Here is a 112,522-nt window from a genome sequence, read left to right on the forward strand (position 1 = left end):
GAAGTCGCGGCTGGAGATCGGCGCGGACAACACTATCCGCGAATATGTCACGATGAATCCGGGGACGGAGGGCGGCGGCCTGGTGACCCGGATCGGCAATCACGGGCTGTTCCTCGCCGGTTGCCATATCGCCCATGACTGCATCGTCGGCGATCATGTGATCCTGGTGAACTACGCCACCCTGGCGGGACATGTCGTCGTCGGCGACTACGCCATCGTCGGCGGCCTCTCGGGCGTCCACCAGTTCGTCCGCATCGGCGCCCACGCCATGATCGGCGGCGCGACCGGAGTGGATCAGGACGTCATCCCCTACGGCCTCGTGGTCGGGGAGAGGGGGCATCTGGCCGGCCTGAACCTGGTCGGGCTGAAGCGACGCGGGTTCGAGCGGGAGCAGATCCACGCCCTCCGGGACGCCGTCCGCGGCCTGTTCGCGGCCGAAGGCCAGATGGCGACCCGGATCGAGGAACTGTCAAAAACCGCGCCGGAGAAGTCCTTAGTGGCGGACCTCATAGAATTCCTGACCGGCGCAAGTGACCGAAAGATCCTCAAACCCAAACAGCCGGATGGGCTCTAACCTCGGCATCCTCGCCGGCGACGGTCCGCTGCCCCGACAGGTTGCCGAAGCCGCGCGTCGTGACGGGCGTGAGGTCTTCGTCATCGCCTTCGAGGGCCAGACGGCGCCGGGCTGGGTGGAGGGTTTTCCCCATGAATGGATTCGGCTGGGCGCGATCGGCCGGACGCTCGACGCGCTGAAGGCGGCGGCGGTGGCGGATGTCTGCATGATCGGGCCGATCCGCCGCCCGTCTCTGGGCGAGCTTCGGCCCGACTGGCGCGGCGCGAAGCTGATCGCCCGAAACGGCTTCGTCGGGCTCGGCGACGACGCGCTCCTGAAGGCTGTCGCCGGCATCCTGGGCGAGGCCGGAATGAGGATCGTCGGGGCTCATGAGATCCTTGGCGACCTGCTGATGCCGTCCGGCGTGCTGACGCGGACCCGGCCGGATGAGGACGCCCGGAACGATATCGGCAAGGGCCTGGCCGCCGTCGATGTGCTGGGCGGGCTGGATATCGGGCAGGCTGTGGTCGTCCAGGAAGGGATCGTGCTGGCCGTGGAGGCGGCGGAGGGAACCGACGCCATGCTGTCCCGATGCCGCGATCTGCATCGGGAAGGAAAGGGCGGCGTGCTGGTCAAGACGGCGAAGCCCCAGCAGGACCGCCGCCTCGACCTTCCGACGATCGGCGTGGCGACGGTGGAAAACGCCGCGCGCGCCGGATTGCGCGGGATCGCGGCGAGGGCGGGGAACGCGCTTATTTCCGACATGGCCGGAACCGTCGCCGCGGCGGACCGGCATGGCCTGTTCCTGGTCGGCGTGGAGGAGGACCGTCCATGACGTCGAAGCTGGTCTTCCTGATCGCGGGGGAGCCCTCCGGCGACGTGCTGGGCGCGCGGCTGATGGCCTCCCTGAAGCGCGCGGCGGAGGGCGAGGTCCGCTTCGCGGGCGTCGGCGGGGAAAGGATGCAGGCGGAGGGGCTGGATAGCCTCTTCCCCATGGAGGAACTCAGCGTCATGGGGATCGCGGAGGTCCTGCCTCGGCTCCGGAGCTTGACGGCCAGGATCGGTCAGACGGCGCGAACCGCCCTCGATCTCTCCCCAGATATCGTCATCACCATCGACGCGCCAGGCTTCAACTTCCGAGTCGGCCGGAAGCTGCGCGGACGGACCTTCCCGCTCGTCCACTATGTCGCGCCAACCGTCTGGGCCTGGCGGCCGGGCCGCGCGAAGAAGATCGCCCGGTTCCTGGATCACCTCCTGGTGCTGCTGCCGTTCGAGCCGCCCTATTTCGAGCGGGAAGGGCTATCCACCAGCTTCGTCGGCCATCCCGTCACCGAAAGCGGGGCCGACAGCGGCGACGGCGACCGTTTCCGGGCAATCCACGGGATACCGGAGGATGCGCCGCTGCTCTGCGTCCTGCCGGGCAGCCGGCGAAGCGAGACCTCGCGGCTGCTGGAAATCTTCGGCGCCACGGTCGATCTCCTGGCGTCGCGCTTTCCGGACCTGCGGATCGTCGTTCCCACGGTGTCATGGGTGGCCGGGGAGGTCTCCCGTGCCGTGGCCAATTGGGCGGTGCCGACGGTGGTGGTGCGGGGCGACGAGGAAAAGTACGACGCCTTCGCCGCCGCCGACGCCGGCCTCGCGGCATCGGGGACCGTGGCGCTGGAGCTCGCGATGGCGGGGCTGCCGAGCGTCATCGGCTATAAGATGCAGCCCGCCACGGCCTGGATCGCGAAGCGGCTGATCCGGGTGAAATACGCCAACCTGGTCAATATCCTGCTGGATCGTCCGGCGGTGCCCGAATTCCTTCAGGACAATTGCCGTCCGGAGCTTCTGGCCGAAGCGATAGGCAGTCTGCTGTCCGACCCCGACGCGGCGGCCCGTCAGCGCCAGGACGCCCGCACGGCCGTCGCCATGCTCCGCCCCGAAGGCCAACCGACCCCCAGCGACGCCGCAGCGGCGAAGATCCTGGAATTGATGAAATAACGGCCCCTCACCCAACCCTCTCCCCGGCGGGGAGAGGGCTACCTTTTTACCCTCGCCCCTCCGGGGAGAGGGAGGGACCCGCGAAGCGGGAGGGTGAGGGGCCGTTGGTTATTCAGAAACTCAAATAAGCGATCCCCACCGCCAGCCCGACGATCAGGCCGATGCCGGCGACGTATTTCAGCCGCACCCGAAGAGATGGGGTGTTGTCGTTCGCTGCGGTGGGAACCGACCGGGGGCGGGCAAAGCCGATCGGCGGCCGGGCCTTCCATTCGGCCCGGCGCACCCCCTCATTCAGGTTCAGGCGGTTACCCACGCTGGTCCAGCGGCGTATAGGACCGCTGGTTCTGGCCGGTGTAGAGCTGTCTCGGACGGCCAATCCTCTGGGACGGATCTTCGATCATTTCCTTCCACTGGGCGATCCAGCCCACCGTCCTGGCCACGGCGAACAGGACCGTGAACATGCTGGTCGGGAAGCCCATCGCGCGCAGGATGATGCCTGAATAGAAGTCGACGTTAGGATACAGCTTTCTCTCGACGAAGTAATCATCCTCGAGAGCGATCCGTTCCAATTCCATCGCCAGGTCCAGCAGCGGCTCGTTCTCGACGCCCAACTCCTCCAGAACCTCGTAGCAGGTCTGGCGCATCACCGTCGCGCGCGGGTCGTAGTTCTTGTAGACCCGGTGGCCGAAGCCCATCAGGCGGAACGGGTCGTCCTTGTCCTTGGCGCGGGCCACGAACTCCGCCACCCGGTCCTTGGTGCCGATCTCCCCCAGCATGTTGAGGACGGCCTCGTTGGCGCCGCCATGGGCGGGCCCCCACAGCGAGGCGATGCCGGCCGCGATGCAGGCGAATGGATTGGCGCCCGACGAGCCGGCCAGCCGGACGGTCGAGGTCGAGGCGTTCTGCTCGTGATCGGCGTGCAGGATGAAGATGCGGTCCATCGCCTTGGCCAGGACCGGGTTGATCTTGTATTCCTCCGCCGGCACGGCGAACATCATGTGCAGGAAATTCTCCGCGTAGGAGAGTTCGTTCCTAGGATACACGAAGGGCTGGCCGATCGAATATTTATAGGCCATCGCGGCGATCGTCGGCATCTTGGCGATCAGCCGGTGGGAGGCGATCATCCGCTGCCGCTCGTCCCGGATATCGGTGCTGTCGTGATAGAAGGCCGACAGGGCGCCGACGGCGCCGCACATCACCGCCATCGGATGGGCGTCGCGGCGGAAGCCGCGGAAGAAGTTGATAAGCTGCTCATGCAGCATCGTGTGATAGGTGATGGCCTTCTCGAACTTCGCCTTGGTGGCGGCATTCGGCAGGTCGCCGTAGAGCAGGAGGTAGCAGACCTCCATGAAGTCGCTCTTGTCGGCCAGTTCCTTGATCGGATAGCCGCGATGCAGCAGGACGCCCTTGTCCCCGTCGATATAGGTGATCTGGCTTTCGCATGACCCGGTCGAGGTGTAGCCGGGATCGAACGTGAACATGCCCGTCTGCGCGTACAGCTTGCCGATATCGATGACGCGCGGACCCTCGGTTCCGTCCAGAACCGGAAATTCATAGGACTTCCCGGTCTTGTTATCGACCAAGGTGACAGTGTCGGCCGCGCCCTGGGTCGCGGTCTTCTGGTCACTCATAACGTCATTCCTTGTTACGGGTGGGTCGGGACCCCGCCGATCCCGCTATTTTTGCGTTTTTCGCAGATGCACAGACAATAAAGCGCGGAGAGGTGGAGATCAACGAGCGGGGGCTGCGGAAACCCCTTTCGCGACCACGTCGTTCAACCTCTCCAGGCTCTCTTCCCGGCCCAGCACGCGGGCTACCTCGAAGATGCCGGGGCTGACGCCCGATCCGGTGAGCGCGGCGCGTAGCGGCTGGGCGATCTTGCCCAGCTTCAGCCCTTCGGCCTCCGCCAGATCGCGCACCACGCCCTCCAGCGCCTCCTCCGTCCAGTCGGGCAATGCCTCGAAGCCGGCGGCGACTTTCGCCAGGATCTCGATCCCGTCCGGCGTCAGCAGCTTCCCGGCCTTCTCGTCCATCGCCAGTGGACGGCGGCGGGCATAGAAGGCGGCGTTCTCCGCCAGCTCCTTCAGCGTCTTCGCGCGAGGCTTCAGGCCGATCATGCCGGCTTCGATCCGCGCCCGCTCCTCATCGTTCAGCGGATGTCCGACGATCTCCGCGACCCTCGGCTGGATCTCCGCCGCCAGCTCCGTGTCCGGCGCTTCCCGGATATAGATTCCGTTCAGATTCTCCAGCTTGGCGAAGTCCAGCCGAGAGGGCGACCGGCCGATCCCGTCCAGGTCGAACCATTCGATCGCCTGGGCGGTGGAGATCACTTCCTCATCACCATGCCCCCAGCCCAGGCGCAGCAGATAGTTCCGCATCGCCGCCGGCAGGAAGCCCATCTCCCGATAGGCCTCGACGCCCAGCGCGCCATGCCGCTTCGACAGCTTCGCCCCGTCCGGCCCGTGGATCAGCGGGATGTGGGCGAAGACCGGCGGCGTCGCGTCCAGCGCGCGGTAGAGCTGCGTCTGCCGGAAGGCGTTCGTCAGATGGTCGTCGCCCCGGATGACATGGGTGATGCCCATGTCGATATCGTCGACCACGACCGACAGCATGTAGGTCGGCGTGCCGTCGGCGCGCAGCAGCACCATGTCGTCCAGTTGGGCGTTGGCCACCGTGACCGGTCCCTGGACCTGGTCTTCGACAACCGTCTCGCCCTCCAGCGGGGCCTTCAACCGAATGACCGGCGCGACGCCGTTCGGCGCATCCTTCGGGTCGCGGTCGCGCCAGCGCCCGTCATAGCGGATCGGGCGTCCCTCGGCCTTCGCCTTCTCCCGCATCTCCGCCAGCTCTTCCGGCGAGGCGTAGCAATGATAGGCCTTGCCCTCGCTCAACAGCCGCCGGGCGAGGTCGGCATGACGGTCGCGGCGCTCGAACTGCGAGACGGCGTCGCCGTCCCAAACCAGGCCCAGCCAGTCCAGCCCCTCGATGATCTTGGTGATCGCATCATCGGTCGACCGCGCGCGGTCGGTGTCCTCGATCCGCAACAGGAACTTTCCGCCATGATGGCGGGAGAACAGCCAGTTGAACAAAGCCGTGCGCGCACCACCGATATGGAGATAACCTGTGGGCGAGGGAGCAAAGCGGGTTACAACCGTCATGACGGGTCATTCGCGAGATGTGGGAGGGGCAGGGGAATGAAGATGGCGTTGCATAGCACAACGTTCCGGCCGTTGCACCTGCGCCCCGCCCTTCGGTGACCGTCGACGCCGCCGGCATAGGGCGGTCCCAGGCCTCTTCCGGCGTCACCGCCGCGACCGGCTGGATCGCGCGACGTCTGGCTGAAGAACGGGACCGCTGGCCGCTATGGATGCCGGTCGCGATGGGCGTCGGCGTTGCCCTCTATTTCGCGCTGCCTTCCGAACCGCCAGGCTGGGCTGGAAGCCTGGCCTTGCTGACGCTGCTGCCGACGCCGTTCCTGGGGATTTTCCGGGATCGCATGGCGGCGCGCGGCGTCCTCATCATGATGATCCTCGCCGCGCTCGGCTTCTCCGCCGCGCAATGGCGCACCGCCCGGATCGCCGCGCCGATGCTGATGGAGGAGACGGGTTTCGCGGACGTTGCCGGGCGCGTCGTCTCCATGGACCGCATGCCCGACGGCGTGCGGGTCGTGCTCGGCGACCTTGCGATCGAGGACCTGCCGCCGGAGGAAACGCCGCGCCTCGTGCGCATCCGTCTCCGGTCGGCTGAAACCGTGCCCTCGATCGGCGACAGGATCGGCGTGCTGGCCGTCCTGTCCGGTCCCAGCGGCCCGGCTTCGCCGGGCGCATACGATTTCCGCCGCCATGCCTTCTTCGAAGGGATCGGCGGCATCGGCTATGGCGTCAGCCATGTGGAGATACTGGACGGGGGCAACGATCCGCCCGCGCTTCCCGTCGAGGCATTCCGCCAGCGGATCGGCGATCGTGTGGCCGCGATCCTGGAGGGGGAGACAGCCGCCATCGCCATCGCGCTGATGAACGGTGAGCGCGGGGCCATCAGCGATGAGACGAACCAGGCGATGCGGGACAGCGGGCTCGCCCATTTGCTCAGCATCTCCGGCCTGCACGTCAGCCTGATAACGGCGCTGGTGTTCGGGGCGGTGCGGGGCGGCCTCGCGGCGGTCGAACCGCTGGCGCTGCGCCGGCCGATCAAGAAATGGGCGGCCTTCGCCGCGCTTCTGGGGGCGCTCGCCTACACCATCCTTGTCGGCGCGCCGGTGCCGACCCAGCGCGCCTTCCTGATGACGGCGATCGTGATGCTGGCGATCATGGTCGACCGCAACCCCTTCTCCATGAGGCTGATCGCCTGGGCCGCCATGGCGGTCCTGCTCTGGGCGCCCGACAGCATGATGGGCGCCAGTTTCCAGATGTCGTTCGGGGCCGTGGTCGCGCTGATCGCCTGCTATGAATCGTCGTCGGAGCGCATCGCTGCCTTCCGCCGCAATGGCGGCCGGCACCGGGTAGTGCTGCTCTATCTGGGCAGCGTGGCGCTGACGACGCTGGTGGCGACGCTCGCGACCTCGCCCTTCGGGATATTCCATTTCCAGCGGTTCTCGACCTACGGGCTGGTCGCCAACCTGATCGTCGTGCCGCTGACCTCCATCTGGATCATGCCGCTGATCCTCATCGCCTATCTGCTGATGCCGTTCGGGCTGGAGGCGCTGGCCCTGATTCCCATGGGATGGGGCATCGACGCGATGCTGCACGTCGCGAAGCTGATCGCCTCATGGCCCGGATCGGCCTTCACCGCGCCGGTCATGCCGCTCGCCGGCCTGTTGCTGATCGTCTTCGGCGGGCTGTGGCTATGCCTCTGGCGCGGCCGCTGGCGGCTCTGGGGCGCGGCGCTTTTCCTCGCGGGATTGATGACGATCCTGTTGCCGGCCGACCAGCCGGACATCCTGATCAACGACGATGCGCGCCTGATCGCGGTGCGGGACCATGGCGGCGCGCTGACCCTCTCCTCCGGTCGCGCCGATTCCTTCACCAGAAGCATGTGGTTGCGCCGGAACGGTCAGGAGGCAGCCGCGACATGGCCGGAAACCGGCGCGAACGCCGACGCCTCGCTGTCCTGCGATCCGCGCGGCTGCCACTATCGCCCGGCCGAAGGTCCGCCCGTGGCGATAGCCTTCGGCCCGGAAGCCCTGATGGAGGATTGCGGCAGGGTCGATATCATCGTCGCCGCGACGCCGATCCCCCGCTTCTGCCCGGCCGCCCATACGGTCGGCCGGTTCGATGTCTGGCGGACCGGCCCCCATGCCGTCACCATCCGCCCCGATGGCCGGGTAGAGATCGAATCGGCGGCTGATTGGGTAGGGGACAGGCCCTGGGCGCTTCGCCGCGGCAGGTGACAGCGGTAAGTGACCCGGGGTCAGTGATAGCGGCGGATCAACCCGACGAGGCGGCCCTGCACCTGCACCCGGTCCGACCCGAAGATGCGCGTCTCATAGGCGGCGTTGGCGGGTTCCAGCGCGATGGTGTTGCCCTTCCGGCGCAGGCGTTTGAGCGTTGCTTCCATATTGTCGACCAGCGCCACGACGATCGTGCCGTTGTCGGCGGTGTCGCAGCGGCGGATCAGGATGGTGTCGCCGTCCAGGATGCCGGCCTCGACCATCGAATCGCCCTCGACCTCCAGCGCGTAATGATCGCCCTTGCCCAGAAGGGCGGCCGGAACCTCCGCCATGTTGGAATGGTCGCGCAAGGCCTCGATCGGCGTGCCAGCCGCGATCTTGCCGTAGAGCGGAAGCTGGATCGTCTCCCCCGACGGCTGGGCTTCGATCGTGCGGCCGGGCAGGGCGTGGGAGAAATTCCCCTGGATGACCTGCGGCCGGAAGGGCGGCTGGATTTCCGGCTCAGGGGCGGGGGTCGGGGCGGGTGCGGACGCGCCCATCCCCTCCGGCAGCCTCAGCACCTCCAGCGCGCGGGCTCGGTGGGGCAGGCGGCGGATGAACCCACGTTCCTCCAGCCCGGTGATCAGCCGGTGGATTCCCGATTTCGACTTGAGCTCCAGCGCGTCCTTCATCTCGTCGAAAGACGGAGAAATGCCGCTTTCGCTCAATCGGCTGTGAACGAACAAAAGAAGTTCACGCTGTTTTCTGGTCAGCACTGTCGCCTCGCCTTCATCGGGAGCAATCGATCCGAACGACTCCTTCAACGTGATGAGGCTACATCGGAACAAAACCTAAACGCAAGGATTTGTTCTTATTTAGTTCTCGTTTACCAAGTCTGGTTTAGAGGCCGGCCTCGCCCGTCCCGAAGCTGATGATCTCCACCTCGTCGCCGGCGCGGGCCGGCGGCGCGTGGACGGGGCGGACGATCAGGCAATCCGCCTCGGCCAGCCGGGCCATCATGGAACTGTCCTGCCGGGAGAAGGGCGTCGCCACGCCGCCGGCCAGCGACGCCCTGAGATGGTCCCGCCGCTCGTCGTTCGCGGGCAGGTCCGCGCCCAGCCGCGCGGCCTCCGTCGCTGGCCCCGGCGGTAGGCCCGTGAGCGCCCGGAGGAACGGCCCGACGAACAGCAGTCCGCAGATCAGCGTGGAGACCGGGTTGCCGGGCAGGCCGATCAGCGGAATCTCGCCCAGCCGCCCGAACATCAGCGGCTTGCCCGGCCGCATGGCGATCTTCCAGAAGGCCAGGTCCAGGCCCTTTGCGCCCAGGGTGGAGCGGACAAGGTCATGGTCGCCCACCGAAGCCCCGCCGGTCGTCAGCAGCAGGTCGCAGCCCCTGGCCCCGTCCGCCATGGCGCCCAGCGTATCGCGGTCGTCCGGCGCGATGCCCAGATCGACCGCTTCCCCGCCGCAGGATTCGACCAGCGCCCGGAGCGCGAGGGAATTCGACCCCACGATCCGCGCGCCGGACAGATCCTCGCCGGGCATGGCGATCTCGTTCCCCGTCGCCAGCACCGCGACCCGGGGGCGACGCCGGACCCGCATCCAGGGGATGTTCATCGCGGCGACCAGGCCGATGTCGCGGGCCGTCAGCCGCCGTCCGGCCTGCAACAGCACGTCGCCTGCCGCGAAATCCAGCCCGGCCGGCCGGACATAGCGGCCCTTAGCCGCCTTGTGCAGCACCGTGACCGACTCGCCTTTGGCTTCCGCGTTCTCCTGGATCACGATCGTATCGGCGCCCGGGGGCAGGGGAGCGCCGGTGAAGATGCGCGCGCATTCCCCGGCCCCGACCGGCCGGCCCGGCGCGTCGCCGGCCGCCACCGCGCTCGTCTGGCGCAGGGTGACGGGCACGGCAGCGATGTCGGCCGCTCTCACGGCGTAACCGTCCATGGCGGAAACCGCGACGGGCGGATGGGACACCCGCGCCGCCAGATCTTCCGCCAGCACCCGGCCGAACGCTTCGGCCACGCCGACCGTCTCCGCCGGCAGCGGGGCCGCCTCCGCCAGTATCCGTTTCAGCGCCTCCTCGAACGCGATCATGCCGGCGCGTCGTAGGTTCCGGACTTGCCGCCGGATTTGTGGAGCAGGCGGATGCCGGTCATGCTCATCCCCCGGTCGACCGATTTGCACATGTCGTAGACGGTCAGTCCGGCGACGCTGGCGGCGGTCAGCGCCTCCATCTCGACTCCGGTGCGGCCGGCGATCTTCACCGTCGCCGTCACCCGCACGGCGCTCGCCTCATCCTCGCAGGCCAGGTTGACAGCCACGGAATCGATCGGCAGCGGATGACAGAGCGGGATCAGGTCGGAGGTCCGTTTGGCGGCCATGATTCCGGCCAGCCGCGCCACGCCCAGCACGTCGCCCTTCTTCGCCGCGCCGGCGCGGATCATCGCCAGCGTCTCCGGCAGCATGACGACAAGGCATTCCGCCACCGCTATCCGCTGGCTCCGCGCCTTCTCCGACACGTCGACCATACGCGCCGCGCCCTCGGCGTCGAAATGGGTGAAGCCGCTCATGCCCGCAGCGCCGCTTCCGGCCGCGCCAGAAGGGCGCGCGTCGCCTGTGCGACATCCGCCTGGCGCATCAGGCTCTCGCCGATCAGGAAGGTGGTGACGCCCGCCGCCTCCATCCGCGACAGGTCGGCGGGGCTGTAGAGCCCGCTTTCCCCCACCGTCAGCCGGTCCTGCGGGACCTCCCGCGCCAGGATCTCGGTCGTCGCGATATCGACCTCCAGCGTCTTCAGATTGCGGTTGTTGATGCCGATCAGCGGCGATTTCAGCGCCAGCGCCCGGCCCAGCTCCGCCCGGTCGTGGACCTCCACCAGCACGTCCATGCCCAGGCCCAGCGCCGCATCCTCCAGTTCCGCCGCCTGCCCGTCCTCCAGCGCCGCCATGATCAGCAGGATGCAATCCGCCCCCAGGGTGCGGGCCTCCGTCACCTGATAGGAATCCAGCATGAAATCCTTGCGCAGGACCGGCAGGTCGACCGCCTCCCGCGCCGCCGTCAGGTAGGAATCCTCGCCCTGGAAATAGGGCCTGTCGGTCAGCACCGACAGGCAGGTCGCGCCGCCCTCGCGATAGGCGCGGGCCAGGGCAGGGGGGTCGAAATCCGCCCGGATCAGCCCCTTGGAGGGGGAGGCCTTCTTGATCTCCGCGATCAGCCCGTAGCGCCCCTCCGCCCGCGCCGCCCGCAGCGCGCGGACGAATCCGCGCGGCGGGGAGGCGTCGCGCGCCCTGGCCGCCATCTCCCCGGCGGGCGTTCTCGCCTTGCTGGCGGCGATATGGCTCCGCTTGTCGGCGCAGATGCGTTCCAGCACGTCGCTCATGCTTCGTCTTCTTCCTTCGGCGGCGGGGCGTTGGTGATCGCCACCAGCTTCTCCAGCACGGCCTTGGCCGCGCCGCTGTCGAGTTGTTGGGCGGCGAGGCCTGCGCCTTCCTTGAGATCAGCCACCCTGTCGGCGACGATCAGCGCGGCGGCGGCGTTCAGCAGCACGATGTCGCGATAGGGGCCGGTCGCGCCGTCCAGCAGAGCCTTCAGCGCCTCGGCGTTGTGCTCCGCGTCGCCGCCCCTGATGCCCTCCGGCGCGCTGCGCTCCAGCCCCGCATCTTCCGGCGTCACGTCGAACGCCCGGACCGCGCCCTTCTCCAGCGCCGCCACGCGGCTCGGCCCCGTCACCGTCAGCTCGTCCAGCCCGTCCAGCCCATGGACGATCCACGCCTTCTCCGACCCAAGCCGGTTCAGCACATGGGCCAGCGGCTCCACCCAGTCGGCGGAATAGACGCCGATGAGCTGTCGTCTGGCCGATGCCGGGTTCGACAGCGGCCCCAGCAGGTTGAAGATGGTCCGTGTCCCCAGCTCCACCCGCGTCGGCCCGACATGGCGCATCGCGCTGTGATGGCGCGTCGCCATCAGGAAGCAGACATTGCCTTCCCACAGCGCCTGGCGCACCAGCCGCATGTCGGCGTCGATATTGACGCCAAGCGCCGTCAGCACGTCTGCCGCGCCGGACTTGCTGGACAGCGCCCGGTTGCCATGCTTGGCGACCGGCACGCCGGCGGCGGCCAGCACGAAAGAGACGGCGGTGGAGACGTTGAGCGTGCCCGACGCGTCGCCGCCGGTGCCGCAGCAATCGATCGCCATCGCCGGCGCGTCGATCGCCAGCGCCTTCGACCGCATGATGCGGGCGGCCCCCGTGATCTCGTCCACGGTCTCCCCGCGCACCCGCAGGGCCATCAGGAAGCCGCCGATCTGCGACGGCGTCGCCTCGCCGGACATGATGATCTCGAAGGCCTGGGTCGCTTCCTCCTCGCCCAGGGGCCGGCCGGCCGCGGCCTGCGCGATGAAGGGCTTCAGCCTCGTCTGCGATTCGCTCATGCGGCGTTCCTGCGCTGGGCGATCGCGATGAAGTTGCCCAGCAGCCGGTGCCCCTGTTCCGATGCGATGCTTTCGGGATGGAACTGCACGCCATGGATCGGCAGCCGGCGATGGCGCAGTCCCATGATCATGCCGCCCTCCGTCTCCGCCGTGACCTCCAGGCAGTCGGGCAGGCTGTCGCGCTCGACGGTCAGCGAATGGTAGCGCGTCATGCGGATGGGGGAGGGCAGGTCCGCCATTACCCCCAGCCCGGAATGCCTGATATCGCTCGTCTTGCCGTGCATCAGTTCCGGCGCGCGGACGACCTTGCCGCCGAACGCCTGGCCGATCGCCTGATGCCCCAGGCAGACCCCCAGGATCGGAACCTTGCCGGCGGCGGCGTCTATCAGGTCCAGGCAGATGCCGGCCTTGTCGGGGTCGCACGGTCCCGGCGACAGCACGATGCCATCGGGCTTCAGCGCCAGCGCCTCCTCGACGCTGATGGCGTCGTTGCGATGCACGACGGTCTCACCGCCCAGCTCGCCCAGGAAATGGACGAGGTTGTAGGTGAAGCTGTCATAATTATCGATCAGCAGCAGCATGGCGACATGTCCGGCCCGGCCGGCCCTTCTCCCGAGGTTCGACGCAACAGTACCGACCGGCGACGCCGAATTCCAGACGCCACGGTCCTCGCACCGCCATGCGGTTGCGTGATAAGAGCGGTGCGCGAAACCCTCAACTCCCCCGAGTCACCGCATCCGATGGCAAAGACGAAGCGACCCCGTTCGGCATCCACCCGGCAGCGCCGACCCTCCGGCAAGCCCTCCGGCCGGACGGGCGGCTTCTGGGTCGCCGCCGGCGCCTGCGGCCTCGCCGCGACCCTGCTGGCCGGCGTGGCGGTCGGCCGGTGGGCGACGGAAGACGCCGTCCCGGCAGCGGAGGTCGCGGCGGTCCAGCCCGCGCCCGCGCCTGCCGTTGCGCCCGCGCCGATCCCGAAACCTGATCCGGATTTAAGAACGACGCTGTCGGCCGTACCCGCTCCCGTGCCCGAACCGCCCGCCGCGACGGTGGAGGAAGAAGCCCCGCGGAAGCCGGCCTGGGTGCGTTATGCCGTGCCGGCTCCGCCCTCTGCGAACCAGCCGATGATCGCCATCGTGATCGACGATCTGGGCGTCAACCTCTCCGGAACCCGCGGAATCACCGCTCTTCCCGGCCCGCTGACCCTGTCCTTCATGACCTATGCGGAGAATCTGGAGCAACAGACGGACGCCGCCCGCGCGCAGGGGCACGAACTGTTCCTCCATTTCCCGATGGAGCCGATGTCCGAATCGGCCGATCCCGGCCCCAACGCGCTCCTGACCAGCCTGTCCGATCAGGAGATCGAGGATCGTCTCGCCTGGGGGCTCGACCGGTTCGACGGCTATGTCGGGGTCAACAACCATATGGGTAGCCGCTTCACCAGCGATGCCGAGGGGATGGAGCTGGTGCTGCGCGAGCTCGACCGTCGCGGCCTCATCTTCCTCGACAGCATGACCGCCGCCTCCTCGGTCGGCGCGGAGGTGGCGGCGGAATTCGATATCCCCTTCGTCTCCCGGGACGTCTTCCTGGACAATGAGCGGGATGCGGCGGCCATAGCCCGCACCCTGCAGGCCCTTGAGGAGAAGGCCCGCGCCGACGGGACCGCCATCGGCATCGGCCATCCCTATGAGGAGACGATAGAAGCCCTCCGCCAATGGCTGCCGACGCTGGAGGAAAAGGGCATCACCCTGGCCCCCGTCAGCGCCATCGCCGCGGCCTCCACGGAAACTGTCAGCGGTGATGAGATGGTGCGCCTGGATTCCGGATCACGTCCGGAATGATCCTGTTCTTTGTTGGTCGTCCCGGACTTGATCCGGGATCCAGGGGCGCGGCCGCTTCAGGCCTCGACACCGTATGGATGCTGGATCAAGTCCAGCATGACATTGTTTTTGTTGGTCATTCCGGACTTGATCCGGAATCCATAGGACCTCGGCGCATCGCCGCCGCCAGCGTCAGGGCGGCCGTATAGGCGACGAATTCCATGAAGCTCATCTTCAGCCCGCCCTCGCCAGCGCCAGCTTCGCGCCCAGCCCGATGAAGAAGGCCCCGAAGATGCGGTCGGTCCATTTCGAGGCGCGGGCGTAGGCCTGCCGCACCCGCCCGATGCCCATCACCGCGGCGACCAGCGAGAACCAGACAAAGGCCGTGGCCACGCAGCCCGCGCCGAAGGCGATCTGGATTGCGATCGGCGTCGCCGGGTCGATCATCTGGCTGAACAAGGCGAGGAAGAACATCGTGGCCTTGGGATTGAACAGGTTCACGACGAAGCCGTTGGCGAAGGCTTGGCCCGCCGTCTTCCCGTCCTTCGGCGCATCCGTGGTGGTGGCGAGCGCGACGCCCGGAGAGCGCAGGGCGCGGACGCCCATATAGATCAGGTAGGCCGCGCCCAGCCATTTGATCAGGTTGAACAGCAGGATCGACTGGGAGATCAGGAGCCCGATGCCCGCGACGCAATAGCCGATATGGATGACAAGACCGGCGGCGATGCCCGCCGCCGTGTAGATCCCGGTCCGCGCGGAAAATCCCAGGCTGTTGCGCAGGACGACAAGGAAATCCGGCCCCGGCGACATCATCCCGCCCAGAAAGACGGCATAGACGAGAGCCACTCCCGCCAGGCTTTCCATGTGATCCTCCCTCGCTCCGCACGTGCGGCCGGACGGCTAGAGATCGTTTCGCGACCGCCGCGCGGCGTAGCGGACGGCTTCCTCCGCCGCACGCACCACGGCGCGGGCCTTCGACCGCGTCTCCTGGAACTCCGCCTCCGGGTCGCTGTCCGCGACCACGCCGCCGCCGGCCTGAACGTGAAGCTGCCCATCCTTCACCACGCCGGTGCGCAGCGCGATGCAGGTGTCCATGTCGCCATTGGCGCTGAAATAGCCGACCGCCCCGGCATAGATGCCCCGGCGCGAAACCTCCAGCTCGTCGATGATCTCCATCGCCCGGACCTTCGGCGCGCCGGAGACGGTGCCGGCCGGGAAGCCGGCAACCAGCGCGTCGACCGCATCCAGCCCTGGCTTCAGCCGCCCGACGACGTTGGAGACGATGTGCATGACGTGGGAGTAGTTCTCGATCTGGAACTTCTCCGTCACCCGGACGCTGCCGATCTCCGCCACCCGGCCGACATCGTTGCGCCCCAGGTCCAGCAGCATCAGATGCTCGGCCAGTTCCTTGGGGTCGGACAGCAGGTCGTCGGCCAGCGCCCGGTCCTCCTCCGGCGTCGCGCCGCGCCGGCGGGTGCCGGCGATCGGCCGGATCGTGACCTCGTCGCCCCGGCGGCGGACCAGGATCTCCGGGCTGGATCCGACGATCGAGAACCCGTCCATGTCCAGGTAATAGAGGAAGGGGGAGGGGTTCAGCCGGCGCAGGCTGCGATAGAGCGCGAAGGGCGACAGCGCGAAGGGCAGGGTGAAGCGCTGGGACGGCACGACCTGGAAGATATCGCCGGCGCGAACGTACTCCTTCGCCCGCTCCACCACCGAATGATAAGCCTCCCGCGTCATGTTGGAGGTCGGCTCCGGCAGGTTCTCCAGGTCGCCGCTATCCTCCCGGTGCGGCGGCAGGCTGCGGTCCAGGTCGGCGACCGCTTCGGCCAGCCGCTCATGGGCCTGGTCCCAGGCGGCGTCCGCGCCCAGATCGGGATGCGGCCGGACCGGCGTCACCAGCGTGATCTGGTCTTCGATATTGTCGAAGACGGCGATCAGCGTCGGGCGCATCATCACGCTGTCGGGAACGTCCAGCACGTCTGGGTTGGAATCGGGAATCCGCTCCATCTCCCGGATCATGTCGTAGCCCAGATAGCCGAACAGGCCGGCCGCCAGCGGCGCCAGATGGCCGGGCAGGTCGATCCGGCTTTCCGCGATCAGCGACCGCAGCGAATCGAGCGGCCGGGCGTCCACCGGCTCGAAGGCGTGCCGGTCCTGCCGGGCTCGCCGGTTGATCTCGACCTTGCCGCGCCGGCACCGCCAGACCAGGTCGGGCTTCAGGCCGATGCCGGAATAGCGCTCCCTGACCGCGCCGCCCTTCACCGATTCCAGCAGGAAGCTGTAGGGGTGGCCGGCGGCCAGCTTCAGCATCGCGGAAACCGGCGTCTCCAGGTCCGCGACCAGCGTCGTGGAGACGACCTGCGGACGTCCGGCTTCGTAGATCTCTCTGAACGTCGCCAAATCCGGTGAAAGCGGCATCGCCTCAGCCTTGCCGGTAATACTGTTCCAGGGTGTCGCGGTGGATCTCCACCCCCACCTCCCGGCGAAGCGCCTCGGTGAACTGCGCCGCCAGGTCGTTGCCGATCGCCGTTTCCGCCTCCGCCGCCAGCGCCTCGGCCGCTTCGTCGTCCGTGGCTTCCGGCACCGTGATGTCGGTCAGGAGCGCCGCCACATGCCCGTCCTCCGGCATGGGGACCGTCGCGGTGTCGCCCGACTCCGCCGCGAACAGGGCGTCGACCAGCGTCGTGGGCCAATCGCCCGCATCGCTGCCGTCGCGATGGAAGGTCGCCGTCGCCGGTTCCGGCAGACCCAGATCGGCGGCGATCGTCGCCGGGTCGTCGCCGGCCGTCAGCCGCGCGGCAACGTCGGCCGCGATCTCCTGCGCCATCCGGTCCCGCTCCGCCGCCCGCCAGGCCTCCAGCAACTCCGTCCGCACCTCTTCGATCGGGCGGACCTGGGGTTCGATGATCTCGTCCGCCCGCACAAGGAAATAGACGCCGTCGGCGGTGTCGGTCAGGCGGCTCGTCTCGCCCTCGGCAAGCTGGAAGGCTTCCGCCAGCACGTCCTCCTGCGCCTGAAGGTCCGGCATCTCGGCATCGTCCCGCACCGATCCGTCCCGCGCGACCGGCGGCGTGGTGACCGTCTCCAACCCGAACTGCGTGGCGATCTCGTCCAGCCCGGAGCCGCCGGCCAGCCCGTCCTCGATCTGGTTGGCGATCTCGAACAGCGAATCCAGCGCGCTCTCCAGCTTCAAATCCTGCTCGATTTCGGCGCGCGCCTCCTCGAACGGAACCGTGCCGCCGGAAGCGATCTCCGTCACCGCCAGCACGTGCCAGCCGAACGGGCTTTCCACAGGCTCGCTGACGCCGCTTTCCTCCAGCGCGAAGCCGGCCTCCGCCAGTTGCGGCAGCATCACTTCGCGAGGCGCCGACTCCAGCGCGATGACCGATGCTTCGGTGTTCTCCAGCGTCTCCAGCCCCGCCTGGAGGGAGCCCGCCTCGCGCGCCGCCTCGGCGATCCGCGCCGCTGTCTCCTGGTCCTCGACCACCACCTGGTCGAAGGCCCGCATCTCCGGCGTCTCGAACTCCTCGATCCGGGCGTCATATTCGGCGCGTACCAGATCCTCCCCGACCGACTCGCCTTCGGCCAAATCGGCGGCGGACAGGCTGGCCACCGTCAGGACGCGATATTCCGGCGCCTCGAAAAGCGCCGGGTTGGCTTCATAGAAGCTCTGGAGCTCTTCCTCGCTCGGCTCCGGGACCTCCTCCACCGCGCTCAGCGGAACCGGGACCAGCGTCGCCGTCCGCGTCTCGTCGCGATAGCGGTGCAGGGCGGAAACCAGGACTGTCGGCGGCTCCGCCCCGGCCGACACCGCGCCGACGATCTGCTGACGCGCCAGATCGTTGCGCAGCAGCGCGACATAGGCGCCTTCGGTAAGGCCGCTCGCTCCCAGAACCTGCCGGAACCGCGCCGCGTCGAACGATCCCGTAGCGCCCTGGAACATCGGCTGCCGCGAGATCGCCTGGGCGACCGCTTCCTGGGAAGGAGCGATCCCAGCCTCGGCGATAAGGTTGTCCAGCAGCGCGCCGTTCACCAGCCGCTCGACGGTCTGGTCCAGCATGCCCATGGAGATCGCCTGCTCCGCCCCGAATTCCGGTCCGAAGATCTGGCGCATCTGGTTCACGTCGTTCTGGAAGGCGCTGTTGACCGCCTGGAGCGAGATTTCGATATCGCCCACCTCCGCCACCGTCTGATCGGGGCCGCGATCCCGGAACAGGTCGCCGATGCCCCAGACCGCGAAGCTTACGATCAGGACGGCGAAGAGTATCTTGACGACCCAGGAGCCGACCTTGCTGCGGATGATCTGGAGCATAATTGTGGGCTACTCGCGATGAAATTCCAGGAAACTGAAAGACCCCGGCCGGCGGCGGGGCGCGGCATCATAGAAGCGGCCTCCGCCACCGGCAACAGGCGGCTGGACCCATTCCCCCGACCCCGATTTCTCTGCCCTGTTCATCGGCCGGCCGGCTTGGTAAAGCATCCCTGCTTGGAATCTGTGATCGGGGGGCCTGGACGCGCATGCTGAGGAAGCTGATAGCCGGAAACTGGAAGATGAACGGGCTCAAGGCCGAGGGCGTGGCCCTGGCGCGGGATCTCGGCATCCGATACGCGGAGGATGAGGACGCCGCCTTCGACATGCTGATCTGCCCGCCGGCGACGCTGATCGACTCCGTGGGAGAGGTGATTGCCGGGTCGGGGATCCTGCTGGGGGGGCAGGACTGCCACAGCGAGACAGCGGGCGCCCATACCGGCGACGTCTCGGCTGAGATGCTGGCCGATCTTGGCTGCTCCTGGGTCATCGTTGGCCATTCCGAACGCCGGCAGGACCATGGCGAGATCGATCTGGCGGTGGCCGAGAAGGCGAAGGCCGTCCACCGCGCCGGCCTCTGCGCCATCATCTGCATCGGCGAGACTGAGGCGGAGAGGGCGGCCGGCCACGCGCTTTCCATCTGCTCCCGCCAGCTTGCCGGGTCGATCCCGACCAACGCCACGGCGGAGAACACGGTGATCGCCTATGAGCCGGTCTGGGCGATCGGCACCGGCAAGACCGCGACGGCGGGCGACGTGGCCGATGTCCACAGCCATATCAGGGCCGAGCTGTCGCGGAAGATCGCCGACGCCGACAAGGTGCGCATACTCTATGGCGGGTCGGTCAAGCCGGCCAACGCGGCGGAACTCATGTCCGTCCCGAACGTCGATGGCGCGCTGGTCGGCGGCGCCAGCCTGAAGGCCGACGACTTTTGGGCGATCGGGCAAAGTTGCGCCTAGCCATCGCCGCCAAGGTCCGCTAAAAGGTCGCCGCGACGACGTGGCGGCGTCCTTTCGGCGCGCCCATTGGCATTCCCAAACAGGTGATCCGTTGCAACAGATCGTTCTGGTCATTCATCTGCTGATCGCGCTCGCGCTGGTGGGCACGGTCCTGATTCAGCGTAGCGAGGGCGGCGGGCTCGGCATGGGCGGCGGCGCCGGTCCCATGACGTCCACGCGCAGCTCCGGCAATCTGCTGACCCGGACGACGGCGGTCCTGGCCGCCTGCTTCATGGCGACCAGCATCGTCCTGGCGATCCTGGCCGGCGGCCGGACGGCGACGCCGCCCTCGATCGTCGATCAGATCCCGCAGGCGACCGAAACCCCGGCGCCCAGCCAGGAGCCGGCGGTCCCGCTCGGCGACTGAGGCCGGGCGTTGCGGATATACGGTTATGCGAGAGGCGGCCCCGGCCGCCTCTTCTCTTTATATGTGGCATGAACTTGGATTAAGGTGATCGTCCATGACGCGGTACATCTTCATTACCGGCGGCGTGGTGTCCTCATTGGGCAAGGGGCTGGCGGCGGCGGCGCTCGGCGCGCTTCTCCAGGCCAGGGGGTACAAGGTCCGGCTGCGCAAGCTCGACCCCTACCTCAATGTCGACCCCGGAACCATGAGCCCGACCCAGCATGGCGAGGTGTTCGTCACCGATGACGGGGCGGAAACCGACCTCGACCTCGGCCATTACGAACGCTTCACCGGCGTCTCCGCGCGCAAGAGCGACAACGTCACCTCCGGCCGCATCTATTCCAGCGTGCTGGCCCGTGAGCGGCATGGCGACTATCTGGGCGCGACCGTCCAGGTCATTCCCCACGTCACCGACGCCATCAAGGAGTTCATCCGCGGCGACGTGACGGACGAGGATTTCGTCCTGTGCGAGATCGGCGGCACGGTCGGCGACATCGAAAGCCTGCCCTTCCTGGAGGCCATCCGGCAGTTCGGGAACGAGATCGGGACCGAGCGCGCGCTGTTCATTCATGTCACGCTGCTGCCCTACATCCCGGCGGCGGGAGAGCTGAAGACCAAGCCCACCCAGCATTCGGTGAAGGAGCTGCTGTCGGTCGGCATCCAGCCGGCGATGCTGCTTTGCCGGTCCGACCGCCCGATCCCGGAGAACGAACGCCGCAAGATCGCGCTGTTCTGCAACATGAAGCAGGAACGGGTGATCGCGGCGCTGGACGTCGACACGATCTATCAGGTGCCGGTCAGCTATCACGAACAGGGTTTCGACGATCAGGTCCTGGCCTATTTCGGCCTTGAGGCGAAGGACGAACCCGACCTTTCGATGTGGAAAGAGATCGTCCAGCGGGTTCGCGCGCCGGAGGGCGAGGTCACGATCGGCGTCGTCGGCAAGTACACCTCGCTGATCGACAGCTACAAGAGCCTCGGCGAATCGCTGGTCCATGGCGGCATAGCGAACAATGTCCGCGTGAACCTGAAATGGATGGATTCGTCGATCTTCGATTCGGAGGATGCGGTCGTCCATCTGGAAGGCGTCGACGGCATCTTGGTCCCCGGCGGCTTCGGGGAGCGCGGGACCGAAGGCAAGATTCGCGCGGCCCAGTTCGCGCGTGAGCACAAGGTGCCCTATTTCGGCATCTGCTTCGGGATGCAGATGGCGGTGATCGAAGCCGCCCGGAACCTCGCCGGCCTGCGCGGCGCCAGCTCGACCGAATTCGGGTCGACCGATATACCCGTCGTCGGGCTGATGACCGAATGGACGCGCGGCAACGAGCGGGAGGTCCGCAACGTCGAAAGCGACCTCGGCGGCACCATGCGGCTCGGCGCCTATGACGCCGTGCTGACGGAGGACAGCAAGGTCCGGGACATCTACCGGTCGCCGGTGATCAGCGAGCGGCATCGCCATCGCTATGAGGTCAACATCAACTACCGCAATCAGCTCGAACAGGCGGGCATGCTGTTCTCCGGCCTGTCGCCGGACGGCATCCTGCCTGAGATCGTGGAACTGCCCGACCATCCCTGGTTCATCGGCGTGCAGTTCCATCCGGAGTTGAAATCCAAGCCGTTCGACCCGCACCCGCTCTTCACCTCCTTCATCCGGGCGGCGATCGAGCAGAGCCGGCTGGTTTAGATTCGAGCCACAGGGAAGAATGATGATTTCTCAGAAGACCGTTGCCGTCGGTTCCCTGGCGATCGCCAACGACCGTCCCTTCACGCTGATCGCCGGCCCCTGCCAACTCGAAAGCCGCGATCACGCGCTGGAGATGAGCCAGGCGCTGGTAGAGATGACGAAGCGGCTGGGCGTCGGCCTCATCTACAAGACCTCCTACGACAAGGCCAACCGCACCTCGGCGACGGCGGCGCGGGGCCTCGGCATGGCGAAAAGCCTGCCGATCCTGGCCGAGGTCAGGGAGAAATTCGGCTGCCCCGTCCTGACTGACGTCCATGCGGCAGACCAGTGCGCGCCTGTCGCCGAAGCCGTCGACGTGCTACAGATCCCGGCCTTCCTCTGCCGCCAGACCGACCTTCTGGAAGCCGCCGCGCGGACGGGCAGGGCGGTCAACGTCAAGAAGGGCCAGTTCCTCGCCCCGTGGGACATGAAGAACGTCGCGGCCAAGATCACCGGCGCGGGCAACGACAAGGTGCTGCTGACGGAGCGGGGGGCCAGCTTCGGCTATAACGCGCTCGTCTCCGACATGCGCTCCCTGCCGATCATGGCGGCGACGGGCCATCCCGTGGTCTTCGACGCCACCCATTCCGTCCAGCAGCCGGGCGGGCAGGGGACCTCGACCGGCGGCCAACGGGAATTCGTGCCCGTCCTCGCCCGCGCCGCGATCTCGGTCGGCGTGGCGGCGGTCTTCATGGAGACCCACCAGGACCCCGACAACGCCCCCAGCGACGGCCCCAACATGGTGCCGCTCAGCGAGATGGAGGGGATCTTGGAAACGCTGATCGCCTTCGACCGCATCGCCAAGGCCCGCCCCGTCGCCATCGGCTGAGAAGCGTCCTTACTTCAAGGTTCCCTCATTCGTCATTCCGGACTTGATCCGGAATCCATAGGCCAACGCCGCTTCACCGGCGGCGAAGGACAAGACGCCGCCCCGGCGACCATCGACACCTTATGGATGCTGGATCAAGTCCAGCATGACGATTCTCTAAAACGCCTCCACGCCCTACCCCACGCTCACCGGCCGGGCCTCCATCGCCGGTGCCGGCCTCTCGTGCCGGCGGGCGAGGTAGGTGTAGACCGTCGGCACCACGAACAGCGTCAGCAGCGTGCCCAGCGTCATGCCGCCCACGATGACCCAGCCGATCTGCTGCCGGCTCTCCGCGCCCGCGCCGGCCGCCAGCGCCAACGGCACCGCGCCGAACACCATCGCGCCTGTGGTCATCAGGATCGGCCGCAGCCTCAGCTTCGCCGCCTCGATCGCCGCCTCGGCCTTGCCCTTGCCGGCTTCCTGGAGCTGGTTGGCGAACTCCACGATCAGGATGCCGTGCTTGGTGATCAGGCCGATCAGCGTCACCAGGCCGATCTGGCTGAAGACGTTCAGCGTCCCGCCGGTGAGATAGAGCGCCAGCAGCGCGCCGGTCATCGACAGCGGCACCGTCACCATGATGATGATCGGGTCGATGAAGCTCTCGAACTGGGCGGCCAGCACCAGATAGATGAAGCCCAGCGCCAGCACGAAGACGAAGTAGAGGCTGCTGCCGCTCTCGAAGAATTCCCGCGACTGGCCGTCATAGTCGAACTGGACGCCTTCGTCCGGTAGCAGGTCTTCGGCCGTCTGCCGCATGAACTGCAGCGCCTCGCCCAGCGGATAACCGGGCGCGAGGTTGGCCGTGATGGTGGATGAGCGGAGCTGGTTGAAGCGCGGCAGTTCCTTCGGCGCGACCGTCTCCTCGATATCGACCAGATTGGAGAGCTGGATCATCGTGTCGTCGCTGCCGCTGACATAGATGTCGCGCAGATCGTTCGGCGTGTTCCGTTCCGACGGCTCCACCTGCACGATCACGTCGTACTGCTCGCCATTCTGCTCGAACCGGGTCACCTGCCGGCCGCCCAGCAGCGTCTCCAGCGTCCGGCCGACGGTGGCGACGCTGGCGCCGACATCGGCGACGCGCTCCCGGTCCAAATCGATCTCGATCTGCGGCTTGTTCAGCTTCAGGTCGGTCTCCAGATTCATCAGCCCCGGATTCTCCCGGGCCGCCGCCATCAGCGTCTGGACGTAGCCGTTCAGCTCCTCATAGCTGCCGGAGGTCTGGATGACGAATTCGACCGGCTTGCTGCTCGCCCCGCCGCCCAGCGAGGGCGGGTTGATGGCGAAAGCCAGCAGCCCGGGGATGGAGTAAAGCTGCGGCGTCACCTCGGCGACGACCTCCTGCTGAGACCGCTCGCGCTCATCCCAGGGAACCAGCGAGGAGAAGGAGATGGCCTGCGTCACGTCGGGGAAGCCCGCGATGACGAAGATGTCGTCCACCTCCGGCACGCCGGACAGAATGCCCTCGAACTGCTGGGCATAGCGGCTGGTGTAGCCGATGGTCGATCCCACGGGCGCGACGCCGATGGACAGCACCACGCCGCGATCCTCGACCGGGGCCAGTTCCGAATCCAGGTTGGTGAACAGGAAATAGCTTGCCCCGCCGACGCCGAGCGCGACCAGCACCACCAGCGGCCGCACCTTCAGCGCGCCGGACAGCAGCCGCCCATAGCCCTGCGTCATGCCGTTGAAGAACCGCTCCAGCATCATGTAGAGCCGGCCGTGCTTCTCCTTGTTGCTCAAAAGCCGGCTGCACATCATCGGCGACAGGGTCAGCGCGATGAAGCCGGAGATCAGCACCGTACCGGCCAGCGTCAGGGCGAATTCGGTGAACAGCCGACCTGTCCGGCCGGGGGCGAAGGCGACGGGCGCATAGACTGCCGCCAGGGTCAGCGTCATGGCGACCACCGCGCCGGAGATCTCGCGGATGCCCTCGACCGCCGCCCGGCGCGGCGGGATGCCTTCCTCGACCTTCCGGTAGATGTTCTCCAGCACCACGATGGCGTCGTCGACGACGAGGCCGATCGCCAGCACCATGGACAGCAGCGTCAGCGTGTTGATGGTGAAGCCCAGCGCGTACATCACCGCGAAGGCGCCGATCAGCGACACCGGGATGGTCACCAGCGGCACGATGGTGGCGCGGAAGGTGCGCAGGAAGACGAAGATCACCAGCACGACCAGCACCACGGCTTCCGCGATGGTCGTGTAGACGGCCTCGATCGAGGCGTCGATGAAGATCGCGGTGTCGTAGGCGATTTCCAGATTCATGCCTTCCGGCAGCGTCTCCAGGATGTTCGGCAACGCCTCCCGCACCGCGTCCGACACGTCCAGCGGGTTCGCCGTCGCCTGCTTGACCACGCCGATGGCGATGGCGTTCTGTCCGTTGAAGCGGGCGGTGTTGCGCGCCTCTTCGGAGCCCAGTTCGACCCGCGCCACATCGTCCAGGCGGACGGGGAAGCCGTCGGCGTCCTTGACGATGATGTCGCGGAACTGCTCCGCCGTCGTCAGGCCGGTCCGCGACAGGACGGTGAACTCCCGGTCCACACTCTCGATCCGGCCGGAGGGAACCTCCAGGTTCTGCGCCCGCAGCGCATCCTCGACGTCCTGGACCGTGAGGTCGTAGGCAGCCAGCCGCGCCCGGTCGATCCAGATGCGCATGGCGTAGCGCCGCTCGCCGTAGATCTGGATCTCCGCGACGCCGTTCAGGTTCTGAAGCTGGTCCGTCACCGTCCGGTCGGCATAGTCCGTCAGATCGAGCGGCGACAGCCGGTCGCTGGTCAGCACCATGAAGATCACTGGCTGGGCGTCGGCCTCGACCTTGGCGATGATCGGTTCCTCGATCTCGTCGGGCAGTTGCCCGCGCACCCGGCCCACCCGGTCGCGCACGTCGCTGGCCGCCACGTCCGGATCGGTGTCCAGCGAGAAGTTGATCGTGATCCGGCTGGATTCCGACCGGCTGGTCGAGGTGATGGTCTCGATGCCCGCGATGCCGGCGACCGAGCCTTCGATGATCTGCGTCACCTGGCTTTCGACGATTTCCGGGCTCGCGCCGGTATAGGTCGTGGTGACGGAGACGACGGGTTCGTCGATGTTCGGATATTCGCGCACGGTCAGCCGGTCGAACGCCACCACGCCGATCAGGACCATCAGCAGGCTCATCACCGTCGAGAAGACGGGCCGCTCGATGCAGAATTCGGAGAGCTTCATGGATCAGGCCCCAGCCTCGGTCCCGGTTTCAGCCCGGGCCTGGGCCTCGGTGTCCAGGATGGTCACGGGCGCGCCGTCCTGCAGCTTCATCTGGCCCGCATTCACCACGACCGCGTCGGGCTCGAGCCCCGCCACGATCTCGACCATGCCGCCCTCGACGCGCTGGCCGATCTCCACTTCGGTGAACACGGCCTTGCCATCGACGACCCGATAGACATATTTCTGCTCGCCCTGCGGCACGATCGCGGATTCCTGGACCAGGATCGACTCCTCGCGGGTGTCGACCAGGATCGAGACCCTGGCGAACAGGCCGGGGCGCAGCAGGTCGGTATCGTTGGGGATACGGGCGCGGAGTTGGAGGGCGCGACCGTTCACGTCGATCAGGGGGTCGATCGCATAGATGCTTCCCTCGAAGGTCCGGTCGGGGATGGCGTCGACGGTTATCGTGATCTCCTGCCCGACCTCGACCTCCGTGAGATAGATCGCCGGCACGCGGAAATCGACCTTGATCGGGTCGATCTGCTCCAGGTTGACGATGTTCTCCCCGGCCGCGACATAGTCTCCGACGCTGACGGAGCGGAGGCCGATGCGGCCGTCGAACGGCGCGTTGATCGTGGCCTCGGCAAGCAGCGCCTCGGCCAGCGCCACCCGCGCCTCGTCGGCGCGCAGGGTCGACAGCGCCTCGTCGAGCGCCTGTTGGGTCCCGGTGCCCTGGCTGGCCAGCCTGTTGGCGCGGTCGTAATTTGCGCGGCTGAGGGACAGGCTCGCGCGCGCTTCGGCCAGTTCGGCCTCCAGCACCGTCCGTTCCATTCGGATCAGCGGCTGGCCCTGCTCGACCTCGCCGCCTTCCTCGAACATGATTTCCGCGACCCGGCCCGCCACCTTGGGTGCGATATTCGCCGATTCGTTCGCCCGCAGCGTGCCGACGGCCGAAACCTCCGTCGTCACCGCATCGATGGTGACCGGCCCGGCCTCCACCGGAACGCCCGGCGGGACGCCGCCCGTCTGGGCCTGCGCCTGGGCGCCATTGTCCTGGCTGGGGCGGATGCCGAAATACCATCCGGCCCCTGCGAGAACGCAGAAGGCGACAGCGCTGATCAACAGGGTTCGCTTCATAAAAGATGCACCTTCAAAAAAGTTGGACTGGCCAGTCCAATGCCCAATATGATGGTTGAAGGGAGACGTTCAAGATTGGCGACGAACGTTTTATCACGCACCGGACGCGCAAGGCATGAGGCGATTCTGACGGCCGCCGCGCGCGCCTTCCTGGAGGAAGGTTACGGCATCAGCATCGATCGCGTGGCCGAACGGGCCGGCGTCTCCAAACAGACCGTCTACAATCATTTTGGCAGCAAGGAGGATCTGTTCGGCGAGGCTGTGGCGCTGCTGATCCAGGATCTGACCGTGCCGCTGGACACCGCGCCGAAGGACAGCGATCCGGAGATTGTCCTCCGCCAGCTCGCCCGGCAGTCCCTGTCCATGGCGCTGGAGCCGGAATATCTGAACGGCCATCGCCTGATGGTCGCCGAAGCCCAGCGTTTCCCGGAATTCGCGGCGATGGCCTATGAGGCGGGCGTGGCGCGCGTCACCCGCAGCCTCGCCAATTATCTGGCCGACCAGACTGCGAGGGGGCGGCTCGCGGTGAAGGAAGCCACGCTGGCGGCGGAGCATTTCTTCGGCATGGTCACCGGCCATATCCATCTGCGCGCCCTGATGGGCGCCGGCGCGATCCCCACCGCCGAACAGATCGACCGCCATGTCGACCTCGCGGTGGCGACCTTCCTCAGGGCCTACCGGCCGTCCTGAAATCCATGTCCCCAGAGTTCCTTGAGAGTTCCTTGCGCGGGCGGGGCGGGATGGGTAACAGTGCGTGCGCTATCAAGGCCCCCCATCGTTTCCCAGAATAGCAAGGACCGCTTAGCGATGACCGCCATCGTCGATATCCATGCCCGTGAAATCCTGGACAGCCGCGGCAATCCGACCGTGGAGGTCGACGTGACGCTGGAGAGTGGAGCCTTCGGCCGCGCCGCCGTGCCGTCCGGCGCCTCCACCGGCGCGCATGAGGCCGTGGAGAAGCGGGACGGCGACAAGGGCCGCTATCTGGGCAAGGGCGTGCGCGACGCCGTGGATGCGGTGAACGGAGAGATTTTCGACACGCTGAGCGGGCTCGACGCCGAGGAACAGTTCGCCATCGACCGCATGATGATCGAACTGGACGGCACGCCCAACAAGGGTCGGCTGGGCGCCAACGCCATCCTGGGCGTCAGCCTGGCGGTCGCCAAGGCCGCCGCGACCGACGCCGGACTGCCGCTCTACCGCTATGTCGGCGGGGCGGGCGCGCGCACGCTGCCGGTGCCGATGATGAACATCATCAATGGCGGCGCCCACGCCGACAATCCCATCGACATCCAGGAATTCATGATCATGCCGGTGTCCGCGGAGACTGCGGGCGAGGCGGTGCGCATGGGATCGGAGGTTTTCCACGCCCTGAAGAAGGGGCTGAAGGATGCCGGCCACAACACCAATGTCGGGGACGAGGGCGGCTTCGCCCCCAACCTCGCCTCGACCGACGAGGCGCTGGGCTATGTGATGAAGGCGATCGAGGCTGCGGGCTACAGGCCGGGGGAAGATGTCTTCCTGGCCCTCGACCCGGCTTCGACCGAGTTCTTCGAGAATGGACGCTATAACCTGGCCGGGGAGAACAGGGTCCTCGACAGCGACGGCATGGTGAAATTCTACGAGGAGATGGTTTCCCGCTACCCGATCCTGTCGATCGAGGACGGCCTGGCGGAGGACGACTGGGAGGGGTGGAAGGCGCTCACCGCAGCCATTGGCGACAAGGTACAGCTTGTCGGCGACGATCTCTTCGTCACCAATCCGGAGCGGCTGGCCGACGGCATCGCGAAGGGCGTGGGCAATTCGATCCTGGTCAAGGTCAATCAGATCGGCACGCTCAGCGAAGCGCTGGAAGCCGTCGGGATGGCCCACAAGGCCGGCTACACTGCTGTGATGTCTCACCGCTCGGGCGAGACGGAGGACGCGACGATCGCCGACCTGGCGGTCGCAACGAACTGCGGCCAGATAAAGACCGGTTCGCTCAGCCGCACCGACCGCATCGCGAAGTACAACCAGCTCCTCAGGATCGAGGAGGGGCTGGGCGCGGCCGCGCACTATGCCGGGCGGGACGTCCTTCGCCGCTGACGGGCCGCTGTTTCCATAATTGACTTGGCTTTTCTTATATCCGGAAAGCCTTCTTTTGAATTGACGCGGTGGAATCGACGTGATTCCATCGCGTCATGATCTGGAGCGGAACCCTCAGAAGAACTTTGCAGCCGGCTATAGTGCCGGCGCTTGGCGTTTGTCTGCTCGGTTATTTCGCCTATCATACGGTCCAGGGCGACCACGGGTTGATCGCCCGCAGCCATCTCAAGCTGGAAGTCGCTGAAGCCAAAGAGGTTCTGGAGGATCTCCGGGAGCGGCGGCAATATCTTGAGCATCGGGCCGATCTCTTGAATCCCGAACATCTCGACCTCGACATGCTGGACGAACGTCTTCGCGCGGTGCTGAACTACACGCACCCGGACGAGGTGGTGGTCTATACCGGAAAATAATCTGCGCGCTTACTGAATTGTGCAGCTTTGCTGCATTGCACAATCGCCCTTTCGCCTAAACCCCTGACGCAATTGGTCTTTCGCGCATCCCCGATATTCGCGAAATGAGGGTCCGAAAGCGCGTTTTGGCGCTCCGTCGGCTTGCAAAAGGGACGACGCCGGTCTAGCTGTAACCAGCCATTTCACTCCCGCCGCCCTTGGCCGTATCCGCCGGGCGATCGGGCAACGATTGACTTTCGGGAGGACTCCCTTGGCCACACCCAAGCGTCGAACCACCAAAGCCAAACCCCCGGCGGCCAAACCTGCGGCCAGATCCTCCGCCGCGACCAGATCCCCGGGCAGACCCCGAACCGGGACAAGATCGACGACGCCGGCCGCGTCGAAGGAAGACCTTCTCACCTACTACCGCGAAATGCTGATGATCCGGCGTTTCGAGGAGAAGGCCGGCCAGCTCTACGGCATGGGGCTGATCGGCGGCTTCTGCCACCTCTATATCGGCCAGGAGGCCGTGGTGGTGGGGATGCAGGCGGCGGCCGAACCGCAGGACACCGTCATCACCGGCTATCGCGACCATGGCCATATGCTGGCCTGCGGCATGGAAGCTCGCGGCGTGATGGCGGAGCTGACGGGCCGTCGCGGCGGCTATTCCAAGGGCAAGGGCGGCTCGATGCACATGTTCAGCCGGGAGAAGAACTTCTTCGGCGGGCACGGCATCGTCGCCGCCCAGGTGCCGCTGGGCACCGGGCTGGCCTTCGCGCACAAGTACAAGGAAGACAACGGCGTCACCATGACCTACCTGGGCGACGGCGCGGTCAACCAGGGCCAGGTCTATGAGAGCTTCAACATGGCGGCTCTCTGGAAGCTGCCGGTCGTCTATGTGATCGAGAACAACCAGTACGGCATGGGCACCTCGGTCAAGCGCGCTTCGGCCAGCACGGACCTCTATGAGCGCGGCCACGCCTACGGCATTCCGGGCAAACAGGTAGACGGCATGGATGTCGTCGCGGTCAAGGCGGCGGCGGACGAGGCGCTGGCCGACGCCCGGTCCGGCAAGGGCCCGCAGATCCTTGAGATGATGACCTATCGCTATCGCGGCCACTCAATGTCCGATCCGGCCAAGTACCGGACGAAGGAGGAAGTCTCGCAATACAAGGACACCCGTGACCCGATCGAGCATGTCAAGAAGCTGCTGATCGACGGCGATCACGCCGGCGAGGATGAACTGAAGGCGATCGACAAGGAAATTCGCGGCGTCGTCAACGACTCCGCCGAATTCGCGCAAGCGAGTCCGGAGCCCGATCCGGAAGAGCTGTGGACCGACGTCCTGATCGAAGCCTGACCCAATTGCGGATGGCTCGGGCGTTCGGGGGCCATTACGGCCCGTCGCCCAAGAGCCGCCTCCCGGAGGATATGTGATGCCGATTGAGATTCTGATGCCGGCTTTGTCGCCGACGATGACCGAGGGGACGCTGGCTTCCTGGCACAAGAAGGAAGGCGAGGCGGTGTCGATCGGCGACGTGATCGCGGAGATCGAGACCGACAAGGCGACGATGGAGGTCGAGGCCGTCGACGAGGGGACGCTGGGCAAGATCCTGGTGGCCGAGGGGACGGAGGGCGTGGCGGTGAACACGCCGATCGCGGTGCTGCTGGAGGAGGGGGAGGACGCCTCCGCCGTCGACGTCGCAGCAGCGGAGAAACCCGCCGAAGAAGCCGCCGAGGAAGCCGAAAGCCCACAAAAGCCGACAAAAGCCGACGCCGAGGAAAAATCCGAGGCCGCGAGGACCGAACCGCCGAAGGCCAAAATCCCGCCCTCCGACGAGGACAAGTTCTTCGACAAGACCAGGCGCCAGACCGTCCGGGAGGCCCTGCGCGACGCGATGGCGGAGGAAATGCGCCGCGACGACACGGTCTTCCTGATGGGCGAGGAAGTCGCCGAATATCAGGGCGCGTACAAGGTCAGCCAGGGGCTGCTGGACGAATTCGGGGCCAAGCGGGTGATCGACACGCCGATCACCGAGCACGGCTTTGCCGGGCTGGGCGTCGGCGCGGCGTTCGGCAAGCTGAAGCCGATCGTCGAGTTCATGACCTTCAACTTCGCCATGCAGGCGATCGATCAGATCATCAACTCCGCCGCCAAGACGCTCTATATGTCCGGCGGCCAGATGGGCTGCTCCATGGTTTTCCGCGGGCCGAACGGCGCGGCCTCCCGCGTCGCCGCCCAGCACAGCCAGGATTACGCGAGCTGGTACGGCCACGTCCCCGGTCTCAAGGTCGTAGCACCCTGGTCGGCGGCCGACGCCAAGGGCTTGCTGAAATCCGCCATCCGCGACCCGAACCCGATCGTCTTCCTGGAGCATGAACTCCTCTACGGCCAGAGCTTCGACGTGCCGGAGAGCGAGGATTTCATCGTACCCATCGGCCGCGCCAAGGTGGTGCGTCAGGGCAAGGATGTGACCATCGTCGCCTATTCGATGATGGTCGGGAAGTCGCTGGAGGCCGCTGAGAAGCTGGCGGAGGAAGGGATCGACGCGGAGGTGATCGATTTGCGGACCATCCGCCCGCTCGATATCGACACCGTCGTGGAAAGCGTGCGCAAGACCAACCGGATCGTCACGGTCGAGGAAGGCTGGGCCTATGCCGGCATCGGGTCGGAGGTCGCCTCGCTGGTGATGGAGCACGCGTTCGACTATCTGGACGCGCCGCCGGCCCGCGTCGCCCATGCGAACGTGCCGCTGCCTTACGCCGCCAACCTGGAGCTTCTGGCGCTGCCGCAGCCCGCCCAGATCGCGGAGGCGGCCAAGGCCGTCTGCTATCGTAGCTGAAGCTGAACGCAAACAGGACATGAGGCCGCCTGAGCGCGGCCGTCGAGAGGAGACATCGATGCCGATCAAGATCCTGATGCCGGCTTTGTCGCCGACGATGACCGAGGGGACGCTGGCTTCCTGGCACAAGAAGGAAGGCGAGGCGGTGTCGATCGGCGACGTGATCGCGGAGATCGAGACCGACAAGGCGACAATGGAGGTCGAGGCGGTTGACGAGGGGACGCTGGGCAAGATCCTGGTGGCCGAGGGGACGGAGGGCGTGGCGGTGAACACGCCGATCGCGGTGCTGCTGGAGGAGGGGGAGGACGCCTCCGCCGCCGACGCCGCAGCAGCGGAAAAGCCGGCGGAGAAACCCGCCGAGGAAGCCGAAAGCCCACAAAAGCCGACAAAAGCCGACGCTGAGGAAAAATCCGAAGCCCCGAAGGCCGAACCGTCGAAGAAGGCGGAGCCCGCCGCGCAGCCGGAGGGCGACCGAATCTTCGCCAGCCCGCTGGCGCGCCGCATGGCCAAGAATGCCGGCATCGATCTCGCCACGCTGAAGGGCTCCGGCCCCGGCGGCCGGATCGTCAAGGCGGATGTCGAGGCCGCCGGCGAGGGCGCCCCGGCCAAGGCGGCCGCCGAGCCGAAGGCCGCTGAGGCTCCGGCCAGGGCCGCTCCCGTGGCGGCCGGGCCGGACGCGAAGAAGCTCGCCGACGCCTACGGCATTCCCTATACGGAGGCGAAGAACAACAACATCCGCAAGACCGTCGCCCGCCGCCTCACGGAGGCCAAGCAGACGGTCCCGCATTTCTATCTGACGGTGGATTGCGAGATCGATGCCCTCCTGAAGCTGCGCAAGCAGTTGAACGAGCGCGACGACGTGAAGCTGTCGGTGAACGACCTCGTCATCAAGGCCGCCGCAATCGCGCTGCGGCAGGTCCCGGCGGCCAACGCTTCGTGGACCGACGAGGCGATCCTGATGTACGACCGGATCGACATCTCCGTCGCCGTGGCGACCGACAACGGCCTCATCACGCCGATCATCAAGGCCGCCGACACCAAGGGACTCTCGACCATCTCCGCCGAGATGAAGGACCTCGCCGGCCGGGCGCGGGAAGGCAAGCTGAAGCCGGAGGAGTTCCAGGGCGGCACCTTCTCTATCTCCAATCTCGGCATGTACGGCATCAAGGATTTCGCCGCGATCATCAACCCGCCTCAGGGCTGCATCCTGGCCGTCGGCGCGGGGCAGCAGCAGCCGGTCGTCAAGGACGGCGCGCTCGCCATCGCTACGGTCATGAGCTGCACGCTCTCCGTCGACCATCGCGTGGTCGACGGCGCGGTGGGCGCGGAATACCTCCAGGCCTTCAAGAAGCTGATCCAGGACCCGCTGGGCATGATGCTTTGAACCAAAACATCGTCATGCCGGACTTGATCCGGCATCCATGCGGCGTCGATGGCGGGCGGGATCGTTCCCGGTCCTTCACCGTCCGCGCAGTGTCGCCGGCCCGTGGATGCCGGATCAAGTCCGGCATGACGGTTTCTTGAGGCGCGGACGCAACCGCCTAGGCGGACCAACCAACAGGGGAGAAGACCCTTGGCCGACACAAAATTCGATCTGATCGTGCTGGGCGCGGGGCCGGGCGGCTACGTGGCGGCGATCCGCGCCGCGCAACTCGGCGTGAAGGCGGCCGTCGTGGAGCGCGAGCATCTGGGCGGCATCTGCCTCAACTGGGGCTGCATCCCGACCAAGGCGCTGCTGCGCTCTTCGGAGATCGGCCATCTGCTTCAGAATCTGGACGCTTACGGCTTCTCCGCCAAGGAGGTGTCGTTCGATATCGACAAGGTCGTCCAACGGTCCCGCAAGGTCGCGGCACAGCTTTCCGGCGGTGTGAAGCACCTCCTGAAGAAGAACAAAGTGACCGTCATCGACGGCGCCGGAACGCTTCAGGGCAAGGGCAAGCTGGCGGTGGAGAAGGACGGCAAGCCGGTCGCCACGCTGGAGGCGCCGCACATCATCATCGCCACCGGCGCGCGCGCCCGCACGCTTCCAGGCCTTGAGCCGGATGGAGAGCAGGTCTGGACCTACAAGGAGGCGATGGTCCCCAAGACGATGCCGAAATCGCTGCTGGTCATCGGCTCAGGCGCGATCGGGATAGAATTCGCCAGCTTCTACCGCTTCATGGGCGCCGAGGTGACGGTGGTCGAGGTGATGGACCGCATCCTGCCCGTGGAGGATGAGGAGATCTCCGCCCACGCCCGCAAGCAGTTCGAGAAGCAGGGCATGAAGATCCTCACCTCCGCCAAGGTGGAGAAGCTGGACAAGGCGAAGGACGGGGTGACGGCGACCGTCGATGTCGGCGGCAAGAAGCAGCAGATCAAGACCGAGAAGGTGATCCTCGCCATCGGCATCGCCGGCAATGTCGAGAATATCGGTCTCGACAACACCAAGGTCAAAACCGACCGCGGACACATCCTGGTCGATGAATGGCTGCGGACGGACGAGCCGGGGGTCTACGCCATCGGCGACGTGGTCGGCGCGCCCTGGCTGGCGCACAAGGCCAGCCACGAAGGCGTCATCTGCGTGGAGAAGATCGCCGGCGTGAAGGACGTTCATCCGCTGGACGTCACCAACATCCCCGGCTGCACCTACTGCACCCCGCAGATCGCCAGCGTCGGCCTGACGGAGAAGAAGGCCAAGGAGCAGGGCCACGAGGTCAAGGTGGGCCGCTTCCCCTTCATGGGCAACGGCAAGGCGATCGCGCTGGGGGAGCCCGAAGGCATGGTGAAGACCGTGTTCGACGCGAAGACCGGGGAGCTTCTGGGCGCCCATATGGTCGGCGCGGAGGTGACGGAGCTGATCCAGGGCTTCGGCATCGCCAAGTCGCTGGAGACGACGGAAGCCGACCTGATGCACACGGTGTTCCCGCATCCCACCCTGTCCGAGATGATGCATGAAAGCGTGCTCGACGCGTACGGGCGCGCCATTCATTTCTGACCGTCGACTTGGAAGGACGGGCCGCCGGGCCCACCTTCCAATCATCGTCGGACGATCCTAAAGAACGACCAAGGCCAAGCCTGATGGCGACCACGCCCCAGAAAGTCAGACACCCGGAAAAGGCGCATCGTCCCGACAATCCGATCCAGCGGAAACCGTCCTGGATCAGGGTGAAGGCCCCGGTGTCGAAGGAATACCACCAGACAAGGGCGCTGATGCGCAGCCTGGACCTCGTCACGGTGTGCGAGGAGGCGGCCTGCCCTAACATCGGCGAATGCTGGTCGAAGGGCCATGCGACGGTGATGATCCTGGGCTCCGTCTGCACGCGCGCCTGCGCCTTCTGCAACGTCTCCACCGGCCGGCCGGATCAGGTCGACCCGCACGAGCCCGAGCATATCGCGGAGATGGTCACCCGCGTCGGCCTCAACCACATCGTCATCACCTCGGTCGACCGCGACGACCTGGAGGATGGCGGGGCGCGGCATTTCGCGAACGTCATCAACGCCGTGCGCGAGGCTTCGCCGGACACGACGATCGAGATATTGACGCCTGATTTCAAGGGCAAGAAGGGCGCTCTTGAGATCGTGGTCGAGGCGCGACCCGACGTCTTCAACCATAATCTCGAAACCGCGCCGCGCCTCTACCCGTCGATCCGGCCGGGCGCGCGCTATTTCACCTCGCTCAACCTCCTGAACCGGGTGAAGGAGATCGACCCGTCGATCTTCACCAAGTCCGGCATCATGGTCGGGCTGGGGGAGGGGCGGGACGAGGTCCATCAGGTGATGGACGATCTCCGCTCCGCCGATGTCGACTTCATGACCATCGGCCAGTATCTCCAGCCGACGCCCAAGCACGCGAAGGTCGACCGCTTCGTGACGCCGGAGGAATTCGGCGGCTATGAGAAGGTCGGGCGCGGCAAGGGTTTCCTCATGATCTCCGCGACGCCGCTGACCCGGTCCTCCTACCATGCCGACAGCGATTTCGCGAAGCTGAGGGCGGCCCGTGACGCCCGGCTGTCGGGTCTCCCCTCGATGGATATCGTCGAACTGGCGGCTGTCTGACGCCATGCCTACCCATGCCGAAGAACGCATCCTCCCCTATACGCCGGAGCAGATGTTCGACCTGGTCGCGGATGTGGAGAGATATCCGCAGTTCCTGCCCTGGTGCCTCGCCTCGCGCATCCGCAAGCGGACGCCGGACCTGATCGTCGCCGATCTGGTGATCGGCTTCCGAATGGTCAGGGAAAGGTTCACCAGCCAGGTCAATCTCGACCGGCCGGGAACCATCGACGTGAAGTACATCGAGGGGCCGCTCCGGCACCTCAACAATCACTGGAAGTTCTATCCGCATCCCGATGGCTGCAAGATCGATTTCTTCGTGGATTTCGAGTTTCGCTCTAAGGTTCTTCAGACGCTGATCGGGGCGCTGTTCAACGAGGCGTTCCGGCGCATGGTCACGGCGTTCGAGGCGCGGGCGAAGGCGCTTTACGGCTCAGGCGATACGCCCGCCGTCCCGGCGTCACGGTCGGCTTCCTGAACTTTCCACAGCCTCGGCCGCCAGTTCCAGCGCCGCCCTGACGCTCGAGAGCCGCACGGCCTCCCGATCCCCCGGAAAGATGAAGCAGTGGGCGACAGGCTTGCCGCCCCGTTTCATGATGCCGATATAGACAAGGCCGACGGGCTTCGCCTCCGTTCCGCCGCCCGGCCCGGCGACACCCGTCACCGATATCGCCAAATCGGCGCGCGACCGCGCCAGCGCGCCCCGCGCCATCGCCTCGGCGACCTCCGCGCTGACCGCGCCGACCTCCGCGATCAGGACGGCCGGAACGTCCAGAAGCTCCGTCTTGGCCTCGTTGGAATAGGTGACGAAGCCGCGCTCATAGACATCCGACGATCCCGCGATGGTGGTGATCGCCGCGCCGATCAGCCCGCCGGTGCAGCTTTCCGCCGTCGCCACGCGCCAGCCGCGCGCCCTGCAGGCGTCGATCAGGCGGATGGCGTCAGCGCTCATGGCAGGATCACCGTCGCGGTCGCCTGCGCGGCGATCCCTTCGCCCCGGCCGGTGAAGCCTAGCCTTTCCGTCGTCGTCGCCTTGACGCTGACGCGGCCGGACTCCAGCCCCGTCAGTTCGGCGATCCGTGCGACCATCGCGGCCCGGTGCGGGCCGATCTTCGGCGTCTCGCAGATCAGGGTGACATCGACATGGCCGATCCGGCCGCCGCGCTCCGCGACCATCGCCGCGACATGGCGCAGGAAGAGGGCGCTGTCGGCGTCCTTCCAGCGCGGGTCGCTGGGCGGGAAATGCAGCCCGATATCGCCTTCGCCCAAGGCGCCCAGCAGCGCATCCGTCAGGGCGTGGAGGCCGACATCGGCGTCGGAATGGCCGGCCAGCCCCAGCGCGTGGGGGATGGTCACGCCGCAGAGGATCAGCGGCCGGTCCGGGACCAGTCGATGAACGTCGAAGCCGTTGCCGACCCGGATGTCCGGTGTTCCGCCCAATATCCTCTCGGCGCGCGCCATGTCGCCGGCGCTGGTGATCTTCATATTGTCCTCGTTCCCCTCCACGATCCCGATCGGCAGGCCAGCAGCCTCGGCGACGGCGGAATCGTCGGTCAGCGATTGTCCTTCCACCAGCCGATGCGCCGCCAGCAGCGGCCCGAACCGGAAGCCCTGCGGCGTCTGCGCCCGCCAGAGGCCGGTGCGGTCGACGGTCGCGCCCACCGTTCCGTCCGCGCCGGCGCGCTTCAGCGTGTCGACCACGGGTACGCCGGGAATGACCGCCGGATGGACGGCCAGCGCCTCGATGACCCGGTCTATGGTTCCCGCATCGACCAGCGGCCGGGCGGCGTCATGGACCAGCACCAGGTCCGGCGCGGCCGCCTCCAGCGCCTCCAGCCCGCGCCGCACCGATTCCTGCCGCGTCGCGCCGCCGGGAACGGGCGAGGGCAGGGGAAGGTCGCCCAGGCTGGCGCGATAATGCTCCTCATGATCCGCGTCGATCACTGCCAGCACCCGGTCGACCGACGGATGCCGCAGGAAGGCCTGCGCCGTCCGCCGGATCATGGGCGCGCCGGAAAGGTCGCGGTACTGCTTCGGGATCGCGCCGCCGAACCGCTCGCCCCGTCCGGCGGCGACGATCAGCGCGGCGACGGACGGGCTGCCACTGGGGGTGTCCATGGATGAGGACTCGTCTCTCTGCATTGCGCGGGCGACCCTATCGGGGAAGCGGCGGCCGGCCAAGCAAGATGAACGCTTGATTCCATCGGCGGCGCTGGTAGTTTGCATAAATCTTTTGCATGAACTGGTGATGCCTAAATTATGGGCGTTTCAATCGGTCCGGTCCTCCTGGACACTCCCGTCATCCTGGCGCCCATGTCGGGCGTCACGGACCAGCCGTTCCGGCGGCTGGTGAAGAAGCTCGGCGCCGGGCTCGTGGTCTCGGAGATGATCGCGAGTTCCGAAATGGTGCGCGCCGCCCGCCAGTCGCTTCGCACCTCCACGGATTGCGCGGAGGAATATCCGATGGCGGTCCAGCTTGCCGGCCACGATCCGGAGGTGATGGCCGAAGCGGCGCGGCTGAACGTGGACCGGGGGGCGGCCATCATCGACATCAATTTCGGCTGCCCGGTCAAGAAGGTCGTGAACAAGCTGGCCGGCTCCGCGCTGATGCGGGAGGAGGGGCTGGCGGCCCGCATCATGGAGGCGGTCGTGAAGGCCGTTCCCATCCCGGTGACGCTGAAGACGCGACTGGGCTGGGACGATTCCAACCGTAATGCCCCCCGTCTCGCCCGCATCGCGGAGGAGTCGGGGATCAGGATGATCACCATCCACGGCCGCACCCGCTGCCAGCTCTATAACGGCACGGCCGACTGGCAGGCCATCCAGGAAGTGAAACAAGCGATTACGGTGCCGCTCATCGTCAATGGCGACATTGGCGATTTCGACGATATCGACCGCGCTCTGGATCATAGCGGCGCCGATGGCGTGATGATCGGCCGCGGCGCGCAGGGCCGCCCCTGGTTCATCGCCCAGGCAATGGAATATCTGCGCACCGGCCGCCGCATCCCCGATCCGGCTCTCGCCGATCAGCAAGGCATCGTTTTGGAGCATTACGAGGCGCTGCTGGAGCATTACGGGGTGGAGAAGGGAGGCAGGGTCGCCCGCAAGCATCTGGCCTGGTACGCGAAGGGCCTGCCAGGCGCGGCCGCCTTCCGCGAAGGCGTCAACCGCACCTACGATCCGGAGGTCGTGCGCGACCTTGTCCGCCGCTGCTACGAACCGGCGATCGAGGCCTGCTGATGGATTTGGCGACGCTCCCCGCCGTCGACGGCGTCCAGATCCTCCATGGCCTGCCGGAACCCGTGATCGTGGTCGATCGCAACTGCCTGATCCGCTTCGTCAATTTCGAGGCGCAGCGGTTCCTCGACGCCGGCGAAAGCGCGCTGGTCGGCCAGCGGCTGGATGAGCTGCTGCCGGCCGACAGCCCGATCTTCCTGCTGATCGCCCAGGTGCTGTCCCAGGGTCGCACCGTTTCGGAATATGGCGTGATCCTGGAGACGCCGCGCATCGGCCGGCATACCGTCACCATCACCGCTGGCCCGATGGGCGACCGGACCGACCATGCGGTGGTCACGCTGCATGAGGTGTCGATCGCCCGGCTGATCGACAAGCAGCTCAACCACCGCAACGCTGCGCGATCGGTGACAGCGATGGCGGCGATGCTGGCTCATGAGGTGAAGAACCCGCTTTCCGGCATCAGGGGGGCGGCGCAGCTTCTGGAGGAGAACGCCTCCGACCCGGACCGGGAACTGACGCGGCTGATTTGCGACGAGGCCGATCGCATCGTTGCGCTGGTCAATCGGATGGAGGTCTTCTCCGACCAGCGCCCGATCGAGCGGGAGGCCGTCAACATCCATGCGGTGCTGGAGCGGGTGCGGAAGGTCTCCCAGACCGGCTTCGCCCGGCGCGTCCGGTTCGTTGAGCGCTACGACCCGTCGCTGCCGCCCGTCCATGGCAATCACGACCAGCTCGTCCAGGTGTTCCTCAACCTGGTGAAGAATGCGGCGGAGGCCGCGCCGGCGGACAATCCGGAGATCGTGCTCACGACCGCCTATCAGCGCGGCGTCTCCATCGCCATTCCCGGCACCAACGGCCGCATGAACCTGCCGCTGGCGGTGACGATCCAGGACAATGGCGAGGGCATTCCGGAGGACCTCCACCAGCATCTTTTCGACCCCTTCGTCTCGACCAAGGCCAACGGGTCGGGGCTGGGGCTGGCGCTGGTGGCGAAGATCGTCGGTGACCATGGCGGCGTGGTCGATTTCGACAGCCGCCCCCGGCGGACGGTCTTCAGGGTCTCCCTGCCCATAGCCGTCGACGCCGGAAACCTTGTCCAGCGAACTCCCCCCGTAGAGGAACTGGCCTCATGACGACAGCGACCATCCTCGTGGCCGACGACGACCGGGCGATCCGCACGGTCCTGACCCAGGCGCTGGTGCGCCTCGGCCATGATGTCCGGACCACGGGCAACGCCGCCACGCTCTGGCGATGGGTGGAGGACGGGGAGGGCGATCTCGTCATCACCGATGTTGTGATGCCCGACGAGAACGGGCTCGACCTCATCCCGCGCATCAAGCGGATCAGGCCCGATCTCCGCGTCGTCGTGATGAGCGCGCAGAACACCCTGCTGACCGCCGTCAAGGCGACGGAGCGGGGGGCGTTCGAATACCTCCCCAAGCCCTTCGACCTGAAGGAGCTGGTGCATGTCGTCGAACGGGCGATCACGACGCGCAACGCCGCGCCGGCCCCGGCCGCCGTCGATGGCGGGGAGGCCGAAGGCGACCTGCCGCTGATCGGTCGATCGGCGGCGATGCAGGACATCTACCGGATCATGGCCCGGCTGATGGCGACGGACCTGACGGTCATGATCGCCGGCGAAAGCGGAACCGGGAAAGAGCTGGTCGCCCGCGCGCTGCATGATTACGGCAAGCGGCGCAGCGGCCCCTTCGTCGCCATCAACATGGCCGCCATCCCGCGCGAACTGATCGAAAGCGAGCTGTTCGGCCATGAGAAGGGGGCCTTCACCGGGGCCACGGCCCGTTCCTCCGGCCGGTTCGAGCAGGCGCAGGGCGGCACGCTTTTCCTGGATGAGATCGGTGACATGCCGATGGAGGCCCAGACCAGGCTCCTCCGCGTGCTCCAGGAGGGGGAATACACCACAGTCGGCGGCCGGGCCTCGATCAAGGCCGATGTCCGCATCGTCGCCGCGACCCACCGGGACCTCCGCCAGGCCATCCGCCAGGGCCTGTTCCGGGAGGATCTGTTCTACCGGCTGAACGTCGTCCCGATCCGCCTGCCGCCGCTTCGCGAGCGGACGGAGGACATTCCCGCCTTGACCCGCCATTTCCTCGCCATGGCGGCGCAGGAAGGGCTGCCGCTCAAGACCGTGGACGCGGCCGGGATGGACCATCTGAAGTCCTACCGCTGGCCCGGCAATGTCCGTGAACTGGAGAACCTCGTCCGCCGACTGGCCGCGCTCTACAGCCAGGAGGTGATCGGGTCGGAGGTCATCGCGCAGGAATTGGCCGACGCCAGCCCGGCCGCCCGCCCTGCCGCGGAGGAGCAAGGGGAGGGGTTGAGCGGGGCCGTGGAGCGGCATCTGCGGGACTATTTCCTCGCCCACAAGGACGGGCTGCCGGCCGCCGGCCTGCACGACCGCGTGCTGCAGGAGGTCGAACGCCCGCTGATAACCCTCAGCCTCGCCGCCACGCGCGGCAACCAGATCAAGGCGGCCCACCTGCTGGGGCTCAACCGGAACACCCTGCGGAAGAAAATCCGCGAGTTAGACATACAGGTGATCCGGGGGCTAAAATAGCCACCCGAGGGGCCGCTGGCCCGCGTTGGCTTGGCCGGGGAAGGCCTGGACACTGAAGGCATGACCGCTCACACCGCTGAATCGTCGCCGTCGCTGATGCGTCAGGTGGCCCGTTGGGCTGCGCGCGTCGGGTTGGCGAACAAGCTGTCGGTCGTCCTCACCATCGCGGCGGTCGCCGCGGGCGTCGCGACCTATGCGGCGCTGACCGAAACCCCGCCCTTCGGCCATGAGACCGACACGGTCTATCTGCTGCTCAATCTGGATCTCGTCATCCTGCTGCTGCTGGGCGCGCTGATCGCGCGGCGGGTCGTGGGAATCTGGGTGGAGCGCCGTCGCGGCCGGGCGGGCGCGCGCCTCCATATCCGTCTGGTCGCCCTGTTCAGCATCGTGGCCGTCGCGCCCTCGATCCTGGTCGCCGTCTTCTCCGCGCTCTTCTTCTATTTCGGCGTCCAGTCCTGGTTTTCCGAACGCGTGTCGACGGCGGTCAATGAGAGCCTGTCGGTCGCCGAAGCCTATCTGGAGGAACATCAGAAGACGCTGCGCGCCGACGCGCTGTCGATGGCCAACGACCTCAACCGGGAAGCGCCGCGCCTGCTCAGCGACCCGGAATATTTCGACCAGTTCGTCTCCACCCAGGCGCTGCTGCGGGGGCTGACGGAGGCGCTGGTCTTCGATTCCAGCGGCCGCACCCTGGCGCAGTCGAACCTGACCTTCTCCCTCCAGTTCGAACCGATCTCCGACGAGCTGCTGGACCGCGCGCGGCAGGGGGAGGTGGTGCTGCTGACCACCGACAATGACGACCGGGTCCGCGCCCTGCTCAGGCTCGACCGCTATGTCGACACCTTCCTTCTGGTCGGACGGCTGGTCGAGGCGCAGGTCATTGGCCATATGGAGCGCGCCCAGGGGGCCGTGTCGGAATATCAGGAGTTGGAATCGCGCCGCGGCACGCTCCAGATCACTTTCACGCTGATCTATGTCGTGGTGGCGCTGCTGCTGCTGATGGTTGCGGTCTGGTTCGGCATGGTTTTCGCCGATACGCTGGTCACGCCGATCAGTGCCCTGATCTCCGCGGCCGAACGGGTGAGGGCGGGCGACCTGACGGCGCGCGTCGCCAACTCCTCCGCCGGGGATGAACTTGGCACGCTCAGCCGCGCCTTCAACCGGATGACCAGCCAGCTCGAAGGTCAGCGCCGCGACCTGATCGAAGCCAACCGCCAACTCGACCTCCGCCGGCGGTTCACGGAAACCGTCCTTTCCGGCGTTTCGGCAGGCGTGCTGGGGCTAGACGAGGCCGGGCGGATCAACCTGCCGAACAAATCCGCGACCGAACTGCTGGGCAAGGATCTCGACCAGCTGGTCGGCCAGCGACTTGTCGACGCGGTGCCGGAGATGGAGGATCTGATGATTGCGATCCGCCGCCGTCCCGGCCGGCTGGTCGAATCCCAGGTGGAAATCCAGACGGGCGGGGAACGGCGGACGCTGCTGGTGCGGATCGCGGCGGAGCGGCTTGACGGGAAAGTGCGCGGCTATGTCGTGACGTTCGACGACATCTCCGAACTTCTGTCGGCGCAGCGGAAGGCCGCCTGGGCCGATGTGGCGCGCCGCATCGCCCATGAGATCAAGAATCCGCTGACCCCGATCCAGCTTTCCGCGGAACGGTTGAAGCGCAAATATTTCAAGGAGATCCAGACCGACCCCGACATCTTCGCCTCCTGCACCGATACGATCGTCCGGCAGGTCGGGGATATCGGCCGGATGGTCGACGAATTCTCCGCCTTCGCGCGCATGCCGACGCCCAAGATGAACATGGCGGACCTGGTCGATCTTTGCCGGCAGGCGATGTATCTGCAGAAGAATGCGCGCTCCGACGTGGAATTCTCCCTTTCCGCGCCCGACGGCAAGGTGCCGGTGATCTGTGACGCAAGGCAGGTATCCCAGGCGCTGACCAACCTGCTCCAGAACGCGCTGGATGCGATAGAGGGCAGGGAAGGGCAGGGGCTGGAGCCGGGTCGCGTCGCGATCACCGTCGCAGACGAGCGGGACAGCGCGGTCGTCATGGTGGAGGATAACGGCAAGGGCCTGCCGCGCGAGGATCGCCACCGGCTGACCGAACCTTATGTCACGACGCGGACCAAGGGCACCGGCCTGGGGCTTGCCATCGTCAAGAAGATCATGGAAGACCATGGCAGCCGGCTGGTGCTGGAAGACCGGGCCGGCGGCGGCGCCAGGGTGCGCCTGATATTCCCCAGAAAGGACATCGGGGGAAACGCGCAGGTTGCGGACGAGGCTGTTTTGAACCCATCATCGGCGGCCCAATGACCCGCCCCGCATCGCCGTCCGCGCATCTGTTACTTCGACGACGCCTTCAACGACGCCCTAACGACGACTGATCCCATGCCGCACGATATTCTGATCGTCGACGACGAAGCCGATATCCGGCTGTTGATCGGCGGCATCCTGGACGATGAAGGCTACCGGACCCGCGAGGCGGCGAACGCCGACGATGCGCTCCAGGAGCTGCGCGTCCGCCAGCCCAGCCTGCTGATCCTCGACGTCTGGCTCCAGGGCAGCCGGTTGGACGGGCTGGAACTGCTGAACGAGGTGAAGCGGGATTTCCCCGACCTGCCTGTCGTGCTGATCAGCGGCCACGGCAACATCGAGATGGCGGTCACCGCCATCAAATACGGCGCCTACGATTTCATCGAGAAGCCGTTCAAGTCCGATCGCCTGCTGCTGATGGTCGATCGCGCGATTGAAGCCGCGCGCCTGCGCCGGGAGAATGCGGAACTCAAGCTCCGCGCCGGCCGTGACGAAGAGATGATCGGCCAGTCGGCGGCGATGGGCCAGCTTCGCCAGCAGGTGGAGCGGGTGGCTCCGACCGGCAGCCGCGTGCTGATCTCCGGCCCGCCCGGCAGCGGCAAGGAGGTCGTCGCCCGGCTGCTCCACCGGCTGTCCCGGCGCTCCGGCGGGCCGTTCGTCGCGCTCAACTGCGCGGCGATGAATCCCGACCGGCTGGAGGAGGAGCTGTTCGGGATCGAGAGGGCGGAGGAAGCCGCGCTCGGCCCCCGGAAGGTCGGGACGTTGGAACTGGCCCATGGCGGCACCCTGCTGCTGGACGAGGTCTCCGACATGCCGCTGGCGACCCAGGGCAAGATCGTCCGCGTCCTCCAGGACCAGACCTTCATGCGGGTCGGCGGCGCGGCCCATGTCGAGGTCGATGTGCGCATCATCGCCTCGTCCAACCGCGATTTGCCGGAGGCGCTGAAGGCGGGCCTCTTCCGGGAGGACCTCTACTACCGGCTGAACGTGGTGCCGATCCGCATGCCCTCGCTGGCCGAACGGCGGGAGGATATCCCGCTGCTCGCCCGCTACTTCCTTCAGCGGTCGGCGGAGGTCCAGGGCCTGCCGTCCCGCATCCTGGGGGAGGACGCGATGGCCGCCCTCCAGGCCTATGGCTGGCCGGGCAATGTCAGGCAATTGCGCAACGTGATCGACTGGCTGCTCATCATGGCGGCGGGAGAGACGGCGTCGCCCATCCGCGCCGATATGCTGCCGCCCGAGATCGGCGCGATCGCTCCCGCCGTCCTGAAATGGGACAAGGGCAGCGAGATCATGGGGTTGCCTCTCCGCGACGCGCGCGAGGTTTTTGAACGGGAGTACCTCCTGGCCCAGGTGACCCGGTTCGGCGGCAATATCAGCCGCACCGCCGAATTCGTCGGCATGGAGCGATCGGCGCTACACCGGAAGCTGAAGACCCTCGGCGTGCAGGGCCAGGAACGCGCCCAGCGGGTGGCGGGCGACTAGGAAGACACCATGAAGGTCATCGTCTGCGGGGCCGGCCAGGTCGGCTCCAACATCGCCCGCTACCTCGCCACCGACAACAATCATGTCACGGTGATCGACCAGGCTCCCGACCTGATCCAGAAGCTGTCGGATACGCTGGACGTCCAGGGGCTGGTCGGCCACGCCTCCAGCCCGGCGATCCTGGAACAGGCGGGCGCTCCCGACGCCGACCTGATCATCGCCGTGACCCAGTCCGACGAAGTCAACATGGTCGCCTGCCAGGTGGCGCACTCGCTGTTCAGCGTGCCCACCAAGATCGCGCGCATCCGCAACCAGACCTACCTGGACCCCATCTGGTCCGACCTGTTCAGCCGCGAGAACATGCCGATCGACGTCATCATCTCGCCGGAGATCGAGGTTGCGAAGGCGATCGGCCGTCGCCTCCAGGTGCCCGGCGCGTTCGACATGATCCCGCTGGCCGACGGGCTGGTTCGGGTCATCGGCGTCATCTGCGACGACGAATGCCCGATCGTGAACACGCCGCTCAGGCAGCTCACCGGCCTGTTCCCCGACCTGAACATCGAGATCCTGGCCATCGTCCGGGACGACCGGCCGATCATCCCCGACGCCAACGACCAGATGCTTCCGGGCGACGAGGTCTATTTCGTGGCTGAGACGTCCCATGTCGGCAGGGCCATGGCGGCCTTCGGCCATGAGGAGACGGCGGCGCGCCGCATCATCATCGTCGGCGGCGGCAATATCGGCTTCACGCTGGCCCAGGAGATCGAGCAGAAGCATCCCGGCGTCACCGCCCGGCTGATCGAAAGCGGCAAGGTCCGGGCCGAGGAGATCGCCCAGCAGCTCGACCGGACGGTGGTCCTGCTGGGCGACGGGCTGGACCCGGAGCTTCTGGAGGAGGCCAACGTCCGCGCCACGGAGACGGTGGTCGCCGTGACCAATGAAGACGAGGTGAACATTCTGGCCTCCCTGCTGGCCAAGCGCTATGGCTGCCAGCGGGCGATCACGCTGATCAACAAGACCTCCTACAACCCGTTGATTACCACGCTCGGTATCGACGCCGTCGTCAGCCCGCGGTCGATCACCGCCTCGACCATCCTCCAGCATATCAGGCGCGGGCGGATCAAGTCGGTCCACAGCCTGCGCGAGGGCTTCGCGGAGGTGATCGAGGCGGAGGCGCTGGAGACCTCCACCCTCATCAACACGCCGATCCGCAACATCAAGCTGCCATCCGACGTCATCATCGGCGCGCTGGTGCGCGACGGGAAGGTCATCATCGCCCGGCCGACCACGATCATCAAACCGCAGGACCGGGTCATCCTTCTCGCCGCCGCCGCGTCGGTGAAGAAGATCGAGAAGATGTTCGCCGTCCGCCTGGAATTCTTCTAACCATTCCCCCCGAAGCTCATCATCAGGATCAAGGAAAAATGGCGCGCTACGCTTACGTGAACGGCCGGTATGTCCCTCATGGCGAGGCCGCTGTCCATGTCGAGGATCGGGGCTTCCAGTTCGCCGACGGCGTCTATGAGGTCGTGACCGTGCAGGAAGGCCGCATGGTCGACGAGAAGGGGCACCTCGACCGCCTCCAGCGTTCGCTCGACGAGTTGAAGATGGACGCGCCCATGAGCCGGCGGGCGCTCGGCCTGGTGATGCGTGAGCTGGTCCGCCGCAACGGCGTCAGGAACGGCATCATCTATCTTCAGATCACGCGCGGAGTCTCTCCGCGCGACTTCAAGTTCCCGACTGATGTCGCGCCGACGCTGGTGATGACCACGCGTCACGTGGACCTTGATCCGAAGGCGATCGTGGAGAAGGGAGTCAGCGTCATCACGGTGCCGGAGATCCGCTGGAAGCGCCGCGACATCAAGTCGGTGTCGCTGCTGCCCCAGGTGCTGGGCAAGCAGATGGCGGCAGAGGCCGGCGCCTCCGAGGCATGGCAGGTAGAGGAGGACGGCAAGGTCACCGAAGGATGCTCCTCCAACGCCTGGATCGTCACCGCGGACAACGTGATCGTCACCCGGAAGGCCAGCAACTCGATCCTGAACGGCATCACGCGCCAGTCGATCCTGAAGCTGACCGGCGGGTCCGACGTGACGCTTGAGGAACGGACCTTCACCGTCGAGGAGGCCTATGCCGCCCGCGAGGCCTTCCTGTCGAGCGCGACCACCTACGTCATGCCGATCACCCGTATCGACGGCCGCGCGATCGGCGACGGCAAGCCGGGCCCGATCGCCCTGAAGCTCCGCAAGGCCTATCAGGATTATGCCGCCGGCGGCTCCACCTGACGACATCCGCGGCGGTCGATATCGCAGCGGGACGTTCTGAAGGTCACACCTTGGCGGTCGCCGGTTGCGTTACCATATCGGTGGCAAGCCGGCAGCGCAGCCGGCCAGGGCCCAAACGGGGCTCCAATAACACCGAACGAGCGGGGCAAAAAGCAATGTCCGAAAAAAGCCAGAACGTTCAAGACGTTTTCCTCAACTACTGCCGGAAGAACAAGACTCCCGTCACCGTCTTCCTGGTGAATGGTGTCAAGCTGCAGGGCATCATCACCTGGTTTGATAATTTTTCCGTTCTCCTCCGCCGCGACGCCCATAGCCAGTTGGTCTACAAGCACGCGATCTCCACCGTCATGCCGGCCCATCCGGTTCAGCTCTTCGAACCCCCGAAGGAAGAAGCCTGAGTGTCGACCCTGAATGCATAGCGACGATCTGAATCAATCCGCCTCGGCCGGGCGGGCGATCGTCGTCCACCCATCGCTCTGGGGCGACGACAAGCTGGAGAGGACGCCGGAATCGGCGCTGGATGAGGCGGTCGGCCTTGCAGCCGCCATCTCTCTGGACGTCGCGGAAGCCAGGGTCGTCAAGGTGAACAGGCCGCAGCCTGCGACCTTGTTCGGCGGCGGCGCGGTCGATGAACTGGCGGCGATGGTGGCGGCGCTCGACATCGATGTCGCCATCGTCGACGCTGCCCTGACGCCGGTTCAGCAGCGCAACCTTGAACGCGCCTGGAAGACCAAGGTGATCGACCGGACCGGCCTGATCCTTGAGATCTTCGGCGAGCGGGCGCGGACCCGGGAAGGCCAGCTTCAGGTCGAACTCGCCCATCTCAGCTACCAGCGATCCCGGCTCGTCCGCTCATGGACCCACCTGGAGCGGCAGCGCGGCGGCGCGGGTTTCCTGGGCGGTCCCGGCGAGAGCCAGATCGAGCTGGATCGCCGGCTGATCGATGACCGGATCGTCCGGCTGAAGAAGGATATCGAGGAAGTCCGGCGGACCCGGTCGCTTCATCGCGACGCCAGGGCGCGGGTGCCTTATCCCGTCATCGTGCTGGTCGGCTATACCAACGCCGGCAAGTCGACCCTGTTCAACCGGCTGACGCAATCCGACGTGTTCGCGAAGGACCTCCTGTTCGCGACGCTGGACCCGACGATGCGGCAGATCGATCTGGGGAAGGGCAGGCGGGCCATCCTGTCGGATACCGTCGGATTCATCTCCGACCTTCCAACCCATCTCGTCGCCGCCTTCCGGGCGACGCTGGAGGAGGTGGAATCCGCCGACATCATCCTTCATGTCCGCGATATCTCCCATCCCGACAGCGCCGCCCAGAGGTCCGACGTGCTGGCGACGCTCCAGGCGCTGGGCATCGATGCGGAGAAGGACGAGCGGGTGATTGAGGTCCTGAACAAAATCGACCTCATGCCGCCGACGGACCGGGAGATCGTCTTCTCCCAGGCAGCGCGCTGGGACCGGTCGGTGGCGATATCGGCCGTCGAAGGCATCGGAATCGATAGGCTCCTCGACGAGGTATCCGCCTTCCTCAACCGTGACCGCCGGACCCTGGACGTGGCCGTCGACCTTGCCGACGGCCGGACCATCGCCTGGCTTCACCAGCGGGGGGAAGTGGTCGACCGGCGGGACGACGAGCGATCGGCGCATATGAAAGTGCGTCTCGATCCGGCGGATGCCGAACGTTTCATGAGAGATCACAGTCCCGGCGCTTGACCCGCGCGCCGTCTCTTACTATGTGCTTGGCACTCTTCAAGGCAGAGTGCTGACACCTCTGTTTCCATCACACTGAGCTACCGGAGATATCCATGAAGTTCCGACCCTTGCACGACCGCGTCGTGGTCAAGCCGCTCGATCAGGAGGAGAAGACCGCGGGTGGCATCATCATCCCCGACACGGCGAAGGAGAAGCCGGTCCAGGGTGAGGTGATCGCGGCCGGCCCGGGCGGACGCGACGACAGCGGCAAGGTCACGCCGCTCGACGTCAAGGCCGGCGACAAGGTCCTCTACGGCAAGTGGTCCGGCACCGAGGTGAAGATCGACAACGTCGACTACCTCATCATGCGCGAGAGCGACCTGCTGGGCGTGATGGCCTAAGTCCCGAGGATCGCCCATTCGCGGCGGATCCTGAACGATTTCAATCAGTTCAAGTTAGGAAGTGAACATGGCAGCCAAGGAAGTTAAGTTTTCGTCTGAAGCGCGGTCGCGGATGCTGCGCGGCGTGGACATTCTGGCGGATGCGGTGAAGGTGACGCTGGGTCCGAAGGGCCGGACGGTGGTGCTGGACAAGTCGTTCGGCGCGCCGCGGATCACCAAGGACGGCGTCTCGGTGGCCAAGGAGATCGAGCTTTCCGACAAGTTCGAGAACATGGGCGCGCAGATGGTCCGCGAGGTCGCCTCGAAGACCAACGACCTGGCCGGCGACGGCACGACCACGGCGACGGTGCTGGCCCAGGCGATCGTCCGCGAGGGCGTGAAGTCGGTGGCCGCGGGCATGAACCCGATGGACCTGAAGCGCGGCATCGACCTGGCGGTCGAGGCGGTGGTGGCCGACCTCAAGAGCCGCAGCCGGAAGGTCGAGACCAACAACGAGATCGCCCAGGTCGGCACGATCTCGGCCAATGGCGACAAGACCATCGGCGACATGATCGCCCAGGCGATGGAGAAGGTCGGCAATGAGGGCGTGATCACGGTCGAGGAGGCCAAGAGCCTGGAGACCGAGCTCGAGGTCGTCGAGGGCATGCAGTTCGACCGCGGCTACCTCTCGCCCTATTTCGTGACCAATGCGGAGAAGATGGTCGCGGAGCTGGAGAACCCGTACATCCTCTACCATGAGAAGAAGCTGTCGAACCTGCAGGCGATGCTGCCGGTGCTCGAAGCGGTGGTGCAGTCGTCGCGGCCGCTCCTGATCGTGGCCGAGGATGTCGAGGGCGAGGCGCTGGCGACCCTGGTGGTCAACAAGCTGCGCGGCGGTCTGAAGGTGGCGGCGGTCAAGGCGCCGGGCTTCGGCGACCGGCGCAAGGCGATGCTCGAGGACATGGCGATCCTGACCGGCGGCCAGGTGATCTCCGAGGATCTCGGGATCAAGCTGGAGACGGTGACGCTCGACATGCTGGGCACGGCCAAGAAGGTGCAGATCACCAAGGAAGAGACGACGATCGTCGACGGCGCCGGGGCCAAGGCCGACATCGAGGGGCGGATCGGCCAGATCAAGGCGCAGATCGAGGAGACTTCCTCGGACTATGACCGGGAGAAGCTGCAGGAGCGTCTGGCCAAGCTGGCCGGCGGCGTGGCGGTGATCCGGGTCGGCGGCGCGACCGAGGTCGAGGTCAAGGAAAAGAAGGACATGGTCGACGACGCCATGCACGCCACCCGGGCGGCGGTCGAGGAAGGCATCGTCGCCGGCGGCGGCTCGGCCCTGCTCTACGCCATCAAGGCGCTGACCAAGGTCGATCCGGCCAATCCCGACCAGAAGGTCGGGGTGGAGATCATCCGCCGGGCGCTGCAGACCCCGGCCCGGCAGATCGCCAGCAACGCCGGCGTCGACGCCTCGATCGTGGTCGGCAAGCTGCTCGAGCAGGCCGACACCAACTTCGGCTACAACGCCCAGACCGGCGAGTATGGCGATCTGGTCAAGGAAGGCGTCATCGACCCGACCAAGGTCGTCCGCGCCTGCCTGCAGAACGCCGCCTCCGTCGCCGGGCTGCTCATCACCACCGAAGCCATGATCGCCGAAAAGCCGGAGAAGAAGGAGGCCGCGCCTCCGATGCCGGACATGGGCGGCATGGGTGGAATGGGCGGCATGGGCTTCTAACGAAGTCCGGATCGCTCGATCCAACGGAAAGGGGCGTCTTCGGGCGCCCCTTTTTCGTTGGCCTTATGCCGCGCCGGTTCCGATACTTCGGTGGATCGGCAATCACATGGCGGAAACTGATGGAACTCCCCGATATCGACAAGGTCACCGCGATCATGGAGCAGGTGGCGACCGAGGAGATGCTCCCCCGATTCCGCCGGCTGGGTCCCGACGATATCAGCCAGAAAACCGGACCGACCGACCTTGTGACGGTCGTCGACCATGCCTGCGAGCGGCGGCTGACGGCGGCGCTGAGCGATCTGCTTCCTGGCTCGGCCGTGGTCGGCGAGGAAGCGGCATCGGCGGATTCCGGGGTCATGAACAATCTGTCGGGCGACAGGCCGGTATGGGTCGTCGACCCGCTGGACGGCACTCGGAACTATGCCCGCGGCATCGACCGGTTCGCCTGCATCGTCGCGCTGGTCCGCGGCGGCGAAACCGTCGCCGGCTGGATCCACGATCCTGTCCGCGGTGTCACCGGCGTGGCGGAGAAGGGGGAGGGCGCCTTCATCGGCGGCCGCCGTCTCCGGGTGGCGGAATCGGCGCCGCTGGAGGAGATGACGGCGATCGCCACCGTCTGGCAGTTCGCCAAGTCCCTGCGCGGTTCCGTCGACCGGCTGCGGGCGCGGCTCTCGGCCATCTACAATGAAGGCTGCGCCGGCGTCGAATATCTCCAGCTCGCCGACGGCAAGGCGCATATCGGCATCGCCACGAAGCTGAAGCCCTGGGACCATGCGGCGGGCGTGCTGCTCCACCGGGAAGCCGGCGGGTTCAGCGGCATGATCGACGGCGGCGATTATGGCGCGCGGGTGAGGGAAGGGGTCCTGATCACCGCTCCCGACGCCGATAGCTGGGAGAAGATCCGCCTTCTCTGGACGGGGAAGGAGGCGGCCTGAGCCGAAGTCTATTTGCGCTCTTCGGCCTTCGCCTGCCGCCAGAGAGCCTCCATGTGGTCCAGCGATACGTCGGAGGGTTCCTGGCCTTCCTCTGAAAGAAGCGCCTCTATCCTCCTGAAACGCCTTTCGAATTTTGCGTTGGCCCGCCTCAACGCGCCTTCGGGATCGACATCGAGATGCCGCGCCAGGTTCGTCACCGCGAACAGGAGGTCGCCCAACTCATCCTCCCGCCGGTCGGCCTGGCGGGACGCATCCTCTTCCTCCAGCACCGCGCGAAGCTCCGCGATCTCCTCGTCGATCTTGTCCAGAATCGGCGGCGCCTCGGACCAGTCGAAGCCGACGCGCGCCGCCCGCTTCTGGAGCTTCAGCGCGCGCGTCAGGGCGGGCAGGGCGAGGATGATTCCGTCCAGCGCGCTGGCCTGCTGTCCAACGGCCTTCCGCCGCCGTTCCTCCGCCTTCTGATCTTCCCATAAGCGGTTCATCTGGCTGGAGGTTTCGACGTTCATCTCACCGAACACATGAGGGTGTCGCCGGACCATCTTGTCGCTGACGCCTTGCGCGATCGCATCGAAATCGAATGCACCATCCTCTCTGGCCATCTGGGCGTAGAAGACGACCTGGAACAGCAGGTCGCCCAGTTCGTCCTTCAACTCCGCCATATCCCGCCGCCCGATCGCGTCGGCGACCTCGTAGGCTTCCTCGATCGTATGGGGTGCGATCGTCTCGAAGCTCTGCTCAAGATCCCACGGACAGCCGCTCTCGGGATCGCGCAGCTTCGCCATGATCTCCAGAAGCCGGGTTATGCCGTCCGGCGATGCGGCAGGGCGGTCATTCTGCATCGTCTGCCTCTATGTCCGATTGTCGGATAATGTATATTATGGAAAATAAATTAAGCTCTTAGTCCGGAATCTCGATCACCAGCCCGTCATGGGCCGGCGTCACGCCCCGCGGCAGTCGGCGGGAAAGCTGGTCATAGTCCAGCGTGTGGTTCATGTGCGTCAGATAGGCTTCCCTCGGCCGCACGCGCTCGATCCAGGACAGCGTCAGGTCAATATGGGCGTGCGAGGCGTGCGGCTTCTCGCGCACAGCGTCGACGATCCAGACATCGACGCCGTCCAGCACGGCGAAGGCCGTCTCGTCGAGACGCACCACGTCGGTCGAATAGGCAAAACTGCCGCAGCGAAGCCCAAGACTCGGCCCGTAGCCATGATCCTGCGTGAACGGCGTGATTTCCAGATCGCCGACCGTGATCGGCCCCTCGACCGGTCGCGGCTCCAGATATGGCCGGTAGAGCCCGCGATCCATCGTCACCGTGGTGAAGGCGTAGCCGAACCGCGCCTCCAGCGCGCCCAACGTTGCCCTGTCGCCATAGGCCGGGATCGGGCCGCCGCCGCCGAACAGCAACGGCCGGAGGTCGTCCAGCCCGTGGGTATGGTCGGCATGGTCGTGGGTGTAGATGATCGCGTCCAGCTTCCGCACCGACGCGTCCAGAAGCTGGCATCTGAGATCCGGGCCTGTGTCGACCAGGACGCTGGTCGTTTCCGATTCCAGGAGGATCGACGGCCGCCGCCGGCGGTTCCGTGGATTGGCGGGATCACAATCGCCCCAATTACCGCCGACCAGCGGCACGCCGGCCGATCCGCCGCAGCCAAGGACGGTCACCCGGATCATGCGGACGCCGGCACTTTCTTGAACAGATTCAGGAAGTTTTCCGTCGTTGCTGTCCTGATTTCCTCAAAGCTGACGCCCTTCACCTCCGCCAGCCGCTCGGCGGTATGGGCGACATATGCCGGCTCGTTGCGCTTGCCCCGCCTGGGCACCGGCGCCAGATAGGGCGCGTCGGTCTCCACCAGCAGCCGGTCCATCGGCACGTCGCGCACGATCTCCCTGATATCCTCCGACCGGTTGAAGGTCAGGATGCCGGACAGCGAGATATAGAACCCGAATTCCAGCGCCTTTTCAGCCAGTTCACGCCCCGTGCTGAAGCAATGGATGACGCCGGTCAGAGGCTTCTCGCCGCCCTGCCCGGCCCCCTCCTCCGCCAGGATGCGGATCGTGTCCTCATCGGCCGACCGCGTATGGACGATGACCGGCAGCCCGGTCTCCCACGCCGCTCGGATATGCCGGCGGAAGCTCTCCTGCTGCGCCGGGCGCGGGCCGTAATCATAGTGATAGTCCAGCCCGGTCTCCCCGATGCCGACCAGCTTCCGGTGATCGTTCAGCGCCACCAGCGTTTCGACCGGAACGTCGCCCTCCTTCCCCGCCTCATGCGGATGGATGCCGGCGGCGCAGAAGACGCTGTCATAGCGTTCCGCGATCGCCAGCGACTTCTCCAGCCGCGACAGGGCGGTGCAGATCGTGACCATGCGCGTCACGCCCGCCGCCTCCGCCCGGGCGACGATATCGTCCAGATCGGATTCGAAATCCGGGAAATCCAGATGGCAATGGCTGTCGACCAGCATCAGGAAGCGGCCTCGTTCTCCGATTCCACGAAGCGCGGAAAGACGCCCTGGGGCGCCGGCAGAGCCGTTCCGGAAACCAGCGGGTGGTCAAGGTCGGCGAAGCTCCGCCGGTCTTCCGAAACGGAGAGCTGATCCAGCATCTTCGCCATCGCCTCCGGCATCACCGGCTGGGCCAGGATCGCCAACTTGCGCACCGTGTCCGCCAGCACGTAGAGGACGGTCGCCATGCGTTCCGGATCGGTCTTGCGCAGCGCCCAGGGCGCCTGCTCGTCGACATAGCGGTTGGCGTCGCCGATCACGGCCCAGATCGCCTCCAGCGCCCGATGGAAGGCCAGCGCATCCATGTGGCGGCGGACGACGGGCAGCAACCCGTCCGCCGCCGCGCGCAGCTTCTCGTCCTCGGAGGTGAGCGGCCCCTTGGCGGGAACCTCGCCGCCGCAATTCTTGGCGATCATCGACAGGACACGCTGGCACAGGTTGCCGAAATCGTTCGCCAGGTCGCCATTGATCCGGCCGACGATCGCCTCATGGCTGAAATAGCCGTCGCTGCCGAAAGGCACCTCCCGCAGGAAGAAATAGCGGATCGCGTCCAGCCCGTAGAGCGCCTTGAGGTCGTGCGGGGAGATGACGTTGCCCAGCGATTTGGACATCTTCTCGCCCCGGTTCAGCAGATGGCCGTGGGCGAACACCCGCCGGGGCGGCTCAAGGCCCGCCGACATCAGGAAGGCCGGCCAATAGACCGCGTGGAAGCGCAATATGTCCTTGCCGACGACATGGATGTCGGCCGGCCAGAACCGCTTGTAGAGGTCGGCGGAGGTGTCGGGATAGCCCAGCGCGGTGATGTAGTTGGTCAGCGCGTCCAGCCAGACATACATCACATGCTTCTCGTCGCCCGGCACCGGCACGCCCCAATCGAAGGTCGTGCGGCTGATCGACAGATCATGGAGCCCCTGGCGGACGAAGCTCAGCACCTCGTTGCGGCGGGAGTCCGGCTGGATGAAATCCGGATTCTCGTCATAGAATTTCAGCAGCCGGTCGCCCCAGGCCGACAGGCGGAAGAAATAGCTGGATTCCTCCACCCATTCGACCTCAGCGCCCGACGGTGCGATCTTCCGGCCGTCCTCGGTCGCGGTCAGTTCGCTCTGATCGTAGAACGCCTCGTCGCGGACGGAATACCAGCCGCTATAGGATCCCAGATAGATGTCGCCGTTCTTCTCGATCGCCTTCCAGATCGCTTGAGAGGCCTCGATATGGCGGGGTTCCGTGGTGCGGATGAAATCGTCGTTCGACGCGTTGATTGCGTCGGCCAAGGTGCGGAAGGTCTGGCTGACCTCGTCGGTGAAGCTCTGCGGGTCGGTGCCGGCCGCCTGGGCGGATTTCTGCACCTTCTGCCCGTGCTCGTCCGTGCCGGTCAGGAAGCGGACGTCATAGCCGTCCAGCCGTTTGAAGCGGGCGATCACGTCGCATGCCATCGTCGTATAGGCGTGCCCGATATGGGGCGCCGCGTTCACGTAATAGATCGGCGTGGTGACGTAGAATGCCTTCTTCGAGGCGTTGGACGGCGCCGCCATCGCGGTCTCTCCTGGCTTTAACGGATATCTTCGCGGGAGGCCGTCGGCTTCACGCCCGCGCCGCCGCCTCGAACGACAGGAAAATCTGGAGGACGACCTGCTTGCGATCGAGGTTGGCGCTGTCGGCCTTGGCGACAAGGTGACGGGTCTTTTCCCATACCTCCAGCCAGCGATCAAGGCCACGCTCGGCCCGGGCCAGCCGCAGCATCAGGTCGCGGTCGCCATCCGTCGCCCCCGCCGCCGGCTCCCCGGTCGCAAGTTGGCGGACCAGCCGCGACAGCCACCATTGGATAAGGTCCGTCAGCGTCCGATAGCTGCGCTCCGCCGCCGGCGACGCCACCTGGTCGCCCAGCTTCTGGATCTCCCGCGGGTCCAGCTTCGGCAGGTCGGCCAGAAGGCCAGAAAGCCGCCGATAGAGATCGAGCCCGCCTTCCTCCGCCAGGGCCAGCGCGTTGCCCAAACTGCCGCCGGCGAGCGCGGTCAGCGTACGGCGATCCTCCGCTCCCATGTCGGGGAATCGCCCTGCCAGATACCCGTCCACCTCGCCATCGGCCAGCGGCGACAGGGTCAGCCGCCGGCATCGCGACCGGATCGTCGGCAGGAGACCGCCCGGATTGTTGCTGACCAGCAGGATCAGCGCCCGTGCCGGCGGTTCCTCCAGCAGCTTCAGGATGGCGTTGGCGGCGCTGCGGTTCATCCGCTCCGCTTCGTCGATCACCACGACGCGCCAGCCGCCCTCGGCCGAGGTGAGTTGAAGGAAGGGCGCGATCTTCCGCACCTCGTCGACCGGCAAATCGCCCACGCGGCGGCGACGGTCTGCCTCGTCTTTCTCCATCTCGCTCTTGTGCCAGGGCCGCTCCACCGTCAGCAGGTCCAGATGGCCGCCGGCGCGAACGCGCTGGAAGGTCGGGTGGCCGGGATCGAGGTAAAGGTCCGTCGGCTGGTCCCCGAACAGGCCGCCGCCGCCATCGCCATCCTGTCGCGACAGCAGGAAGCGCGCGAATCGGAAGGCCAGCGTCGCCTTGCCGATGCCCGCCGGTCCGCCGATCAGCCAGGCATGGGGCAGCCGGCCGGAGAGCAGCGCCTCCAGCATCGTCCGTTCCGCCTCGGCATGGCCGATAAGGTCGGGATTGGCTCGGGGCGGCGGCGTCGGAATTTCCGTCATGGCGACAGGCGCTCCCGCACGGAATCCCAGATCCTGGCCGCGACCTCCTCCCGCGGGGCGGTGGAATCGATCACGACGCACCGTTCCGGCTCTTCCCGCGCGATGGTCAGGAAGCCCTCCCGCAGCCTTTCATGGAAGGCGCGGTCCATGCGCTCATAGCGGGTCTCGTCCCCTGTGCGTCCGCCGGCCCGGCGCAGCCCCTCCTCCACCGGAAGGTCCAGGATCAGCGTCAGGTCCGGCTTGAAGCCCTCGACCGCCAGCCTGTGCAATTCCTCGATCGTCACGCGGGGGACGCCATGGCCGAAGCCCTGATAGGCGACCGTGCTGTCGGAGAAGCGGTCGCAGACGACCCAGCTTCCCTCCTCCAGCGCCGGCCGGACGATTGCCCGGAGATGGTCCCGCCGCGCCGCCAGATGCAGCAGCGTTTCCGTCATCGAATCCCAGCGGGCGGGCGACCCTTCGACCAGCAGCCGGCGGATTTCCTCCGCCCCCGGCGCGCCGCCCGGCTCCCGCGTCCTGACGATCTTCCGTCCGACGGCGGTCAGCCTGTCGGCCAGGAGGCCGATCTGGGTGCTCTTTCCGGCGCCCTCTCCGCCTTCCAGCGTGATGAAGGCGCCCCTCTCCTCCGGCATATCCGTGGCTACTGCGCGATGGCGGCTTCGGAATCGGCTTCGGCTTCCCCCGAATCCTCGCCGGCGAACTGCCCCAGCACGATCGATTTGGCGCCGGTCCAGACACGGCCGAAGAAGCCCTGCCGCTCGACAGGCTCGCCGGCCAGAAGCGGGATCTCCCGCACGGTCTCCTCGCCGACGGCGATCTCCAGCGTGCCGATCGGCTGTCCTTCCTGGATCGGCGCGGCGATCGGCTCCTCGACCCGCGCCGTGACGCGAAGTTCCTCGCGGCTGGCGTGGCGGAGCGTGACCGCCACGTCATGCGCCGACACCATCGGCACCGTCGCCGGCGTGCCCATCCAGGTTTGCGCGGTTTCGATCGTCTCATCGGCCGCGAACAGCTCGAACGTGTCGAACTCCCGGAAGGCCCAATCCATCAGCCGGGCGGATTCCTCCACCCTGTCCGACATGGTGGGCAGGCCGTTCACCACCAGGATCAGCCGCCGCCCGTCGCGGACGGCCGAGGCGGTGAGGCCATATCCCGCGGCCTCCGTATGGCCGGTCTTCAACCCGTCCGCGCCCAGATCGCGATAGAGCAGCGGATTGCGGTTGCCCTGCCGGATGTCGTTGTAGGTGAACTCCAGCTCCGCGAAATAATGATAGTAGTCCGGGAAATCGGTGATCAGGTGCTGCGCCAGCAGCGCCAGGTCCCGCGCCGTGGAATAATGGTCCGGATGCGGCCAGCCGGTGGCGTTGACGAAGTTGGAGTTTAGGAGTCCCAACTCATGGGCCTTTTCCGTCATCCGGCGGGCGAACTCCTCCTCGCTGCCCGCCAGCCCCTCTGCCACCACGACCGACGCGTCGTTGCCGGACTGGACGACGATGCCGCGGATCAGATCCTCCACCCGGACCTGGGTCCCGACCTCCACGAACATCTTCGACCCGCCCATCCGCCAGGCCTTCTCGCTGACGGGCAGCGTGTCGTCCAGCGAGATGCGCCCATCGTCCAGCGCCTCGAACAGCATGTAGATCGTCATGATCTTGCTCATCGAGGAGGTCGGCATGCGCTGGTCGGCGTTCTTCTCCAGCAGGACCGTGCCGGTGGTCATGTCGACGATGATCGCCTCCTCGGCCAGCGTGTCGATCGCCGGTTGCTGCGCCATGGCCTGCCGGGGCAAGGGCAGGAGCGCCAGCGCGATCAGGAGGACGAGGGCTTTAAGGGTCGAGACGTGCGGTTTCATGACGTGAAGTCATCCCGGAAAACAGAAAAGAAACGGTTACGGGTCGTCGGAACCAAACTGAACGAATTCGATGACGGAAATGGGGCGCGCCGACTTTGAAAACCCTCAATCACCCCATCAATCCACGATGATCCGCGCGCCCGTCTCGCCGGCATTGATGACGCTCGCCAGCACGCGGTCGGCGTCGTCCACGGAAGAGAGCGGCCCCAGCCGGACGCGGTAGAATTCCGTTCCGTCGACCATCGCCGTGGTGATCTGCGTCGTGGTGATGGAGGACAGCCGGTCGCGAAGCTGCGTGGCGTTCTGATAGACGGAGAAGGCGCCGGCCTGGACGAAGATGCTGCTGGGCGTCACCGGCTCCTGGATGACGACCGGCTGGGGCGCGATGTCGCCGTCGGGAAGTTCCACCGTCGGCGCGATCACGGTCGGCGGGCCGGGATCGCTTGGCGCAGAGGCCGGCTCCGCCGCCGGCGCCGGTTCCGTCGGTATGGGTCCCGAGGACGCCAGCGGTTCCGATGTCACCGAACCGGCCGGGGCGGCCACCACGATCGGCCCCGCCGATTGCTCCGGAACGGGAGGCGGCGTCCCGCCCCTGCCCTGCCGCGCCAGCGCCGCCACCTGGCGGCTTTCCTCCGGCAGTATCTGCACCCGCACCCGCGCCGTCCCCTGGCTGCGAAAGCCCAGAAGCTCCGCCCCCCGCCGGGACACGTCGATCAGCCGCCCGTTCACGAACGGCCCGCGATCGTTGACGCGCAGCACGACCGACCGGCCGTTCTCCAGGTTCGTCACCCGCACAAGGGAGGGCATCTGCAGCGTCGGGTGGGCCGCCGTCAGCGTGTCCTGGTCGAATATCTCGCCATTGGCCGTCAGCCGATTATGAAAGCCGGGGCCATACCATGAGGCGATCCCCGTCTCGTCATAGGAATAATCTTCCTCCGGGTAGTACATGACGCCGTTGATCTCATACGGGTTGCCCACCTTGTAGCGGCCCTGGCTCGGATCGGCCGTCGCGCCGCCATCGGCGATGCCGGAACCCGCCTGGTTGCCGCCGCAGGCGGCCAGCACCAGCAGAGACAGCATCGCCAGGATCGGCCACGCCGTATCGCGATAATCGGTCAATAGACGCATGAATACCCCCGAGGCCCGTCCTGGCAGCTTCCGATGAGATCGGAAAGGATGCCGATGCTGGTGGCGAAATAGGTCGACCGGTTCCACCGCATCAGCACGTTGAAATTCTCATAGACAAGAAAGGCCGGGCCGCCCGCCCCGTCGGGACGGATCAGCGAAGCCTCCAGCGCCGCCGCCGGCAGCGCGCCGCCGCCGGCCCGCCTCACCCCCTGGTCCGCCCATCGGGAAAGCGGCAGCGACCGTTCCAGCCCGACCAGCGCGGGATCGATGCCCGCCGGAAGGTCGACCTGCCGCCCCCAGGTCAGGCTGTCGTCCCAGCCAGCCTCGGCCAGATAGTTGGCGGCGGAGGCGAAGACGTCGGCGGTCGTGGTCCAGATGTCCCGGCGGCCGTCGCCGTCATAATCCTCCGCATAGCCGAGGAAGCTCGACGGCATGAACTGGCTCTGCCCCATCGCGCCGGCCCATGATCCCTGCATGGCGCCGGGGGCGATGTGCCCCTGCTCCAGGATCATCAGCGCGTTCAGCAGCTCCTCCCGGAAATAGTCCGCGCGCCGACCGTCATAGGCCAGCGTCGCCAGCGATCGGATGACGGAGAAACCTCCCGTATTGCCGCCGAAATTCGTCTCCAGCCCCCACAGCGCGACGATGAAGCGCGGCTGCACCCCGTATTGCGCCGCGACCTCGCGCAGCAGCGCCTCATGCTGCCGCACCAGCCGCCGCCCCTCCGTCACCCGGACCTCGGAAATGACGCGGTCCATATACTGGGCGAAGGTGATCGACCCTTCCGGCTGAGCGCGGTCCAGCTCGATGACCCTGGGGTTGGGCTCCAGCCCTGAGAAGGCGGTGTCCAGGATTTGGTCGGAGACGCCCTGCGCCGCGGCTTCCGCCCGCACTCCCCGGAGCCATTCGCCGAACGGCACCTGCTGCGCCATTGCCGCCGGCGCGACTGCCAGCCACAGCAAGCCGATCAGCGACGCGAACGCCAGCGATATCCGCCTGCCGACTGGGTGACCCATATACCCGTTCCCGTTTACCAAAACCTCACAACATCTTGTGCCACAGCTTCGCCGTCACATCAATCGCGGGCTCGGGGATTCGGGCGCGGGAAACAGCGCGCCGGTGCGGCCCATCAGCCAGTAGGCGGCAAGGCCCAGCCATTCCCGCGCCGCGCCGTTCAGCGCGATCAGCCCCGCCTCCAGGTCGAAGGTCGGGACCGGCGGGATATCCGGCCCGGTCTGATAGTCCACCGGATAGGCGATCACCGGCCACCCCGCCTGCCGGAACACGCCGACCGATCGCGGCATATGGGCGGCAGAGGTCACCAATATCCACGTTTGCCCGGCTGACACCTCTGCCAGCGCCGCCGACAGCACCGCGTTTTCATAGGTGTTCCGGGACGCCCTCTCCCACAGGATGCTTTCGGGCGCGATTCCGACGCTCGGCATCAGCGCGCGGACGACATCGGCTTCCTTCATCTCCTGCCCGAAGACGGCGCCGCTGCCGCCGGTGAAGATGTGGACGGCATCGGGATAGCGGCGGACCAGTTCGGCGAAGCCGGTCAGCCGCTCCGCCGACGCCTTCAGGGCCGGCGCGTCCCGCTCGGCGGCCAGAATCGGATCGACGAAGCCGCCCAGCACGATCACCCCGTCCACCTCGCCCGCCGGCGGCAGCACCGCCGGCTGGGGGAACCGGTTCTCCAGCGGCGCCAGCAGCCAGGCCCCGACCGGCAGCACGGCGACGATTGTCAGTGCAACGACGGAGCCCCCGATCAGCGCCCCGCCGAACCGCCTGCGCCCTGCCAGTGCCAGAAGGCACCCGGCGATGAGCAACAGCAGCAGCAGGTTCCCCGGCTGCGCAACCGCCCAGAAGAATTTGGAGAAGACGAACATGGGCCGCGTGATACAAGAACCCCCGCCCGCTGGCGAGCGCCTTGAGACGGGGGACCTCCGCCCGCGCGCCCCGACCATCGATGTTGCCGCGCCCCGGCTCAGCGGCTAGAAATCTCCCCCGGCAGCGGAGGGATGGCCGAGCGGTTTAAGGCGGCAGTCTTGAAAACTGTTGTGGGTTGATAGCCCACCGTGGGTTCGAATCCCACTCCCTCCGCCAAATACCGCCGATTCTACGCTACAGCCCGATATTTCTTGGGGATCAACAACGGTCGGTATCGACCCCATTGCCGCCGCTCCTGCGTCGCTCCGGAGGACTGCTTTTGACCCATTGCCGACACTGTGGACGTCCGCTTCAGTGGCGTTGCCTTAGAGCAGGCGCAGCGCGCGGCTAGGCATGTACCACGCACCGTGCGAGTTCCTGTCGCAGATAAAGAAGGCTGTGGTTGAGCCACCGGCTTAGCGCCAGAAGATCGCTCGGCGCGTTCATGTGGCGACCGACATCGCCCGACGGCGTGGGAAGCCACCAAGGTGCTGCGCTCGCCAAATGCATGCGCTCGACCGAGAGCCGCCGAACCAGATCATCGACCGTTGGCTCCTGTAGCGCGGTCTCGAAATCTTCAACTATCTCCACCGGCTCGGGTTGGAAATCGGCCGGATGGTCTTGAGCCAGACTACGCATTAAATCAATCTGCCAATGGGGATGACCCGCGCCTGGGCTTTGAAACGAAACCTCCGGCCCCTCCCACTTTGTGATGCCGGGCCATTCCAGTCGGAGAAACTGAGGCTTGATTGCCTCGTGACGTTTTCCAAGATAGACGGTCAGGCCCATATTCTTGAACCTGTAGGGTCGTTGCCCCGTCGTCAGTTCCCAGGCTTCCTGCCAGCCCAGCCAGGCGAACAGATTGCTCGGCATCTCGCATAGCGGCGCCACCCAGCTTGCGCCGCCTTGATCGCGGGTGACGCGTTCGCACGCCGCACCCCGCAAGCCGGCCCATACGCGATCGGACTGGTAGTCTGCGTCCACCCGCAGTTGTCGCGGGTCAAGCTCGAGAGCTGCGACGATCAGGCCTTTGAGCTCGATCCATCGTTGGTCGAGCGCGCCCTTGGTGGCCCGAAGCTCCGGCTGCGGGCTAAGCGATTGCGAGGCTGGGCGCGCCATACATCTCCGCCACAGTCTGAGCCGTTCGGCTGCGCCAAGACGGATCGGTCACATCGACAGCCTTACCAAGCATCGCCAGTTCGCTCACCCGGCGGCCGGCGCGCGGGTCAATACTGAGCGCTCGCAAATCGGGCAGAGGCATGGGATTGACGTGACGGGCGCTGAGGTCAAACTGACCGCCGGCGACATGTGGGGCGTAGAGACTGAGCAGCTTGGCAAACGGCGATGAATTAAACATCGCCACATAGGCGGCGAGAAGGTCAGCCAAGGGCAGAGCCTCATCATCCGCCTCGATCAGCGCCGCTTTCGGCGTCCAGACGTGTCCCATCACCGCGACATAGTCAGCTTTGTAATCGCCCACGAAGCCGCCTTCGGCGGAGAAGAACTTGCTGATAATCCGGGGGCCCTCGTTATAGGCCCAAGATCGCGATCGCATCAGTCCCCACCAATCAGCGCGTTTGGACTGCAAGATAGTCGCGCGGCTCGCCAAGCGCTCACGAGCCGGCGAGAGCATTGTTTTGAAGTAACTGGGTACGGCTTCGGCGACCGCCGCTTCATCCGCGAACAGCGGTCCCGCGGCCGTATGGGGGAAGAACACATAGTACGGCTTCACAACCCGGCCATTTTGAATGGAGTCGGTCATGGTCGCGATGCGGAAGGCCTTTCTCTCTTTCGCCGGCAGGGCGCGCCACTCCTCGTCGGTCAGCAGCAGGATATCGTTGAGCCCGGTCTGAATGCCCTGAGAAACTTCGAAGAGATCCTGCACGCTGGGCAAGGACAGTTCACTCAGATCGGTCAGGAGCCGCTCGGTGGCCGGCGTCGGCAGCCGCCAGGTCGGCCGTCCGGTCAGCGAGTCCGACAGGATCGGAAACAGGCTCCAATTGCTTTCGATGATCGGAGCCGTCGGCGCAGCGCCGTTGAGCTTGCGGATCTGGCGCAGGGCCTCGCCGGTGGCGGCCGCGTCGTTCTCCGTCAGGATGGCGGTCAAAGTCGAGGGAGCCTGCGGCCGGCCCTTGCGCACTACCGCGCAGGCGACCTGGACCATGGCGTGCGAGAACAGGCCGAAATCGCCGATCGAGGCGAGCATGCGCACATCGCCTTCGGACGCCAGTCTCTCGCGCCAGCTCGCCGCGGCCTTCAAAGACAGGAGGCTGGCCGGAAACAGCGAACCGAGAACCCCGCCGGGGTTGAGCGCTTGGAGGCCACGCGCCACGAATGCCATACTATAGTCACCTCGCGCCGCGCTGGCGTCGGTGGCGTCGCGCAGTTGCTGGCGCTGCTCAGCGCTCTGAGCTCCGAAGGCGATGAATGGCGGGTTCATGACGATGACGTCGCAGGCCGGCATTCCTGCATCGCCCAGCGAGTCGCCGAGGGTCAGCTCAAGTTCGACCCCACCGCTGGGCGACCAGTCTCGCAGAGACAACCGCAAGACAAAACGAGCCATAGCGATGGCGGCGGCGGAAATGTCCAGTCCCACCAGTTTCAGTCTGCCGTTGAATCCCGCGCGGCGCAGCGCGCGCAGCGCTTCGTGCAAGAACGCCCCCGAGCCGCAGGCCGGATCACACAGCGTCAGCGCTTGGCGACTGGCCAGATCAGGAATGGCGGCCAGCACCTGCTCGACAATGCTGCGGGCTAGGGCTGGCGGCGTGAAATGGGTGCCGCCGCGATTGTCCACGCGAGTCTCGGGCGCATCGATCAGGCCAAACAGGTCGAAATTCGGCGAGACGCGCAGCAGTTCGAAATGCGCCTCCTGGAAAAGCTGGCCGCCGGCATGGCGGATAGCCAAGGCCGGGTGCAGCCGCAGGAACGACAGACCGCCCGGCGCCGCAGCGACCTCGGCCCCCGCTGCGTCCAGGCCGTGAGCCGCCAGTCGCGTACAAAGCTCAGGACCGTCCTCGGCCAGACCTAGGGCCGCCGGATCGACTTGATAGTGCTGCGGCGCGATCAGCCGCGCCAGGGCAGCGAGATAAATGTCGGTCGTGCGCGCGTCCGGCAGGCCCGCGTTGTGGCTTAGCGAGCGAATGCGCCGGAAATAGTTGAGCAGATGATCGACCACGCCGCGATTGGAGCGCAGACGATCTTTGTTGAGATAGGCATAGAACCGGTCGAGGCTGCGCTCGACGCCGCCTCGCTCATAAACTCGGGGCTCGTGGGGCGCATCCCACCGTAGCATCGCCACCTTGTCGTCGGTGACGGTGACGTGGTGGGGAATATCGCTCGACCAAGCCCATCCGGCCGGATCGTTGTGCCGCCACAGATCCTCCGTCGAGGTCGAAAGCGCGAAGGTGCCAAACCCGCCGTCCAGCAGGACGTGGTGATCGCCAGGCAAGGGGGCGGCGTCATGGCCTTCAAAGAGCGGCGCGAGCGCTAGGCCGAAGCGCTGGCTCCAGTCGAAGGCGAGGCCAAACCCGGTCATCGGCGCACCGCCACCGCGGGAAACAACGGCAGTTGTGCTTCGACTAGCAGTTGGCTGGGCGTGGCCAGGGCCTCCAAGTGCCGACGCAGGCCGACGGTCAAACAGGCGTCCTTGGCGTAGATTTCCCCGTCCAGTTTCAGCAACGCCTCCTGAGCGTTGGGAAACACCGCGACCGCGCCCCATAGGGAGGGGAACGAGCGCCCCTTCAAGAGCGTCTGCAATTGCGCAATGGCCAGGCGCCAGCCGCTGACCTCGACGCCATAGCGCTGGTGAACCTCGTTGAGGACGCGCAGTGCCAAAATGGTTTGCCAGGAAAAGAGCGCCAAATGTCCGCGCCCTGCCGGCGGCACGTCCGCAGTCACCACGGCGCGTCGCCCACACCACTCGCGAAGTTGGTGGGGCGTCAAGCCTGACAGGCGTGCGGCGTCGGATGCTTGGACCAGCGACATTTAGAATGGGTATCATACCCATCCTGACGGCGCCATCGCCAATTCAGTTTCAACCATCCCACGATTCGAGCCGCGCTATATGCGCCGCCACCTGCCTAGGGCGGTTTTGGAAGCACCCGGCCAAGCAATCATGCCGGTGATCGAATGTCCGAGTGTTGGCGGGGTACCAATGACCAGAACTGGCGCTTAGCTGCCTCTAATGACTGTCTATCGTTACGACCGCTTTCCACCCCATTCCCGCCATCCGCTCATCCATCAATTTTGGAGGGCTATAGCGTAGACGTAGTTCTCTGTTTCATCGGCTTCGGCCCGCCATTTTCGGTATTGTCCGGCCTTCTCAGGATACTTCAGCCAGCAGGGTCTGGCGCGCTCATACCGATAACAAGCTCATCGCAGTCGCCACCGGCAGGTAGAGCGTGCGGGGGCGCTCGGTCAGGGGCACAAAGCCGAACGCTTCATAGAAGGCGGCGGCGGCGTCATCGATGGCGTCGGCAAAGATGGCGTGTGCGCCGATAGGCGATGTCGCCACCGTCCTGATCGCATCGAACAACAAGGCATCCCCAAGACCCTGACCGGCATAGTCGGTGTGCCGGCCGAGCCATCCGATCAGGACGGCCGGGACGGAAGGATAACGAGGCAGCTTCTTCGCCAGGGTTTTGGGCACGTCATTCAATGGCACGGTGCTGGACGAAAGCGTGTAGAAGCCCGCAACGCGATCCGTGGATATCTCTCGCGCGACGAAGCAGGTCGCATATTTGCGCTTCACGTCCTGCGAGACGGTTTCCCTGAAATAGCGGTCGATTCGCTCATTTCCGCAGAAAAAATCCGCCCGCTTGTGTTTCTTTTCCAGCGGCTCGATGACGAAGCGGACGCTCACCGCCGTTCGACAAGGTCGGCGTGCCGCTTCGCGGCCCGCGCCAATCGCGCATTCGGCGCGGGCGGTTCGATCAGCGCCTGAGCGAAGCGGATTTGGTCGGCGCGCGCCAGACGCATGATTTCGGCGTCTTCGACAACGCGCCGGGCGTCCTCACCCGCAGTGGCGACGATATAGCCGGTCAGGGTCATGCCGCGCAGCCGCGCCGCACGCTGCATCTGCTCATAAACCCGAGCCGGAATGCGCGCTTCAAGACGGGCGGTGCTGTTATCCGCAAGGGCTTTGGGCATGGCTGACTCCTTGTCGTCCATATACGGCATATTGCCGTAATATTCAACTCGACTCCGGCACCCGCCGTCCGGTCTTCTCCGCAGCAGCCAGTTTCACCCTGACGAAGATTGCCGCCGCGACGAGGAGTATGAAATTGATCCAGATCCAGCCTGGAATAATGAAGTTCCGCATGGTCAGGCCTCCTGTTCCTGGGTTTTATGCCTGGCGGCGCGACGGCTGAGGAAATAGCCGAGCGCCACGACGAAGACCGCGCCCACCGCGGCGACGGGAAGCTCGATGCGATGGATAAGCTCCTGCCCGAAGGTGCTGACCAGCCACGGGTCGGAAACCACCATCTCGGCGGCGACCCAGCCGAGCAGCGCGGCTCCGCCCCAGACCAGGATCGGCAGGCGGCCAAGCAGCGCCATGATGATCGCCGAGCCGGCGATGATGAGCGGCACCGAGATGACGAGGCCGACGATGAGCAGCGTGGTGGAACCCTGCGCCACGGCGGCGATGGCCAGGACATTGTCGAGGCTCATCACCGCATCGGCGATCGCGACGGTGCGGATCGCGTGCCAGAGCTGCCCTGTCTGCTGCACCACGCCGCCGCCTGCCTCGTCCTCACCGAGCACCAGCTTGACCGCGATCCACAGGAGCAGACAGCCGCCGACGATCTTCAGGAAGGGCGTCGAGAGAAGCGTGACGACGACGATCGTGAAGACGATGCGCAGAACGACCGCGACAAGGGCGCCGAGCACCATGCCGGGGCGCTGTTTGCTGGCCGGCAGTCCGCGGCAGGCCATGGCGATGACGACGGCATTGTCGCCGGAAAGGATGATGTTGATCCAAATGATCTGCGCGAGCTTGAGAAGCTCGGGACCGAGACTTTCCATTGAAACTTACTCCGAAGGCGTACCGCGTGGGCGGCATGCGCGACGTCCCGGCCAGCGCGCGGCTCTTGATGGCCACGGGAGGCGCGGGTTATCGCGGGCAAGGCGACTTGGGCGCGCCCTAAGGCGCGTCCGGCCGCCATCGCTTCAGAGGATCGGAGGACCTGTGCAGGGATGCGCGGAGAGGTGAGGGAAAAAGGAAGGCCAGACATCGGTCGCCTGATATCCGGCATCCTGGGCGCAATGGAGCGTCGCAAGGTCGAGGAAGGTGGCTTCTTCCTGGTCTGCTTCTGCTTCTTCCTCGAGTTCTTCGGCAACGCTGAGCGTGGCGCTGCCGGTGTCCGCGGCGTCACTCCGCGGATCGGCGGGCGCCGAGATGTATTTCTCGAACCCGTTGCCGGAGCGAGGCGCGTCGAAGGTCGGCGCAAGCGTCGCCAACAGCGCGAACAGCGCCAGGAAGACCTGCGCAAGGCCGCTATGGAGGCGGGACTGACGCAGAATGAACCTCTCTCAGCACGTCGATTTCAGCGGTTTTTCACATTCGAGGACGGCCCCCGCCATGTCAAGCGTGAGGCTCGTCGTCTGTCATCCAGTCACCGCCATTCGCGTTACGCCGCCGCCCCGAAGATCAGCGCGTGATGCACCGAGGCGCCGGCCATCACGCCGTCGGCGGAGGCGAAGGTGGCGTTGTGGCGGGCGCTGGCGATGTCGCCGGCCGCATAGAGGCCGGGAACGCTCGTCATCTTCATGGCGTCGGTGCGGATGATCGGGCCGAACGGACCGTCCTCCAGCGCGCAGCCGAGCTGGCCTGCGATCGGGCTGCGGAGGCTGGTGCTGGGCGCGAGATAGAGGGCGGCAAGTTCCACCAGCCGCCCGTCGGCGAGCCGGATTCCGGCGAGGTGCGGCGCCTCCCCTTCCAGCCCCGCGACCGGCGCGGGTTCGATCGTCACCTTGCGGGCGGCGAGGCGGGCGCGAGTTTCCTCGTCCGGCAGTTCGCCGCCATTCAGGAAGAAGGTGGTCGGCCCCCAATCGGGGATCAGCGCCGCCTGATGGGCCGATAGCGGCATGAGGCTCAGCACGCCGAGCGGCCGCCCCAGGAATTCATAGCCGTGGCAATAGGGGCAATGCAGCACCGTCTCTCCCCAGCGTTCCCGGACGCCGGGAATGTCGGGCAGCCCGTCCTCGATGCCGAAGGCCAGCACCATCTTCCGCGCGGAGAGGCGCTCCTCCCCCTCCCCGGCCAGCGTGATCGTGAACCCGGCCTCCTCCGCCTCGGCGGCCGAAGCTTCGGCGTCGACGAACCGCACGTTCGGATAGGCGGCCAGCTTGGCGCGGGCGCCGGCGATCATCTCGCGCGGCGGCATGCCGTCCTGCCCGAAGAAGCCATGGGAGGCGGCGGCGAAACGGTTTCGCGGCGCGCCGGTGTCGATCACGCAGACCGACCGGGTGCCGCGCGCGAGCTGCATGGCGGCCGAAAGGCCGGCATACCCGCCGCCGATGATGATGGCGTCATACCGCATGTGTCTGATCCTCCAGCGTCTGGCCGCCCGCCGCGAGCCGGCGGTTGAAATCACGGGACAGGGCGGCGAGCGTCACCGCCTTCAGATGCGCCTGGAACACCGCCTCCGCCTCACGGAAGGCGTCGTCCAGCGCGTGGTTGACCGATTGTTCGACCAGGCAGCCCGGCATCTCCGTGCGATGGCCCAGCGCGAAAAGCGCCGGCTCTCCGACAGCCTCATAGATGTCCGCCAGCGTGACCGCGTCGGGATCGCAGGCGACGGTCCAGCCGCCACCATGCCCCTTGGCGGAGGTGACGAACCCCTTCTCCCGAAGCCCCGCCATGACGCGGCGGACGACGACGGGGTTCGTGCCCATCATCCTCGCCAGTTGCTCGGAGGTCGCCGGCGCATCCGCGCCCAGCATGTGGAGAAGGACGTGCAGGACGCCCGATAGCTTGCTGTCTCGTTTCATGTAACTTTACATGTTACATGTCGGGATGTGTTGCAACCCCCTACCCTGTCAATTTCTCGGGTCCGGCTTTTCGGCGATCATCATGGCCGGCCGGTCCGGTCCAGATTCGTGACGGATATCGAAACGAGGTTTATTCCTTCGCACCGCGCTTTCATGGGCAGGAGTTCCGTCATGGATTACGAAGCGGGCAAACCCTATGGTCCCGATGGCGACGGCGTGCGGCTCGCCGTCCGGCTGACGCCACGGGCGTCGCGCGACGGGCTGGACGGAATTGTCGCCGGTCCCGACGGCCGTCCGGCCCTGCAATTGCGCCTCGCCGCCCCGCCGGTCGACGGCGCGGCCAACAAGGCGCTGATCGCTTTCCTGTCGAAGGCGCTGGGCCTGCGCAAATCCGATATCGCCATCCGGTCTGGCGGGAAATCCCGGCTCAAGACCCTCCATCTGTCGGGCGACAGCGCCGCGATACTGGCCCGGCTGGATGGCTGGACCGGTAGAGAGTCCGGCTCCTAAGGTCGCTTCGGTATCTCCAGCCCGCGCTGGACGGCCGGACGGGCGAGGCCGCGCTCCAGCCAGGCCGGCACATGCTTCAGCCTGTCATAGTCCACCAGTTCCCCGGCGTCGTAGAAGCCGACCAGGTTCCGCACCCAGCCCAACGTTGAGACATCCGCGATCGTGTACTCGTCGCCCATGATCCATTGCCGCCCGTCCAGGCGCGTCTCCAGCACGCCGAGGAGGCGTTTGGATTCGTCGCGGTAGCGGTTGAGGGGCCGCTTGTCCTCGATCTCCCGGCCGGCGAACTTGTGGAAATAGCCGACCTGGCCGAACATGGGGCCGATTGCGGCCATCTGGAAGAACACCCACTGGATGGTCTCGTACCGTTGCGCGGCGTCGGCCGGCAGCAACTTCCCCGACTTCTCCGCCAGATAGAGCAGGATCGCGCCTGATTCGAACAGGCCGATCGGATTGCCACCCGGCCCGTCCGGATCGATGATCGCCGGAATCTTCCCGTTCGGATTCAGCGACAGGAACTCCGGCGTCCAGGTCTCGTCCTTGCCGATATCGACTGCGTGCGGCTCGTAAGCCAGCCCCATCTCCTCCAGCGCGATGGAAACCTTCACGCCGTTCGGCGTCGGGAAGGAATAGAGCTGAATGCGATCGGGATGCGCCGCCGGCCAGCGGCTGGCGATCGGGAAGGCCGAAAGGTCAGACATCCGGGACTCCTTGGCTCGGAACAGGAAGCCGCGATGATAGCCACGACATCGCCGCCGGCCAAACCCCAACATCACCAGGAAATCAGCGATGCACCACTCCACCCCGAACTTCCACATCGTCACCGGCGGTCCCGGCTCCGGCAAATCGACCCTCATCGACGCGCTGGAACATAAGGGATTCGCCCGGTCGATCGAAGCCGGACGCGGGGTCATCCATGACCAGATGGCGGTGGGCGGGACCGCCCTGCCCTGGCGCGATCCGGCCGCCTATGCTGAGCTGATGCTGTGCTGGGAGATGCGGTCCCACCACATCGCCCGCGCCCATGACGGCCCCGTCATCTTCGATCGCGGCGTGCCGGACATCGTGGGCTATCTGCGCCTGACGGGCCTTCCCGTACCGGCGCATGTCGACAAGGCCGCGCGGATGTTCGGCTACAACCGCCGAATCTTCCTCGCCCCGCCCTGGCCGGAGATCTTCGAGCAGGATACCGAACGGAAGCAGGATTTCGAGGAAGCGGAACGGACCTGCCGCGCGATGGTCGAGACCTATGCTTCCTACGGCTACGACCTCGTGGAACTGCCCCGCGCCTCCGTGGAGGAGCGCGCGCGGTTCGTCATGGACCGGCTGTAGCTCTCAGACCATCATCCACAGGAACGCTCCGGCGGCGGCGGCCCCCAGCGCGCCGCGCACGGCATGCAGGCGGCTCCAGAGGATCATGTCCTCGCGCGGGTTCCGGGCGATGTCTTCCGGACGGATATCCAGCAGCCGGCGGTTGACCGGCATAACGACCAGCAGCGTATAGGGCCAGTTTGCCAGGCTGAAACCCGCGCCGACCAGCCAGCCCCAATCCCCCGTGGTGACCCACGTCGCCGCGCCCAATACCGCCGCCGCCATCGCCAATGTCGCCTGCATCGCGAAACCGCGCTTGTAGCTCAGCTTCCATTGCCGGAGCATCGGGGCGGGCTCCAGCGTCAGGCGCGCCGGCTGCTCCGCGATGTTGATGTAGATGGCCGCGCCGGCGAATGCCGATGCGGCGACCAGCGCCAGCAGCCCCGCAAGCATCGTCTTCCGCCTCCCCGTCAGATCTCTTGAACGTCGATCACGCCCGGGATGGCCTTCAGCGCCGCGCGTCCCCGCGCCGTGACGGCATATCGCTCCGGCAGCGCGATCTCCACCTCCCGGACCGGGTCCACCGGAACGAAGATGCTGATGCGACCCTTGCCCTTCCCTTCCCGGTCGAGCGTCGCCCGCAGCGTCGGCGCCGCCTCATTGTCGTTGACGAACACCTTCAGATGGACGCCGGCATTCGCGATGGCGTTGTCCAGCGCTTCGACCGCCGTCGCGGTCAGCCGCCAGTCATCGTCCTTGGCCTGCGCCTCGATCGACACCAGAAGCGGCACGGCCTCCTCCAGCAGTTCGCGCAGCCGCCCCATCGTCTCGCTGAAGAAGGTGACCTCGAACACGCCGCCCGTGTCGGAAAGCTGGATGAAGGCCATCCGGTTGCCGGTCTTCGTCGTCATCTCGCGCTTCGACAGCACGATGCCCGCAACCTTGAACTTGGTGGACATGCGGGCGCGCAGCCGGCGGAACATCTCGTTGGACGGCGTCGCGCCGACCCGCGCCGTGTTCATCGTGTCCAGCGGATGGGCGGAAAGATAGAAGCCGATCGCGCCGAACTCCTCGTCCAGCCGCTGCATCTGGTCCCAGTCGGCCCGCGCCGGCAGTTTGGGTGCGCTCAGCGCCACGCCGGAACCGCCGAACAGGCTGTCCTGGCCGCTGTTCTTCTCCTCCGCCGTCGCCTGGGCATAGCGCACCAGCACATCCACGCCGCCATGCAGATAGGCCCGGTTGTCGTTCAGGGAATCGAACGCGCCCGCCCTGATGAGATTCTCAAGCTGCCGCTTGTTCACGACCTTCGAATCGAGCCGCCTGGCGAAATCGAACGCATCGGCATAGGGGCCGTTGGCCGTCCTCTCCCGGACAAGGGCCGCCATCGCCTCGCTGCCGACTCCCTTGACCGCGCCCAGCGCGTAGCGGATCGCCTTGCCTTCGGCCTGCTTCTCCACCCCGAACACGGCGTCCGACCGGTTGACGTCGGGGATCAGCAGCGGCACAGACAACCGGTCCAGCTCCTGCCGGAAAACGTTCAGCTTGTCGGTGTTGCCCAGATCGAGCGTCATCGACGCGGCCATGAACTCCACCGGATGGTTGGCCTTCAGATAGGCCGTCTGGTAGGCGACCAGCGCGTATGCGGCGGCGTGGCTCTTGTTGAAGCCATAGCCGGCGAACTTCTCTACCTGGTCGAAGATCGACGCGGCCTGGGCTTCCTTGACTCCCCGCGCTACCGCGCCCTCCACGAAGATCTTCTTCTGGGCGTCCATCTCCGACTTGATCTTCTTGCCCATCGCCCGGCGCAGAAGGTCGGCGCCGCCCAGGGAGAAGCCCGCCAGGACCTGGGCGACCTGCATCACCTGCTCCTGATAGATCATGATCCCGAACGTCTCCTCCAGGATCGGCTGGAGCGTCGGGTGCAGGTAGTCGGGATCCTTCTTCCCGTTCTTGACCTCGATATAGGTCGGGATGTTGTCCATCGGGCCCGGACGGTAGAGCGCGACCAGTGCGATGATGTCCTCGAACCGGTTGGGCTTCATCTGGCGCAGCACGTCCCGCATGCCGGAACTTTCCAGCTGGAACACGCCGACCGTCTCGCCCCGCCCCAGCATCTCGTAGCTGGGCCTGTCATCCAGCGGGATCGTCTCCAGGTCGAAATCCGGATGATCCTGCCGGATCAGATCGACCGCGCGGGCCAGCACCGTCAGGGTCTTCAGCCCCAGGAAGTCGAACTTCACCAGCCCCGCCTGTTCGACATATTTCATGTTGAACTGCGTGACCGGCATCGGCGAGCGCGGATCCCGATAGAGCGCCACAAGCTCAGACAGCGGCCGGTCGCCGATGACGACGCCCGCCGCATGGGTGGAGGCGTGGCGGTAGAGACCTTCCAGCTTCAGCGCGGTGTCGATCAGATGGCGCACCGTCTCGTCGCTGTCGCGCATCTCCCGAAGCTGCGGATCGCCGTCGATCGCCTGCTGCAGCGTGACCGGATTGGCCGGGTTGTTCGGCACCATCTTGCAGAGGCGGTCGACCTGCCCGTAGGGCATCTGGAGGACGCGGCCGACATCGCGCAGCACGGCGCGGGCCTGGAGTTTACCGAAGGTGATGATCTGGGCGACGCGGTCGCCGCCATATTTCTGCTGGACGTAGTCGATCACCCGGTCGCGCCGGTCCTGGCAGAAATCGATGTCGAAATCCGGCATCGACACGCGCTCGGGGTTCAGGAACCGCTCGAACAGCAGGCCGAAGCGCAGCGGGTTGAGATCCGTGATGGTCAGCGCCCAGGCGACCACCGATCCGGCGCCCGATCCGCGGCCGGGGCCGACCGGGATCCCCTGCTCCTTCGCCCATTTGATGAAGTCGGCGACGATCAGGAAGTATCCCGGAAACCCCATCTGCTCGATGACGCCCAACTCGTAATCCAGCCGCTCCCGATAGGGCTTGGCCTCCGCCTCCCGCGTCGCCTGGTCCATCTCCGGTCGGAAGACATGAACCTCCAGCCGCCGCCCCAGCCCGTCATGGGCCTGGGCGCGCAGCTCGTCCGCCTCGGTCCGTCCGGCGACCGTCGGAAAGGCCGGCAGGATCGGGGCCCGCTTCTCCGGCATCACATGGCAACGCCGGGCGATCACCGCCGTGTTCAGCACCGCTTCCGGCAGGTCGGAGAACAGCGCCGCCATCTCCTCCGCCGATTTGAAATGGTGCTCCACCGTGACGCGACGCCGGTCGCTCTCGACGACATAGGTGCCGTCGGCGATGCACAGCAGCGCGTCATGCGCCTCGAACATCTTGCGGTGCGCGAAATAGACGTCGTTGGTCGCGACGAGCGGCAGATCATGCTTATAGGCAAGGTCGACCAGCGCCGGCTCTATCCTGTCCTCGACCGGATCGCCATGGCGCATCAGCTCGACATAGAGACGTCCGGGATAGATGTCGCGGAGCGTCAGCAGGGTCGCCTCGGCCTGGTCCGCGTGCCCCTCCGCCAGCAGCCGGCCGACCGTGCCGCCGGGACCGCCGGAAAGCGCGATCAACCCCGTGGCGTGCCGCTCCAGCGCTTCCCAGCCGACATGCGGCTCCTCGCCCGGCTCTGTCTCCAGATAGGCATGGCTGAGCAGCGCCATCAGGTTGGTGTAGCCCGCCTCGTCCTGGGCCAGCAGGACGATCTGGTCGGGCTTCGGTTTCTGGCCGTTGCGCCCGGCACCGCCGGCGATATCGGGCCGCGCGACGTTGAGCACCGTGCCGGTGATCGGCTGGATTCCGGCATCGGCCGCCGCCAGGGAGAATTCCAGCGCGCCGAACAGGTTGCTGCTGTCGGTGACCGCTACCGCCGGCATGCCCTGTTCGACACAGAGCTTGACCAACTCCTTGACCTTCAGCGCCCCTTCGGACAGCGAATAGGCGGAATGGACGCGAAGATGGATGAAATCGGCGTTCGGCATGGCGGCAACATCGCAGCCGCCGACGGACCCGTCATCATGAACTTATCGGGAACGCGATGTGGAACATGGGGATGAAAATCACCAAAGGTCAGGCGGCCTTCCGGAGCGCCGTCAGATGCCCGTCCCGCATCTCCAGGACTCTGTCCATCTGGTCCGCCAGATCCAGGTTATGGGTGGCGATCAGGGCGCCGGTTCCGGTTTCGTGGACCAGCCCCTTCAGCAGCGCGAAGACATCCTCCGCCGTGTGCTCGTCCAGATTTCCCGTCGGTTCGTCGGCCAGCAGGATCCTGGGCTGGTTGGCCAATGCGCGGGCGATCGCCACCCGCTGCTGCTCGCCGCCGGAAAGCTGGCCCGGACGATGGGTGGCGCGGTCGGCCAGCCCGACCTTGGCCAGCAGATCGCGCGCCCGCTCCTTCGCCTTCGACCGCGATACGCCGTCGATCATCTGCGGCAGGATGATGTTCTCCTGCGCGCTGAACTCCGGCAGCAGATGGTGGAACTGATAGACGAAGCCGATGGCCGTCCGGCGCAGCGCCGTCCGCTCCCGGTCGCCCAGCGTGTCGCAGCGCGTGCCGTCGACCGTGATCTCCCCACCGGTCGCCCGCTCCAGAAGGCCGGCGATGTGCAGCAGCGTCGATTTGCCCGACCCGGAGGGGCCGACCAGCGCGACCAGCTCTCCCGGCTCTATGGACAGCGACGCGCCGCGCAAAACGTCCAGCTTGTGTCCCGCCTCGTCGAACTGGCGGGTGATGTCCTTGAGGGTGAGGATGGGCTCACTCATAGCGCAGGGCCTCCACGGGATCGAGGCGCGCCGCCCGCCATGCCGGATAGATCGACGCGGCGAAGGAGAGGCCCAGCGCCATCGCGACCACTGTCACCACCTCCATCCAGTCGATCTCGGCCGGAAGCTGGCTCAGGAAGTAGATTTCCGCGCTGAACAACTCGGTGCCGGTCAGGGACTGGAGCCCCTGGCGGATAACCTCGATATTATCCGCGAAGGCGACGCCGAGCCCGAGGCCGAGAAGCGTGCCCACCAGACCGATCGACGCGCCGGTCAGGAAGAATATCCGCGTGACCATGCCCCGCGTCGCGCCCATCGTGCGCAGGATCGCGATGTCCCGCCCCTTGTCCTTCACCAGCATGACGAGGCCGGAGATGATGTTGAAGGCGGCGACCAGGATGATCAGCGTCAGGATCAGGAACATGACGTTTCGTTCGACCTCCAGCGCGTTGAAGAAGCTGGAATTCGCCTGCTGCCAGTCCCACAGCCGCGCCCGGCCCGCTACGATCGGCTGAAGCTGTGCGCGCGCAGCGTCCAGTTCGCCCGGATTCTCCACGAAGATGTCGATGTTGGTGGCCGCGCCCTGCATCTGGAGAAAGATCTGGGCGGCCTCCAACGGCATATAGACGAAGCTGTTGTCGTATTCGTACATGCCGACCTCGAAGATCGCCGCTATCTCATAGGCGCGGGATCGGGGCATGGTGCCGAAGGCCGTGGCGCTGCCCTGTGGGGCCGTCAGCGTCAGGCTGTCCCCCAGCGTCAGGCCGAACCGCTCGGCCATGCGCTGGCCGACCGCGATCACGGGGCCGGAGAAGTCGCCGGGATTCTCTATCTCCAGATTGTCCGCGATGGACGGCCGGCGCAGGAAATCCTCGGGCCTGACGCCGCGAATGGCCGCGCCGCTGGCGCTGCCGCCATGGGTCACCAGCGCCTGGCCTTCGATCACCGGCATGGCGTCCAGCACCAGGTCCAGTTCGCGCAGCCGCTCGGTGAACTCGTCATATTCGGTCAGCGGGCCGTTCAACCCATAGGCGCTGAGATGCCCGTTGAGGCCCAGCACCCGTTCCACCAGCTCCTGGCGGAAGCCGTTCATCACCGCCATCACGATGATCAGCGTCGCCACCCCCAGCGCGATCCCCAGCAGGGAAAAGCCCGCGATGACCGAGATGAATCCTTCCTTACGGCGCGCGCGGAGGTATCGGAACGCGACCAACCTCTCAAAGGCGTTGAACATCCGGGACCTTTCCTATCCGTCCGCGCGCAAGGAAGCGGGCTTTTGTGGCGAATCTAAGGGCCGGCCCTACCCTATCTACCCTACCCCGCCAGCTTCGCCAGCGCGGCTTCCAGGGACAGTTCCTGCCGCTCGCCCGTCGCGCGCCGCTTCAGCTCCACCACGCCGTTCTGCAGTCCGCGCGGGCCGACGATGAGTTGCCAGGGCAGGCCGATCAGATCCATCGACGCAAACTTGGCGCCCGCCCGCTCCTCGCGATCGTCGTAAAGCGTCTCGATCCCGGCCGCCTCCAGCCTGCCCATGATGTCCTCACAGGCCTTGTCGCAGGCTTCGTCGCCGCTCTTCAGGTTGATCAGCCCGACGCCGAAGGGCGCGACGCTGTCCGGCCAGATAATGCCGGCATCGTCGTGGCTCGCCTCGATGATCGCACCGGCGAGGCGGGAGACGCCGATGCCGTAGGACCCCATCTCCACCGGCACCTGATTGCCTTCCGGGGTCGTGACCGTCGCGCCCATGGAGGCGGAATATTTGGTGCCGAAATAGAAGATATGGCCGACCTCGATCCCCCGGCGCGTCTCCAGCTTCTCCGCCGGCACAGGGCAGTCCGCGGCGACATGCATTTCGTCGGCGGCGGCATAGAGCCCGGTCACGCGCTCAACGAAGCTCTCCAGGTCGCCGTCCGGCCCCGGCGCGTCCTCCATGTCCAGTTCCAGCAACGCCCTGTCGATGTGCAGTTCGCTCTCGCCGGTATTGGCCAGGATCTGGAATTCGTGGCTGAGATCGCCGCCGATCGGCCCGGTATCCGCCTTCACCGGGATCGCCTTCAGCCCCATCCGGGCGAAGGTGGACAGGTAGCAGACGAAGAACCGGTAGTAGGATTGCCGCGCCGCCTCGGGCGAAATGTCGAAGCTGTAGGCGTCCTTCATCAGGAATTCCCGCCCGCGCATCACGCCGAAGCGGGGCCGCACCTCGTCCCGGAACTTCCACTGGATATGGTAGAGAAGCTGCGGCAGGTCCTTGTAGCTGCGGATCGACGACCGGAAGATGTCGGTGATCATCTCCTCGTTGGTCGGGCCGTAGAGCATGTCCCGCTCATGCCGGTCGCGGATGCGCAGCATTTCCTTGCCGTAATCGTCATAGCGCCCGCTCTCCCGCCACAGGTCGGCCGGCTGGATCGTCGGCATCAGCAGTTCCTGGCAACCGAACCGGTCCTGCTCTTCCCGGACGATTTGCTCGATCTTCTTCAGGACGCGGAAACCCAGCGGCAGCCAGGCATAGATACCGGCGCTGGTCTGGCGGATCATGCCGGCGCGCAGCATCAGCCGGTGCGACACGATCTGCGCCTCGCTGGGATTTTCCTTCAGCGTGGGCAGGAGATAGCGGGAAAGACGCATGGGGTGACGGGTCCCGACAGGGCTGTTTCGAAAGCGGCGCGACTTTAGGGAATGCGCCCGCCCCTGTCCACGGGCGCGCGCAGTCCGATCGGAACCATGACGGATGTCGGCTGTTGCTTCGGCAAAGGATGCGCAACGACTGGTTGTGCTTATCCGACACCGAAGCGAAGGAAGGACAAGACATGGCGATTGGCGAAAGGAGCATATGGTTGGGCTTGGCGGTGGCCGGCTTTCTCACCGCAACAGGACATGCCCCGGCCCAGGCTCAGGAAGCTCTCTCAGCAGACGAGGTCAGGGGCTTCTTCGAAATCATGGGACAGGACGTCACGCAGGCGGTGCGGTCGGGCGACTATGAAACCCTGCTCGACTGGACGGAAAGCAGGATCGCGGACGAGGCGACCTTCGCCATGAGCCAGGAACTCTATGTGGGGGAGGAGCGCAAGGCTTTCTCCGTCACATCGCTGGACAAGCAGGACATGGTCCGGTTCGGCCATATCGTGCTGGGCATGATGTCCCGGATGCCCGACGATGCGATGCAGGATTACGAGCTGACGGTCGAGGTTCTGGATGTCCATCCGATCGGGCCGAACGCCGCGACGGCGACGACCCGGTTCACGGAGAGCGGAAGGTTCGCCATGACCGGCGGAGAAGATGCGGAGCAATCCTCGGCCGAACCCGCGCGGATCGAAGCCACGGCGGAATGCACCCATCTCCTGCGGCGTGACGAAGGCTCCGGCGATCTGATGCTGGGTTTGAGCGCCTGCGAGGCTCGTACAAATCTCTGAAACCCTACCGGACGCCCCGGCAGGCAGCGGCGACGACCTGCTCGTCCTCCGGCGTCAGCGGCTGGCCGTTGAAATAGAGACGGTTGTCCTCGAGCGTCACTATGCCGACCCTCACCTCGCCGTCGAAAAGCGCGGGATCGGCCGGGATGCCGTACCGGTCGGCAAGGTCTACCGTGATCGGGATGTCGAAGCTGTCGGGAAGCGTGATCCGCGATCCGCCGGGCAGGTCGGCGGGCGCGACCGGCCGTCCCATGGCGTCGGTTCCCGGCCGGTAGGCCACATCCGGCGCGGGGACATGGGGGACAAGTGCCTGGCATTGCCGCTCCGTGATCGTGACGCGCAGCGCGTCACCCTCGACCACGACCGATTCGGCCGCCGCCGAAAGTCCGGGCGTCAGGAAAAGCGTCAGGAGATATGCCGATGCGCGGATCATCGTCGCCAACATACTCGATTCCCTTGACGATTCCCTAAGCTCCCGCCACGGATGGAAAATTACGGTTCTATGTCGCGGCAACTGTGGCAATACTCCGGCCGCGCGAAGGGGCGCGCCTTAAATCCAAAGAGGGGCAAAGGGGATGTTTGAAAGGTATTTCAAGCTGGAGGAGCATGGCACGTCGATCAGGACGGAGGTGCTGGCGGGGCTCACCACGTTCCTGACCATGGCCTACATCATCTTCGTCAATCCGAGCATCCTGAGCGAGGCTGGGATGGACCGCGGGGCGGTCTTCGTCGCGACCTGCCTGGCCGCCGCGCTCGGCACCGCGATCATGGGACTGTACGCCAACTATCCGATTGCGCTCGCCCCCGGCATGGGGCTCAACGCCTACTTCACCTACGGCGTCGTGCTGGGCATGGGCTATACGTGGCAGGTCGCGCTGGGCGCGGTCTTCCTCTCCGGCATCATCTTCATCGTCATCAGCATCCTGCCGATCCGCGAAGCCATCATCAACGCGATCCCGCAGTCGCTGAAGATGGCGATCTCCGCCGGTATCGGCCTCTTCCTCGGCATCATCGGCCTGGCCAACGCGGGCATCATCGCCGACCATCCGGTGACGCTTGTCACCATCGGCGACCTGACCCAGCCGGCGCCGATCCTGGCCGTCATCGGCTTCATCGCCATCGCCGCTCTCACCGCATGGCGCGTTCCGGGAGCCATCATCATCTCGATCCTTGGCGTGTCGATCATCGGCATGGTCCTCGGCGTCTCCCAGTTCGGCGGCGTCTTCGACATGCCGCCGAGCATGGCGCCGACCTTCCTTCAACTCGACATATCCGGAGCGCTCAGCATCGGCCTCCTGTCGATCGTGTTCGCATTCCTGTTCGTCGATCTGTTCGATACAGCCGGGACGCTCGTCGGCGTGGCGCACAGGGCCGGGCTATTGACCTCCGAGGGCAAGCTGCCTCGCCTGGGCCGCGCACTGATGGCGGATTCGACTGCCACCGTCGCCGGGTCGATCTTCGGAACCTCGACGACGACCAGCTACATCGAAAGCGCCGCCGGCGCCAATGCCGGCGGGCGGACGGGCCTGACCGCCATTACGGTGGCGATCCTCTTCGTGTTGGCGATCTTCCTTGCTCCGCTGGCGACCAGCATCCCGGGTTACGCCACCGCGCCGGCGCTGATCTTCGTCGCCTGCCTCATGGCGAGGGGCCTGGCGGAGGTCGATTGGGACGATGTGACGGAATACGCGCCGGCGCTGGTGACGGCGATCTCCATGCCGCTCACCTACTCCGTCGCCCACGGCATCGCATTCGGCTTTATCGCCTATGCCGCGATCAAGCTGTTGAGCGGCCGGTTCCGCGAGGCGAGCCCGACCGTTGTGATCCTCGCCATCCTGTTCGTCGTGAAGTTCGCCTATCTGGGCTGAGCGGCTTGAGTAGCCCCGGACGTGCGTTAATGGCGTCCGGGGCTATCCGCCTGTCTTCATCCAGGGCGGCGACAGCCGGGCGATCCGCTCATGGGCCGGACAGTCCTGAACGTGCGCCCCCGGCAGGTAACCCAGGCTCATCAGGAACTCGCCGACGATCTCTCCGCCCGTGAAGCGGAAGGTCTTCCTGAACAGCCGCACCCATTCCGCCTTCTCCAGCGGGTGATGCGCGTCCAGCCATTGGGCGAAGCTCCCATGGCTCTCCCGGATCTCCTGCAGCGTCCGGGCGTTGGCGATCGCGGCGTCGACCTTCAGCCGGTTCCGGATAATCCCGGCGTCCGACAGCAGCCGTTGCCGGTCCTCCTCGCCATAAGCGGCGACGCGGTCGATGTCGAACCCGTCGAAGGCTTCTCGGAACGCCTGTCGTTTCTTCAGGATCGTCAGCCAGGAGAGGCCGGCCTGGTTGATCTCCAGCACCAGCCGCTCGAACAGCACGCTGTCGTCGCGGTGCGGGAATCCGTACTCCTCGTCGTGGTATGGACCATGCTCCGGATGGCCCGGCGCGATGTCGCAATAGGTCGTCCCGCCCATGATCGCTCCAGCCTCACCGTTCGATGGTCGCCGCCCAGTCGCGGAAGGAGAACACGTCTGAGATCACCAGCACATAGATGATCAGCCATATGACGGCCGCCACCGCCGTCGTGATCCCGAATTTCAGCAGCAGCCGGGGCCTGTCCGGCGCGCTGGAGGCGTGCCCCTCCTCCACATGCTCCGGTGGTTTCACGCCCCATGGCAGAACCATGAACAGGACCACCCACCAGGTAATGACGTAGACCACGATCGCGGAGACGATGTTCATATCTCTTCCAGTTCCACCAGCGTGCCCGCCATGTCCTTGGGATGCAGGAACAGGACGGGCTTTCCGTGGGCGCCGATCTTAGGCTCCCCCTCGCCCAGCACCCTCAGCCCCTCGGCCCGAAGCCGGTCCTGCGCCGCCTTGATGTCCGCGACCTCATAGCAGACATGGTGGATGCCGCCGGCCGGGTTCCGCTCCAGGAACTTCGCGACCGGCGACTCCTCCCCCAGCGGATGGAGCAGCTCGATCTTCGTGTTCGGCAGCGTGATGAAGACGGTGACGACGCCATGATCCGGCTGGTCGACCGGCGCCGACACCTCCGCGCCCAGCGCGTCCCGGTAGAGCGCGATGGCAGCCTCCAGGTCCGGGACGGCGATCGCGACATGGTTCAGCCGGCCGATCATCAGTCGATCCTGACAAGCTGGATGTCGATCATCGGCTTCTTCCCCTGCGCCATCCTGATGGTGCGCCGGACCGCCAGCCGCGCCGCCTCTCGCACCGCCTCGTCATCCTTCCGGGCGGCCTTGGAGAGGTTGTCGACCGCATCCTCGATACGGTCCATGAGCGCGATCTTCTTGTCCTCCTCGTCGCCGTCATCCTCCAGCCCGATCAGCGATATCTGCGGATCGGCCAGCAACTCGCCGGAGCGGTCCAGCACCAGCGTCGCGACGGCGACGCCTTCATTGTTCATCCGGTGCCGGCTCTTGACGACGCCATTGTCCAGGCGGATCAGCTTTGAGCCGTCCAGCGCCAGCCGCCGCACCTCGATCTCGTCGACGATTCCCGCCTTCCCGGCTTCCAGCCGGATGATCGCGCCGTCATGGGGAATGACGATCTCCGGCACCTGGCAGGCGTCGGCCAGCCGCGCATGGGCCTGAAGGTGCTTCGGCGTGCCATGGACCGGCACGGAGATCCGGGGCCGCAGCCACTGGTAGAATTCCGTCAGCTCCTCCCGCGCCGGATGGCCCGAGACATGGACCATCGCCTCGTCGGGCGTGATGATCTCCACCTCCAGCCGCGCCAGGTTGCTCTGCACCCGGCCGATGGCCTTCTCGTTGCCCGGTATCTCGCGGGCGGAGAAGATGACCGTGTCGCCCTTCTCCAGCACGATGTGGTTGTGATCGTCGCGCGCGATGCGGGCCAGCGCCGATCTCGGCTCTCCCTGGCTGCCGGTGCAGACCATCACGATCTGGTCGGGCGGCACGTGCGCCGCCTCCGCTTCGGTCAGGAACGGCTCGGGCAGGTCCAGATAGCCGGTCTGCTTCGCCGCCTCATGGACCCGCCACAGCGACCGGCCGATCAGCGCGCATTGCCGGCCGTTGGCGTGCGCGGCCTCCGCGACCGTCTGGATGCGCGCGACGTTGGTGGAGAAGCAGGTAACGGCGATGCGCCCCCTCATGCCGCCGATGGCCTCGGTCAGCTTCCGGCGGACCTCCCCTTCCGATCCCGACCGCCCCGGCTCCAGCGCGTTGGTGGAATCGCATACCAGCGCCAGCACGCCCTCGTCGCCCAGCCGCCGCAGAGTCCGTTCGTCCGTCTGCTCTCCGACCAGCGGCTCGGGGTCCAGCTTCCAGTCGCCGCTATGGACGACCAGCCCGTGGGGCGTCCGCAGCACCAGCGCGTTGGGCTCCGGCACCGAATGGGTGACGGTCACGAACTCCACGTCGAACGGCCCGATCGACTGCCGCCCGGACAGCGGCACCTCGATGATCTTCACCTTCTTCGCGAAATCCGTCTCCGCCAGCTTCAGCCGCAGCAGCGCCGCGGTGAAGGGTGTGGCGTAGATCGGGCATTTCAGCCGGGGCCAGAGATACTGGATGGCGCCGAAATGATCCTCGTGCGCGTGGGTCAGCACCAGCCCGACCAGATCCTTCCGCCGTTCCACGATGAAGGAAGGGTCGGGCATCAGCACGTCGATCCCCGGCGTCGATTCGTCGCCGAAGGTGATGCCCAGATCGACGATCAGCCATTTGCCGTCCAGGCCGTAGAGATAGAGGTTCATCCCGATCTCCTCCGACCCGCCCAGCGGCAGGAGGTGGAGACCGTCCAGAGGGGCAATGCCCCCGTCCATATGCGTCATCGGGCTCTGTTGCGTTCGAATACCAGTTGAAGGCCGCGCAGCGTCAATTCGCTGTCGACATGGTCGATCATGTCTGTCGCGGCGGCGAAGACGCCACCCAGCCCCCCGGTGGTGACGACGGTGACGGCGGGATCGCCGGTCGGCGACAGCTCCGCCTTGATACGGGTCAGCAGCCCCTCGATCATGCTGGTATAACCCCAGAACATGCCCGACTGCATGGCCCCGATCGTCCCCTTCCCTATTACCGTTTCCGGCCGGACGATTTCTACCTTGGGAAGCTGGGCTGCGACCCTATGCAGCGCGTCCAGCGCCAGGTTCGGGCCCGGCGCAATGACGCCGCCGGCATAGTTGCCGTCGGCGTTCACGATGTCGAAGGTCGTGCCGGTGCCGATATCCAGCACGATCAGCGGCGACGGATAGCTGGCGGCGGCCGACAGCGCGTTGACCAGCCGGTCGGCCCCGGCCTCCTTCGGGTTGGTCAGCAGGTTCCGGATACCCAGTTCGACCTCCGGATCGCCGACCCTCATGGGCTCGCAGCCGAAATGGTCGGAACAGAGCCGCACCAGGTTGAACGTCGCCGCCGGCACCACGCTGGACAGGATGGCGTGGCTGACATCGATCGGCCGCAGCCCCTTCATCGCCATCAGATTGATCAGCCAGACGGCGTATTCGTCGGCGGTCCGGCGGCTGTCGGTGGAGATCCGCCACTGCCCCTTCTTCTGCCGGCCCTGGAAGACGGCGAAGACGATGTTGGTGTTGCCGGCATCGATGGCGAGCAGCATCGGGTCAGGCTTCCTGCATCAGATGCGGAAAGAACACATCGCCGGCATTCACCCGGCGGCGGGTCCCGTCGCCAAGGCGCACGATCAGCGCGCCGTTCATGTCGATATCCTCGAACAGCCCGGCGAAGCTGTCCGTCTCCAGCCTGACCCGGACCTCGCCGCCCAGCCCGCGCGCCCGTTCCAGCCACGCCTCGCGGATCAGCTCGAAGCCTTCCAGAGCCCAGCGATCGTACCAGAAGCGCAGACGCGGCAGGTAGGTCTCCAGCAACTCGGCGGCCGTGGCCTCCGATGCTCCGGGCAGCGCGTTCAGGCTGATGGCCGGAGTCTCCGAATTCTCCGGATGCGCCGCGACGTTGACACCCAGCCCGGCAATCACCCAATCCGTCCGGCCATCGGGTCGAAGCGCCGATTCCAGCAGGATGCCCGAAATTTTCCGGCCGCCGACCAGCAGGTCGTTGGGCCATTTCAGCATCGCGTCGGCCGTTGGCGACAGGGCCTTCACCGCCTCATGGGTCGCCAGCGCGATGACGAATCCCAACTGTCCCGCCGTCGCCGCCGGCGCGTCGGGGCGCAGGATGGTGGTGCAGAACAGGTTCCCGGCAAGCGACGACCAGCTCCGGCCCCGCCGTCCGCGCCCTGAATCCTGGGCGTCGGCCCAGACGACCGTGCCATGGGCTGCGCCGTCCGTCGCGCGCGCGCGGGCCTCGTCGTTCGTGCTGCCCAGCCGGTCGAAGTGAAGAACGGTCCAGCCGTCCGGAGGGATGACCTTTCCGTCGTCCCCTGGTCCGGAATCGGCTGGGATCATCCGCCGACCAGCGCCGCCGCCGCCCGCGCCGCCGCCGCTGTGATCGGCATCGGGTAGACGAAGAACAGCAGCGTGAACAGGCCCGTGGCCGTCAGGACGAGGCCCATGTCCCGGTCGACAGGCTGGTCGAACGCCTCGGTCGGCTCATCGAAATACATCAGCTTGACGATGCGCAGGTAATAGAACGCCGACACCACGCTGGTCAGGACGCCGATGACGGCCAGGGCGTAGAGTTGCGCCTCCACCGCCGCCTGGAAGACGAACAGTTTCCCGAAGAAGCCCGCCAGCGGCGGGATGCCGGCCATCGAGAACATGAAGATCGCCAGCGCCAGCGCCATCATCGGATGGGTCTTCGACAGGCCGGCCAGGTCGTTGATGCCCTCGACCATCCGGCCGTTGACGCGCATGCACAGGATCACCGCGAAGGTGCCGACATTCATGGCGAGATAGATCGCCAGATAGATCAGCACGGCGGTGACGCCCTTCTCCGTCCCGGCGGCGAGGCCGACCAGCGCGTAGCCGATATGGCCGATCGAGGAATAGGCCATCAGCCGCTTGATGTTCTTCTGATGGATGGCCGCGAAGCCGCCCAGCCCCATCGACAGGATCGAGGTGACGATGATGATCTGCTGCCACTGCGCGACCATGTCGCCGAACGGCCCCATCAGCACCCGGACGAACAGGGCCAGCGCCGCCACCTTCGGGGCCACCGCGAAGAAGGCGGTAACCGGCGTCGGCGCGCCCTCATAGACATCGGGCGTCCACATGTGGAACGGCACGGCGGAGATCTTGAAGGCGAGGCCGGCGGCGATGAAGACGATGCCGATGATCAGGCCTATCGACGGCGCGCCCGACGCCGTCAGCGACTGCGCCAGCGTGCTGAAATTCGTCGTGCCGGCAAAGCCGTAGACCAGCGAAGACCCGTAGAGCAGCAGGCCCGACGACAGTGCGCCCAGGACGAAATATTTCAGGCCGGCTTCGGAGGACCGCAGGGTGTCGCGCCGGAAGGCCGCGACGATGTAGAGTGACAGGCTCTGCAGTTCCAGCCCGATATAGAGCGAGATCAAATCGTTGGCGCTGACCATCATCAGCATGCCGACGGTCGCGAACTGGAACAGCACCGGATATTCGAACCGGGCCATCTGCTCCCGCTCGATATAGCCCAGCGACATGATGACCGCGAGGGAGGAGCCCAGCAGCACCAGCAGCTTGGCGAAGATCGCGAAGCTGTCGATCACGAACAGGCCGCTGAAGGTGACCGCCCTGCCCTCCGGCAGCATGACGACCAGCGCGCCGGCGATGATGAAGCTGGCGACCGTCAGATGGGCGATCAGCCGCGTCGGGTTCCCACCGCGCAGAACGCCCAGAAGCAGCAGCGCCATGCCGGCGCAGGCGAGGAACAGTTCCGGCATGGCCGGCGTCAGGTCGGGGAACGGTGTCATGTTCTTATCGTCTCCCGCGCGTCAGCGTCCGGCCATGTCGACGGCGTCGGCCGCGTCGGACGGCCCGCTGTCCAGGGCGGTTTGATAATTCTCGATCAGGTTGGCGACGGACGCATCCATCACATCGATGAAGCTGGATGGGTAGATGCCCATCCAGAAGACCAGCAGGACCAGCGGCGCGAAGACCATAACCTCGCGCGGCTTGAGGTCCAGAAGCGTCTTCAGGTCCTCCTTCTCCAGCTTGCCGAAGATCACCCGCCGGTAGAGGTAGAGCATGTAGGCGGCGCCCAGGATCACGCCCAGCGCGGCCAGCGCCGCGACCAGCGTGTTCACCCGATAGGCGCCGACCAGGCTCAGGAATTCGCCGACGAAGCCGCTGGTGCCCGGCAGCCCGACGGAGCCGAGCGTGAAGATCATGAAGACGACGGCGTATTTCGGCATGTTGTGGACCAGCCCGCCATAGCGCGCGATCTCACGCGTGTGCAGCCGGTCGTAGACGACGCCGACGCACAGGAACAGCGCGCCCGACACGATGCCGTGGGACAGCATCTGGAAGACCGATCCCTGCACGCCCTGTGTCGTCATCGTGAACATGCCGATGGTGACGAAACCCATATGCGCGATCGACGAATAGGCGATCAGCTTCTTCATGTCCTCCTGCGCCAGCGCGACGAGCGAGGTGTAGATGATCGCGATCACCGACAGCGCGAAGACCATCGGCGCGAAATCCGCCGTCGCGTCCGGCAGCATGGGAATGGAGAAGCGCAGGAAACCGTAGCCGCCCATCTTCAGCAGCACGCCGGCCAGGATCACCGACCCCGCCGTTGGCGCCTCGACATGGGCGTCCGGCAGCCACGTATGCACCGGCCACATCGGGATCTTGACCGCGAAGGACGCGAACAGCGCGATCCACAGCCAGAACTGCATCTGCGGGCTGAACTCGGTCACAAGCAGCGTCGGGATATCGGTCGTGCCGGCCTGGATGTACATCGCCAGCAGCGCGACCAGCATCAGCAGCGATCCGGTCAGCGTGTAGAGGAAGAACTTGAACGCCGCATAGATGCGCCGCTCGCCCGATCCCCAGACGCCGATGATGATGAACATCGGGATCAGCACGCCCTCGAAGAAGACGTAGAACAGCACGTAGTCCAGCGCGCAGAACATGCCCACCATCATGGTCTCAAGGACCAGGAAGGAGATCATGTATTCCTTCACGCGGTTGCGGATGCCGTCCCAGCTCGCCGCCACGCAGATCAGCGTCAGGAGCGTCGACAGCAGGACGAACATCATCGAGATGCCGTCCACGCCCATGTGATAGCCGATGTTGAATTCCGGGAACCACGCCACCTTCTCGACGAACTGGAAGTCCGCCGTGCCGCGATCGAAGCGGAACCACAGGAACAGCGAGATGACGAAGGTGAACAGTGTCGTCCACAGCGCCATCCAGCGCGAATTGCGCGCCACCACCTCGTCCGTGCCGCGCGCGAACAGGAAGATCAGCGCGGCGCCCAGAAGCGGCAGGAAGGTGACGATCGAAAGAATGGGCCAGTCAGCCATGAAATTCCGCCCTTAGCCCCGAACGCTGTAGAGATACCAGGAAACCAGCGCCACCACCCCGATGAGCATGGCGAAGGCGTAGTGATAGAGGTAGCCGGTCTGAAGCGCGCTGGTCCGCCGCGCGATGTCCCGCGTCACCCGCGCGATGCCGTCCGGTCCGACGCCGTCGATGATCGCCACGTCGCCTGACTTCCACAGCCCCCGACCCAGCCACATGGAAAAGCGGACGACGAAGAAGTCGTAGATCTCGTCGAAATACCATTTCCGGAAGGAGAGGTTGTAGAGCGGCCGGAACACGGTCGCCGTCAGCCCCGGCAGGTAAGGCCGGCCCATATAGAAGAGGTAGGCGAGGCCAATGCCGATCAGGCCCATCACGACCGGCAGGATCTTCACCCAGAAGGGCACGTGATGCGCCGCCTCGATGGTGTCGTTCGCTTCCAGCACCAGGATCGAGTCGCCCCAGAACGCCTCGCGCCCATGATGGACGAACGCGTCATAACCCACGTAACCGGCGAACACCGCCCCGATCGCCAGCACGACCAGCGGTCCCAGCATGACCCAGGGGCTTTCATGGACGTGCGCCATCGTCTTCTCGTCGGCGCGCGGCTGGCCGTGGAAGGTCATCAGCAGCAGCCGCCAGCTATAGAAAGCGGTCAGCAGCGCCGCGATCGTGCCCAGCCAGAAGGCGTAGGAGCCGAACCAGCTATGATCCGCGAACGCCGACTCCAGGATGATGTCCTTGGAATAGAAGCCGGCGAAGCCGAACACGCCGTAGACCCCGACCCCGGCAAGCGCCAGGCTGCCGATCCACATCATCGCGTAGGTGACGGGGATCATCCGCCAGATGCCGCCCATCTTGCGCATGTCCTGCTCGTCCGACATGGCGTGGATCACCGATCCGGAGCCCAGGAACAGCAGGGCCTTGAAGAAGGCGTGCGTCATCAGGTGGAAGATCGCCGCCTCATAGGCGGAGACGCCCAGCGCGAAGAACATGTAGCCGAGCTGGCTCATCGTCGAATAGGCGATGACGCGCTTGATGTCGGTCTGGGTCAGGCCGATCGTCGCCGCCACGAAGGCCGTCGTCGCGCCGACGATCGTCACCACCATCAGCGCCGTCGGCGCATATTCGAAGACCGGCGACAGGCGGGCGATCATGAAGACGCCGGCGGTCACCATCGTCGCGGCGTGGATCAGCGCGGAAACCGGGGTCGGGCCTTCCATCGCGTCCGGCAGCCAGGTGTGCAGGCCAAGCTGGGCGGACTTGCCCATCGCGCCGACGAACAGCAGCAGGCAGGCCGTGTTCAGCGCCGGGACCTCGTAGCCCAGGAAGTTGAAGGTGGCGTCCGCCATGGCCGGCGCGGCCTCGAAGACCGTGTCGAACTCGACCGATCCGAAGATCACGAAGATCGCGAAGATGCCCAGCAGGAACCCGAAATCGCCGACCCGGTTCACCACGAACGCCTTGATGGAGGCGTCGTTGGCGGACTTCTTCTCGTACCAGAAGCCGATCAGCAGATAGGAGGCGAGACCGACGCCCTCCCAGCCGAAGAACATCTGCACCAGATTGTCCGCCGTCACCAGCATCAGCATCATGAAGGTGAACAGGCTGAGATAGGCGAAGAACCGGGCCCGGTGCGGATCGTGGCTCATATAGCCGATGGAATAGATGTGGACCATTGCCGACACGCCGTTGACGACGATCAGCATCACGGCCGTCAGCGTGTCGAACCTCAGCGCCCAATCCACGGCGAAATCGCCGCTTTCGATCCAGGTGAAGAGGGTGATCGTGCGCGTCTCGCCGCCCAGCGCGACGTCGACGAACAGCCAGATCGAAAGGATCGCAGCGGCGCAGACACTGGCCACGGTCACGGCCATCGACGCGCGATGGCCGATGACGCGGCCAAGGCAGCCGGCAATCAGAAAGCCGATGAGCGGCAGGAATATCGCGGCAACTTCCATCGGTGCGACGCCCTCAGCCCTTCATGAGATTGATGTCGGTGACCGCGATGGTGCCGCGGTTCCGGAAATAGACGACCAGAATGGCGAGCCCGATCGCCGCCTCCGCCGCGGCGACCGTCAGCACGAACATCGCGAAGATCTGGCCGACCAGATCGTTCAGCGTGGTGGAGAACGCCACAAGGTTCAGGTTGACCGCCAGCAGCATCAGCTCGATCGACATCAGGATGATGATGACGTTCTTCCGGTTGAGGAAGATGCCGAAGATGCCCAGCGTGAACAGGATCGCCGCGACCGTCAGATAGTGAGCGAGACCGATTTCCATGTCCTTAGACCCCTTCCCCGCTCTCGACCTTGCGGATGGCGACCACCTGATCGCGCGGGCGGCTCACCTGATCGGAGATCTTCTGCCGGCGCACGCCCTCGCGCTGACGGAGCGTCAGGACGATCGCGCCGATCATCGCGACCAGCAGGACCAGCCCCGACGCCTGGAACAGGTAGGCGTAGTCGGTATAGATCAGCCGGCCCAGCGCCTCGGTGTTGCTCACCTGGTCGGTCGCCGGCATGACCGCGCGGCTGGCCCCTTCCGCGCCGGGAGACACCACCCAGGCGCCGAACACGAACACCAGCTCGACCAGCAGGATCAGCCCGATCAGCCCACCGATCGGCAGGTACTGGAGGAAACCCTGGCGCAGTTCGGCGAAATTGATGTCCAGCATCATGACGACGAACAGGAAAAGCACCGCCACGGCGCCGACATAGACGACGACCAGGATCATCGCCAGGAACTCCGCCCCCATCAGCACGAACAGCGCCGCGGCGTTGAAGAACGCCAGGATCAGGAACAGCACCGAATGGACCGGGTTCTTCGCTGAGATCACCATCACGCCGGAGGCGATGGCGATGCCGGCGAAAAGATAAAAGGCCAGGGCCTGGACAATCATGCCGAAGCGCTCCCGCGGGCTTGGGAGGAATGAAGGGTCGTCAAGGCGAGGGTTTCCCCCGGGTTGATCTGGAAAGCCGCCCCCAAGGGCGCGATTCCAGGAAACTGGACGTGGCGCGCCGCCGGCTTTTTACCGGTAAGGCGCGTCGGCTGCAATGTTCGCGGCGAGCTGGGCTTCCCATCGGTCGCCGTTCGCCAGCAGCTTCTCCTTGTTATAGAAAAGCTCTTCCCGCGTCTCGGTCGAGAATTCGAAGTTCGGCCCCTCGACGACCGCATCCACCGGGCAGGCCTCCTGGCACAGGCCGCAATAGATGCACTTCGTCATGTCGATGTCGTAGCGCGTCGTGCGGCGGCTGCCGTCGGCGCGCGGCTCCGACTCGATGGTGATCGCCTGGGCCGGGCACACCGCCTCGCACAGCTTGCAGGCAATGCAGCGCTCCTCGCCGTTGGGGTAGCGGCGCAGCGCGTGCTCCCCTCGGAAGCGCGGGCTGATCGGCCCCTTCTCGAACGGGTAGTTCAGCGTCACCTTCGGCTTGAACATGTAGCTGAAGGTAAGCCCCAGGCCCGTAAGCAGCTCGGTCAGGAAGAGCCCCCGGGCGGTGCGGTCCAGAAATGCCATCTTCTATCCGATCCTAATACTTCACGCCGGCAGCAGGTCGAACGCCAGCAGCCCGCCGGCGATCACGATCACCCACAGCAGCGACAGCGGCAGGAACACCTTCCAGCCCAGCCGCATCAACTGGTCGTAGCGGTACCGCGGCAGCGTCGCTCGCACCCAGATGAAGGTGAACAGGCAGAAGGCGATCTTGAGCGCGAACCAGATCGGCCCCGGGATCCAGTAGAGCGGCGCCCAGTCGAACGGCGGCAGCCAGCCTCCCAGGAACAGGATGGTGGTCATCCCGCTCATCAGGATCATGTTGGCATACTCGCCCAGGAAGAACAGCGCGAACGTCATCGCCGAATATTCGACGTTGTAGCCGCCCACCAGCTCCGATTCGCCTTCCGGCAGGTCGAACGGCGAACGATTCGTCTCCGCCAGGGCGGAGACGAAGAAGACCACCGCCATCGGCAGCAGCGGCGTCAGCAGGAAGCCGTTGACGAAGCCGTAGATGCCCTTCTGCGCCAGCACGATCTCGGTCAGGTTCAGCGATCCGGCGCACAGCAGCACCGTGATAATGACGAAGCCGATCGAGACCTCGTAGGACACCATCTGCGCCGCCGACCGAAGCGCGCCCAGGAAGGCGTATTTCGAGTTCGAGGCCCAGCCGGCCATGATGATGCCGTAGACGCCCAGCGAGGAGATGGCGAACAGGTAGAGGATGCCGACATTGATGTCGGCCAGCACCATCCCGTCGCCGAACGGGATCACCGCCCAGGCGATGAGGCTGAGCAGGAAGGTGATCATCGGCGCGATCACGAACACCACCCGGTTCGAACCGGACGGGATGATCGTCTCCTTCGCGAACAGCTTCAGCCCGTCCGCGAAGGGTTGCAGCAGGCCGAACGGTCCGACGACCATCGGCCCCTGGCGGAGCTGCATCGCCCCCAGCACCTTGCGTTCCGCATAGGTCAGGTAGGCGACCGCGATCAGAAGGGGAACGATGATCGCCATGCATTGGATGACGATGAGAATCGTCGGCCAGGCGTAGCCGGTCCAGAAAGCTTCCATCTTCTCGTCGCCTATTCCGCTGCTTCGGCCGCGCCGCCGCCGTGCAGGATCTCATCCACGCAGCGCGCCATCGTCTCAGACGCCCGGCTGATCGGGTCGGTCATGTAGAAATTCGCGATCGGCGTCGCGAACGGCGCCTGATCCATCTTCCCCTTCTCGCCGAACGCGCCCCACGCGGCCGGCTCCAGCACGTCGATCGCCGCGAAGGTCGGGTGCGCCTCCAGCATCTTGCCGCGCAGCTCGCGCAGGCTGTCATAGGGCAGCGTGCGGCCCAGATGCTGGCTCGCCGCGCGCAGGATCTTCCAGTCCTCCCGCGCCTCGCCGGGCGGGAAGACCGCCATGCGACCAAGCTGCGCCCGCCCTTCGGTGTTGACGTAGGTGCCGTTCTTCTCCGTATAGGCAGCGCCGGGCAGGATCACGTCGGCGCGGTGCGCGCCGCGGTCGCCGTGATGGCCCTGATAGATGACGAAGGCGTCGCCCAGCCGGCTGGTGTCGATCTCGTCCGCGCCCAAAAGCCAGACCACATCGATCTCGCCCTTCCCGGCCCCGTCCAGGATACCTGCCACGTCGCGGCCGCCCTCGCCCGGCAGGAAGCCGACATCCAGCCCGCCGACCCGTCCGGCGGCGGTGTGCAGAACGTTGAAGCCGTTCCAGTCTTCCCGAACCGTCGCCAGCTCCCGGCACGCCGCCAGGATAACCGCGCCGTCGGGCCGGGCCAGCGCGCCCATGCCGACGATGACCATCGGGTTCTTGGCGTCCTTCAGCAGCTTCGCGAAGTCGCCCTTGCCGCCCGCGATCTCCGATAGCGTGTCCGTCCCCGCGCCCAGATATTCGGTGCGGTAGGTCAGGTCCTCGTTCGTCCCGATGACGCCGACCGTCAGGCCGCCGCGCAGCCACCGCTTGCGGATGCGGGCGTTGAGGATCGGCGCCTCGATCCGGGGGTTGGACCCCACGATCAGGATGGCGTCGGCTTCCTCGATCCCGGCGATGCCGGTGTTGAACAGATAACCGGCCCGCGCGCCCACACCGATCTTCGCGCCGTCCTGGCGGCAGTCGATATTGGCCGATCCCAGCGCGGTCATCAGCCCCTTCAGGGCGAACATCGATTCCGCGTCGCAAAGGTCGCCGGCGATCGCCGCGATGCGGGAGCCGTCGACGCCCTGGAGCCGCGCCGTTACCGCCGCGAAGGCTTCTTCCCAGCTCGCCGGCGTCAGCTTGCCGTCGCGCCGCACATAGGGGCGGTCAAGCCGCTGGCGCATCAGCCCGTCGCAGGCGAAGCGGGTCTTGTCGCTGATCCACTCCTCGTTCACGTCCTCGTTGAGGCGCGGCAGGACGCGCATCACCTGCCCGCCCCTTGCGTCGACGCGGATGCTGGAGCCGACGGCGTCCATCACGTCGACCGTCTGGGTCTTCTTCAACTCCCACGGCCGCGCCGCGAAGGCGTAGGGCTTGGAGGTCAGCGCGCCGACGGGGCAGATGTCGATCATGTTGCCGGACAGTTCCGACGACACCGCCTTCCCGACATAGGTGCCGATCTCCATGTGCTCGCTGCGGCCAGTCGCCCCCATCTCCGGCACGCCGGCGATCTCGTCGGCGAAGCGGATGCAGCGGGTGCAATGAATGCAGCGCGTCATGAAGGTCTTGATCAGCGGCCCGAGATATTTCTCCTTCACCGCCCGCTTGTTCTCCGCGAATCGGCCCCGGTCGAAGCCGTAGGCCATCGCCTGGTCCTGCAGATCGCACTCGCCGCCCTGGTCGCAGATCGGGCAGTCCAGCGGGTGGTTGATCAGCAGGAATTCCATCACGCCCTTGCGGGCCTTGTGGACCAGGTCCGTGTCGGTGCGGATGACCATGCCGTCGCCGGCCGGCATCGCGCAGGACGCGATCGGCTTCGGGCTGCGCTCCATCTCCACCAGGCACATGCGGCAGTTGGCCGGCACTGAAAGCCGGTCGTGATAGCAGAAGCGTGGGATCTCCACGCCCAGTTGCTCGCAGGCCTGGAGGACCGATGTCCCCGGCTCGACCTCGATCTCGATTCCGTCGATCGTCAGCTTAGGCATTTTTCGTTCCTACTCCGCCGCGACCCGGTGGGCGGCGTCGCGGTATTCGCGGATGCGGCGCTCCATCTCCGGGCGGAAGTGCCGGATCAGGCCCTGGACCGGCCATGCGGCGGCGTCGCCATGGGCGCAGATCGTGTGGCCCTCGATCTCCTTGGTCACTTCCAGCAGCATGTCGATCTCCTCGACCCGGGCGTCGCCCTTGACCATGCGCTTCATGACCCGCCACAGCCAGCCGGTGCCCTCGCGGCACGGCGTGCACTGGCCGCAGCTCTCATGCATGTAGAAATGCGACAGCCGGGCGATGGCGTAGACGATGTCGGTCGACTTATCCATCACGATCAGCCCGGCGGTGCCCAGGCCGGACTTGACCTCGCGCAGGCTGTCGAAATCCATCAGGACGGTGTCGCAGATGTCCTTGGGCAGCACCGGCGTGGACGAGCCGCCGGGAATCACCGCCAGCAGATTGTCCCAGCCGCCGCGCACGCCGCCGGCATGCTTGTCGATCAGTTCCCGCATGGAGATGCCGAGTTCCTCCTCGACATTGCAGGGCTGGTTGATATGGCCGGAGATGCAGAACAGCTTGGTGCCATGGTTCTTCGGCCGGCCCAGCCCGGCGAACCATTCCCCGCCGCGCCGCAGGATCTCCGGCACCACGGCGATCGTCTCGACATTGTTGACCGTCGTCGGGCAGCCATAGAGGCCGGCCTGCGCCGGGAAGGGCGGCTTGTTGCGCGGCTGGCCCTTCTTGCCCTCAAGGCTCTCCAGCAGCGCGGTCTCCTCGCCGCAGATATAGGCTCCGGCGCCGCGATGGAGGTAGAGGTCGAAATCCCAGCCGGACCCGCAGGCGTTCTCGCCGATCAGCCCGGCCTCGTACGCCTCGTCGATCGCCCGCTGGATTTCCGACGCTTCGGTATAAAACTCGCCGCGGATGTAGATGTAGCAGGCATGGGCGCCCATCGCGAAGGACGAGACCAGCGCGCCCTCGACCAGCCGGTGCGGGTCGTGCCGCATGATGTCCCGGTCCTTGCAGGTCCCGGGCTCCGATTCGTCGGCGTTGATGACCAGGTAGCTGGGGCGGCCGTCCGGGTTCTCCTTGGGCATGAACGACCATTTCATGCCGGTCGGGAAGCCCGCCCCGCCGCGCCCGCGCAGGCCGGAGGCCTTGACCTCCTCGATGATCTTCTCGCGGCCCAGCTCGATCAGCGCCTTGGTGTTGTCCCAGACGCCGCGCTTCCGCGAGGCCTCAAGCCCCCAATCCTGCCAACCGTAGAGGTTGGTGAAGATCCGGTCTTCGTCCCGCAGCATGGCTACTGCCCTTCCTTCGCGCCGGTGGTCTTGCCTTCCGGATGGATCTTGACCTTGGTCCGGGCCTTCTTCTCCGGATCGGCATCCGACCGGGAACGGCCCTCGGCGCCCTTCAGGGATTCGGCGACCTGCCCGTTGTCGACCTCCGCGCCCTCGGCGGTCTTCGCCGCGCGCTTCTGGCCCTTCTTCGTGTCGGGCGCCCATTCCGCCAGCGAGGTCGGTCCCGCCTCCGCCTGGCTGCCGGGCCGGCCGATCACCGACCCCTTCTTCAGCGCCTTGCCGGCCTTCAGATCGTCGATCAGCGCGCAGGTCCGGTCGTAGTCCAGATCCTCGACATAGTCGTCGTTGATCTGGATCATCGGCGCGTTGACGCAAGCGCCCAGGCATTCGACCTCGACGACGGTGAACATGCCGTCCTCACTGTCATGGCCGGGCGTCGCGCCGGTCTTGTCTTTCAGCGCCTTCAGCACCGCGTCGGAATTGCACAGCCAGCAGGGCGTTGTGGTGCAGACCTGGACCAGGAATTTCCCGACCGGGGCCTTGTTGTACATCGTGTAGAAGCTGGCGACCTCATAGGCGCGGATGCGCGGCATTTCCAGAAGGTCGGCCACGTAATCCATCGCCGCGCGCGGCAGCCAGTTCTCGTTCTGACGCTGGGCGAGGTCCAGCAGCGGCATCACCGCGCTCTGCTGCTTGCCCGGCGGATATTTGGCGATGATCTTTTGCGCGCGCTCCAGATTCTCCGGCGTGAAGGCGAAGTCCTGCGGCTGGAGGTGTTGCGGCGCCGGCGCTCCGAAACTCATCGGTCGATTTCCCCGAAAACGATGTCCATGGAGCCGATGATCGCCACCGCGTCGGCGAGCATGTGACCTCGGCTCATGAAGTCCAGCCCCTGAAGATGCGCGAAGCCGGGAGCGCGGATGCGGCATCGGTAGGGGCGGTTCGTGCCGTCGGCGACCAGATATACGGCGAATTCGCCCTTGGGCGCCTCGACCGCCGCGTAAACCTCGCCCTCCGGCACGTGATAACCTTCGGTATAGAGCTTGAAGTGATGGATCAGCGCTTCCATCGACCGCTTCATCTCGGCCCGGGGCGGCGGCGCGACCTTGCGGTCGGCGACCTTGATCGGCCCGTCCTTGGGCATCTGCTCCAGGCATTGCCGGATGATGCGGGCCGACTGGCGCATCTCCTCGATCCGGATCAGGTAACGCGCATAACAGTCGCCGGTCAGGCCGACCGGGACGTCGAAATCCATCCGGTCATAGACTTCGTAGGGCTGCGCCTTGCGCAGGTCCCAGGCGACGTTCGACCCGCGCAGCATCGGGCCGGTGAAGCCCCAGGCCAGCGCCTCCTCCTTGGTGACGATCCCGACATCGACCGTCCGTTGCTTGAAGACGCGGTTCTCGCTCAGCAGATCCTCAAGGTCGGCGATGAAGGCCGGGAACCGCTCGGTATAGGCCCAGATATCGTCCGCCAGTCCCGCCGGCAGGTCCTGATGGACCCCGCCAGGACGGAAATAGTTGGCGTGCAGACGGGCGCCGCAGACCCGCTCATAGAACTCCATGAGGACTTCGCGTTCCTCGAATCCCCACAGCGACGGCGTGATCGCGCCAACATCCAGCGCGAACGTCGTCAGGTTCAGCAGATGGTTGAGGATGCGGCCGATCTCGCTGTAGAGCACGCGGATATACTTCGCCCGCTCCGGCACCTCGATGCCCAGCAGCTTCTCCGTCGCCAGGGCGAAGGCATGCTCCTGGTTCATCGGCGCGACATAATCCAGCCGGTCGAAATAGGGGATCGCCTGGATGTAGGTCTTGTATTCGATCAGCTTTTCGGTGCCGCGATGGAGCAGGCCGATATGCGGGTCCGCCCGCTCGACCACCTCGCCATCCATCTCCAGCACCAGGCGCAGCACGCCGTGCGCGGCCGGATGCTGGGGACCGAAATTGAGCGTGAACGGCTTGATCTGTTGTTCTTCGGCCATGATCCCTTACGCCTTCCCCGATTCCGGGGTCTCGCCCTCCGCCGCCTTCTCGTCGCCCGGCAGCATCGTCCTCGTCATGCCCTCCCACGGGCTCAGGAAATCGAAGGTGCGGAAATCCTGGGTCAGCTTCACGGGCTCGTAGACCACCCGCTTCTGCTCCTCGTCGTAGCGCACCTCGACATAGCCGGTCAGCGGGAAATCCTTGCGTAGCGGATGCCCTTCGAAACCATAATCGGTCAGGATGCGCCGCAGGTCGGGATTGTCGGAGAAGAAAATCCCGAACATGTCCCACACTTCGCGTTCGAACCACCCGGCCACCGGGAAAAGCTCCACCGCGGAGGGGACGGGCGTCTCCTCGTCGGTCATGATCTTCACCCGGATGCGCTGGTTATGGCTGTAGCTCAGCAAATGGTAGACGACGTCGAATCGCTCTTCCCTGTCGGGATAGTCGACGCCGGTCAGATCGACCAGGCTTTCGAACCGGCAGTCGCTGTCGTCCCGCAGGAACTTCAGGACCTTTTCGATCGCGCCGCGCCGCACCTGGACGGTCAGTTGCCCCGATCGCGTCTCGAAGGACGCGACATCGGCGCCCAGCGCCCCCGCCAGATGCTCGCCGAGATCATTCAATGCCTGAACGGACATGCAATCTACTCTTGGGTTGTCCGGAAGTTAGCGGGCGATCTCGCCGCCGCGGCGAATCTTCTTCTGAAGCTGCATGATGCCATAGACCAGCGCCTCGGCGGTCGGCGGGCAGCCGGGGACGTAGACGTCCACGGGCACGATGCGGTCACAGCCGCGCACCACCGAATAGCTGTAATGGTAGTAGCCCCCGCCATTGGCGCAGGACCCCATGGAGATCACCCAGCGGGGCTCCGGCATCTGGTCGTAGACCTTGCGCAGCGCCGGGGCCATCTTGTTGGTCAGCGTGCCGGCCACGATCATCACGTCGGACTGGCGCGGGCTGGGCCGAGGGATCACGCCCAGACGGTCCAGATCGTAGCGCGCCATGTAGGCGTGGATCATCTCCACCGCGCAGCAGGCCAGGCCGAACGTCATCGGCCACAGGGACCCCGTGCGGGCCCAGGCCAGCAGATGATCGAACTTGGCGACCAGGAAGCCCTTGTCCTGAAGCTCGGCCGTGGCGCGCGCGATGATCGCGTCCTGCGCGGGGCCGGTTGGCAGGGCCGTGTCGAACTCCGCCGGCGCGGGCGCCGTGGCGGCGGAACCGCTCACTCCCATTCCAGCGCTCCTTTCTTCCACTCATAGATGAAGCCGATGGTCAGGATGCCGAGGAACGACACCATGGACCAGAAGCCGAAAAGACCGATATCGCCCAGCGTCACCGCCCAGGGGAACAGGAAGGCGACCTCCAGGTCGAAGATGATGAACAGGATCGCGACCAGGTAGAATCGAACGTCGAACTTGGACCGGGCGTCGTCGAACGCCTCGAAGCCGCATTCGTAGGCGGAGATCTTCTCGCTGTCCGGATTCTGGTGCGCCACCAGATAGGAAGCAGCGATCATCACCACCGACAGCCCGCCGGCGATGCCAAGGAAGATCAGAATCGGGAGGTATTCCGCCAGCAGCGTTTGAGACATTGGGGCGCCTCGGTTTCGGGGTTCCATTCCGTCACATACGACCGGGAGAGAACTTCACTCTTCAACCGGTTGAAGACGATCCCTCGGACGGCCGCGACGGGCTTGTATATAGGCCCCTGACACTGGCAAGGAAAGCGATTTCCGGCCATTGGCAGGGCGTTGCGGCCTTATGCTGCGACAGGCGCTTTAACGAAAGATTGACGAGGAGAAGTGGCGCGAGTGACGGGACTTGAACCCGCGGCCTCCGGCGTGACAGGCCGGCGCTCTAACCAACTGAGCTACACCCGCGTATGGCGCGCGGGACGGGCTTTCTGAAAAAGCCGCCGCGAGCGCGTTCGTTCTGTCTGGAAATGGCGCGAGTGACGGGACTTGAACCCGCGGCCTCCGGCGTGACAGGCCGGCGCTCTAACCAACTGAGCTACACCCGCGTGGGCGATTTCCTAGAGCCGCCTTGCGGCGAGGCGCTTGAGATACTCGGTCACCCCTGCCCTGTCAAGCGGATCGGGACCGCTTTATGGGCCGAATCTTCCCGATGAAACTTCCATATGATTCCGGGCCGGTGATGGTGGGCGATGACGGGTTCGAACCGCCGACCCTCGGTGTGTAAAACCGATGCTCTGCCAGCTGAGCTAATCGCCCGTTTCCCGGGTTCCTGGGGGCCTCGCGCCGGCCCAGAACGCACCAAGCCGGCCGTGATGAACGGCCGGCTTGGCGGTGGCTTGAAAAGGGACGACTTAGTTGACGGCGTCCTTCAGGCCCTTGCCGGCCTTGAACTTCGGCTGCTTGGAGGCGGCGATCTTGATCTTCTCGCCGGTCCGCGGGTTGCGGCCCTCCGAAGCGGCGCGCGAGGCGACGGCGAAAGTGCCGAAGCCGATCAGGCGAACTTCGTCACCCTTCTTCAGTGCAGCGCCGATTCCATCGAACACGGCGTCAACGGCTTTCGCTGCGTCGCTTTTGGAAATACCGGCGGCCTCGGCCACATGAGTGACGAGATCTTGCTTGTTCACTTCAAGCCCCCCTCTTCAGGACTAAGAAAATATTAAGAAATACTAGTCGGATTGAAGACCAGTACTATTTCAGGTCTGGCGATTTGACCGGAGCAACTCCGCTAGACTTGTGGGGCGGGAGTGTAAGCGCACCGCGCCGCCCCGGTCAATCGTCCGAATGGCTCTCGACGGCGGATTCTCCGCCGTTTTCTGCCATTTTTCAGTGACGCAATGCGGCCCCGTCCTCGCCCTCGCCTGTCACAGGGGCGATCTGGTCGACCTCGGCCGGCTCGATCCACTCGATCGGCTCCGGCTGGCTGACCAGCGCGGTTTTCAGGACTTCGTCGGCCGTGGCGACCGGAATGATCGTCAGGTGTTTCTTCACGTTATCCGGGACTTCCGCCAGATCCTTCTCGTTTTCCTTCGGGATCAGGACAATCTTCACCCCGCCGCGGAGCGCCGCCAGGAGCTTCTCCTTCAGCCCGCCGATCGGCAGCACTCGGCCGCGCAGCGTGATCTCGCCGGTCATGGCGACATCCTTACGGACGGGGATGCCGGTCAGGACGGAAACGATCGACGTCACCATGGCGACGCCGGCGCTGGGACCGTCCTTCGGGGTCGCCCCCTCGGGCACGTGGACGTGGATGTCCTTCCGGGCGAACATCGGCGGCTTGATGCCGAACGCGGTCGCGCGCGACTTGACGTAGCTCTCGGCCGCCTGGACCGATTCCTTCATCACGTCGCCCAGCTTGCCGGTCGTCGTCACCCTGCCCTTTCCGGGCAGCGTCACCGACTCGATCGTCAGCAGTTCGCCGCCGACTTCCGTCCAGGCGAGGCCCGTGACCACGCCCACCAGATCCTCAAGCTCCGTCTCGCCATAGCGGAACTTCCGCACGCCGGCATACTTGTCGAGGTTCTTGCGGGTGACCGCGATCTTGTCCAGCCCCTTGGACAGGATGTCCTTGACCGCCTTCCGGGCCAGGTTGGCGATCTCCCGCTCCAGGCTGCGGACGCCGGCCTCGCGGGTGTAGTAGCGGATCAGGTCGCGAAGCGCGTCGTCGGAGATCGACCATTCGCCCTTCTTCAGTCCGTGATTCGCCACCTGCTTGTCGATCAGGTGCCGCTTGGCGATCTCGACCTTCTCATCCTCGGTATAGCCGGGGATGCGGATGATCTCCATCCGGTCCAAAAGCGGCTGCGGCATCCGCAGGCTGTTGGCCGTGCAGATGAACATCACGTCCGACAGGTCGTAATCGACCTCCAGGTAATGGTCGTTGAACGCGCCGTTCTGCTCCGGATCCAGGACCTCCAGCAGCGCCGCCGACGGGTCGCCCCGCCAGTCCGCGCCCAGCTTGTCGACCTCGTCCAGCAGGAACAGCGGGTTCGAGGTCTTGGCCTTCTTCATGCCCTGGACGACCTTGCCCGGCATGGAGCCGATATAGGTCCGGCGGTGGCCGCGCACCTCGGCCTCGTCCCGCACGCCGCCCAGCGACATGCGCACGAAGTTGCGCCCGGTCGCCCGTGCGATCGACTTGCCAAGCGAGGTCTTGCCGACGCCCGGCGGGCCGACCAGGCACAGGATCGGGCCCTTGATCTTGTTCATCCGCTGCTGGACGGCGAGGTATTCGAGGATACGCTCCTTGATCTTCTCCAGCCCGTAATGATCGTCGTTGAGCACATCTTCGGCGAGCTTGATGTCCTTCTTGACCTTGCTGCGCTTCTTCCAGGGGATGGAGGTCATCCAGTCCAGATAGTTGCGCACGACGGTCGCCTCGGCGGACATCGGGCTCATGTTCCGCAGCTTCTTCAGCTCGGCGGCGGCCTTGTCGCGGGCTTCCTTCGACAGCTTGGTCTTGGCGATCTTCTCTTCCAGTTCGGCCAACTCGTCGCGGCCGTCCTCGGTCTCGCCCAGCTCCTTCTGGATCGCCTTGAGCTGTTCGTTCAGATAGTACTCGCGCTGGGTCTTCTCCATCTGGCGCTTGACGCGCGAGCGGATGCGCTTCTCCACCTGCAGGACGCCGATCTCGCCCTCCATGAAGGCGTAGACCTTCTCCAGCCGCTCGCCGACAGACGGCGTCTCCAGAAGCTGCTGCTTCTCGGGGATCTTCAGCGTCAGGTGCGAGGCGATCGTGTCCGCCAGCTTGGTCGATTCCTCGATCTGGTTGACCGAAACCAGGACCTCGGGCGGGATTTTCTTGTTCAGCTTGATGTACTGCTCGAACTGGGAGATCGCGGCGCGGCCGAGAGCCTCAAGCTCCTGCCCCTTATCGTCGACATCGTCCATCTCATCGGCCAGCGCCTGGAAGAACTGGTCGTTGTCGGCGAAGCGGTTGATCTTCGCCCGCTTACCGCCCTCGACCAGCACCTTCACGGTGCCGTCGGGCAGCTTCAGGAGTTGCAGGACCGTGCCCACCGTGCCGACATCGAACATGTCGTCCGGTCCGGGATCGTCCTGGGCGGCGTTCTTCTGCGTCACCAGAAGGATCTGCTTGTCGTCCTTCATCACGTCTTCCAGCGCGCGCACGGACTTCTCCCGCCCCACGAACAGGGGGACGATCATGTGCGGGAAGACGACGATGTCACGCAGCGGGAGAACCGGATAAAGAGCGCCGCGATTGAGTTCCAACATGAGCCTATGGCCTCTCGAGCATGGGTCGCGTGACAGGGCACGCCTTGGCGGACGGCCTCATTCTGGCCGACGCCTCGTTAACGTGGCCTTTAATGGGGGCGCTATCAAGATGTGCATGAGCGCCAGCGTGACGCCTGGGTGGTAAGGGGGCTCCCCCAGGAATCGTATGGGGCGCCCGAAGACGCCCCAAATCCTTGATCGGCGATTGTGGCGGAACCTACGCGCCGGGCGCGACGTCGCCCCGCTTTTCGGCATAGATCATCAGCGGCTTGGAGCGGCCTTCGACGACCTCGCCATTGACCACGATCTCCTCCACCCCGTCCATGCCGGGCAGGTCGAACATCGGCTCCAGCAGGATGCCTTCCATGATCGACCGCAGGCCGCGGGCGCCGGTCTTCCGGGCGATGGCCTTCTGGGCGATGGCGCGCAACGCCTCGTCGCTGAAGGACAGATGCACGTCCTCCATCTCGAACAGCCGCTGGTACTGCTTGACCAGCGCGTTCTTCGGGGAGGTCAGGATCTCCACCAGCGCGTCCTCGTCCAGGTCGCCCAGGGTGGCGACGACCGGCAGGCGGCCGACGAATTCGGGGATCAGCCCGAATTTCAGCAGATCCTCGGGCTCGACCTCGCGCAGCAACTCGCCGGTCTGGCGGTCCTCAGGGCGCTGCACGTCGGCGCCGAAGCCGATGGCCGTGCCCTTGCCGCGCTGGGCGATGATCTTCTCCAGCCCCGCGAACGCGCCGCCGCAGATGAACAGGATGTTCGTCGTGTCGACCTGGAGGAATTCCTGCTGGGGATGCTTGCGCCCGCCCTGCGGCGGCACCGACGCCACGGTGCCCTCCATGATCTTCAGCAGCGCCTGCTGGACGCCCTCGCCCGACACGTCCCGCGTGATCGACGGGTTGTCGGACTTGCGGCTGATCTTGTCGACCTCGTCGATATAGACGATGCCGCGCTGCGCCCGCTCGACATTGTAGTCGGCGGCCTGCAGCAGCTTGAGGATGATGTTCTCGACATCCTCGCCGACATAGCCCGCTTCGGTCAGCGTGGTCGCGTCGGCCATGGTGAAGGGCACGTCGATGATACGCGCCAGCGTCTGGGCCAGAAGCGTCTTGCCGCAGCCGGTGGGGCCGACCAGCAGGATGTTCGACTTCGCCAGCTCGACGTCGCTGTTCTTCTGGCCGTGGGCCAGCCGCTTGTAGTGATTGTGAACCGCCACCGACAGCACGCGCTTGGCATGCTCCTGGCCGATCACGTAATCGTCCAGCACCTTGTGGATGTCGCGCGGCGTCGGCACGCCGTCGCGGTTCTTCACAAGCGTCGTCTTGTTCTCTTCGCGGATGATGTCCATGCACAGTTCGACGCATTCATCGCAGATGAACACGGTCGGACCGGCAATGAGCTTGCGGACCTCGTGCTGGCTCTTCCCGCAGAAGGAGCAGTAGAGGGTGTTCTTGGAATCTCCGCCGGAAGATTTACTCATCAAAGCCCCGATTGGATACGAACGGCGCGGCTGTTGCCGTAACGCCCTTTAATCCCATGACATGGGCCTCGGCGGGCCGACGGCAACGTGTACCCGACCACAGCCACGACACCTACTCATTCAACATGAGTGTCACAGAGCGATCAACATTTAGTTAACCGCGTTAGTTGGACAAGCCCTTATCGTCGGCGGCCCGCTTATCCACGACATGGTCGACAAGGCCGAAGGCCTGGGCCTCCTCCGCCGACATGTAGCGGTCGCGCTCCATCGATTCCTCGATCGCCGTCAGCGTCTGGCCGGTATGCTGCACGTAGATCTCGTTCAGCCGCTGCCGGATCTTCAGGATCTCGCGCGCCTGGATGTCGATGTCCGCCGCCTGCCCCTGCGCGCCGCCGGAGGGCTGGTGGACCATCACCCGGCTGTTCGGCAGGGTGTAGCGCTTGCCGGCCGCGCCGCCGGCCAGCAGCAGCGATCCCATGCTGGCGGCCTGGCCGATACACATCGTCGACACGTCGGGCTTGATGTACTGCATCGTGTCATAGACCGCGAGACCCGACGACACCACGCCGCCCGGCGAGTTGATGTAGAAGGAGATGTCCTTGTTCGGGTTCTCCGATTCCAGGAACAGGAGCTGCGCGCAGATCAGGCTGCCCACGGCGTCGTTGACCGGGCCGATCAGGAAGATGATCCGCTCCTTCAGCAGCCGGGAGTAGATGTCGTAGGCGCGCTCGCCCCGATTGGTCTGTTCGACGACCATCGGCACGAGAGCGTTCATGCGGGTTTCGAACTCGTTCATCGTCGTCCTCGGTTGGAACTCGAAAGCCGGCGGCTTCCCTCGCCGCCGCCGGCGTCAGTCGGCCTTCTTCGCGGCCGGCTTCTTGGCCTTGGCGGCCGTCTTCTTCGCGGGCTTCTCCCCCGCATCCTTCTCGGCGTCCTTCTTCTCGGACGCGGCGGCCTCCTTCTTCGCCGCCGGCTTCTTGGCGGCGGCCTTCTTGGCCTTCGGCTTCTCCTCCGAAGCCTCTTCCTCGTCCGGGTCGCGCATCAGCTCTTCCGGCGATACGGTCCGCTCCGACACCTTGGCCTGGTCGACGATGAAGTCCACCACCTTGTCCTCCAGGATCGGCGCGCGCAGGCTGTCGACCGCCTGCGGGTTCTTCTGGAAGAACTCCAGCACCTGCCGCTCCTGGCCCGGATAGCGCCGCGCCTCGGCGATCATCGCCCGGTTCAGCTCTTCCTGGGTGATCTGTACGTCGTTGCGCCGCCCGACCTCCGACAGCAGCAGCCCCAGCCGGACCCGCCGCTCCGCGATCTTGCGATAGTCGGCCCGCAGTTCCTCCTCGGGCTTGTCCAGGTCCGGATCATGCTCGTGATGGTGGTCGGGATCGTCCTTGGTCTCCAGATGGTGCTGCCGCGCCGCCTCGATCTGCTTCCAGATGGCGTCGAACTCCATATCGACCATGCCGGCCGGCACGTCGAAGGATTCGGTCTCGGCAAGCTGGTCGAGAAGCTGGCGCTTCAGCCGCTGGCGGCTGTGCTGCTCGAACTGGCCTTCGGCCTGCCGGCGCAGCGCGTCCTTCAGCCCGTCCAGATTCTCGAAGCCCATGACCTTGCCCAGCTCGTCGTCGAGCGCGCTCTCCGCGGCCTCGCGGACTTCCTTGACCTGGATCTCGAACACCGCGTCCTTGCCGGCGACATCCTTGGCCGGATAGGCCTCCGGGAAGGTCAGGTTCAGCGTCTTGCTCTCGCCCGGCTTGACGCCGACCAGCCCTTCCTCGAAGCCGGGGATCAGGCGGTTGGAGCCCAGCTCCAGCTCGAAATCGCTGCCGGCCATCTCCGGCTTCTTCACGCCGTCGACGGAGCCCTCGAAATCGATCAGCACCTGGTCGCCATTCTTGGCGGCGCGGGCCTTCTTGACCGGCGTGAAGCGCTTCTGCTGCTCGGCCAGCTTCTTCAGCCCCTCATCGACGGCCGAATCGTCGACTTCGGCCTTCAGCCGCTCCAGCTTCAGCATCGAATAGTCCGACGGCTCCACCTCAGGCAGGATCTCCACCGCCATGGTGAATTCCAGGTCCTTGCCCTCGTCGAAGGAGGTGATCTCGATCTTCGGCTGCAGCGCCGGGCGCAGGCCGCGATCGGTCATCGTGGTCTGGGAGGTCTCGTTGACCGTGCCTTCCAGCACCTCGCCCATCACCGACTTGCCATAGCGCTGGCGCAGGATGCCCATCGGCACCTTGCCCGGCCGGAAGCCCGGCAGGCGGACCTGACCGCCAAGCTGGGTCAGCCGGTCGGTCACCCGCTGGTCGATGTCGGCGGCGGGGACCACCACCTTGAATTCGCGACGGAGGCCTTCGGTGCTGGTTTCGGTGACTTGCATCTGAGCGTTGCCTATTTCATCTGCGGCCCGGCGGACCGGGGTGATCCCTGTCGGTCGATGCCGGCTCGCCGCGCGGTCGGGGGAAGAAGCCATGCCAGAGGGGCATGTGAGGCGCTGGTGCGGGCGGAGGGACTTGAACCCCCACGACTTTCGCCACTGGAACCTAAATCCAGCGCGTCTACCAGTTCCGCCACGCCCGCTCGACGCGCTCCTTCTCCCGCCGGCGCGAAGCCAGCGGAAACGGTCGGCGCGAGATGTTGCCCGGCCGCCCGAAGCGGGGTCTATAGCACAGGATTTTTCAGCCGCGATAGGATAAATCCGGCAAATCCGCCGTCGGTTTCAGCGCCCCGTTCGTTCAGGAGACAACCCGGCTTTCAGCCGCAACCCCGGCATGCCCGACCAGGGCCTCCGCCTTCTCCGACAGTCGGCACCCCTTCTCCCGAAGATGGAGGATCGCCTGCCGCGCCACGTCGCGGTTGGCCGTATTCCCGATGAAGCTCGCGATCGAATCCGTGAACTCCAGCACGACGTTCCTCGTGCCGAACGTTTCCCGATAGTCGACCCGTTCCACGGCGGCATATTCTTTCCGCCGGCGCTGGATCACCCGGCATTCCACATGGTCGGGGTGCAGGACCAGAAGCGGCCAGATGCTGTTATGCGACCAGGAGAACCAGGCCACGCCCTTCCAGCCGCTGAACGCCGCCTTCAAGGGTATTCTCAGCCCTCCGCCCTCCTGCCGGATGACGGCTGATTTCGCGGCCGAGGATTTCCGCCAGATGATGAAGGCGGCCAGGCCCGCGATCGGCAGGGCCAGGCTGAACATCACGACCCGGAAGATTTCTTCATTCATCGGCGAGCGTCCGGCGCAACCTGAAGATGACCGATAATGCCCGAACACGCCTCGGAAAGAAAGTTTCTTTCCGATTTCTAGTCGCTCACGCGCTCATCCGCTCGGGGAAAAGCTGCCGGAAGGCCGCCAGCGACAGGGTCCGTTCGTCGGTCTCCGGCAGCGCCCTGCCCTGCCTCACGATCTGCAATCGGAAGCGGACATGGGGGATGCCGGTCCGGTCCGGCCAGACCGACATGATCTCTGCGATCTCAGCGGTCTTGCTGGGCCTTATGCGACGAAACACATCCCCCACATCAACCGTCTCAGGGGGCGTACGCCAACCGAACATCTTCGAACTCACTTCAGGTTTTGCGCCCTCTGCCGGCGCTGGGAAATTCTCTAGAGGCAAGGGATTCTACGACGCCCCGCCGCGTCCTGTCGATCCGCCCAGCGCGCGCAGCGTGTCCGGGATCATCCCCGGGATGTCCTCGGCGATCAGCCCGGGACCGAACCCGGCCGCCGCCGCGCCATGGACCCAGACGGCCCCGGCCGCGGCCTCGAAGGCCGACATCCCCTGGGCGATCAGCCCCGCGATCATGCCGGCCAGCACATCGCCCGCGCCGGCGGTCGCCAGCGTCGGCGGCGCGTTGGCGTTGATGACGGCGCGCCCATCCGGCGCCGCCACCACCGTATCCGCTCCCTTCAGCAGCACGACCGCCCCCGCCCGCTCCGCCGCCGCGCGCGCAATTCCCACCTTGTCGCCGCCTGCAAGGTCGGGGATCAGCCGCGCGAACTCTCCCTCATGGGGCGTCAGCACGCATTCCGCCGTCAGCCGTCCGAACAGCGGTGCGGGGTCGCCGGCGAAGCTGGTCAGAGCGTCGGCATCCAGCACGAGCCTCCGCCGGGCCTCCAGCGCCGCGATCACGAGTCCGCGCGTTTCCGCTCCGACGCCCGCGCCGGGGCCGACAAGGACCGCCGTCACTCGCTCGTCGCCCATGAGAGCCCGCCAGTCGCCGAGCGTCCGGACGATCGCCCCCGGCTCCATCGCCGCCGCGTAGACAGGCCAGACCTGCTCCGGCACGGCCAAGGTCGCCATGCCCGCGCCGATGCGCCGCGCCGCCATGACCGAAAGCCGCGCCGCGCCGGTCATCCGCGCCCCGCCCAGCACGACCGCATGGCCGCGCCGGAACTTGTGGGCGTCCGCCGCCGGGGCCGGCAGCCAGTTCAGCCATAGCGGCGGCGCGTTCTCGAACAGCGCCGGCGGCGCTTCCTCCAGCGCATCGTCCGGTATGCCGATGTCGGCCAGCACGATCTCCCCGCACAGGCCGCGCCCCGGCAGCAGCAGGTGCCCCGGCTTCTTCCGGAAGAAGGTCACCGTCAGCCCGGCCGCAAGCGCGGCGGGATCGGCAGCCCCGCTGTCGCCGTCGACGCCGCTCGGCATGTCGACCGCGACCACGGGCGTTCCCGCCGCCGCAACGCGCCTCCGCATCGCCTCGGCCGGCCCTTCAAGCGGGCGGGAGAGGCCCGCGCCGAACAGCGCGTCGATCGCCAGCCCCGCCTCCTCGGGCCGCGCATCCTCCAGCCGAATCGTCTCGCCCTCCCACCGGGCCGCCGCCAGTGCGGCATCGCCCTTGAGCCGCGACGGGTCGCCCAGCAGCGCCACGGTCACCGGCCAGGCCCGCTCCGCCAGCAGCCGCGCCGCGACGAACCCGTCGCCGCCATTGTTGCCGGGACCGCAGAGCACCAGCACCGGCCGCCGCGTCCAGCGTTTCGCGACGGCGTCCGCGACCGCTTTCCCCGCCGCCTCCATCAGGTCGATGCCGGCAGTTCCCCGGTCGATCGCCCAACGGTCGGCCCGCCGCATCCGGTCCACGGTCAGCAGGTGGAGGCGATGGCCGGCTTCCATGACGTTAGCCCCTGAAGGCGTCCACCTCCGCGGCGGCGCCTCCTCTCAGCAATCCCAGATCGGCGCTGGCCACCACGAAATCGACGCCCGCCGCCGCCATCGCCGCCGGGTCGCGGCCCAGCGACGGCAGGCTGCCCAGCCATTTTCCGGTGGTCTTGATCCGCTTTTCCGCATCCAGGATCGCGCCCCTGATCTCCGGATGGTCGAATTCCCGCAGCCGGCCCAGGCTGCCCGACAGATCGTTGGGGCCGATGAACAGCATGTCGATTCCGTCGACCGCCGCGATCGATTCGATGTTGGCGAAGCCCTCCGCCGTCTCGATCTGGACAATGATCAGAAGCTCTTCCTCCGCCTCCGCCTCATAGCGCGCGACCGCGTTCCCGTAGTCGGCGGCCCGCGCGATCGTATAGGCAACGCCCCGCCGGCCGCGCGGCGGATAGCGGCAGGCCGCCACCGCCTCCTCGGCCTCCCCGGCCGTCGAGATGGAAGGAATCATGACTCCCTCGACGCCGATATCCAGCGCCCTCTTGAGATAGATCGGGTCATTCCAGGGCACCCGCATCAGCCCGGTCGTCGGCGTG

General features: G+C 66.1%; 105 protein-coding genes, 5 tRNA genes and 1 pseudogene (2 of these 111 running past the window's edge). 36 read left to right on the top strand and 75 right to left on the bottom strand.

Going from position 1 to position 112,522, the window contains the following annotated elements; translation table 11 throughout:
- The 3 genes in view from lpxA to lpxB are tightly spaced (each overlapping or abutting the next) and all read left to right on the top strand, a layout consistent with a single transcriptional unit that may run on beyond the window.
- On the top strand, positions 1 to 574 hold the 3' portion of the coding sequence (lpxA, locus tag AAFN89_RS00820) for an acyl-ACP--UDP-N-acetylglucosamine O-acyltransferase (RefSeq protein ID WP_347534914.1). 230 nt of this gene lie to the left of the window's left edge; only the last 574 of its 804 coding nucleotides appear in the window; the start codon falls outside the window, past its left edge; it ends in the stop codon at positions 572 to 574.
- A complete protein-coding gene (lpxI, locus tag AAFN89_RS00825) occupies positions 564 to 1,388 on the top strand; it encodes a UDP-2,3-diacylglucosamine diphosphatase LpxI (RefSeq protein WP_347534916.1) in 825 nt (274 codons plus the stop codon). Before lpxA ends, lpxI begins: the two co-directional genes overlap by 11 nt.
- Complete coding sequence (gene lpxB / locus AAFN89_RS00830; protein ID WP_347534918.1) at positions 1,385 to 2,536, top strand: lipid-A-disaccharide synthase; 1,152 nt, start codon at positions 1,385 to 1,387, stop codon at positions 2,534 to 2,536. The genes lpxI and lpxB overlap by 4 nt, the downstream gene beginning before the upstream one ends.
- A gap of 112 nt (positions 2,537 to 2,648) precedes the next feature.
- On the opposite strand, the gene AAFN89_RS00835 is transcribed toward lpxB, so the two are convergent.
- The 3 genes from AAFN89_RS00835 to gltX form a co-directional block, all read right to left on the bottom strand.
- Positions 2,649 to 2,849 carry a hypothetical protein gene (locus AAFN89_RS00835; RefSeq protein WP_347534920.1) on the bottom strand — a complete coding sequence of 67 codons (201 nt, stop codon included), beginning with the start codon at positions 2,847 to 2,849 and terminating at the stop codon, positions 2,649 to 2,651.
- Complete coding sequence (gene gltA / locus AAFN89_RS00840) at positions 2,842 to 4,167, bottom strand: citrate synthase (protein ID WP_347534922.1); 1,326 nt, start codon at positions 4,165 to 4,167, stop codon at positions 2,842 to 2,844. The genes AAFN89_RS00835 and gltA overlap by 8 nt, the downstream gene beginning before the upstream one ends.
- A gap of 99 nt (positions 4,168 to 4,266) precedes the next feature.
- Entirely contained in the window at positions 4,267 to 5,694 is a 1,428-nt protein-coding gene (gene gltX, locus AAFN89_RS00845) for a glutamate--tRNA ligase (protein WP_347534924.1), read from the bottom strand.
- 95 nt (positions 5,695 to 5,789) lie between these two features.
- On the opposite strand from gltX, the gene AAFN89_RS00850 reads away from it, so the two are divergent.
- Complete coding sequence (locus AAFN89_RS00850) at positions 5,790 to 7,922, top strand: ComEC/Rec2 family competence protein (RefSeq protein WP_347534926.1); 2,133 nt, start codon at positions 5,790 to 5,792, stop codon at positions 7,920 to 7,922.
- A 20-nt stretch (positions 7,923 to 7,942) separates the two neighbouring features.
- Here AAFN89_RS00850 and lexA read toward each other — a convergent pair whose 3' ends face one another.
- The 6 genes from lexA to AAFN89_RS00880 form a co-directional block, all read right to left on the bottom strand.
- Complete coding sequence (gene lexA, locus AAFN89_RS00855) at positions 7,943 to 8,677, bottom strand: transcriptional repressor LexA (protein ID WP_347534929.1); 735 nt, start codon at positions 8,675 to 8,677, stop codon at positions 7,943 to 7,945.
- Between the two features lie 124 nt (positions 8,678 to 8,801).
- On the bottom strand, positions 8,802 to 9,998 hold the full coding sequence (glp, locus tag AAFN89_RS00860; RefSeq protein ID WP_347534931.1) for a gephyrin-like molybdotransferase Glp: 1,197 nt from the start codon (positions 9,996 to 9,998) through the stop codon (positions 8,802 to 8,804).
- Positions 9,995 to 10,474, bottom strand: a complete 480-nt coding sequence (moaC, locus tag AAFN89_RS00865; protein WP_347534933.1) for a cyclic pyranopterin monophosphate synthase MoaC — start codon at positions 10,472 to 10,474, stop codon at positions 9,995 to 9,997. Before moaC ends, glp begins: the two co-directional genes overlap by 4 nt.
- Positions 10,471 to 11,283 carry an indole-3-glycerol phosphate synthase TrpC gene (trpC, locus tag AAFN89_RS00870; RefSeq protein WP_347534935.1) on the bottom strand — a complete coding sequence of 271 codons (813 nt, stop codon included), beginning with the start codon at positions 11,281 to 11,283 and terminating at the stop codon, positions 10,471 to 10,473. The genes moaC and trpC overlap by 4 nt, the downstream gene beginning before the upstream one ends.
- The gene (gene trpD, locus AAFN89_RS00875; RefSeq protein ID WP_347534937.1) at positions 11,280 to 12,332 is read right to left on the bottom strand and encodes an anthranilate phosphoribosyltransferase; all 1,053 of its coding nucleotides are present in this window, start codon (positions 12,330 to 12,332) and stop codon (positions 11,280 to 11,282) included. The genes trpC and trpD overlap by 4 nt, the downstream gene beginning before the upstream one ends.
- Positions 12,329 to 12,913, bottom strand: a complete 585-nt coding sequence (locus AAFN89_RS00880) for an aminodeoxychorismate/anthranilate synthase component II (protein ID WP_347534939.1) — start codon at positions 12,911 to 12,913, stop codon at positions 12,329 to 12,331. The genes trpD and AAFN89_RS00880 overlap by 4 nt, the downstream gene beginning before the upstream one ends.
- A gap of 159 nt (positions 12,914 to 13,072) precedes the next feature.
- Between AAFN89_RS00880 and AAFN89_RS00885 the strand changes: the two genes are divergently transcribed.
- Positions 13,073 to 14,170 carry a divergent polysaccharide deacetylase family protein gene (locus AAFN89_RS00885; RefSeq protein WP_347534941.1) on the top strand — a complete coding sequence of 366 codons (1,098 nt, stop codon included), beginning with the start codon at positions 13,073 to 13,075 and terminating at the stop codon, positions 14,168 to 14,170.
- Between the two features lie 213 nt (positions 14,171 to 14,383).
- On the opposite strand, the gene AAFN89_RS00890 is transcribed toward AAFN89_RS00885, so the two are convergent.
- The 3 genes from AAFN89_RS00890 to AAFN89_RS00900 are packed head-to-tail and all read right to left on the bottom strand — an operon-like array spanning position 14,384 to position 18,464.
- Positions 14,384 to 15,013, bottom strand: coding sequence for a LysE family transporter (locus tag AAFN89_RS00890; protein WP_347534943.1), 630 nt, complete (start codon positions 15,011 to 15,013; stop codon positions 14,384 to 14,386).
- A 36-nt stretch (positions 15,014 to 15,049) separates the two neighbouring features.
- Positions 15,050 to 16,570, bottom strand: coding sequence for an anthranilate synthase component I (trpE, locus tag AAFN89_RS00895; protein ID WP_347534945.1), 1,521 nt, complete (start codon positions 16,568 to 16,570; stop codon positions 15,050 to 15,052).
- Between the two features lie 4 nt (positions 16,571 to 16,574).
- The gene (locus tag AAFN89_RS00900; protein WP_347534947.1) at positions 16,575 to 18,464 is read right to left on the bottom strand and encodes a SurA N-terminal domain-containing protein; all 1,890 of its coding nucleotides are present in this window, start codon (positions 18,462 to 18,464) and stop codon (positions 16,575 to 16,577) included.
- Between the two features lie 206 nt (positions 18,465 to 18,670).
- Between AAFN89_RS00900 and tpiA the strand changes: the two genes are divergently transcribed.
- The 4 genes from tpiA (at position 18,671) to kdsA (ending at position 22,417) form a co-directional block, all read left to right on the top strand.
- Positions 18,671 to 19,420, top strand: coding sequence for a triose-phosphate isomerase (gene tpiA, locus AAFN89_RS00905; protein WP_347534949.1), 750 nt, complete (start codon positions 18,671 to 18,673; stop codon positions 19,418 to 19,420).
- A 91-nt stretch (positions 19,421 to 19,511) separates the two neighbouring features.
- Positions 19,512 to 19,826 (top strand): preprotein translocase subunit SecG, encoded by a 315-nt coding sequence (secG, locus tag AAFN89_RS00910; protein WP_347534951.1) that lies wholly within the window; start codon positions 19,512 to 19,514, stop codon positions 19,824 to 19,826.
- Positions 19,827 to 19,920: 94 nt separating this feature from the next.
- Positions 19,921 to 21,549, top strand: coding sequence for a CTP synthase (locus AAFN89_RS00915; RefSeq protein ID WP_347534952.1), 1,629 nt, complete (start codon positions 19,921 to 19,923; stop codon positions 21,547 to 21,549).
- A 22-nt stretch (positions 21,550 to 21,571) separates the two neighbouring features.
- Positions 21,572 to 22,417 carry a 3-deoxy-8-phosphooctulonate synthase gene (kdsA, locus tag AAFN89_RS00920; protein WP_347534953.1) on the top strand — a complete coding sequence of 282 codons (846 nt, stop codon included), beginning with the start codon at positions 21,572 to 21,574 and terminating at the stop codon, positions 22,415 to 22,417.
- 174 nt (positions 22,418 to 22,591) lie between these two features.
- Here kdsA and AAFN89_RS00925 read toward each other — a convergent pair whose 3' ends face one another.
- On the bottom strand, positions 22,592 to 25,663 hold the full coding sequence (locus AAFN89_RS00925) for an efflux RND transporter permease subunit (RefSeq protein WP_347534954.1): 3,072 nt from the start codon (positions 25,661 to 25,663) through the stop codon (positions 22,592 to 22,594).
- 3 nt (positions 25,664 to 25,666) lie between these two features.
- Entirely contained in the window at positions 25,667 to 26,779 is a 1,113-nt protein-coding gene (locus tag AAFN89_RS00930) for an efflux RND transporter periplasmic adaptor subunit (protein ID WP_347534955.1), read from the bottom strand.
- 75 nt (positions 26,780 to 26,854) lie between these two features.
- Between AAFN89_RS00930 and AAFN89_RS00935 the strand changes: the two genes are divergently transcribed.
- From AAFN89_RS00935 to AAFN89_RS00975, 9 genes are all read left to right on the top strand, one after another.
- Positions 26,855 to 27,469 (top strand): TetR/AcrR family transcriptional regulator, encoded by a 615-nt coding sequence (locus tag AAFN89_RS00935; RefSeq protein WP_347534956.1) that lies wholly within the window; start codon positions 26,855 to 26,857, stop codon positions 27,467 to 27,469.
- A 117-nt stretch (positions 27,470 to 27,586) separates the two neighbouring features.
- The gene (gene eno, locus AAFN89_RS00940) at positions 27,587 to 28,864 is read left to right on the top strand and encodes a phosphopyruvate hydratase (RefSeq protein WP_347534957.1); all 1,278 of its coding nucleotides are present in this window, start codon (positions 27,587 to 27,589) and stop codon (positions 28,862 to 28,864) included.
- 95 nt (positions 28,865 to 28,959) lie between these two features.
- Positions 28,960 to 29,274, top strand: a complete 315-nt coding sequence (locus AAFN89_RS00945) for a septum formation initiator family protein (protein WP_347534959.1) — start codon at positions 28,960 to 28,962, stop codon at positions 29,272 to 29,274.
- 250 nt (positions 29,275 to 29,524) lie between these two features.
- Positions 29,525 to 30,613 carry a pyruvate dehydrogenase (acetyl-transferring) E1 component subunit alpha gene (pdhA, locus tag AAFN89_RS00950; RefSeq protein ID WP_347534961.1) on the top strand — a complete coding sequence of 363 codons (1,089 nt, stop codon included), beginning with the start codon at positions 29,525 to 29,527 and terminating at the stop codon, positions 30,611 to 30,613.
- 76 nt (positions 30,614 to 30,689) lie between these two features.
- Entirely contained in the window at positions 30,690 to 32,096 is a 1,407-nt protein-coding gene (locus AAFN89_RS00955; protein WP_347534963.1) for a pyruvate dehydrogenase complex E1 component subunit beta, read from the top strand.
- Between the two features lie 58 nt (positions 32,097 to 32,154).
- On the top strand, positions 32,155 to 33,480 hold the full coding sequence (locus AAFN89_RS00960; RefSeq protein WP_347534965.1) for a pyruvate dehydrogenase complex dihydrolipoamide acetyltransferase: 1,326 nt from the start codon (positions 32,155 to 32,157) through the stop codon (positions 33,478 to 33,480).
- Positions 33,481 to 33,669: 189 nt separating this feature from the next.
- Positions 33,670 to 35,070, top strand: coding sequence for a dihydrolipoyl dehydrogenase (gene lpdA, locus AAFN89_RS00965; RefSeq protein ID WP_347534967.1), 1,401 nt, complete (start codon positions 33,670 to 33,672; stop codon positions 35,068 to 35,070).
- 83 nt (positions 35,071 to 35,153) lie between these two features.
- Entirely contained in the window at positions 35,154 to 36,131 is a 978-nt protein-coding gene (gene lipA / locus AAFN89_RS00970; protein WP_347534969.1) for a lipoyl synthase, read from the top strand.
- Positions 36,132 to 36,135: 4 nt separating this feature from the next.
- Complete coding sequence (locus AAFN89_RS00975; protein WP_347534971.1) at positions 36,136 to 36,606, top strand: type II toxin-antitoxin system RatA family toxin; 471 nt, start codon at positions 36,136 to 36,138, stop codon at positions 36,604 to 36,606.
- On the opposite strand, the gene AAFN89_RS00980 is transcribed toward AAFN89_RS00975, so the two are convergent.
- Positions 36,589 to 37,080: a nicotinamide-nucleotide amidohydrolase family protein gene (locus tag AAFN89_RS00980; protein ID WP_347534973.1), complete on the bottom strand. Its 492-nt coding sequence runs from the start codon at positions 37,078 to 37,080 to the stop codon at positions 36,589 to 36,591. The genes AAFN89_RS00975 and AAFN89_RS00980 overlap by 18 nt on opposite strands.
- A complete protein-coding gene (locus AAFN89_RS00985; protein WP_347534975.1) occupies positions 37,077 to 38,246 on the bottom strand; it encodes a bifunctional 2-C-methyl-D-erythritol 4-phosphate cytidylyltransferase/2-C-methyl-D-erythritol 2,4-cyclodiphosphate synthase in 1,170 nt (389 codons plus the stop codon). The genes AAFN89_RS00980 and AAFN89_RS00985 overlap by 4 nt, the downstream gene beginning before the upstream one ends.
- Before the next feature lie 141 nt (positions 38,247 to 38,387).
- Between AAFN89_RS00985 and dusB the strand changes: the two genes are divergently transcribed.
- From dusB to AAFN89_RS01045, 12 genes are all read left to right on the top strand, one after another.
- Positions 38,388 to 39,368 carry a tRNA dihydrouridine synthase DusB gene (gene dusB / locus AAFN89_RS00990; protein ID WP_347534977.1) on the top strand — a complete coding sequence of 327 codons (981 nt, stop codon included), beginning with the start codon at positions 38,388 to 38,390 and terminating at the stop codon, positions 39,366 to 39,368.
- Positions 39,368 to 40,498 carry an ATP-binding protein gene (locus tag AAFN89_RS00995; RefSeq protein WP_347534979.1) on the top strand — a complete coding sequence of 377 codons (1,131 nt, stop codon included), beginning with the start codon at positions 39,368 to 39,370 and terminating at the stop codon, positions 40,496 to 40,498. Before dusB ends, AAFN89_RS00995 begins: the two co-directional genes overlap by 1 nt.
- On the top strand, positions 40,495 to 41,943 hold the full coding sequence (gene ntrC / locus AAFN89_RS01000; protein ID WP_347534981.1) for a nitrogen regulation protein NR(I): 1,449 nt from the start codon (positions 40,495 to 40,497) through the stop codon (positions 41,941 to 41,943). Before AAFN89_RS00995 ends, ntrC begins: the two co-directional genes overlap by 4 nt.
- Before the next feature lie 60 nt (positions 41,944 to 42,003).
- Positions 42,004 to 44,262, top strand: coding sequence for a PAS domain-containing sensor histidine kinase (locus AAFN89_RS01005; protein WP_347534983.1), 2,259 nt, complete (start codon positions 42,004 to 42,006; stop codon positions 44,260 to 44,262).
- Positions 44,263 to 44,337: 75 nt separating this feature from the next.
- Complete coding sequence (locus tag AAFN89_RS01010) at positions 44,338 to 45,747, top strand: sigma-54 dependent transcriptional regulator (protein ID WP_347534985.1); 1,410 nt, start codon at positions 44,338 to 44,340, stop codon at positions 45,745 to 45,747.
- 9 nt (positions 45,748 to 45,756) lie between these two features.
- Positions 45,757 to 47,133 carry a Trk system potassium transporter TrkA gene (gene trkA / locus AAFN89_RS01015; protein ID WP_347534987.1) on the top strand — a complete coding sequence of 459 codons (1,377 nt, stop codon included), beginning with the start codon at positions 45,757 to 45,759 and terminating at the stop codon, positions 47,131 to 47,133.
- Positions 47,134 to 47,171: 38 nt separating this feature from the next.
- Positions 47,172 to 48,029 (top strand): D-amino-acid transaminase, encoded by an 858-nt coding sequence (locus AAFN89_RS01020; RefSeq protein WP_347534989.1) that lies wholly within the window; start codon positions 47,172 to 47,174, stop codon positions 48,027 to 48,029.
- Between the two features lie 155 nt (positions 48,030 to 48,184).
- Positions 48,185 to 48,427, top strand: a complete 243-nt coding sequence (hfq, locus tag AAFN89_RS01025; RefSeq protein ID WP_347534991.1) for an RNA chaperone Hfq — start codon at positions 48,185 to 48,187, stop codon at positions 48,425 to 48,427.
- 13 nt (positions 48,428 to 48,440) lie between these two features.
- Positions 48,441 to 49,748: a GTPase HflX gene (hflX, locus tag AAFN89_RS01030; RefSeq protein WP_347534993.1), complete on the top strand. Its 1,308-nt coding sequence runs from the start codon at positions 48,441 to 48,443 to the stop codon at positions 49,746 to 49,748.
- Between the two features lie 92 nt (positions 49,749 to 49,840).
- Positions 49,841 to 50,128, top strand: coding sequence for a co-chaperone GroES (locus AAFN89_RS01035; protein WP_347534995.1), 288 nt, complete (start codon positions 49,841 to 49,843; stop codon positions 50,126 to 50,128).
- A gap of 67 nt (positions 50,129 to 50,195) precedes the next feature.
- The gene (gene groL, locus AAFN89_RS01040) at positions 50,196 to 51,845 is read left to right on the top strand and encodes a chaperonin GroEL (protein ID WP_347534997.1); all 1,650 of its coding nucleotides are present in this window, start codon (positions 50,196 to 50,198) and stop codon (positions 51,843 to 51,845) included.
- A 119-nt stretch (positions 51,846 to 51,964) separates the two neighbouring features.
- Positions 51,965 to 52,780 (top strand): inositol monophosphatase, encoded by an 816-nt coding sequence (locus AAFN89_RS01045; RefSeq protein ID WP_347534999.1) that lies wholly within the window; start codon positions 51,965 to 51,967, stop codon positions 52,778 to 52,780.
- 8 nt (positions 52,781 to 52,788) lie between these two features.
- On the opposite strand, the gene mazG is transcribed toward AAFN89_RS01045, so the two are convergent.
- The 10 genes from mazG to AAFN89_RS01095 form a co-directional block, all read right to left on the bottom strand.
- Positions 52,789 to 53,619 (bottom strand): nucleoside triphosphate pyrophosphohydrolase, encoded by an 831-nt coding sequence (mazG, locus tag AAFN89_RS01050; RefSeq protein WP_347535001.1) that lies wholly within the window; start codon positions 53,617 to 53,619, stop codon positions 52,789 to 52,791.
- A 58-nt stretch (positions 53,620 to 53,677) separates the two neighbouring features.
- On the bottom strand, positions 53,678 to 54,451 hold the full coding sequence (locus AAFN89_RS01055; RefSeq protein WP_347535003.1) for an MBL fold metallo-hydrolase: 774 nt from the start codon (positions 54,449 to 54,451) through the stop codon (positions 53,678 to 53,680).
- Complete coding sequence (locus AAFN89_RS01060; protein ID WP_347535005.1) at positions 54,448 to 55,242, bottom strand: TatD family hydrolase; 795 nt, start codon at positions 55,240 to 55,242, stop codon at positions 54,448 to 54,450. The genes AAFN89_RS01055 and AAFN89_RS01060 overlap by 4 nt, the downstream gene beginning before the upstream one ends.
- Positions 55,242 to 56,813, bottom strand: a complete 1,572-nt coding sequence (gene metG, locus AAFN89_RS01065) for a methionine--tRNA ligase (protein WP_347535006.1) — start codon at positions 56,811 to 56,813, stop codon at positions 55,242 to 55,244. The genes AAFN89_RS01060 and metG overlap by 1 nt, the downstream gene beginning before the upstream one ends.
- A 49-nt stretch (positions 56,814 to 56,862) precedes the next feature.
- Positions 56,863 to 57,978, bottom strand: coding sequence for a DNA polymerase III subunit delta' (locus tag AAFN89_RS01070; protein ID WP_347535008.1), 1,116 nt, complete (start codon positions 57,976 to 57,978; stop codon positions 56,863 to 56,865).
- Positions 57,975 to 58,610: a dTMP kinase gene (gene tmk / locus AAFN89_RS01075; protein WP_347535010.1), complete on the bottom strand. Its 636-nt coding sequence runs from the start codon at positions 58,608 to 58,610 to the stop codon at positions 57,975 to 57,977. Before tmk ends, AAFN89_RS01070 begins: the two co-directional genes overlap by 4 nt.
- A gap of 8 nt (positions 58,611 to 58,618) precedes the next feature.
- Positions 58,619 to 59,830, bottom strand: coding sequence for a D-alanyl-D-alanine carboxypeptidase family protein (locus tag AAFN89_RS01080; RefSeq protein WP_347535012.1), 1,212 nt, complete (start codon positions 59,828 to 59,830; stop codon positions 58,619 to 58,621).
- 117 nt (positions 59,831 to 59,947) lie between these two features.
- Complete coding sequence (locus tag AAFN89_RS01085) at positions 59,948 to 60,958, bottom strand: septal ring lytic transglycosylase RlpA family protein (RefSeq protein WP_347535014.1); 1,011 nt, start codon at positions 60,956 to 60,958, stop codon at positions 59,948 to 59,950.
- Positions 60,946 to 61,974 carry a lytic murein transglycosylase gene (locus AAFN89_RS01090; RefSeq protein ID WP_347535016.1) on the bottom strand — a complete coding sequence of 343 codons (1,029 nt, stop codon included), beginning with the start codon at positions 61,972 to 61,974 and terminating at the stop codon, positions 60,946 to 60,948. Before AAFN89_RS01090 ends, AAFN89_RS01085 begins: the two co-directional genes overlap by 13 nt.
- A 54-nt stretch (positions 61,975 to 62,028) precedes the next feature.
- Positions 62,029 to 62,847: a YdcF family protein gene (locus tag AAFN89_RS01095; protein ID WP_347535017.1), complete on the bottom strand. Its 819-nt coding sequence runs from the start codon at positions 62,845 to 62,847 to the stop codon at positions 62,029 to 62,031.
- A 126-nt stretch (positions 62,848 to 62,973) separates the two neighbouring features.
- On the opposite strand from AAFN89_RS01095, the gene AAFN89_RS01100 reads away from it, so the two are divergent.
- Positions 62,974 to 63,064: transfer RNA gene (locus AAFN89_RS01100), tRNA-Ser, on the top strand.
- A 171-nt stretch (positions 63,065 to 63,235) separates the two neighbouring features.
- Here AAFN89_RS01100 and AAFN89_RS01105 read toward each other — a convergent pair.
- The 7 genes from AAFN89_RS01105 to AAFN89_RS01135 all read right to left on the bottom strand — a co-directional run bounded on the left by AAFN89_RS01105 (position 63,236) and on the right by AAFN89_RS01135 (position 68,911).
- Positions 63,236 to 64,006, bottom strand: coding sequence for a hypothetical protein (locus tag AAFN89_RS01105; protein WP_347535019.1), 771 nt, complete (start codon positions 64,004 to 64,006; stop codon positions 63,236 to 63,238).
- Positions 63,978 to 66,422 (bottom strand): N-6 DNA methylase, encoded by a 2,445-nt coding sequence (locus AAFN89_RS01110; RefSeq protein ID WP_347535021.1) that lies wholly within the window; start codon positions 66,420 to 66,422, stop codon positions 63,978 to 63,980. The genes AAFN89_RS01105 and AAFN89_RS01110 overlap by 29 nt, the downstream gene beginning before the upstream one ends.
- Positions 66,419 to 66,871, bottom strand: a complete 453-nt coding sequence (locus tag AAFN89_RS01115) for a hypothetical protein (protein WP_347535023.1) — start codon at positions 66,869 to 66,871, stop codon at positions 66,419 to 66,421. The genes AAFN89_RS01110 and AAFN89_RS01115 overlap by 4 nt, the downstream gene beginning before the upstream one ends.
- A gap of 370 nt (positions 66,872 to 67,241) precedes the next feature.
- Positions 67,242 to 67,748 (bottom strand): GNAT family N-acetyltransferase, encoded by a 507-nt coding sequence (locus AAFN89_RS01120; protein WP_347535025.1) that lies wholly within the window; start codon positions 67,746 to 67,748, stop codon positions 67,242 to 67,244.
- Positions 67,745 to 68,035, bottom strand: a complete 291-nt coding sequence (locus AAFN89_RS01125) for a DUF1778 domain-containing protein (RefSeq protein WP_347535027.1) — start codon at positions 68,033 to 68,035, stop codon at positions 67,745 to 67,747. The genes AAFN89_RS01120 and AAFN89_RS01125 overlap by 4 nt, the downstream gene beginning before the upstream one ends.
- 43 nt (positions 68,036 to 68,078) lie before the next feature.
- A complete protein-coding gene (locus tag AAFN89_RS01130) occupies positions 68,079 to 68,207 on the bottom strand; it encodes a hypothetical protein (RefSeq protein WP_347535028.1) in 129 nt (42 codons plus the stop codon).
- A gap of 2 nt (positions 68,208 to 68,209) precedes the next feature.
- Positions 68,210 to 68,911, bottom strand: a complete 702-nt coding sequence (locus AAFN89_RS01135; RefSeq protein WP_347535030.1) for a TerC family protein — start codon at positions 68,909 to 68,911, stop codon at positions 68,210 to 68,212.
- Positions 68,912 to 69,082: 171 nt separating this feature from the next.
- Here AAFN89_RS01135 and AAFN89_RS01140 point away from each other — a divergent pair, with 171 nt between their 5' ends.
- Positions 69,083 to 69,547, top strand: coding sequence for a hypothetical protein (locus AAFN89_RS01140; protein WP_347535032.1), 465 nt, complete (start codon positions 69,083 to 69,085; stop codon positions 69,545 to 69,547).
- On the opposite strand, the gene AAFN89_RS01145 is transcribed toward AAFN89_RS01140, so the two are convergent.
- Together AAFN89_RS01145 and AAFN89_RS01150 are read right to left on the bottom strand one after the other, a co-directional pair.
- Positions 69,517 to 70,428, bottom strand: coding sequence for an NAD(P)/FAD-dependent oxidoreductase (locus AAFN89_RS01145; RefSeq protein WP_347535034.1), 912 nt, complete (start codon positions 70,426 to 70,428; stop codon positions 69,517 to 69,519). The genes AAFN89_RS01140 and AAFN89_RS01145 overlap by 31 nt on opposite strands.
- Complete coding sequence (locus AAFN89_RS01150) at positions 70,418 to 70,879, bottom strand: Rrf2 family transcriptional regulator (RefSeq protein WP_347535036.1); 462 nt, start codon at positions 70,877 to 70,879, stop codon at positions 70,418 to 70,420. The genes AAFN89_RS01145 and AAFN89_RS01150 overlap by 11 nt, the downstream gene beginning before the upstream one ends.
- 171 nt (positions 70,880 to 71,050) lie before the next feature.
- Here AAFN89_RS01150 and AAFN89_RS01155 point away from each other — a divergent pair, with 171 nt between their 5' ends.
- A complete protein-coding gene (locus AAFN89_RS01155; protein ID WP_347535038.1) occupies positions 71,051 to 71,389 on the top strand; it encodes a DUF167 domain-containing protein in 339 nt (112 codons plus the stop codon).
- Here the strand turns inward: AAFN89_RS01155 and AAFN89_RS01160 are convergent.
- On the bottom strand, positions 71,386 to 72,090 hold the full coding sequence (locus tag AAFN89_RS01160; protein ID WP_347535040.1) for a glutathione S-transferase N-terminal domain-containing protein: 705 nt from the start codon (positions 72,088 to 72,090) through the stop codon (positions 71,386 to 71,388). The two genes, AAFN89_RS01155 and AAFN89_RS01160, sit on opposite strands and share 4 nt — an antisense overlap.
- A gap of 88 nt (positions 72,091 to 72,178) precedes the next feature.
- On the opposite strand from AAFN89_RS01160, the gene AAFN89_RS01165 reads away from it, so the two are divergent.
- Positions 72,179 to 72,721, top strand: coding sequence for an AAA family ATPase (locus tag AAFN89_RS01165; RefSeq protein WP_347535042.1), 543 nt, complete (start codon positions 72,179 to 72,181; stop codon positions 72,719 to 72,721).
- 3 nt (positions 72,722 to 72,724) lie between these two features.
- Here AAFN89_RS01165 and AAFN89_RS01170 read toward each other — a convergent pair whose 3' ends face one another.
- The 5 genes from AAFN89_RS01170 to proS all read right to left on the bottom strand — a co-directional run bounded on the left by AAFN89_RS01170 (position 72,725) and on the right by proS (position 80,044).
- Positions 72,725 to 73,153 (bottom strand): DUF1772 domain-containing protein, encoded by a 429-nt coding sequence (locus tag AAFN89_RS01170; protein ID WP_347535044.1) that lies wholly within the window; start codon positions 73,151 to 73,153, stop codon positions 72,725 to 72,727.
- Positions 73,154 to 73,170: 17 nt separating this feature from the next.
- Positions 73,171 to 76,638 carry a DNA polymerase III subunit alpha gene (gene dnaE, locus AAFN89_RS01175; protein WP_347535046.1) on the bottom strand — a complete coding sequence of 1,156 codons (3,468 nt, stop codon included), beginning with the start codon at positions 76,636 to 76,638 and terminating at the stop codon, positions 73,171 to 73,173.
- A gap of 88 nt (positions 76,639 to 76,726) precedes the next feature.
- On the bottom strand, positions 76,727 to 77,419 hold the full coding sequence (locus tag AAFN89_RS01180) for an ABC transporter ATP-binding protein (protein ID WP_347535048.1): 693 nt from the start codon (positions 77,417 to 77,419) through the stop codon (positions 76,727 to 76,729).
- Positions 77,412 to 78,653: a lipoprotein-releasing ABC transporter permease subunit gene (locus AAFN89_RS01185; RefSeq protein WP_347535050.1), complete on the bottom strand. Its 1,242-nt coding sequence runs from the start codon at positions 78,651 to 78,653 to the stop codon at positions 77,412 to 77,414. Before AAFN89_RS01185 ends, AAFN89_RS01180 begins: the two co-directional genes overlap by 8 nt.
- An 80-nt stretch (positions 78,654 to 78,733) precedes the next feature.
- On the bottom strand, positions 78,734 to 80,044 hold the full coding sequence (proS, locus tag AAFN89_RS01190; RefSeq protein WP_347535052.1) for a proline--tRNA ligase: 1,311 nt from the start codon (positions 80,042 to 80,044) through the stop codon (positions 78,734 to 78,736).
- A gap of 311 nt (positions 80,045 to 80,355) precedes the next feature.
- Between proS and AAFN89_RS01195 the strand changes: the two genes are divergently transcribed.
- On the top strand, positions 80,356 to 80,829 hold the full coding sequence (locus tag AAFN89_RS01195) for a hypothetical protein (RefSeq protein WP_347535054.1): 474 nt from the start codon (positions 80,356 to 80,358) through the stop codon (positions 80,827 to 80,829).
- Positions 80,830 to 80,833: 4 nt separating this feature from the next.
- On the opposite strand, the gene AAFN89_RS01200 is transcribed toward AAFN89_RS01195, so the two are convergent.
- A complete protein-coding gene (locus tag AAFN89_RS01200) occupies positions 80,834 to 81,274 on the bottom strand; it encodes a hypothetical protein (protein ID WP_347535056.1) in 441 nt (146 codons plus the stop codon).
- 130 nt (positions 81,275 to 81,404) lie between these two features.
- On the opposite strand from AAFN89_RS01200, the gene AAFN89_RS01205 reads away from it, so the two are divergent.
- Positions 81,405 to 82,697, top strand: coding sequence for an NCS2 family permease (locus AAFN89_RS01205; RefSeq protein ID WP_347535058.1), 1,293 nt, complete (start codon positions 81,405 to 81,407; stop codon positions 82,695 to 82,697).
- A 42-nt stretch (positions 82,698 to 82,739) separates the two neighbouring features.
- Here the strand turns inward: AAFN89_RS01205 and AAFN89_RS01210 are convergent, their stop codons facing one another.
- From AAFN89_RS01210 to AAFN89_RS01370, 33 genes and pseudogenes are all read right to left on the bottom strand, one after another.
- Positions 82,740 to 83,288, bottom strand: coding sequence for a DNA-3-methyladenine glycosylase I (locus AAFN89_RS01210; protein ID WP_347535060.1), 549 nt, complete (start codon positions 83,286 to 83,288; stop codon positions 82,740 to 82,742).
- Between the two features lie 13 nt (positions 83,289 to 83,301).
- Positions 83,302 to 83,556, bottom strand: a complete 255-nt coding sequence (locus AAFN89_RS01215) for a DUF1467 family protein (protein WP_347535061.1) — start codon at positions 83,554 to 83,556, stop codon at positions 83,302 to 83,304.
- Entirely contained in the window at positions 83,553 to 83,957 is a 405-nt protein-coding gene (mce, locus tag AAFN89_RS01220) for a methylmalonyl-CoA epimerase (RefSeq protein WP_347535063.1), read from the bottom strand. Before mce ends, AAFN89_RS01215 begins: the two co-directional genes overlap by 4 nt.
- Positions 83,957 to 85,633 (bottom strand): ribonuclease J, encoded by a 1,677-nt coding sequence (locus AAFN89_RS01225; protein ID WP_347535065.1) that lies wholly within the window; start codon positions 85,631 to 85,633, stop codon positions 83,957 to 83,959. The genes mce and AAFN89_RS01225 overlap by 1 nt, the downstream gene beginning before the upstream one ends.
- Positions 85,630 to 86,415, bottom strand: a complete 786-nt coding sequence (locus AAFN89_RS01230; protein ID WP_347535067.1) for a type III pantothenate kinase — start codon at positions 86,413 to 86,415, stop codon at positions 85,630 to 85,632. Before AAFN89_RS01230 ends, AAFN89_RS01225 begins: the two co-directional genes overlap by 4 nt.
- Before the next feature lie 4 nt (positions 86,416 to 86,419).
- On the bottom strand, positions 86,420 to 87,220 hold the full coding sequence (locus AAFN89_RS01235; protein ID WP_347535069.1) for a biotin--[acetyl-CoA-carboxylase] ligase: 801 nt from the start codon (positions 87,218 to 87,220) through the stop codon (positions 86,420 to 86,422).
- A complete protein-coding gene (gene nuoN, locus AAFN89_RS01240) occupies positions 87,217 to 88,662 on the bottom strand; it encodes an NADH-quinone oxidoreductase subunit NuoN (protein WP_347535071.1) in 1,446 nt (481 codons plus the stop codon). The genes AAFN89_RS01235 and nuoN overlap by 4 nt, the downstream gene beginning before the upstream one ends.
- Before the next feature lie 21 nt (positions 88,663 to 88,683).
- Positions 88,684 to 90,219 carry an NADH-quinone oxidoreductase subunit M gene (locus AAFN89_RS01245; RefSeq protein ID WP_347535073.1) on the bottom strand — a complete coding sequence of 512 codons (1,536 nt, stop codon included), beginning with the start codon at positions 90,217 to 90,219 and terminating at the stop codon, positions 88,684 to 88,686.
- Between the two features lie 12 nt (positions 90,220 to 90,231).
- Positions 90,232 to 92,178, bottom strand: a complete 1,947-nt coding sequence (gene nuoL / locus AAFN89_RS01250) for an NADH-quinone oxidoreductase subunit L (protein WP_347535075.1) — start codon at positions 92,176 to 92,178, stop codon at positions 90,232 to 90,234.
- Positions 92,179 to 92,191: 13 nt separating this feature from the next.
- The gene (gene nuoK, locus AAFN89_RS01255; protein ID WP_347535077.1) at positions 92,192 to 92,500 is read right to left on the bottom strand and encodes an NADH-quinone oxidoreductase subunit NuoK; all 309 of its coding nucleotides are present in this window, start codon (positions 92,498 to 92,500) and stop codon (positions 92,192 to 92,194) included.
- Between the two features lie 4 nt (positions 92,501 to 92,504).
- Complete coding sequence (locus AAFN89_RS01260) at positions 92,505 to 93,119, bottom strand: NADH-quinone oxidoreductase subunit J (RefSeq protein ID WP_347535079.1); 615 nt, start codon at positions 93,117 to 93,119, stop codon at positions 92,505 to 92,507.
- A gap of 129 nt (positions 93,120 to 93,248) precedes the next feature.
- Positions 93,249 to 93,737 (bottom strand): NADH-quinone oxidoreductase subunit NuoI, encoded by a 489-nt coding sequence (gene nuoI / locus AAFN89_RS01265; RefSeq protein ID WP_347535081.1) that lies wholly within the window; start codon positions 93,735 to 93,737, stop codon positions 93,249 to 93,251.
- Between the two features lie 21 nt (positions 93,738 to 93,758).
- On the bottom strand, positions 93,759 to 94,787 hold the full coding sequence (nuoH, locus tag AAFN89_RS01270; RefSeq protein ID WP_347535083.1) for an NADH-quinone oxidoreductase subunit NuoH: 1,029 nt from the start codon (positions 94,785 to 94,787) through the stop codon (positions 93,759 to 93,761).
- Between the two features lie 11 nt (positions 94,788 to 94,798).
- On the bottom strand, positions 94,799 to 96,847 hold the full coding sequence (gene nuoG, locus AAFN89_RS01275) for an NADH-quinone oxidoreductase subunit NuoG (protein ID WP_347535085.1): 2,049 nt from the start codon (positions 96,845 to 96,847) through the stop codon (positions 94,799 to 94,801).
- A gap of 9 nt (positions 96,848 to 96,856) precedes the next feature.
- A complete protein-coding gene (nuoF, locus tag AAFN89_RS01280) occupies positions 96,857 to 98,152 on the bottom strand; it encodes an NADH-quinone oxidoreductase subunit NuoF (RefSeq protein WP_347535087.1) in 1,296 nt (431 codons plus the stop codon).
- Positions 98,153 to 98,361: 209 nt separating this feature from the next.
- A pseudogene (nuoE, locus tag AAFN89_RS01285) lies at positions 98,362 to 98,955 on the bottom strand (NADH-quinone oxidoreductase subunit NuoE); the annotation flags it as partial.
- Positions 98,952 to 100,136, bottom strand: coding sequence for an NADH-quinone oxidoreductase subunit D (locus AAFN89_RS01290; protein WP_347535089.1), 1,185 nt, complete (start codon positions 100,134 to 100,136; stop codon positions 98,952 to 98,954). The pseudogene nuoE and the gene AAFN89_RS01290, both read right to left, overlap by 4 nt.
- Before the next feature lie 6 nt (positions 100,137 to 100,142).
- The gene (locus AAFN89_RS01295) at positions 100,143 to 100,778 is read right to left on the bottom strand and encodes an NADH-quinone oxidoreductase subunit C (RefSeq protein WP_347535091.1); all 636 of its coding nucleotides are present in this window, start codon (positions 100,776 to 100,778) and stop codon (positions 100,143 to 100,145) included.
- 27 nt (positions 100,779 to 100,805) lie between these two features.
- Positions 100,806 to 101,375 carry an NADH-quinone oxidoreductase subunit B family protein gene (locus tag AAFN89_RS01300; RefSeq protein ID WP_347535093.1) on the bottom strand — a complete coding sequence of 190 codons (570 nt, stop codon included), beginning with the start codon at positions 101,373 to 101,375 and terminating at the stop codon, positions 100,806 to 100,808.
- The gene (locus tag AAFN89_RS01305; RefSeq protein ID WP_347535095.1) at positions 101,366 to 101,734 is read right to left on the bottom strand and encodes an NADH-quinone oxidoreductase subunit A; all 369 of its coding nucleotides are present in this window, start codon (positions 101,732 to 101,734) and stop codon (positions 101,366 to 101,368) included. Before AAFN89_RS01305 ends, AAFN89_RS01300 begins: the two co-directional genes overlap by 10 nt.
- 211 nt (positions 101,735 to 101,945) lie before the next feature.
- Positions 101,946 to 102,022: transfer RNA gene (locus tag AAFN89_RS01310), tRNA-Asp, on the bottom strand.
- Positions 102,023 to 102,085: 63 nt separating this feature from the next.
- A tRNA-Asp gene (locus AAFN89_RS01315) sits at positions 102,086 to 102,162 on the bottom strand.
- 135 nt (positions 102,163 to 102,297) lie between these two features.
- Positions 102,298 to 102,373: transfer RNA gene (locus AAFN89_RS01320), tRNA-Val, on the bottom strand.
- A 95-nt stretch (positions 102,374 to 102,468) separates the two neighbouring features.
- Positions 102,469 to 102,741: an HU family DNA-binding protein gene (locus tag AAFN89_RS01325; RefSeq protein WP_347535097.1), complete on the bottom strand. Its 273-nt coding sequence runs from the start codon at positions 102,739 to 102,741 to the stop codon at positions 102,469 to 102,471.
- Between the two features lie 199 nt (positions 102,742 to 102,940).
- Positions 102,941 to 105,349: an endopeptidase La gene (gene lon / locus AAFN89_RS01330; protein ID WP_347535099.1), complete on the bottom strand. Its 2,409-nt coding sequence runs from the start codon at positions 105,347 to 105,349 to the stop codon at positions 102,941 to 102,943.
- 217 nt (positions 105,350 to 105,566) lie between these two features.
- Positions 105,567 to 106,832, bottom strand: coding sequence for an ATP-dependent Clp protease ATP-binding subunit ClpX (gene clpX, locus AAFN89_RS01335; RefSeq protein WP_347535101.1), 1,266 nt, complete (start codon positions 106,830 to 106,832; stop codon positions 105,567 to 105,569).
- Positions 106,833 to 106,995: 163 nt separating this feature from the next.
- On the bottom strand, positions 106,996 to 107,628 hold the full coding sequence (gene clpP, locus AAFN89_RS01340) for an ATP-dependent Clp endopeptidase proteolytic subunit ClpP (RefSeq protein ID WP_347535103.1): 633 nt from the start codon (positions 107,626 to 107,628) through the stop codon (positions 106,996 to 106,998).
- A gap of 54 nt (positions 107,629 to 107,682) precedes the next feature.
- Complete coding sequence (gene tig, locus AAFN89_RS01345) at positions 107,683 to 109,206, bottom strand: trigger factor (RefSeq protein WP_347535106.1); 1,524 nt, start codon at positions 109,204 to 109,206, stop codon at positions 107,683 to 107,685.
- A gap of 115 nt (positions 109,207 to 109,321) precedes the next feature.
- Positions 109,322 to 109,406, bottom strand: a tRNA-Leu gene (locus AAFN89_RS01350).
- 155 nt (positions 109,407 to 109,561) lie between these two features.
- Positions 109,562 to 110,056, bottom strand: coding sequence for a hypothetical protein (locus tag AAFN89_RS01355; protein WP_347535108.1), 495 nt, complete (start codon positions 110,054 to 110,056; stop codon positions 109,562 to 109,564).
- 85 nt (positions 110,057 to 110,141) lie between these two features.
- Positions 110,142 to 110,291 (bottom strand): hypothetical protein, encoded by a 150-nt coding sequence (locus tag AAFN89_RS01360; RefSeq protein ID WP_347535110.1) that lies wholly within the window; start codon positions 110,289 to 110,291, stop codon positions 110,142 to 110,144.
- 159 nt (positions 110,292 to 110,450) lie between these two features.
- Positions 110,451 to 111,941 carry an NAD(P)H-hydrate dehydratase gene (locus AAFN89_RS01365; protein WP_347535112.1) on the bottom strand — a complete coding sequence of 497 codons (1,491 nt, stop codon included), beginning with the start codon at positions 111,939 to 111,941 and terminating at the stop codon, positions 110,451 to 110,453.
- Between the two features lie 4 nt (positions 111,942 to 111,945).
- Positions 111,946 to 112,522: the 3' portion of an aldolase/citrate lyase family protein gene (locus AAFN89_RS01370; RefSeq protein ID WP_347535114.1), read on the bottom strand. It continues 191 nt past the right edge of the window; only the last 577 of its 768 coding nucleotides appear in the window; its start codon lies beyond the right edge, outside the window — the gene reads right to left on this strand; it ends in the stop codon at positions 111,946 to 111,948.

Origin of the sequence: Inquilinus sp. CAU 1745 (assembly GCF_039839375.1) — a bacterium.
Classification (GTDB): domain Bacteria; phylum Pseudomonadota; class Alphaproteobacteria; order DSM-16000; family Inquilinaceae; genus JBDOQU01.

Bases quoted from the DNA above. Each gene is read 5' to 3' on its own strand.
- nuoG (WP_347535085.1), bottom strand. From the start codon at position 96,847: ATGCCTAAGCTGACGATCGACGGAATCGAGATCGAGGTCGAGCCGGGG.
- mazG (WP_347535001.1), bottom strand. From the start codon at position 53,619: ATGCAGAATGACCGCCCTGCCGCATCGCCGGACGGCATAACCCGGCTT.
- AAFN89_RS01245 (WP_347535073.1), bottom strand. From the start codon at position 90,219: ATGGCTGACTGGCCCATTCTTTCGATCGTCACCTTCCTGCCGCTTCTG.
- AAFN89_RS01145 (WP_347535034.1), bottom strand. From the start codon at position 70,428: ATGCGGTATGACGCCATCATCATCGGCGGCGGGTATGCCGGCCTTTCG.
- groL (WP_347534997.1), top strand. From the start codon at position 50,196: ATGGCAGCCAAGGAAGTTAAGTTTTCGTCTGAAGCGCGGTCGCGGATG.
- nuoH (WP_347535083.1), bottom strand. From the start codon at position 94,787: ATGGAAGCTTTCTGGACCGGCTACGCCTGGCCGACGATTCTCATCGTC.
- AAFN89_RS01090 (WP_347535016.1), bottom strand. From the start codon at position 61,974: ATGGGTCACCCAGTCGGCAGGCGGATATCGCTGGCGTTCGCGTCGCTG.
- nuoF (WP_347535087.1), bottom strand. From the start codon at position 98,152: ATGCTGCGGGACGAAGACCGGATCTTCACCAACCTCTACGGTTGGCAG.
- moaC (WP_347534933.1), bottom strand. From the start codon at position 10,474: ATGAGCGGCTTCACCCATTTCGACGCCGAGGGCGCGGCGCGTATGGTC.
- AAFN89_RS01355 (WP_347535108.1), bottom strand. From the start codon at position 110,056: ATGAATGAAGAAATCTTCCGGGTCGTGATGTTCAGCCTGGCCCTGCCG.
- AAFN89_RS01290 (WP_347535089.1), bottom strand. From the start codon at position 100,136: ATGGCCGAAGAACAACAGATCAAGCCGTTCACGCTCAATTTCGGTCCC.
- AAFN89_RS00945 (WP_347534959.1), top strand. From the start codon at position 28,960: ATGATCTGGAGCGGAACCCTCAGAAGAACTTTGCAGCCGGCTATAGTG.
- AAFN89_RS01305 (WP_347535095.1), bottom strand. From the start codon at position 101,734: ATGTCTCAAACGCTGCTGGCGGAATACCTCCCGATTCTGATCTTCCTT.
- glp (WP_347534931.1), bottom strand. From the start codon at position 9,998: ATGATCGCGTTCGAGGAGGCGCTGAAACGGATACTGGCGGAGGCGGCC.
- nuoK (WP_347535077.1), bottom strand. From the start codon at position 92,500: ATGGAAATCGGTCTCGCTCACTATCTGACGGTCGCGGCGATCCTGTTC.
- metG (WP_347535006.1), bottom strand. From the start codon at position 56,813: ATGGCGGCGCCGTCCAACGCCTCGAAGAAGGCATTCTACGTCACCACG.
- nuoL (WP_347535075.1), bottom strand. From the start codon at position 92,178: ATGGAAGTTGCCGCGATATTCCTGCCGCTCATCGGCTTTCTGATTGCC.
- AAFN89_RS00925 (WP_347534954.1), bottom strand. From the start codon at position 25,663: ATGAAGCTCTCCGAATTCTGCATCGAGCGGCCCGTCTTCTCGACGGTG.
- clpP (WP_347535103.1), bottom strand. From the start codon at position 107,628: ATGAACGAGTTCGAAACCCGCATGAACGCTCTCGTGCCGATGGTCGTC.
- ntrC (WP_347534981.1), top strand. From the start codon at position 40,495: ATGACGACAGCGACCATCCTCGTGGCCGACGACGACCGGGCGATCCGC.
- AAFN89_RS01155 (WP_347535038.1), top strand. From the start codon at position 71,051: ATGGATTACGAAGCGGGCAAACCCTATGGTCCCGATGGCGACGGCGTG.
- lpxB (WP_347534918.1), top strand. From the start codon at position 1,385: ATGACGTCGAAGCTGGTCTTCCTGATCGCGGGGGAGCCCTCCGGCGAC.
- AAFN89_RS01160 (WP_347535040.1), bottom strand. From the start codon at position 72,090: ATGTCTGACCTTTCGGCCTTCCCGATCGCCAGCCGCTGGCCGGCGGCG.
- trpD (WP_347534937.1), bottom strand. From the start codon at position 12,332: ATGAGCGAATCGCAGACGAGGCTGAAGCCCTTCATCGCGCAGGCCGCG.
- hflX (WP_347534993.1), top strand. From the start codon at position 48,441: ATGCATAGCGACGATCTGAATCAATCCGCCTCGGCCGGGCGGGCGATC.
- AAFN89_RS01045 (WP_347534999.1), top strand. From the start codon at position 51,965: ATGGAACTCCCCGATATCGACAAGGTCACCGCGATCATGGAGCAGGTG.
- AAFN89_RS01130 (WP_347535028.1), bottom strand. From the start codon at position 68,207: ATGCGGAACTTCATTATTCCAGGCTGGATCTGGATCAATTTCATACTC.
- AAFN89_RS01140 (WP_347535032.1), top strand. From the start codon at position 69,083: ATGCGCGGAGAGGTGAGGGAAAAAGGAAGGCCAGACATCGGTCGCCTG.
- trpE (WP_347534945.1), bottom strand. From the start codon at position 16,570: ATGCCGCTTTCACCGGATTTGGCGACGTTCAGAGAGATCTACGAAGCC.
- dusB (WP_347534977.1), top strand. From the start codon at position 38,388: ATGGGCGTTTCAATCGGTCCGGTCCTCCTGGACACTCCCGTCATCCTG.
- AAFN89_RS00930 (WP_347534955.1), bottom strand. From the start codon at position 26,779: ATGAAGCGAACCCTGTTGATCAGCGCTGTCGCCTTCTGCGTTCTCGCA.
- lon (WP_347535099.1), bottom strand. From the start codon at position 105,349: ATGTTGGAACTCAATCGCGGCGCTCTTTATCCGGTTCTCCCGCTGCGT.
- dnaE (WP_347535046.1), bottom strand. From the start codon at position 76,638: ATGCCGAACGCCGATTTCATCCATCTTCGCGTCCATTCCGCCTATTCG.
- lpxI (WP_347534916.1), top strand. From the start codon at position 564: ATGGGCTCTAACCTCGGCATCCTCGCCGGCGACGGTCCGCTGCCCCGA.
- AAFN89_RS00885 (WP_347534941.1), top strand. From the start codon at position 13,073: ATGGCAAAGACGAAGCGACCCCGTTCGGCATCCACCCGGCAGCGCCGA.
- AAFN89_RS01095 (WP_347535017.1), bottom strand. From the start codon at position 62,847: ATGTTCGTCTTCTCCAAATTCTTCTGGGCGGTTGCGCAGCCGGGGAAC.
- AAFN89_RS00900 (WP_347534947.1), bottom strand. From the start codon at position 18,464: ATGCTCCAGATCATCCGCAGCAAGGTCGGCTCCTGGGTCGTCAAGATA.
- AAFN89_RS01170 (WP_347535044.1), bottom strand. From the start codon at position 73,153: ATGCTTGCGGGGCTGCTGGCGCTGGTCGCCGCATCGGCATTCGCCGGC.
- AAFN89_RS01105 (WP_347535019.1), bottom strand. From the start codon at position 64,006: ATGGCGCGCCCAGCCTCGCAATCGCTTAGCCCGCAGCCGGAGCTTCGG.
- AAFN89_RS01185 (WP_347535050.1), bottom strand. From the start codon at position 78,653: ATGTTCAACGCCTTTGAGAGGTTGGTCGCGTTCCGATACCTCCGCGCG.
- AAFN89_RS01110 (WP_347535021.1), bottom strand. From the start codon at position 66,422: ATGACCGGGTTTGGCCTCGCCTTCGACTGGAGCCAGCGCTTCGGCCTA.
- AAFN89_RS01080 (WP_347535012.1), bottom strand. From the start codon at position 59,830: ATGAAACCGCACGTCTCGACCCTTAAAGCCCTCGTCCTCCTGATCGCG.
- AAFN89_RS01010 (WP_347534985.1), top strand. From the start codon at position 44,338: ATGCCGCACGATATTCTGATCGTCGACGACGAAGCCGATATCCGGCTG.
- trkA (WP_347534987.1), top strand. From the start codon at position 45,757: ATGAAGGTCATCGTCTGCGGGGCCGGCCAGGTCGGCTCCAACATCGCC.
- AAFN89_RS01125 (WP_347535027.1), bottom strand. From the start codon at position 68,035: ATGCCCAAAGCCCTTGCGGATAACAGCACCGCCCGTCTTGAAGCGCGC.
- AAFN89_RS01165 (WP_347535042.1), top strand. From the start codon at position 72,179: ATGCACCACTCCACCCCGAACTTCCACATCGTCACCGGCGGTCCCGGC.
- AAFN89_RS00890 (WP_347534943.1), bottom strand. From the start codon at position 15,013: ATGGAAAGCCTGGCGGGAGTGGCTCTCGTCTATGCCGTCTTTCTGGGC.
- hfq (WP_347534991.1), top strand. From the start codon at position 48,185: ATGTCCGAAAAAAGCCAGAACGTTCAAGACGTTTTCCTCAACTACTGC.
- AAFN89_RS01020 (WP_347534989.1), top strand. From the start codon at position 47,172: ATGGCGCGCTACGCTTACGTGAACGGCCGGTATGTCCCTCATGGCGAG.
- AAFN89_RS01205 (WP_347535058.1), top strand. From the start codon at position 81,405: ATGTTTGAAAGGTATTTCAAGCTGGAGGAGCATGGCACGTCGATCAGG.
- mce (WP_347535063.1), bottom strand. From the start codon at position 83,957: ATGATCGGCCGGCTGAACCATGTCGCGATCGCCGTCCCGGACCTGGAG.
- AAFN89_RS01115 (WP_347535023.1), bottom strand. From the start codon at position 66,871: ATGTCGCTGGTCCAAGCATCCGACGCCGCACGCCTGTCAGGCTTGACG.
- AAFN89_RS01150 (WP_347535036.1), bottom strand. From the start codon at position 70,879: ATGAAACGAGACAGCAAGCTATCGGGCGTCCTGCACGTCCTTCTCCAC.
- AAFN89_RS00880 (WP_347534939.1), bottom strand. From the start codon at position 12,913: ATGCTGCTGCTGATCGATAATTATGACAGCTTCACCTACAACCTCGTC.
- AAFN89_RS01055 (WP_347535003.1), bottom strand. From the start codon at position 54,451: ATGATCCGGGTGACCGTCCTTGGCTGCGGCGGATCGGCCGGCGTGCCG.
- AAFN89_RS00960 (WP_347534965.1), top strand. From the start codon at position 32,155: ATGCCGATCAAGATCCTGATGCCGGCTTTGTCGCCGACGATGACCGAG.
- lipA (WP_347534969.1), top strand. From the start codon at position 35,154: ATGGCGACCACGCCCCAGAAAGTCAGACACCCGGAAAAGGCGCATCGT.
- AAFN89_RS01365 (WP_347535112.1), bottom strand. From the start codon at position 111,941: ATGGAAGCCGGCCATCGCCTCCACCTGCTGACCGTGGACCGGATGCGG.
- AAFN89_RS01235 (WP_347535069.1), bottom strand. From the start codon at position 87,220: ATGATCCCAGCCGATTCCGGACCAGGGGACGACGGAAAGGTCATCCCT.
- AAFN89_RS00975 (WP_347534971.1), top strand. From the start codon at position 36,136: ATGCCTACCCATGCCGAAGAACGCATCCTCCCCTATACGCCGGAGCAG.
- tpiA (WP_347534949.1), top strand. From the start codon at position 18,671: ATGCTGAGGAAGCTGATAGCCGGAAACTGGAAGATGAACGGGCTCAAG.
- AAFN89_RS01195 (WP_347535054.1), top strand. From the start codon at position 80,356: ATGGGACAGGACGTCACGCAGGCGGTGCGGTCGGGCGACTATGAAACC.
- AAFN89_RS01085 (WP_347535014.1), bottom strand. From the start codon at position 60,958: ATGCGTCTATTGACCGATTATCGCGATACGGCGTGGCCGATCCTGGCG.
- tig (WP_347535106.1), bottom strand. From the start codon at position 109,206: ATGCAAGTCACCGAAACCAGCACCGAAGGCCTCCGTCGCGAATTCAAG.
- AAFN89_RS01230 (WP_347535067.1), bottom strand. From the start codon at position 86,415: ATGCTGCTCGCCATCGATGCCGGCAACACCAACATCGTCTTCGCCGTC.
- eno (WP_347534957.1), top strand. From the start codon at position 27,587: ATGACCGCCATCGTCGATATCCATGCCCGTGAAATCCTGGACAGCCGC.
- AAFN89_RS01035 (WP_347534995.1), top strand. From the start codon at position 49,841: ATGAAGTTCCGACCCTTGCACGACCGCGTCGTGGTCAAGCCGCTCGAT.
- trpC (WP_347534935.1), bottom strand. From the start codon at position 11,283: ATGAGCGACGTGCTGGAACGCATCTGCGCCGACAAGCGGAGCCATATC.
- AAFN89_RS00995 (WP_347534979.1), top strand. From the start codon at position 39,368: ATGGATTTGGCGACGCTCCCCGCCGTCGACGGCGTCCAGATCCTCCAT.
- gltA (WP_347534922.1), bottom strand. From the start codon at position 4,167: ATGAGTGACCAGAAGACCGCGACCCAGGGCGCGGCCGACACTGTCACC.
- AAFN89_RS01180 (WP_347535048.1), bottom strand. From the start codon at position 77,419: ATGAGTGAGCCCATCCTCACCCTCAAGGACATCACCCGCCAGTTCGAC.
- AAFN89_RS01005 (WP_347534983.1), top strand. From the start codon at position 42,004: ATGACCGCTCACACCGCTGAATCGTCGCCGTCGCTGATGCGTCAGGTG.
- AAFN89_RS01295 (WP_347535091.1), bottom strand. From the start codon at position 100,778: ATGTCCGTTCAGGCATTGAATGATCTCGGCGAGCATCTGGCGGGGGCG.
- AAFN89_RS01360 (WP_347535110.1), bottom strand. From the start codon at position 110,291: ATGTCGGTCTGGCCGGACCGGACCGGCATCCCCCATGTCCGCTTCCGA.
- AAFN89_RS01135 (WP_347535030.1), bottom strand. From the start codon at position 68,911: ATGGAAAGTCTCGGTCCCGAGCTTCTCAAGCTCGCGCAGATCATTTGG.
- tmk (WP_347535010.1), bottom strand. From the start codon at position 58,610: ATGCCGGAGGAGAGGGGCGCCTTCATCACGCTGGAAGGCGGAGAGGGC.
- AAFN89_RS00985 (WP_347534975.1), bottom strand. From the start codon at position 38,246: ATGGACACCCCCAGTGGCAGCCCGTCCGTCGCCGCGCTGATCGTCGCC.
- AAFN89_RS01200 (WP_347535056.1), bottom strand. From the start codon at position 81,274: ATGTTGGCGACGATGATCCGCGCATCGGCATATCTCCTGACGCTTTTC.
- nuoN (WP_347535071.1), bottom strand. From the start codon at position 88,662: ATGACACCGTTCCCCGACCTGACGCCGGCCATGCCGGAACTGTTCCTC.
- AAFN89_RS01260 (WP_347535079.1), bottom strand. From the start codon at position 93,119: ATGATTGTCCAGGCCCTGGCCTTTTATCTTTTCGCCGGCATCGCCATC.
- gltX (WP_347534924.1), bottom strand. From the start codon at position 5,694: ATGACGGTTGTAACCCGCTTTGCTCCCTCGCCCACAGGTTATCTCCAT.
- proS (WP_347535052.1), bottom strand. From the start codon at position 80,044: ATGCGTCTTTCCCGCTATCTCCTGCCCACGCTGAAGGAAAATCCCAGC.
- AAFN89_RS00980 (WP_347534973.1), bottom strand. From the start codon at position 37,080: ATGAGCGCTGACGCCATCCGCCTGATCGACGCCTGCAGGGCGCGCGGC.
- nuoI (WP_347535081.1), bottom strand. From the start codon at position 93,737: ATGGCATTTCTGGACCGCACCGCCCGGGGGCTCTTCCTGACCGAGCTG.
- AAFN89_RS01215 (WP_347535061.1), bottom strand. From the start codon at position 83,556: ATGAACATCGTCTCCGCGATCGTGGTCTACGTCATTACCTGGTGGGTG.
- AAFN89_RS01225 (WP_347535065.1), bottom strand. From the start codon at position 85,633: ATGACGCATATGGACGGGGGCATTGCCCCTCTGGACGGTCTCCACCTC.
- AAFN89_RS01070 (WP_347535008.1), bottom strand. From the start codon at position 57,978: ATGACGGAAATTCCGACGCCGCCGCCCCGAGCCAATCCCGACCTTATC.
- kdsA (WP_347534953.1), top strand. From the start codon at position 21,572: ATGATTTCTCAGAAGACCGTTGCCGTCGGTTCCCTGGCGATCGCCAAC.
- AAFN89_RS01210 (WP_347535060.1), bottom strand. From the start codon at position 83,288: ATGGGCGGGACGACCTATTGCGACATCGCGCCGGGCCATCCGGAGCAT.
- AAFN89_RS01060 (WP_347535005.1), bottom strand. From the start codon at position 55,242: ATGCTGGTCGACAGCCATTGCCATCTGGATTTCCCGGATTTCGAATCC.
- AAFN89_RS01300 (WP_347535093.1), bottom strand. From the start codon at position 101,375: ATGGGAGTGAGCGGTTCCGCCGCCACGGCGCCCGCGCCGGCGGAGTTC.
- AAFN89_RS00915 (WP_347534952.1), top strand. From the start codon at position 19,921: ATGACGCGGTACATCTTCATTACCGGCGGCGTGGTGTCCTCATTGGGC.
- AAFN89_RS00955 (WP_347534963.1), top strand. From the start codon at position 30,690: ATGCCGATTGAGATTCTGATGCCGGCTTTGTCGCCGACGATGACCGAG.
- clpX (WP_347535101.1), bottom strand. From the start codon at position 106,832: ATGAGTAAATCTTCCGGCGGAGATTCCAAGAACACCCTCTACTGCTCC.